The sequence below is a fragment of the Clostridium hydrogenum genome, assembly GCF_021432385.1.
GTDB lineage: Bacteria > Bacillota > Clostridia > Clostridiales > Clostridiaceae > Clostridium_S > Clostridium_S hydrogenum.
The window spans coordinates 2,156,271-2,271,613 of record NZ_JAEACT010000002.1 but is presented as its reverse complement, the minus strand read 5'-3'; the positions used below and the strand labels follow the sequence as shown (position 1 = coordinate 2,271,613).

Genomic DNA, 115,343 nt, shown 5'->3' with positions numbered 1-115,343 from the left:
AGAGATTTTGATATGTTTATGTCCAAGGATTACAAAGTAGTTAGTGCAGAAGTTGATGGTATAAAGATAAATAGCTACTATTTTGATAATGAAAGTTCAGCAAAGAGAATGATGAACCTCGCCTGTGATACTATTAGGTTTTTTGACAGTAAAATTGGGAAATATCCATTTAGTCAATATGATATTGCCGAAACTTATTTGGATGGTGGAGATATGGAGTATCCAACTATAACTCAATTGGGGCAGTATAATAAAATGAATGAGAACTGTACTGATAGGGATTTGACTCAATATGATATGGCTATAATTCATGAAACTTTACATCAGTGGTGGTATTCTACAGTTGGAAACAATGAATTTAAAGAAGCTTTTTTAGATGAAAGCTTTGCATGTTATTTTTCAGCTTATTTCATGAGTGCTAAATTTGGAAAATATGTTTTGTATGGACTTAATGATTTGGCTATAGATAATAATAAGAATCTTCAGGACAATTTAAAATCTCTTGAGCCTATAAATAGAGCTGTAGATAAATATGCAAATCTTGAGCAATATGAAATGGCAATATATAATGAGGCTCCTATAATTATTGAACAATTGAGGCAGAAAATTGGAGATGAAAAGTTTTTTGATATTTTCAAGGAATACTATAATAAATATGAGTTTAAGATTGGAACTATGGAGGACTTTTATAAGGTTGTAGGAGAACAAGGTGGTAAAGAGAATGAAGAGTGGTTGAAAGAAGAACTTGATGGGAGTAAATAGGTAAAATACTTGAAAAATTGAAGGAGCAGCAAAGTAAGTAGAAAATGAATACAAGGGTAAAAAAGACTGTGAGGAAACTTGAAAGAGAGTGGAGGCATGGTCTTTTTCTATTTGTAGAATAGTTTATGGCTAAATGTTATGTTAATAAAATACATATAGTATTATACTATAATTAATAATATATTTTAACAATTCAAGAAAAGAGGTATCGCAATGGATAAACTAGCAATAATTTCTGACATACACGGCAACATTCCAGCTTTGCAGGCTGTTTTATCAGATATCAAGGATAGGGGAATAACAAGAATAATATGTTTAGGAGACATAGCAGGTAAAGGACCGGATTCAGATGAGGCAGTTGATATTATAAAACAAAACTGCGAAATTGTTGTTAAAGGAAACTGGGACTATTTTTTATCTGAATGTGATGATAATGAAACAGTATTATGGCATAGGAAAAAACTTGGACAAGATAGAATAGCTTACTTAAAAAGCCTCCCAATGTATGCGCAGTTTTTTATGAGCGGCAGACTCGTAAGGCTGTGTCATGCAGCACCAGACGATGTGTTTCACCGTATTCAGATGGATGAAGAATTTGATGAAAAGAAGGTGCTTTTTAAAGATCCTGAGGGGGGAAATATAGAAGCAGATGTGGTTGGATATGGTGATATTCACCAAGCATACATAAATAATTTTGATGGAAAAATGTTATTTAATACAGGAAGTGTAGGAAATCCATTAGAAATAATTCAAGCATCTTATGCAATTATTGAAGGAAAGTATGGAAAAAAAGAAAATTCAACACTATCTATAGCACTAGTGAGAGTTCCATACGATATTGGGAGAGCAATTAAGCTTGCTATTAAAAGCGAAATGCCAGATTTACAAGCATATATACGGGAATTAAAGACAGCGGAATACAGGGGTAAAATTAAATAAAGAGGTGCTTATAGATATACAATCTGGAACATTAAAATTGCAAATTCCAAGTTTATCCTGGCAGCAATATTTTTCAATTCATAGTTCACGATGCACAATTCACAATGAAGGATGATTTACCTTTCGCTTCTCTCAGGTAAATCTTAAATTTAAATATTATCAGCTTTGTAAGCACCATATATGGTGCTGCTCTGTAAGCAATAAAAAATAAGTTTTCAGATTTTTCTACGCTTGCGTAGAAAAATCATCCTTCATTGTGCATTGTGAACTGTGCATTGTGAATTGTGAATTGAAAATATTAGCATAAGGATACATTTGGTATTTATAATTTCAATGTTTCAAGTTGTGTATCTATAAATGAGCATAAGCAGTATTTGCAGAATAAATAGCGGACTTTCCTTAAGATGCCTAACGTATATTAAATTTTGTTGACTAATTCTAACTTTAATGTTAACATTGTTGATATATTAAACACTGTTTAACAAAGGAAAAATTAAAGTTAGGAGATGATATTTATGAAATTCAAAAAATACTTAAAGGTTTTGGTGGCAATAATTATTGTTTTATCAGCGGTTTCATCACTTATTGGCATGTTTTCTCATAATGGTAATGGACAGCATGTTATAACTTCTATAAATGGAGAAAAGGTTATACTTTATGGAAGAGGAATATATAAAAATGATTCAATTTCAGTTGTAGCGCAAGGCAAGGCACAGGATTTAGTAACTATCGTATTAGGAATTCCTATGCTTATAATTTCTATGAGTGTTCTTAGAAAGGACAACTTAAGGGGGAAATTACTGCTTACAGGAACATTAGGGTATTTTCTTTATACGTACATGTCCTATACTTTTTTGTGGAATTTTAATTATCTTTTTCTAGTTTATGTAACAATAATGTCTTGTAGCTTGTTTGCATTTATAATGTCAATTATGGAGATTGATATACATAATATTAAAAATAATTTTAAGGATAAATTGCCTAATAAACTAATAGGAGGTTTTGAAATTTTTATAGGTATAGCAATAGGGATGATGTGGCTCGGCAAAATAGCACAAGCTTTAAAAACTGGGTCAGCTCCGAATGGTTTAGAGCATTACACTACATTAGTTATTCAAGGAATGGATTTGGGTTTTGTTGTTCCATTTGCCATCTTGTCTGGTATTCTTCTTATTAGGGAAAATAATTATGGTTATTTAATGTCATCAATAATAATTATTAAAGGATTTTCAATGTTTACGACAATTACAGTTATGATGATTAGTATGATGTTATCTGGAGTTGCAGTAAGCTTAATAGAGATAATTATTTTTTCCATAGCAAATTTAGTATGTGTATATTTATTCATAATATTGTTAAAGAGTATTAATGTAAATAGGAATTAAGACATCTTAAGGAAAATAACAAGTCTAACTTTATGCTATTTTTTGTGTAATATTTCATAACTGTAATATAGTACTGTAACAAGTGTTACAGTAACAAAGTACTACACAAAATGAGCGCTGAAGTTGGGCTTGTTATTTTTTAGGTTAGTTGTTAAAAAAATAGAATAGAATGTTTGTTAAATAAGTTGCATTGTTTTTGATAAATTAGCAACAAATATTGATTTTTGGTATCAAATTTGATATTATTAATGGAATGACTTGATTTTACACAATTACTAAAAATATAACGAAAAAGGTTATAATGCGACAAAAGCGGAAAATAAAAAATAGAGGGGTTAGATTATGTTATGTTAAAAAAATTAAAAATTGGTCACAAGTTACTTATGTTGGTTGTTATTTTTGCCATAGGATTTTTAATATTGTCGGTTTATTCTAATAAAATTATAACTGAAGTAAAAATCAATGGAAGCATGTACAAACAAATAATAATGGGAAAGGATTTAGTGGCAGATATTTTGCCGCCTCCAGAGTACATAGTGGAATCACATCTTACAACATTACAATTATTAAATGAAGATGATAGAACAAAAATTAGCAATTATATTGATTATGAAAATGGTTTGGAAAAAGATTATGAAGATAGGCATAAAGTATGGGAAAATTCTCTGCCCAATAGTACCATGAAAAAAATAATGGTACAAGATGCATATAAGTCAGCTAAAGCTTATTTTAAGATTTTTAATGAGGAATTTGTTCCAGCCGTAAAAGATGGAGATAAGGAAAAAGCAGAAAATATATTAAATTATAAATTGGAGCCATTGTACTCAGAACATAGGAACTATATAAATCAAGTTGTAAAACTTGCGAATAAACAAAATGATGATATAGAAAAGAAAGCTGAAAATTTAATTAAATTTGATAGTGATATGCTCATGTTCATTGCTTTATTTATAGTAGCAGGTGTAAGTGTTTTATGCTTCTTTATTATAAGAAACATTACAACTCCATTGCGTTTTTTAAAAAACCATATACAAACTATTGCTAAAGGCGATTTAAGTAATGATATACCAGAAAAATGGTTAACAGCAAAGGATGAGCTTGGAGATATAACAAATGCTACTAATGAAATGCAAAGTTCAATAAAAGAAATTATACAAGCTATAACACTTGAAACAAAAAATGTAGATAATTCAATAGTAATTTCTAAGAATAATATTGAAGAACTTGCAGTTTCACTTGAAGAAGCATCGGCTACAGTAGAGGAACTTTCGGCGGGAATGGAGGAAACAGCTGCAGGAGCTGAAGAAATAAGTGCTATATCTGATGAAATAGAATTTTCTGTTGGGAATGTGGCTAATAAAGCAGAAGAAGGAGCTGTGTCGTCTAAGGAAATAGGAAAAAGGGCACTTAAATTAAAGGATAATTCTAAACTTCATCAAAAAGAGGCAGATGAAACTCGTGTTAAAATAAGAAAAGAAATGGAAGCTGCATTAAATAAAACAAAAGAAGTAGAAAAGATTAAGATTTTATCAGATGCAATCTTAGAAATATCTGATCAAACTAATTTGTTAGCTTTAAATGCTTCAATAGAGGCTTCAAGAGCAGGAGAGGCTGGAAGGGGATTTTCTGTAGTTGCTGAAGAAATAAGAAAGCTAGCAGAAAGCTCTAAGGAAACTGTAAGCAATATACAAAGTACTGTTGGTGTTGTATTTGAAGCAGTAAATAGTCTTGCAGATGCATCTAAAGAAACTTTAAATTATATTGAAACAAAGGTCATAGATAGCTATAAAGAATCAGTTGCTGTTGGGGAAAATTATGATAAGGATGCAAATTATGTAAGCGATTTAGTTGGAGATTTAAGTGCAACTTCAGAGGAGCTTTTAGCATCAATAAAAAATGTTGCCGATGCAATTAAAGAAATTTCAAGAGCAAGTAGTGATGGAGCAAATGGAACAAATGATATTGCAGACAAAGTGTTAGGTATAAAAAATAAGGCAAATGAAGTTAAAATTGAAACTGATAAAATGAAACAAAGTACAGAAGATTTAAAAGTTCTTGTTGCCAAATTTAGTATGTAGATATAAATTTATTAAAACATATCCAAAGAAAAAAATAATAGTCTTGACATATATTGCCACTAGGTTATAAAATATAGAAAACAATGGTATTTGATTGTAGCTAAAAAATAAAAGTAAAATAAAAGGCTATGTTTTAAATAAGTGTAAAAATTAACACTTATTTAAAACATAGCCTAATAAAAAAATAATTGAATCTTCAGTAATCAATTTGTGGAGGAAAAATATGATTTGGACTTTAAAAAAAGCATATTATAGAACAGTTCAAGTGGCAATGAAAGCAGGAACTAATATTATAAAGTTTAAAGAACCTAAATTAATATCTGGTGCGGGTAGTGTAAATAAATTACCGGATATAATGAAGGAACAGAATATTGACAGAGTTCTTGTTATAGCAAGTGGAACTATAATGAAATCAGGATTATTAGATAATTTTTTCAAAAAGTTAAAGGAAAATAATATATTTTATGAAACTTATAGCAGAGTAAAGCCTAATCCAAGCATAGAAAATATTGAAGAATGCCTTAAAGTTTATAAAGATAGTAAATGTAATGCAATAGCTGCAATTGGTGGAGGATCTCCAATTGATTGTGCAAAGGTAGTAGCAGCAAGAGCAGCTAATAGTAATTTACAAATTAAAGATTTAAGAGGATTCCTAAAGGTAAAGAAGCCTATAAAGCCTCTTTTTGCGGTGCCAACTACAGCTGGAAGTGGTTCAGAAGCTACAGTTGCCGCTGTGGTAACAGATTCTGAAACACATGAGAAATATGCAATTGCAGATTTTAAACTTGTACCAGACTTTTCTATATTAGATCCTGAGTTAACAGTTGGTGTTCCGCCTCACCTTACTGCAGCAACAGGTATGGATGCGTTAACTCATGCGGTTGAAGCCTATATAGGTAAAAATGGAACTACATTTACAAATGACATGGCTTTAAAAGCAACTAAATTGATTATAGACAATTTAGAAAAGGTATATGATGATGGGACTAATATAGAAGGTCGTAATGCTATGCTGCTAGCATCAAATTATGCTGGACAAGCTTTTACAAGGGCTAATGTTGGATATGTACATGCAATAGCTCACAGTATTGGAGGACTGTATGGAGTTGCTCACGGACTTGCTAATGCTATAATACTTCCTAAGGTATTGGAGTTTTATGGGGAAACGGCTTATTCAAAATTAGCTGAAATGGCAGCCTATTCTGGAATTGGCAGCAAAAGTGAACCGGATAGAGAATTAGCCTTAAGATTTATAGAGAAAATAAAGGCTATGAATAAAAATATGAATATTCCATTAGGTATTAAAGAATTAAAAGATGAGGACATACCTTTAATTGCTAAGAGAGCTACTAAAGAGGGAAATCCAGCATATCCAGTGCCTAAAATAATTAGTGCCAATGAATGCAAGGAACTTGTGAGGAGATTAAAGATACAGGAGTAAGTATATTTATGAAGAGATTTTTTATGAAAACACAAAGATTAGGATTTTCAGTATGGGATGAAAATGATATAGAGGATGCCTTAGAACTTTGGAATAACCCAGAAGTTACAAAATTTATTACAGCGAATGGCAAAATGTCAGAGAAGCAAGTAAAGCAAAGATTAGATAAGGAAATAGAAAACAATAATAAATTCAAGATTCAGTATTGGCCAGTTTATTTGGTTGAGGACAAAGAATGTGTAGGATGTTGTGGATTAAGACCATATGATGCTGAAAATAATGTCCTTGAAATAGGAGTACATTTAAAAGAAGAATATTGGGGAAAGGGATTTGCGAAAGAGGCTTGCCTTGGGGTTGTAGAATATGCATTTAAAACCCTTAAGGTTAATGCACTTTTTGCTGGACATAATCCTAAAAATATGGCGTCCGCAAGTTTATTAAAAAAGCTTGGATTTAAATATACCCACGATGAATTTTATGAACCTACGGGATTAAATCATCCATCCTACTTACTCACAAACGAAGAAATATAATATTTACTATCACATCTATTTAAAATGGGGTTGTCACACAAAATTATTTTATACACAAATCTTAAATATTGCGAGCCATTATTCAGAGTACAACTGACAGAGTACAGAGTACAGTGAAGGATGATTTTCTTCCGCCTTCCTACAGAAAATCTTACAACTTATTTTTGTTGTTTATACAATTGCAATAGTTACCGCTTTTATTCCAAAATTCCGTAGGCACGGAGGAATTTTTTCCTTAAGTCACTGTAATTGCGAAGTAAGAGCGTTTTGGGACGGTTTAAATAACATCTTATAAATCTTAGAGGGATATTCTTAAAAGACTTAGAAATTTCAATTTGTTTGAACGTTAGTGAGTTATTGAAATTTCTTAGAATTTTAAGAATATTCCTCTTGGATTTATTGATGCTATTTAATGTTCCAAAATGCTCTTACTTTGCAATAAATTTAAGTTACGTATTAAATAATCTTAGTGCGATGGCCCCATTTAAATTTATCATTTGATTAGTTTAACCTACGGTTAAGTTTTTATGCAATAGTTAACTACATATCTATTGGAATAAATATGTAAATAAGATATACTAAATGCATAATAAATTTGGGAGTGATTAAAAGATGGATAAGATATCAATAGGTGAAATTATATTTAAACTTAGAAAAAAGAAGAAAATTACTCAAGAAGAATTAGGAAATTATATAGGTGTGTCAACAGCAGCAGTGTCAAAATGGGAAAGTGGGAATTCGTATCCTGATATAACTTTTTTGCCAGTGCTTGCTGCTTTTTTTGAAGTTTCTATAGATGAATTGCTTAATTATAAGGTTGAACTTTCAGAGGAAGAGGCAAATAAAATATTTGCAGAATGTATAAAGCTGTTTAGATCAGATGATTTTTATAATGGTATTAGTAAGAGCGAAGAATATATTGAAAAGTATAAAAGTAGCTATTTATTAAAATTGAAATTAGCTTGTTTATTTAGAATGTATTTATGGAAAATAAGTGATGAAGAAATGATTAAAAAGATAAATATGAGAATTAAAACATTATTTGAGGAGGTTGTTCAAAACTCCGATAAAGAAGAATTAGTAGAAAGAGCTTTGTATCAACTTAGCAGTGTGTATAGCTCAATGGGAAGGGAAGAGGAGGCAATAGAAGCTTTAAATAAAATTCGCAAAAGTGAATTTAATGTAGATGTTATGCTTGCAAATATATATATCAAAAATGGTGATTTAAAAAAAGGAAGAGAAATTTTTCAAAGTGAGCTTTATAAAAACATATGTTTTTCTGATATGATATTCAGTGCTTTAGCAGAATCTTATGTTAAAAAGGAAAAGGATTTAAAGTCGGCTGAGAGGTATTTAAATTTATCAATTGATGTAAAAAAAGCTTTCTTAGTAGATGGAAAATCTGTTCTAAGTATGTGGAGCGATTATTTAGGGCTAGCCAGTATTTATTTGAAGTTTAATGAAAGAAAAAAAGCCGTTAATATGCTCTGCAGCATGCTTGAAGATCTTAAATGTAATAATGTGAGTGAATTTAATTTTAATTCAATTTGGTATTTTAGTGAAATAACCGAGAAAGGTAAAATGCCAATAAATACTTATGAAATTTTATTGAAGCGTTTAGAAAAATCAGAATTTGATTTAATTAGAGAAGAAAATGAATTTAAAAATATTGTAAATGAATTAAGAAACTTAAAAGAAGGAAGTGCTTTACTTGGGTAAGCTTAGTAGTATTTTAAAATTAAAGCCTTTTTTAAAAAAGTATTTTGGAATTTTTATTATTGGAATTATAGGTATGATTTTAAGTTCAATTGTGTCAACTCCTGTTCCTTATATCATAGGACATTTAATGGACAAGGTACTATTGGGCAAAAAAAGTTTATCGGAATTTTATTTTTATATAGCTATAATAGCAATTTTATATATCCTGCGATATGTTATTTCCTTTGCTTCAAAATATGTATTTGTAAAAATAAATAATTTAGTTGTAAATGAAATGAGATGCTCTGTAATGGAGAAGGTTATGGATTTGCCAATGAGTTATCTTGCAAAAACGGAAAAGGGATATGTTCAAAGTAGGATAAATGAGTGCAGTTCTGTTGGAAGTATTTTTTCTCCATCAATTATTAGTGTATTTTTAAGTGTTGTTGATGCGGGACTTGCTATCATAACTATGTTTGTAATAAATTATAAGTTAGCTATAGTTGCGATTGTATTGGCACCAGTGTTTTTCTTTTCTGCAAAATTATCAGCAGAAAAGTTTATGAAAAGTACAAGAGCAATGATGGAAGCCAGCGCTTTTTTAAATGGAGAATCCTACGAAATAATAAATGGAATTGAAACTATTAAAGTGTTAAACGGCAAGAAGAGTAAGCTTAGTAAGTTTAAAGAAAAGCTAAATGAGCTTATAAAAGTAAGCATAAAACAAAGTAAATCTATGGTTGTTTTTATGGAAAATACACAGCTTATAAGTAATTTTGGTTCTCTTTTAATATTATTTATTGCAGGACTTTTAATTTTAAAGGGTCAATTTACTATAGGTTTATACACTTCATTTTCGTTATACATAGATAGGGTTTTCTCAAGTGCGCAGGGAATAGCTACAATAGGTACAACTATAAAGCCATCATGTTTAAGTATAGAGAGGATTTATGAACTTTTGGATATGAAGGATGAAAATACAGGAAGAAATAAGGTCTTAAATGAAGAAATAAATTCTATAAAGCTTAAAGAGGTGAACTTTAAATATGATGAAAATAAAACCGTCCTTAAGTCTTTAAGCTTTGAAATGAAAAAGGGTGAGAAGGTTCTTATTAAAGGTGAAAATGGTTCTGGAAAATCAACGCTTATTAAGCTTTTACTAGGGCTTTATGATCAAAGTTCTGGAAATATATTTTATAATAATATTGATGTCACAGAAATTAACACTGAAAGTTTGAGGGAAAGAGTTGGAATAGTATCACAAAATATATTTCTATTTAGAGGGACTGTGCTTGAAAATATATTGTATGGTCAAAATAAAAAAAGTCGTCAAGAAGTTGAAGATATAATACAAGAATTAAATTTATGGGAATATGTAAACAAGATGCCAAATGGTTTGGATACTGAAATAAGTCAAAGCACTGCTGGTGTTTCAGGTGGACAAGCTCAAATTATAGCTTTTATAAGGGCAATGCTAAATGACAAGGATGTAATAATTCTAGATGAACCTATTTCAAATGTTGATGCAGAAACAAGAGAAATAGTACTTAATATCCTAAGAACAAGAGATTTTAGAGGAATACTTATTGTGGTTTCGCATTTAGTGGAGGGAATGGACTTTATAGATAATGTTGTTGAGATATAGAAAGCACTTCAAATTACAATTTTTAGAGCAGAGTACAAAGTACAAAGTACAGAGTACAAAGAAGGATGATTTACCTTTTGATTCTCTCAGGTAAATCTTAAACTTAAATGGTGTCAGCTTCGCTGAGCGTCATCAATAGCGCAATTGCGCAGCAATAAAAAAATAAGTTTTCAGATTTTTCGTAGTGTTAACGGAGAAAAATCGTCCTTCATTGTACTTTGTACTCTGTACTTTGGCTTCTCCTCGATAAATTGTAATTTGTCAGGATAAACTCGATATTTTTAATTTCTATATTTAAAGTTCTCCCCATAGTATTGACTTTCCCCTGCGGTGGATGGTTTATAATAATTTTCGTAGAGGTGATTGAATGTATAAAATAGGCGAGTTTTCTAAGATTACAGGTTTGACGGTAAAAACTTTAAGGTATTATGATGAAGAAAATATAATAAAACCATCCTATAGAAACGAAGAAAATGGTTATAGGTATTATAGTCAAGATGATTTTAAAAAGTCACAACTTATTTGTGTGCTTAGGAACTTTGAATTTTCTATAGCAGAAATTAAAGATGTAATAGAAAATTTTCAAAACGAGGATGATTTATCTTATTTTTTAGAAGAAAAGAAAAAAATTATAGAAGAAAAAATGAGAAGGGAAAAGGAACTGTTAAAAAATATTGACCTCTATATAAAACCAGAAGGGAAAGAGGTTAATTGGATGAATTACAAAGTTGAAATTAAATCCATTGAAGCTGTGCTTGTGGCATCAATTAGATTTAAGGGGAAATACAGTGATGTGGGAAACTACATAGGTAAAATTTACAAAGCAGTTAAAGGAAATGCAAGTGGAAGTCCTTTGAATTGCTATTATGATGATGAATTTAAAGAAGAAGCAGATATAGAGTTATGCGTGCCAATTTCGAAAATGATTAAAAGTGACGCAGTTACAGTAAGGGAGCTGCCTAAAATAAATGCAATTTGTGTTACACATAAAGGTTCCTATGAAAATTTAAATAAGGCATATAAGGCTATTTTTGATTATGCAAAAGAGAATGGATTAGAATGCGGCCTTCCATCAAGGGAGATATATGAGAAAGGGCCAGGTATGATATTTAAAGGAAACCCTAATAATTATATAACACATGTTATTGTACCAATAAAGATATAGTACTTGAAAAATTGAAATTGCAAATACAAAGTTCATCCTTATAACAAGTTTTTTAATTCACAGTTCACAATGCACAATGAAGGATGATTTACCTTTAGCTTTGATTAGGTAAATCTTAGAACTTATAATGTCAGCTGCGCTGAACACTGTGTTTTACACCATGCGCAAGCATTAAGTTTTCGGATTTTTCGAGCGATAGCAGAGAAAAATCATCCTTCATTGTGAATTGTGCATCGTGAACTGTGAATTGAAAACATTGTTGTCAGGATAAACTTGGAATTCGCAATTTTAATGTTCTAGATTGTATATCTATAAGAATTAGGAGGGACACGATGGAAAATAAATTAGATTATAAAAAAGAATTTAAAGCTTTATACATGCCAAAGAGAAAGCCTAGCTTAATTGAGGTGCCAGCAATGAAGTTTATTATGATAGATGGTAAAGGAGATCCTAATGCAGAAGCTGGAGAATATCAAGCAGCTTTAGAAGTTCTATATGCACTATCTTATACAATTAAAATGAGCAAGATGGGAGAAAATAAAATAGAAGGATATTTTGAATATGTAGTGCCTCCACTGGAAGGCTTGTGGCGGTGTAAAGATTCTAAAATAGATTTTTCGGATAAAAGTAAATTTTATTGGACAGCTATGATTAGACAGCCTGAATTTGTGACAAAGGAGGTTTTTAATTGGGCATGCCTTGAAGCTGTAAAAAAGAAACCCAAGCTTGACTTTTCAAAAGCCAGATTTGAAACTTTAAAAGAGGGGCTGTGCGTTCAAATGATGCATGTAGGTCCATATGACGATGAGCCTGAAACAGTAAAGCAAATTGAAAATTATATTAAAAATAATAACTTAAAAAATGCAATTTCAACAGTTAATGATGATGGAAGTATAAGGAAACATCATGAAATTTACCTGTCAGATCCAAGAAAAACAGAATTGCAAAAATTAAAAACTGTGCTAAGGGTACCGGTTCGATAACGATAACGAATTATTTGAAATTACAGTGGTTTAAGGAAAGAACACATGGATGTAAGTCCAGTAAGATTTTGGACTACTTATAACTATTTTCTAGTGATCTATTTTGAAAAAAGGAATTACTGAAAAAATATTAGTGTGCCTACGGAATTTTGGCTATGTTTTAAATATTGCACAGAAACAAAGATGCAGTGAAACTATCAAAATAACAAGGTACAGGTGTATTAAAAAAATGATGTGGTATACGAGTATCGAAGAAATATTTTAAATAAAATTGTATAAAACTTAGTGGAAAATTTTTTAAGGCTTTAGAGATTTAGATTGTCTGAGCGTCTTTTTGCGAGTTATCTAAAGATCTTAAGCCTTAAAAAATTTGCCGCTTAGTTTTATTAATTTTATTTAAGATTTCGAGATGCTCGTATACCACATTATTTTTAATGCACCTGTACCTTGTTATTTGATTTTGCACTACACCTTGTTTAGCAATATTTATTTCATATTTTTAAAAATACAATCTATTAAATTCATTACTACATGTAAAGTTTCATCATCCTTATCAAGTAATGGATTAAACTCAACCAAATCCATTGATTTAACTAATTTACTTTTCATAAGATACTCAATAAGGTATTCTCCTTCTTCTATACTCATGCCATTAGATACAGGAGTTCCAGTACCTGGTACTAAGGATTTGTCTATACAATCTATATCAAAGCTTAAATGAACTGCTTTAATGTCATTTTCAATTAGTTTTTCATTTATACTTTTCATTATATTTGCAATTCCATTTTTCTTAATGTCACTTGTAGAATATACATTTAAATTTTTGTTAGATATTAATTTTAATTCTCCTTCATCTAAATCTCTAGCACCTACAATAAATACATTTTCAGGCTTTACTTTAATGCCGCTATAATATATATTTACAAGATCAGGTGAGCCTATTCCCATAGCTCCGGCTAAAGGCATTCCATGTACATTACCTGAGTTTGTTGTTTTATCTGTATTTATATCACCATGAGCATCAACCCATATTACAGCTAAGTTATTATAAAATTTGCTAGCTCCAGAAATGCTTCCAAGTCCAAGAGAATGATCTCCTCCAATTACAAATGGAAAATTGCCAGAGTTTAAAGAATTGTAAACTTCTTCAGCTAAATTAGTATTTACATTAACAATTGGATCTAAAAATTTCATTTTATTGTGAAATAAAAATTTATCTTCATCTGATATTGGTGGTACAAAGATATTACCAAGGTCATATGAATTATGATTATATTTATTTAAAATATCCATCAAATTATTATCTCTTATTTTGTTCGGTCCTAAATCTACGCCTTTTTTATCAGAACCGTAGTATAATGGTACGCCTATTACATTTACGTTCATCGATTTACCTCCAATAAAAAAATTACCTTATCCCTTTGATTATATAATAAATCCAGAAAATATAAAGTGTTAAATATATATGCAAAATTTTTTGAAAATTTAAAAACTAATAATAATACATGCTATTTTTTGAATAAATATTTTTTATTAGCATATTATATGATATTATAAATTTGGAATAAGTGTTTATATTAAATTTAACCAAAAAAGCTTATAAATATTTATAAAAATTTTTTTGAGGTGATTGTATGGATAAGGATAAAATTCTAGAATTTATAAAGAGTAAGGATGTAGAGGATCTTGAAGAAATAAAGTACAAATCAGAAATTGTTGTCTTAAGATTTTTTTATGATTTTGATGATGACGAAATAAATGCAGCAAAAGCTTTTTCAGATGATGAATGCGATGATGAAAATGAAGGTGATGTTTGGTATGATGAGTTTTTCCTTCCATATCTTGATGACATTGCGGCTGACAACATAGGCGAAATTGTAGAAGAATGCAGGGATGAGCTTGAAATTGATGCGCAGTTTATAGTTTATAATGTTGATAAAGAGGATTATGATTATGCTGAAGCTATATGTGTTTTCTACGATAAGGAAACAGCTGTAGATGTGGATGAAGTATTGGACGATTTAAAGCTATAATACTTAAGGTCAGAGTACAGAGTACAGATGACAGGGTACAGTTAAGGATGATTTACCTTTCCTTACGTCAGGTAAATCTTAAACTTATATGTTGTTCAGCTCCGCTGAACAACATTAATGCCGCGATTGCGTAAGCAATCAAAAAATAAGTTTTAAGATTTTCTGTAGCAAAGATCATTAATATACAAAGTTTTATTACACTGCTATTGAAAGTAATTCTACTAAGTTAAAGAATCTACATGGGCTTACGCCCAAACCAATAGTATGTGTATCCTTCATTGTGAATTGTGCATCGTGAATTGATTTAATTTTATAGTATTAACTAGTATTATGGCGAAATATTAAGATAAGTTAAAGTTTATAAGTAAAGAAAGCATATTTTAGCAAAAAAGTATATTGCAAAGATAGTATAAAATATATATAATTAAATGCGTACTCTTCGTGAGCACAATATATGGCCCTATGGTCAAGCGGCTAAGACATCGCCCTCTCAAGGCGGAATCACGGGTTCGATTCCCGTTGGGGCTACCATTAAGAAAGATAGCGGGATTGCAAGTTTGCGACCTCGTTATTTTTTATTGTTCCCACATTTTTTTATTTCACATCAAAAAATTTAACTTTTTTTATTATATTATGCAGTGTTATTTCTTTTTTTATTTAAGTCTAAATTACCCCATGTTAAAACAGCTCTTATTAGAAAGTAAGCTTTAAACAATCAGTGCCACTAGTCTAGTATTCGCTCAAAGATTTAGGTGTGTTTTTGTTTTACAAAGTAGCATTTCATCTTTCAATTAACCAGTGAATAATAAACCATCCAGTAATTTATCAATGGAGAGAAAACTAACTTTTAAGATATTTGAAAAAGTCTATCCAATATATTTGAAAAGAGAAAAAGACAAGCCTGTGAGTTCTGAAGTTACTCATGCAACTGTAAGTCAAGTTTATTTTTTCTCTTTAATTAGGCATTTAGCTGAAATTTAATAAGGATTTTGTGAAAAGGACACCGTATTATTAAAAAATAGATTTTACGGTGTTTTTATTTTTGCCTATGCTTTAAAAGGGGAAGAGATAGCAGTATTGAGGAGAAAATGCGGAATATAGAAGCTGTAAAGAGCATTGGTTAATTCCAGTGCTTTTTAATATGAATAAATTTTATCTAAATAAATATTATTACATTACGATAATAATATAGATATTAATCCAAATTAATACATAGTTTAAGGGGGAAACACAATGAAGAAAAGATTTAAAGTTACTTTAGTTGTATTTTTAGTTGTTGTTTTAGGATGCTTTTCACAGGCATTTGCTGCAACTAATCAAAATACAAAATTAAATAGGATTGTTAAGCAGATTAGGAATGTTAAATTGCTTGATGGTACAACTACAGATGACGGTGGTGTTGTTGGAACTAGTAATTTGAATGGTACTGCTGATAATAGTGCTAAAGTTGGGGAGGTGCTTAAGAATCCTGAAATAGGTTGGAAGAGATATGATGATAGTAATATCAAAATACTAAAAATAGGTAATTGGGCAAATGAGATCTTGGCTGGATATTATAATGGAGGTCAATTCTATTCAAATACTATTGGTGATAGTTTCAAGTTTAAGTTTTATGGCTCAAAATTTAGAATTATAGCTTCAGTTTATAATAACAGGATAAATGACTATCAAAATGAAGTGCTTGCAGATGGCAATAGTGTTGATAAGATTAATACATATAATTCTACTGGTATATGTCAAGTATTAGTATATGAGTATACATTTAATTCCTTTGGAACTCATGTGGTTGAAATAAAAGATATAGCAAAGGATGGACGAGCTATCGGCTTTGATGCAGTAGATATAGATTCAACAGGCTATTTAATTAATCCATCAGCAACAGGAATAACATTAAATAAAACTGCGGATTCTTTAACTGTTGGACAAACAGACACTATAACATCAACGGTAACGTCAGACAGCTCAACAAATAAAAATGTAACATGGACATCAAGTGACCCAAGTATAGCAACTGTAGATTCAACAGGAAAAGTAACAGCAGTAAAAGCAGGAACAGCCACAATAACAGCAACAACTACAGATGGAAGTAATTTGAGTGCATCTTGTACAGTTACAGTAACAGATTCATCTACACCAACACCGACGCCAACAAATAATTCTGATAAATCTGTATTAAACATAACTATGACTAACGGACAAGTTAAACAATACAATGTGACTATGGATACAGTAAATAAGTTTATATCGTGGTATAGATTAAGGTCAGCAGGAAGTGGAGACCCCTTCTATGAATTTGATATAACTCAAACATCAAGTCCAGATATAATAAAAACTGATTATGTTGTATTTGATAAAATATCATCTTTTGAGGTTGATGATTACACAAAATAATTATTAATATGGCACTGGTAGAAATACTGGTGCTTTTATTTTTTTTGTGAATAAATTTAAAAAAATACAATATTAATACAAAAATTACAATTTTATATATGTTTTGACTGCCTTCTTTCTTAAAATATTTTTTGAAAGGAGGTTTTAAAATGTCGAAAATTTATGATATAGAAGTAGAAATACAAAATTTAAGAGAAAACTTGACAGAACTAATTGCGCAAAAAGAAAATTTACTTGATCCACAAGTTATTGCTGCGAGCAAGATGTTAGATTCAATTTTAAACGAGTACAGTAAAATAATTAACGATAAAGTGGAAAAGTAAAAAATTAGGGGCTGCTGTATTAGCATATTTTCTTATGCTAATACAGCAGATCTCTCCTATGATAAATCTAGCCTTATTAAAAATATTTTATTTATTCACGAGATTTTTGAAAATTAACATATAAGTAATATTGTAAAGAAATTTGTTTTTACTTTGTAACTTATCGCATAGGCCATTTAGGCTAACTAACTGTATTTAAGTGTATCTATACATCTTATATGCAGTTTTTTTATGCAAAAAATTAGAAAGGTGGATAAAAAAATGAGTAACGAAAATGAAAAATTAAAAAATGAGAAGGAGAAAAAAGTTGTATGGAGTAATGAAGAAATATTTAGAGAAGAGCTTTATATACTTACTAAAAATCATGCTTTAAGCGATTATGAAGTATTATTGAAGTCAAATGAGCTTAATGAGGAAATTAATAAAGAAATGAAGAAACAAATTAATATTGAATCTTGTATGAAGGCTTTTGCTGATAAAGAAGTTATATGGATTCAAAGTAAAAATTATATCGTAGTATATAAAGAGTATAAAATGTATACTGGATTGATTGTAAAAGATGGAAATGTAGTTTGGCTTAAATGTGCTGATAAAACTTTTTCAACAATTAAAGAAGCTTTTAATTATTTGATGGTAGAGCTTGAACACAGTGAAGAAAATCATCTAAATGATTATTTTTAAACAAGTTCATTAAATTTTTATGGGGTGGAGATTATCCGCCCTTATTTTTTTGTGCAATTTTATTTAATATGCCTTAGTTAGAATGAAACAAAAATAGCATAAAAATGCAACAAAGATGGTAAGAAGCAACGATTAAAAATATTATAAAATAAGCTTGTGCTTAAGAAAATTATGTATTAGGCGCGGAAATAAAAAATTTTGCTAGTAAACCATAAAAATTGGGGGGATTTTATTATGGACAGTACAAGGATTGTTGAAATGTACTTTAACGAGAAAAAAAGTATTCAAGAAATTGCTAAAATTATGGAAAGTACAAAACAAAACATATATAAGCATGTAAAAAAGGATTCTAGGTATTTAGAAGAAGCAAGCAGAAGAAGAAAAATTAAAAATGAACAAAAAGCATTACAATATGACAAAGTTAAAAAATTATATTACGTTGAAAAGAAAAAGGCTTGTGAGATTGCAAAAGAACTTGATTTAAGTAATGCAACTATTACACAAATAATAAAAAGTGATGTTAGATATAAAGATGAAAAAAAGAGAAGAAATATTGAAAGTAAAGAGAGAAACAAGGAAGATTCAAAAAGGATTAAAGCTGAAAAGCGAAAACAAAATGATGATTTAAATATAATGAGTAATTTAATGCTGCTGCAAAAACAAAATTCTATATCAATGTCGAGAACCCGTAAGATGTCGGATACTGGAATAGTAGCTGCCAATTTGAATTATTATAAATTTAATATGGAAAAGCAAAGGTTGGAATTTGATAAATCCTTTGGTGCAAGACCTTTTGATTTACCAAATAGTATTGGAGTTCATACTGTAAAAACTTACGAAAGAAAAACTTATGAAGAAAGTAAAGTATGACAAATAAGGGGCTGTCACATAAAGTTATTTTATACACAAATCTTAAATATTACGAATTAAATCAATTCACAATTCACAATGAAGGATACACATACTAGGGGTTTGGGCGTAAGCCAATGTAGGTTCTTTAACTTAGTAGAATTAATTTCAATAGCAGTGCAATAAAACTTTGTATATTAATAATCTTTGCTACAGAAAATCTTAAACTTAATTTTTTTATTGCTTGCGCAATAGCACCATTTATGGTGCTAAGCGAAGCTTATAATATTTAAATTTAAGATTTGCCTGACGAAAGGAAGGCAAATTATCCTTCATTGTGCATTGTGAACTGTGAATTGTGAATTGATTAAGTTGATTCGCAATAATTTTAAGTTACATGTTAAATAATCTTAGTGTGACAGCCTCATAAATAAAAATATGAAAGCTGGTGATCTTGTGAATGTACAACCTGTATCTCCAGAAATGGCTAGCAGTAAGCTGGTTACAGTGGTTATGATGCTTTACAATTTTTTAACTCCCATTGTATATCCAATAGCACTTCTTGGATATGCAGCTGCTTTTATTTTTCTTATAGGTGGAGCAATATTACACAGCAAAACCATAAAAAAAATGGCAGCAGCAGATTTTGGTGTTATAACCCTAGCACTGATGTTTTACTATTTTATGCCAGTATTTACTGGGCTTTTAAAGACGCTTACTAATGTAGTGAAATAGAAAGGAAAGGTGAATTATATGATTAATGGAAAGTTAAAACAAATTCAGGGAAAAACAAAAAAAGCATGGTTAAAGGCAAATGTAGCGTTAGCTTCAGCAACAGCATTTATTATGACAAACCCTATGTGTGCTTTTGCTAAAGATGCAACCTTTACAGGAGGTTCTAATGCTTCAGATAGTACAGGTGGATCAACAGCAACATCAACTCAAATAACTACACAAACTCCAGCAGATGTTGCAAGTTCAATATTTAAAGCTAATAAAGGTATAGCAGCAGCTTTTGGAGGAGCGCTTGTGGGTATAGCAGTAGTTGTTATAGGAATTAAAATGCTTATGGCCAGCAAAAAACAGGACGCAAGATCAGAGGCTATGGATTCAGTATTGACTGTAATTATAGCAGCTCTTTTAATTGGAGGTTTTGCTGTGTTTGCCGGTTTATTCTGGGGAATGGGACAATAAGAAGGGCTGCTTTATTAATAATTATTTAATTGGCAAACCTTTTTTCAAAGTAGAAAGTACAAAGTATAAAGTACAAAGAAGGATGATTTTCTTTCGTTTTGCTACAGAAAATCTTAAAACTTATTTTGGATTGCTTACGCAATAGCACCATTTATGGGGCTCAGCGAAGCTAATAATATTTAAGTTTTAAGATTTACCTGACGAGAGGAAGGTAAATCCACCTTCATTGTACTCTGTACTTTGTACTTTGTACTCTGGTTTAATGGTTTATCAGCTTGTAAGGAGGAAATGGTCTATGAGGTATTTTCAAGTACCCTTTAACATAAATGATGAAGATAAGATTATAGGTGGCTATATGTCACTTAGACAGTTCGGATGGATAATTGCAGCTGGAACTGTAGTTGCACTTGCTTTTTTAGGTGACAGAAGCTATATGACTATTCATAGAAGTTCTGCTGATTCATCAAGTATAACTTTTAATTACATAGGTCTTACTATAAGACTTATTATATCAATAATTGCAGTTGTATTTGCAGCTTTATGTGCATTTCTAAAGGTAGATGACACTTATAATTTTGATGGCTATTTAATTAAAATGTTTAGATTTAAATTTAGAAATAAGGTTTTTAAGTATGGAAGATAGAAGGTGAAAATGTGGTCTTTATAGGAATAATATTTCCAGTACTTGCAGGTGTTTTTATGCTCTTTGTAGTTATTTACACTAGGAGAAGTAAAAGGCCTAAAGCTAAAAAAAGCAGTAATTTTGAGCAGCACGAGAAAAGTGATTATGAACAGAGTCTTGATAAAAATGCACTAAAAAGACTTATGAATATTAAAGAAATCAAAAGCAATAAGATATATATGAAAAATGGGGCTATTAGAGTTAATCTTGGTATATCCTCTCCAGATTTTGAACTTTTAACGGATGAAGAGCAAACTAGCTTTGAAAATTGTCTTATCATGTGTGCCTTATCACTTAATTTCCCAATTATGTTTCATACAACTTTAAAGAAAATGGAAATAAAGGAGCCAGCTGATCAGGTCGAAAGGACAATGAACAGTAGTGATACTTTAATTTCTGATAACCTAAAGAATTACTGTTCGCAGCTTTATACGGCTTATAGGAAAATGGAAGATGAAAAAGGTGTTTTTGTAAGAAAGAGTTTTTGTACTATAGGTGCATATCTTCCAGATAAAGATGAAAAAAAGGTCCTAAATGAGCTTCAGTCAAGAGTTGACAATATAGCAGGAGGGCTTTCAAGGGCTAGAATGAAAGTCAACTTGTTAAATTCTGAAAGTACAGCGCAAATCTTTGCTGATTTATTTAATAGAGGTAAAAATATAAAAATAGAAAAACTTGAGAAAGAAGGAGTATTTGATTTGTACAGTGAGGGGGTAGGTCAGATTGTTGAAATTGATGAAGAATAAGAAAAATAAAATTAATCAGAAGTCAAAGCAATCAGACGAAAGTGGCAAGGAAAGCAATGACAGTTCGGATAATGAATTAACTGAAGAAAATAACTTCTTTAAGAGAGGAACACTTAATGTACTAGATTTAATCTCTCCGGATGGAATAATTGAAGGCAAAGATTACATGTACTTAGGACCTGAAAAGTATTGCAGGGTATATGCAATTATAGGTTTTCCAAGAAATATGACGGTAGGCTATTTAAATGAGCTTTTTCAAATAGGTAATATTGATATTACAACCTATGTTGAAAATATACCAGATTCAAGCGTTATAAAAAGACTTACTTCTAAGTTTAGTCAGTACATGAGCAATATAAGTCTTCAGTTAAAACATGGTTATTCTATAGATTATGGAATGAAACTGGCGGCAGAAGATTTGGATGATATGAGAGCTAAAATACAGACAAATACAGAGAGAATGTTTTATGCTCAGCCAATAGTTTTGTTATGGGGCAAAAATCAAGCAGATCTTGATGATAGGTCAGAAATGTTTGACACTATTTGTGCAAGAAAATCGCTGGTGGCAAAATGCCTTGTTGGAGATCAGCTTAAAGGATTTTTAAGTGGTATGCCTTATTTAGATATTAAGTATGCAAATGGGTTTAGAAATATGACAACAGGTTCCATTGCAAGCCTTATACCTGTTGGAAATACAGAGCTTTGCCATAAAAATGGAATATTTTACGGAGAAAATTTATTTACAAAATCCCCAATTGTATATGATGAATTCATAGGGGCACCTACACTAACTAATCCACATACTTTTGTTTCTGGAACAACTGGTGCTGGTAAGTCTGTTTTTTTAAAACTTAAAGCAGGTAGATGTGCAGCAGCAGGAAGGTGGACTATGATACTAGATCCACAAGAAGAGTACAGGCAATGGATAGAGCATCTTGGTGGTCAGTATATTCAGCTTAAGCCAGGAGTTAAATCTGGAATAAATCCTTTTGAAATTGAAGTAGAAGAAGATGAAAATGGAAAGAGAAAAGTAGATATATATGGCAAGCGTTCTCAGATAATAGAGATGATATCAATATTTTCAGAGAAATTTAGAAATGGTGCGCCGCTTCAAGGTGAAGAAATAACTGCTGTTGATGAATGTACAGCAAATTTATACTTAGAATTGGGTATTACAGAAGCGCCAGAAAGCCTATATGAAGAAAAATCTTATGAAAAAGATGGTCAATTTTATACTGGAAAAGTTAAAAAGAATTTGCCAACCTTAAGTAATTTAAGAAATGCACTTATAGTTAAAAATGAAAAGCTTGAGTCAGAAGGAGTAAAAGAACTTATTGAAGTTATGAAGATGATAACTGGTGATGGGCCTATGGCTATGTTTGATTGTAAATCATCAATAAATTTAAATAGCAGGATAATAGCTATAAGCTACAAAAATTTAACTGATGAATTTACAAAATTTTATGCTATGATAAACAGCCTATCATGGATATGGACGACTTTTTCAAATTACAAATATAAGGATATAGAAAAAGAAGTTATAGTGGATGAAGGACATTTATTTGCAAAGTTTGAAAGATCACTTCACTTTCTTGAACTTATAGCAAGGCTTGGTAGAAAACTTAAAATAGCATTAACTCTTGCTACACAATTTATGCAGGACTTTATAGGCAGCAAGGAAAGAGAGGCCATTGTAAATTTATGCGGAACTAAAATACTTCTAAAGCAGGACAGTGCAGTTGCTAAAAAGGTAGCTGAATTTTTAAGTTTATCTTCAAGATGTGAGCAGCTTATGACTACCTTTATATCGGGACAAGCTATACTTCTTTCAGAACAAGAGCTTGTTTTAATGCATGTAAAGCCCTTTGATTTTGAATGGGATTTTGTAAAAACATCTTAAGGAGGGAATAAGTATGTTGAATTTTATATCCCTTGCAGCAGCAATTATACCAGTAACAGATGAAGACGGTGGAGGTTCAGCTGTATCAAAAGCAGCATCACAGGCAGGCTCAACAGCTATGAATTTTATATCTAATAATAATGATGGTCCAACAAAAATAATATATGACTATATAAGTGCCTTTGGTGGAGTTATTATAGCCTTTGCAATAATAATGGCGGCTATAAAATTATTGCTTTCAGCGCATAAAAAAGATGCAAGAGAAAAAGCCATGGATTCTCTTGGCAAAATAATAATTGGCGGTTTCATTATAGGGGCTAGTCTTGTATTTTCAGGATTTATAGCTAATGTTGCAAATCAATCTGGAGTTGAAATTTCAACTGCAGTTCCAAGTGCGGGAAGTCCATCAAATGAAACTACGAGTGATGATAAAGGAAGCTTTGTATTAAGAGCGGTAACAGATGTTGTTGATATAATTCCAAACAAGCTTTTTGATTGGATAGGAAGCGGATTTGGATTTAAATCACTTGATAATCTAATATTTAATGCTGATAAAAAAGCTTCAGCTATGCCTCCTTTTACTGAATCGGAATGGCATAATTTAAACTATCTGTATATAAGCATATGTACATTAATAGCACCACTACTTTTAATAATGGTTGCAAAGACCGGTATTGAAATGGTTATTTATTCAGATTCTACGTCAAAGAAAATAGATTTAAAAGAGGAAATATCAAGGTGGATATTGTGTGCTTTCATGCTTGGTACGGCTCCATTTTTAATTCAAGGCTTGTTTAGTCTTTTTAATGCATTTACAGATTCTCTTGGAACAGCTACAGCTGCTATATGGGGAAATGGTGGAACATCAGCTTCGGGTGCAACTAAAGCTTTTGGGGTGGATACTTTTAAAAATTTGACAACAGGTTCTGCATTAACAACGGCTATAGTGCATTTCTTGTATGCATGGCAGATGATAAAAATAAATTTAGTTTTTATCTCAAGAAAAGTTGTATTAGCTGTTATGTATGCATTCACACCAATAGCAATAGCACTTTGGGGGATAAACAAGAGAGTTCATGCAGCTAGCATATGGTTTGGTGAAATATTAACCAATGCAGCAATGCAATTTTTTTATGCGTTTACTTTTACAGTAATGATAGTGGCTCTAGGTGGTGGCTGGAAGAATTGGATACTAACCCTTGTGTGGATGTCAGCAATAATAAAAATATCAGATATGCTTAGAAACTCACTTCAAGGATTTTTTACAAAACTTGCAGGAATTGATGAACAAAAACTTGCAGGAGGTGTTTTTGGAACTGTAGGTTCAACCTTTGCAGGCATGACAGCAGCCTTTGGAATGTCTATGGGAAATAAGGAGTTTAAAGGTTCAAGTGTAGGCGGAAAGGTGCTTGGAGAAACTTTAGGAAACAATAGCGGGAAAAAGTATAAGGCACAAGGAAATGATGGTATAGCTGCCAATATGCCACCTAATAAAGGAACTCCTAATGTAAAAGCAGAAAATAGCAGTTCACCAATTGGAGGAGCTGCTAGTGGAGGATTAAATCCTAATGGCACATCTTCAGCAGCACCAGATTTTACAGGAAATTCAGGCAGTGGAAGTTCTACTGGAGGTAACACCTCAGAAGATTTGCCACCAATAGCTCCAGCTAGTGATGATAATAAAAATAATGTATCGAAGGATAAGTCTAAAGAAGATCCAATGGTAAGAAACTTCAGAAAAAGAAGTAATGAACAAGGATTATATAATTCAATGCTTGCAGATAATTTAAATAGAGAAATGGCAAAGTCCAGCAGAAAAAAAGCTTCAGGAATAGTGACAGGAGCCATGAGAGCAATGACTATGAATGATCCTATGATGAAAGGTTTTATAGAAGGTGCTGGTAATATAGCAGGAGGTATTCAAAAGAGGAGAGCTACAACAAAAGCAATAAATAAAACAGCAGAGCAAATGCAGCAGCTTACGGGAATGAGCAAGAAAGATGCAATAAATACTTTGTTTGCTGGCGACAATGATTTAAAAGCTAATTTTAAGAATATAAAAGTTTTAAATGATCCAGTAAATAAAGTATTAGATAAAACAGTGAATACTAAGCAAGGGAAAGCTATTAGAAATTTTATGAATAAACAAAAATTTGCTGGTGATATAGCTAGAGGAAATAATGAGGCAGCAGCTATGGATTTAGCAGCAGCTCAACCATTTAATAAATTAAGTGATGAAAACAAGACAAAAATTATAGCACAAACTAATTCTTATACTTCAATGGATGGTTTTAATCATTGGGAGGATTAATTTCAAACAAAATTAGGGCTGTTACAGTAAAAATATTTTATAGGCAAGTCTTAAATATTGCGAACCTTTATTCAGAGTACGGAGTACAGAGTACAGAGTACAATGAAGGATGATTTACCTTTCCTTACGTCAGGTAAATCTTAAACTTAACTGTTGTTAGCTTCGCTGACAACAGCAATGGCGCGATTGCGTAAGCAATCAAAAATAAGTTTTAAGATTTTCTGTAGCTTTGCTACAGAAAATCATCCTTCACTGTACTTTGTACTCTGTACTCCGTACTCTGTCTTTTTTGATGGGAAGTGATTAATTTGTTTAATGAAGAAAGTGGTGAGGAAAATAAAAATTCAAGTGTTAAATCTTTTATAGGAGGGATTGCAAAAAAGAAAGGAAAACAAGTATTAAAAAAGGTACTTATAAAAATTATGATACCTTGGGGATTTTTAATATGCTTTGCACTTTTCATAATTATATTTTGTATAGGTGCGGCAAAAGTAGGATCTACCGGTGAGCATACTTTTTCAGATACCATGAACAAATATGATAATAAAACTTTGGCAGGTTATCTGAAGGTTAAAGTTAAAAATGCCAATGGAGCTACAGATGATTACTATGGAATGGCTAAAAGAGTGGGACTTACAGAAGGAAATGTTGAAGGCTTTATTTCTCTAGCAGAGCTTGAAACTGGAAAAGATATGAATAAGATGTTAAATGATAAAAAGTTAACAGACCTACTCGTAGGAGAATTTATAATAACAAAGTATACAGAACTTTTAAAACCTAATTTTACCTATAAAGATGATTATATAGTTACTACGACAACTACAAATGTGAAGGACAGTACAGGTAAAAATTTGACATCAACAAAAACAGATAAAAAGAAAATAAAACTTTTAACTGAAGCTGATACCATTAAAGGAAAGGTAGATATAACTTATAAAGTGGATTCTACTAGTTCTAGTCAAACCTCAACAAGGACTTATGATGCACCAGGGTCACAAACAGTTTTAGCGGCACAAAATTCAAGTCAGCCAGCACCAACGCTAGGCACACAAAATGTTGCAGAAACTACAACAGTAACAACTAAGGTTGACACTCCAATTATTGATAAGGTAACTGAAAGTGAAAAGCATTTTGAAAGATTAAAAGGAATAATTAAGAGTACATTTCCTAATGAAAAATCAGACGATAATCTTGATATGGCAGTACATTATGTCATTAATGGTACAGGCAGTGATTATGATACTAGCGAGCAAAATGGCGATTGGATGAATTTAGAGGTTGAGGAGGATATTGTAGATGACATAATGGGAGAAGATGGTGGAGGATTTTCTGGAACAATACCATTGTTTAGGCAAACAGATCCAAGATGGTGCAATATTCCATTTGGGGATAAGGATATTTATACAAGTGGTTGCGGGCCTACAAGCTTTGCTATGGTTGTTTCCGGATTAGAAGGAAAATTGGGTTCATGGGATTTAAATGGGGATGGAATTTTAGATCCAGGTGAAGCAGCTAAATATGCTCAAAAGAGTGGCTATGATACAAAACCTTGTTCATGGGATTTATTTGGACAAACATCAGCAGGTAGATTCGGATTAACCAGCACACAGACAAAAGATTCAAATATTGTATATAGTGCATTGAAAGAAGGATATCCAGTTATAGCAAGTATGCATGCAGGTCATTTTACGAAGGGGGGACATTTTATAGTTCTTACGGGAGTTGATTCAGATGGACAAGTTCTTATAAATGATCCTAATCCAGCGAATGGTATAACTAAATTTTCTATGGATGGTATTGCAGCAGAAGCAAATGTGTTTTGGATATTTAAAAATCCTAATATGAAGCTTGAACAATACGAACTGACAGTTTATGGTGGTCATAAAGATGCGATGGAGGGATTATCAGGAATAACTGCGGATGGAACTAATGTAAATGGATATTTAGACTTTTCACCTAGAATTATTGCAACAGACACAAGTGTAATTCCTCTTGGCAGTAAAGTATACATTAAATTTCCGGAAAGTATAAGACATGAAAAAACGGCAGATGGGAAGGACTTTGATATGAATGGTATCTATACAGCTAGAGATACTGGAGGAGCTTTTCACGGAGGTGTTAAACATGTGGATTTATTTATGGGATATGGATCTTATGCAGAGCAAATGATAAAGAAAATTGGCAAATGTGAGGTTGCAATTATGAAGAAATAATGAAAGGGGTTGAAAAAATATGAGATTTAATAAAGGCAATAAGGTCAAATTTATAGTTATAACAAGTATAATAACTTTGCTTTTTATAATTACTGGAGTATTTATGCTTTCAAAACTTGCCTATAACAACAAGGGTAAGCTTAATGTAAAAAAAGATATGAAGGAAGCACGGAAATTAAAACAAGACGAGGATAATAAAGCATTAGAAATAAAAGTAGTAGGGGATGAAAAAAAAGAACAAAAGCTTAAAGAATTTGCAAATAAATACCAAGACAGCAGCTATGATAAAAATACTGTTAATTCAACACCAGAACGAAGAACTGCAAATGGAGAATTTTATGTAGATAATGCAGGAGATTTATATTCAGAAAAGCTTGTAAATATAGATGATATGGAAAGAATAGAAGATAGACTCAAGGAAGCTGCAAATGACATGAAAAATGTTTATACTGAAACTATTTCTTTTAATAAGGATGCTGACAAATTATCAGAATATCTTTCAAAAGGAGATAATAAATCAAGATTTAGCTATGAATATGGAATAAATGATGTAAATGATTTAAAGCTATTTATATCTAAATTGACTTTTTTAAAAGCTAGTAAAGTGGATTGTGGAGTTTTAAGCAATATAAAGAAAGTTGATGATAACAATATAACTTTTCAATTTCAAATTAAAACTAAGGAAGGTACAAGCCAAAACTTTAATGTTTCTATAAATTTTGCCGATGAAAGAGCCATATTAAATATTAAAATTTCTTAACCATTTTTTATGTAAAGGAAAAATAAAAGGGAGGTTAAATTAATGACATTAGCAATAGCAACAGGAATGAAGGAATTGGATGAAAAAATTCAAGAAATACTGCTTGGTAATGGAAATTTAGAAATACAAATTGTTAATTACAGAGAATTCTTCGATAAAAAAGATTTCGATGTAGCAATAGTATCTGAGAGACTTGTTGGAGATATGGACACAAATCAACTCTTTTTTCTTTTAAAAGCAAAAGATACAAGGGTAATATACCTTACAAATGAGGAAGATGTAAAGGGTATAAAGAAGTGCTTTAATTACTCCATCAACGACATATTATTTGATCCAGTAAAACCGGAAGAAGCGGCTAATTTAGTTTTAAATCCAAATTCATTTTCGGATATTTCGGACATCTATTTAAAGTACAGTAATATGGAGCTGGAAAAAAATGATGATGGAACACCGGTAAAGGTTATAAATGTCGGAGGCAATACCAATAATGTTACAAAGATAATTGAAAAAAATAATGAAAAAGTGGTTGAGAAGATAGTTGAAAAGCCGGTTGTAGTAAAAGAAACGGTTTATAAAACTAAAATATTAAAGCAGAAAATATTTGCTTTTTATACTACTGACAATGCCCTTTTGACAGCAGATTTAATAACTCAACTTGGTGCTTTATTATCTCAGAAGGTAGAACAAAAAATACTTATATTAGATTTTAATACTTTATTTCCAGTGATGGATCACTTCTTAGGTATCAATAAAAACATTGATATTGAAAGCAAATATGATGTTGGAGATAATACAAGCTTGGTTTCCATGTATAATGCAATTGAAAGAAACATCTTTAGCAGTAGTAATTTTTCTAAATTCGTAAAAAAGCATCCTAAGTATAAAAACATTGATGTTGCAACAGGCTTATATGATTTAGTGTTATTTGAAAAAATGCCTAATGAATATTTTGAAAAAATAATAGATGTTGCGGCAAGCCTTTATGACACCATACTTATAAATACAAATCCAGATATAAGTTTGGGAAGCACCTTTATTCCTTTAACTAAAGCAACAGAGATTATATGCGTAAGTGAGGCTAATTATACGGAACTTAGAAGCTTATTGTTTGTAATAAACAATTTAAAAGCAAAAATTGTGCAGGATAAATTTAAAATTGTTATGTCAAATATGACAAGCAGTAGTTTAGATGAAGAAACAGTAAAGAAAATACTTGAGGGTTATGAAATTCTAACTTTCATTCCATATGATGAGGCAAGAGAAAGCAGCTTAAATGAGCAAAAAGTATTTGCAGATGCTTTCAGTAGCAAAAGATTAACCCCATATATTGAAATTATGGAAAAACTAGATTATATACCAAAAACATCATTTTGGGATAAAGTGTTTAGGAGTAAAAGGGAAGACAAAGAGCTAGTTAAAGGAGGTAAGCCTCTTGAATAAAGTAAATTTGATTGAGGAACTTAATTATAAAAAAATCCAAAATAAAGCAAATATCGGACATGAAAAGGAAATTATTTTATTAGTTGATGCCATAATAGAAGAATTTACAAAGAAAAAATCTTATCTCATTAATGATGTTGAAAAAGGCGAACTTCCTGAAAGTGCAATTCAAGATGAGGTATTAGGCTATTTAGATAAGAAAGGAATAAAGTTTGAAGTTGAAGATAGAAATGAATTAATTAAAAAAGTTATGGATTATTTATTTGGTTACTATCTTCTCCAGGATTTAATTGAGGATGATGATATTTCAGATATTAAAGTCCTTTCATATGATAATGTTCAAGTAAAAATTAAAGGCAAAAGGGTGCCTTCAAATATTAAGTTTACATCAAAAGAGTCATATGAAATCTTTTTTAATTACCTTGTAGTAAAGCTTGGTGGAACACTTGATAAAAGAAATGCTGTTCAGCTTTTAGAAGATAAAACTCAAGAAAAATTTTATTTAAGAATAACACTAAGTTCAGATTTTGTAAATTCTAGTGACGTGCCATACATTGTTATAAGAAAAATACCTAAAGATAAGGCTTCATTGGAATTGCTTATGGGCAAATATGGAATGATGAATAAAAGGATTTATGAGTATTTAGTAAGAGCATCAAATGTTGGTTTAAATGTTTTAATGTGCGGCAAAGGTGGAAGTGGGAAGACAACACTTATAAATGCAATGCTGGATAAAGTACCATTTTCTACAGCAGGACTTGTAATACAAGAAATTGAAGAACTTTACTCGGAGCATCCTAATATGATGTTTCAAAAAGTGAAAGTAAAGGTAGGAGAAAGTGATGTTGAGTATTCCTTAAGCAAGTTATCTAGGCAGGCTATGACTGAGGATATAGATATGATAGTAATTGGTGAAATAAAAGGTAAGGAAGCAATGGACTTGTTTAAGGTTATGGGTACTGGACATATTGGTTGGGCATCAGTTCATACGAATAGTTCTAAGGAAGCGCCAGATAAGCTTGTGGATTATATGGAGGAAGCTAGTACAAATCTTCATAGATCGTCACTTTTAAAAATGCTTTCGGCTATAGATGTAATAGTGTTCATGAAAGACTTTAAGGTTATGGAAGTAACGGAAGTAGTAGGCTTTAATGAAGATAAAAAAGAGCTTGATTTTAATCCTATATTTAAGTTTGATAAAGGTAACTTTAATACAATTGGACACAGCTGCAGCAAAATAAATGAAAAACTTCAATATTCAGAGTACAAAGCTACTTTAAAAGAAGGTGAATAGCTTGCATATATCAGTTTTAAATATAGTTTTAAATGCAATATTAGCTGTACAGATAGTTATAATTGTATTTTTGTCACTGGAAATGTTATTTACAGATAGAAATAAGTTAAGAGAACTCCTTCAATTTATAGATAAAAAGTATGAGGAAAGATTACTTTTTGAAAGAGCAGAGGAAATATATAAGAAAAAAGGTAAAGATAAAAAATCTATTTTAGTAAAACTTGATAAGCTTATATATAACTCAAATATAAGAAAAACTTTTAAGTTCATGTCTTCTGAGCTTTTTATATTTATAGATATTCTTTTAGCTTTAGCTGCTGCATTTGCAATATATATGATGCTTTCTAGTGTTACGTTTTCGCTTATTGCTTTTTTTGCAGTTATTATTTTCTCCTATGCTTTTCTTAGAGAGCTTGCAAGGATAAACTTCGATAAGATAGATAATAACATAATGCCCTTTGTAAATGCATTAAAAAGCAGTGCCAAGATTAAAAATAGCATATTGTATATGATGGAGGAGTCTACAAAAAGCTTAAAGGAACCTTTAAAGACACACAATAAGGAATTTGTAATGGAAGTTAAAAGAGGAGTTCCAATGGAGAAAGCCTTTGAAAATTATATAAACAAGGTAGAAAATATAAGGCTTAAAAATATTCTAAAGAATCTCTATATATGTTCTATGAACAATGCGGATTATTTAAAGCTTTTAGATAAAACCAAAGTTGTAATTAGAAAGTATTATGAAGAAAAAGAGAGAAGAAAGAAAAAGGTTCAAACTGGACAAGCAGGCATAATAGCAATAATTGTTATTTCACTTGTAATAATTCATGGGCTTACAGGAATAACACCTGATTTTTATACAAAGCTCAGATATTCAACTATAGGTCAAATGATAATAGCTTACATTGTTGGGGTAATAATATTTGCAATATATAAGTGTATTACACTTAAAGACTTTAATTACTAGAGATTGGAGGAAAATATGGAAAGCTTAATTATTATATTAAAATTAATATTTTTAGTATGTATCTTTATAGTTTCTTTTTATTTGAGGCGATTCTTAAAGTTTTATTTTAACTCAAGATATAGAGAAGTTAAGTACGGAGAAACTTCAAATTCAGCAGAGACTAAAAGTTTATTTTATAAATTGAAACTACCCAAGCTATTTGATATGAAACTTACAGAAGATAAGCTTTATAAATGCGGTAATCCGCTTCACTTAACAGCAATGAGTTATTGGAGTTTAAAAATTCTTTTATTTGTAGGTTTAATGTTTTCAAGCTTGCAAATGAATTTAATTAGCACAAATAAAGCAATTAATATAGTGACTTCTATATTCTTTGGCATACTTGGTTTCTTTGTAATAGACATGGTGAATTATTTTAATAACAAAGATGATATAAATAAAATAAGAATGGATCTAGCAGATGCTTATGATCTTATAAATTTACAAACTATGGCTGGAGTGAATATAGGACCAGCACTTGTTGAGGCTTATACCGTATGTAAAAATAAAAGGCTTAAGAAGAGTCTTATTAAACTTGCCGCAAAGATAAATCTTTCAAAGAATATTGAAAAGGCTTTGGATGATTTTAATGCTGAGTATGATATGGCTGAAGTTGAAACTTTTGTAGCAACAATAAAAGAATGTGTTAGTACGGGGGCATATGAGGAAACTCTGGATGATCAAAGTGCAGCATTAAAAACAGTAAATGCACTTTATATTGAAAAGCAAACTGAAAAAATTGATATGTATATGCTTTTAATAGATATGCTTATGTTTATAGGAATACTTGCTATTGTACTTTTTGTTGTAGCAGGAAACTTAATTCAAAGTGGAAATGGGATATTTAAATAAATTTAAAAATGTGACTGTCGGACAAAATTATTTTATACACAAAGCTTAAATATTGCGAACCAACTAAATCAAAGTACAAAGTACAGAGTACAAAGTACAAAGAAGGATAATTTACCTTTCCTTGCGTCAGGTAAATCTTAAACTTAACTGTTGTTAGCTTCGCTGACAACAGTAATGACGCAATTGCGTAAGCAATCAAAAAATAAGTTTTAAGATTTTCAGCAGCAAAGCGGAAGAAAATCATCCTTCTTTGTACTCTGTACTTTATACTTTGTACTTTGGTTTAATACTTCGCAATATTTTTAAGTTACCTATTAAAGAATTTAGTATGACAGTCACATTTTTTATGTAAAAAAAATTAGAATAAGAAAATTTTAAAGGAGAGATTTCACATGAAAAAATTAATATTAAAGGTACAATCAAAAATGCAAGGAGCAAAGGCAAAACTATTAAAAAGAAAGAAGGGAGAAGTAAATACAGTAGAAGTGCTTGTAATTATAGCCGTATTTCTAATATTAACATATCCATTATACAAAAGTATGATAAGTACATTTTTGAATAGTGTTTCAACCTGGTTCAGCACAGAGACTAAAAATATTTTTACAGTTTAATTAATATGGGGCTGTCGCGGAAAATTATTTTATAAACAAATCTTAAATATTACGAACTTTTATTCAGAGTACAGTGAAGGAGGATTTTCTGTAGCAAAGCTACAGAAAATCTTATAACTTATTTTTGATTGCTTACGTAATCGCAGTATTAATGTTGTTAAGGATAAACCACATTGAAACTTAAAATTCATTTGTACCAAAATGCCGTCTTTTGGGCATTATGGTGCAAATAAATTTCAATAGTTGAACTGGTTTATCTGTAAGCGAAGCTGACAACATATAAGTTTAAGATTTACCTGACGTACGTTTATTAATATACAAAGTTTTATTACACTACTATTGAGAATACTTCTACTAAGTTAAAGAACCTACATGGGCTTAAGCCCAAACCCCTAGTAAGTGTATCCTTCATTGTGCATTGTGAACTGTGAATTGTGAATTAATTAAATTAGTTCGCAATAATTTTAAACTGCGTATTAAATAATCTTAGTGCGACAGCCCCATAGCTAGGAAGTGATAAATTGTGGAGAGTTACTAGGATAAAAAAATTTAACAAGTTTTATAAAAAGGCTGGAAATGTAAATACAGTAGCTATGTCACTTATGGCTATTTTAGTTATGAGTGTTGTATTTGTGTTCTTTATATCTAACATTGTTCCTATAAAGAAAAGTACGGATGCAGAGGCTATAGCAAGAAAATATATGCTTAAAATGGAACAGAATGGATTCTTGACAGCAGATAATGAAGCTTCAATGGTAAGTGATTTTAACAATATAGGAATAAATAATATAGATATTTCAGGAACTACTTTAACTCAAGTAAACTATGGTGATGATGTTTATTTATGCATAACCTACAAGTATCCAGTAAAATCTATTGTTACGGGGAACGGTCTTATACCTTCTTTTCAAAATGTAGATAAAACTATTACTATTAAGAAAAGCTCCACCAGTAAGAAAGCTAATTATTAGATGAAGGTTGGTGGAAAAATGATAAGGAAACTTTTAAAAAAGAAAAGTAAAGGTGATGCTTCAATAGCTGCTTTAAGTGCATTTATGCTTATACTTCTATCTATTGTACTTATGTTTACTATTTTTTATAGAGTAATTATTAATAGAGTTCAAAATGTTCAAGATGATGTTACTATATCAAATTTAGCAGTATATAAAAATATAGATTTAACGGCCTTGGCGGAGGATGATAAATGGCTTAGAATAAATGATCCTAATGCAGCCTTTGAAACCTTTAAGAAGCATTTGGAAACTAATATGAAACTGGATGCAAATTTAAATGGACTTAATGGAAGTGCAGCAGATGGACAGGTTACTATAGATGAATTTACTATATACAATGTTAGAGGCAATAATATTGATATATGGACATACAGTCCTGAAACTCATATGTTTACTGAAGGTTCAGCGGATAGAAGCTTAACTGTATTGAAAACATCTGATAACAGTATTGTTAAAAATACAAGTGTTCATGCAACTATAAAGTTTAATACGGATATTTTGTTTGGACAGAAAAAAGAAACAAGTGTATCTGTAGATACAGATATAGTAAAATAGCGGAAGGATGGTTAAGTTGAATAGAAAGAAAATTTTAATAACAACAGCTGTGATTGCAGGTGCTGTATTTGCCTTATTAATCGGTGCTGAAAAGAAAATAGCAAATTCAACACCTAAAAAGCAAATTTATGTTGCAGCAAGAAACATAAATCAAGGTGAATTTTTAAAAGCTAGTGATTTTAAAATAGAGTCCAGGGACTTAGGGGAGGTTACACCAGATATGATGACATCTCTTCACAATATAAAAAATGAGTATGCTGCCGAAAATATATATAAGGAAGAACCGATAAATAAGAACATAATAGCTAATAAAAATGACAGCTCAAAGATGTTTTTAAAACCAGGAGAAAGAGAATTTTCAATACCACTTACTAAGCTTGATAATGATGCTTTTGCAGGAACTTTAAGGCGTGGAGATATAGTTGATATTTCCCATACTGGAGTAGCAATTCAAGGAGATCCAACGGCAAAAACTGAACTCACTGGAAAAAGAGTAAGAGTCCTTGGTGCTGTGGATTCACAAGGTAGATTTCTTGAGCCAAATGATAAAAATGTTTTGGCAGCTGCAATAATGTTTGCGGGTACTGAAGATGCTTTTGTAAAAACGTCAAATGAAATGTATTCAGGAAGTTTTAAAATTGCCAAGTGTCCTGCTTATAAGGAAAGTGTAGACAATAATTAATATTCTACTGTATTAGAGATATGATATAAGAGTGATTGAGAGAAGAAAGTGTTTTTAATTGGTAAATTAAAACGGAGTATCTTAAAAGTAATTTTGAGGTACTCCATTTTTTATGTAAGAAAAAAATTTTAAGAATTGTTGCAAAAAACTTGCTTTTGTTTGCAGAGGTATTAGAAAGGAGGTAAAATATAGGTATGAAAAGGAAAAAAGCTCATTTTTTAATAAATATAAGATAAATAGGGGGAAATTACAATGAATAAAAAACTTGTTTCTTTTGTAACAATGGCATCAATAATATTTACTTCTGTGTCACCTGTGTTTGCAAAGAATTTCGATTCAAAGCAGAATGTTGCTTTAGATCATGCGTGGACAGTAAACTTCAATCAAAAAGTAAATGTAAACGAAGCTTTTGAGGGAGTTTATATTCAAGATAGTAAGGGTAATAAAATACCAACAAGAGTTGATTTTAGCGACGATCATACAAAAATGATTATAAAACCTACAGATGGTTATGCACCTAATTCTACGTATACTTTAAATATAGAAGGTGTTTCTGATGAAGATGGAAAGCCTTTAAGCGATAAGGCTACAATGGAGTTTACAACAGCAAATACAGCACAGGTTGGAAGCTTTGACATAACTGCTTTTACAGCAAATAATGGTCAAGGTACTGCGACTACTAATTTAGATCCAAATAGCAGCTTTTCTTTTCAGTTAAGCAAAAATGTCGATCCTTCAACAGTCAATAATGTAACAGTTACAGATAAGGATGGAAATAAGGCAAATGTTAAGGTTGAAGCAGTTGGAAGTAATATTAGTGTAATTGCAAATAATAATTTTCAAGATGATACAAAGACAATTACGGTGCCTAGAAATGCTTTTAAATGTAATACTACTTATACAATTAATTTAAAAGGATTAAAGAGTACAGATGGACAAGAGATAGCAACAACAAGCTATAGTTTTAAAACTAGGGATTATCAATTAAATCCTACAATTAATGGTATTTGTAATGACGATTACATATCATTTGGTAGTCAATATGCAAGTCAGCTATACCAAATACCAGACGGTAAGGGTGATGGTTATTATGCGCAAAGTCTACAAAAGTGCCATGATAATGATGGAACACTTATGCTAGATCCAGATTATAATAGCCCAGACCAAATAACAGATGGTTGGAATCCATATGCTAACTTGCAGAATAGGAATCTTGTCGATTTGCAAGTAGAACTTAGACATGAATATCAGAAAATACTTGCAAAAAATCCAAGCTATACAGGATACAGTGTAGGATTTAGAGAAGGTGCACCAACCAACAGTGATGGGATAAATGAAGATGGCATGGTAGAATACCAGTATATGAATAATGTATTAAATACTCAACCGGCATGGTCATTTCAACTTACTTCGTACTATAATACTAGCATATTTAGTGGATTCGGTACAGCTGGGTTAGAGAACTCATCTAATTTCCAGCCATTAGTAGACGAGATGACTTCGCAAGAACCACAGGTTGCATTATATATGTCAGGCATGCGCAGTGGTTCGGATGGAAATTTAACTAAATTAGCTTTATACCAGTCTTTATACTGTACATTTGGAGGTGATTATGCTCCAGAAATATACAATTATATGTTATCAAAAGTTGGAGTATATGCACCAGACACACTCGACACAACACAAATAGGGAATATAAAGATATACTCAAATTATGGAGCATATATCTTTAAATATTAACAAAATAGGGAGGAGCTACTAGTGAGAAAAAAGAACTTTTTAAGGAGGGTGTCACTAGGTTTGATGCTCTCCTTCCTTGCTTCTCAGATTTATTGTATACCAAATGTTAAAGCTGAGTCTGATAATACATATCCATATAATGTATCACCAGATTCAACTTACGGTTACTTAATACCACAGACATATTATGGGCATGCAATACTTGCAGATGAGTACACAGATACACCGGCGCATAAGCAAACACCAGGTGCAAATGATGCAGATGGTTGGGCATTTCATCAGACTGTTATGTTTCCTGCCAATTATTCTGGTACAGACACACCATCTATATCTAATATGCACAGATATTATAATGGTTCTATAACTGGAGAGCAGGCTATGGAAAGTGCAGGATATGGAATTAATATAACAGACGATACTGACAGTCATTATTATTTAAATTGGAAGTTTGGAGATATGCTAAACCCAACACCAGAGTATGACTATTCTAGTTTAATTTATTATAGAGAAGTAGATATGTATAAGGATTCTGTTAGAATACCATATCAAGTCGACTCAAAGTCATTTCAGTCAACATCAGCAGGTGCTACAGTATGGCAGGATTTTCCAAGTTATACAACCTGTAGGTCAGGCACAGATTATGTTCATGACTACCATTTATCGACAGTAACGGCATACCCACAGCACATAAAGCCAACGGCAGACTTCTACTTCAATAGCGGTGATGCGACAGAATCTGTCAATCCAGGACAAACTGTTAATGTTACAGATGGAAATAATACAGATACTTATGACGATACTTCTTCGCTTTATTGGTCAGCGTATACAGATATGAGTAATAAAACATATCTGCATGGTACTAATCATGCACTGCCACAAAGTTATGCATATGATGATGCTATAATAGTAGCAGCAGGTTGGTCAATTTATGATAGTAATGGAAACAATGTAAATTCCGAATTTCATACACAGCTAGGCCCACAAGATAAAGAAGGTGCAGCAACTAATTTTAGCTTTACTGTAGATGGTAGTATAACACCAGGTACTTACACAGTACATCATTCTGTTACTGATAACTGGGGTTCAAGTAGTCAAGACCAAACAAGAACTTTTACGGTTTCACCACCACAGCAACATAAATTAACAGTTCATTATATAGATCAAGCTGGAAGCGAAATTTCAGGTACAAAAGTAGATAATGCACTTAACCCATATACACCGGTTGCACCAAATGGTTATAGCTTAACAGGAAACTATAGAACGAGTGCTAATGGTACGGATACAGCCTATAATGGCAGTATAAATGTTGATTTAAGCAGCAGCAATCAAACTATATATGTTGTGTGTAGTTCAATTATTTCTCAATCAGAATTAAATGCACATTATGTAGATGTAGCTACAGGATTAGATATAACAGATGTAAACAATGTATCTAATCCATATACACCACATGCACCACAAGGCTATAGTTTAACGGGCAATTACAGAACTAGCAGCACAGGAACAGATATACCGTATACTACTAACATAGCACCAGTTGCTGGAGTTTCAGATGTGTACGTTATGTGTAATAAGGTAAATAGCGAATACACATTAAATGTAATGTATGTTGATGAAAATAATAACAATAATACTATAGGCTATGGAGATACAGTTTATTACGACGATACAAGTCCAAATCTTAAACACAGCAATGGTTCAGAGTTTACAACGTATCTTCCAGATGCCAGTAAGACTCCAGCAGGATATACTTTGGATACATCAAAATACTTTGATCCAGCCTTAGGTTACTTTATACAGTTTGATAGTCCCGCAAGCTCGGCTGGCACAAATGGTCAAAGCATAGGAAAGACAGTAAACTTGCAGGTATACTGCATTAGCAGTGGGGGAAATGTAAATCCTACACCGACTCCTGAGCCAACACCGGCACCAGTTAATAATCCACCAACAGTTACATTAAATCTTCCACCAACAGTTGCATTAGGTGATGATTTACCTGTAAATGCTGTCGGCAACGATTCTGACGGTGACACTCTCACTTATTCATGGAATACACCAAGTGGAATGACAGGGGATTTAAGTGGCATAGGAGGTACAGTTCAATTTGATAATCCTTCAGATGTAGGTCAAGAAAAAACATTTACTGTAACAGTGAATGATGGAAAAGGTGGTACGGCTACAGCGACAGCTACTACTAAGGTAGTTGAACCTCAGCCAACAGTTTCTATAATTCAAAGCGGTACTTTTAAGGAAAATCGCAAGGTAACTTTATCAGAAACATCGTATAGTGGTTCAAAGAGTTATACAATAGATAATACTAAAACAGAGTGGAGTTTCTATGATAGTAATAATAATCCTATTACAGTAACTAATACAGCTGACAGCGGTTTAGTTGAAAGTTTAGATAGCATAACGGGTACAAGCAGTATGAATGTGCTATTTACAAAGGCAGGTACTTATACAGTTAAGTGCACTGTATACAATAATTATGGCAGTACTGCAACAGATACTAAACAAATAACTATAGTACCAGATTTAGCACCTATAGCTGATTTTACAGTGCCATCAATTGTTTATAGAGATCCAAATAATAATAATTTAGGAACAACTACATTAATTGATAATTCATCATCGCAGGATGGAGATAGTATTGATAAAAGGGTATGGTTCTATTGTTTTGACTCAAATAATAATGGAAGTGACGAAGACGATGAATGGTATGTATATCAAAATAATGAATGGACACAGTTTGGAAGTTATGCTGATGTTATGGCATTAGTAAATAATCCAAGTGCTGTAGATGCAATAAATAGTGGTAATTTAACTACAGTTCAATTGACACCTGAAAATTTTAATAGAGATGGACAAATGCAGTCTCATGTTGGAGATTATTATTTCAAAGAAATTGTCAGAGAAAAATTTGGTCAACCTACAATTTCAAATTTGGTAACTATAAAAGATTGTAAAATTAGTATCAAAAATTAAATATAAAATAAAAAGGCAGCTTAAATTTTTATGCTGTCTTTTTTTATTTATAGTGAAGGCTAAATTTGAGGAGGGAATAAAATTGAATAAGTGGAACTTAAGCAAAAAGGTTATATCTATATGCTTATCACTGTTTATTGCAGCTGGTGGAATAACAGGATTTGTACTCTATAAAGCAAGGGCTGAAGCAGGTGATACTAAAACAAAATATGATAATACAGCTCCGTCAGCTTCTTTCAATATATCTAAAAAGAAAAAAGTTGATGTTGAGGTTCTAACAGGCAATGACAATAATTATGTTCAATCAGATCTGCAGAATAAAGTACAATTAGAACTTACAAATCAACTTACGAATTCAGGAGTAGATGCACAGGTAACAACAAAAGGTATTGATGCAGCAGATAATAATTCAACTGCAAATGCCATAAGTTCAGTAAATTGGCGAGAGAATTCTAATCACTTTATTGTAAATCTCACCGATAGTATGTTTTCATATACACCAAGTAAACCTACAATAAAACAAGTGTATGCTGGTAAGGATGAATTCTTTGTTTTATTAACAGATGGTTCTTTATATGCAGTAGGTAATAATGATGAAGGAAGATTAGGCAATGGCACAACTAACGATATTACATCTTGGCAGAAAGTAATGGATGACGTTTCGCAAGTATCTTTAAGTAATTGGGCAACATTTATTGTAAAAAAAGACGGAACATTGTGGGCAGCAGGATTTGATGAATGGGGACAATTTGGTGATAATAGATCAAGTGGATATAATGTAAATACGTGGAAGAAGGTGCTTACAAATGTATCCCAAGTGTCTACAACTCCATATACAACACTAGTTACTAAAACAGATGGTACAGTGTGGGAAGCTGGAAGAGATATATACGGAAATTTTGGCGATGGACGTACTTATGATAATACTGACGATGATCATATGCAATTAACATGGAAAAAAGTTTTTGATAATGCTGCTCAAGTTTTAAGCGCAGGTTCTGGTTTTACATCATTTGTTGTAAAAAATGACAGTACATTATGGGCAACAGGTTATAATGGTGGAATATTTGGAAATGGTCAAACAGATAATACATCGACGTGGATACAAATTGCTAATAATGTAAAGCATGTAGAAAGTAATGGTGATGTATCGTTTATAATTAAAAATGATAATAGTTTATGGGAAACAGGTAATAACTACAATAACTTGCTTGGGTTACCTAATAATGTTACTAGCATTAAAACTTGGACAAAAGCTTTAGACAATGTAATTAATGTTACTGTAGGTTCATATTCGTCTATGGTATTAAAATCTGATGGTACATTATATGGAACAGGAGCTAATTGGTATGGAGATATGGGCTCAGATAGAGTACAGCCCACTACATGGACACAATTACTTACAAATGCAGCTTCCATGAATACATCAGGTTATGTAACTACATTAGTTTTAAAAAAGGATGGTAGTCTTTGTTATACAGGAGCACCTACAGTGGGACCTTATTATAAAGAAGTTATACCTGGAGAATATAATTGGACTGATTACCCTTCACCAGATGTTCCAACACCTACGCCAATTAAAAATAAATTATCAGCTCAAGAAGTAGCTTATCTTGAAAATTTAAATATGTATTTTGTTGGTGCAACAACAGCAAATGTTGAAGATGAAGTAAGTGATTTAATAAATAAATTAGATGGTAGGGGTACTTATGTAGAAAATACATCTTTAGCTACATCTCTAGAAAAATCAGAAAATTATATCATGAGTATTTTAAATCAACAGCAAGATAACTCAAATATTTTCCTTATAGGTGATGAAGTAGATTACAAGGAAAACTATAAAGATAGTGATGCCAATGATCCTAAGAATGATGAGCTTTGGTCATACATCCAGGATAACAAACACCTAAACTATGATAATGATTTTGTTAAATGCAGTCAAACAGGTGATTTGCCATTGGATAATGATTTGGGTATGGCAAGTTTTGCAACAGGTCAGTGGATGCATGATAAAGTCACAGTTTTTAACAAACCAGGTAAATATAAAGTTAGCTTGAAGGTTCAAGATAATCCAACAGCTACGGATAGCAATCCTTCAGGAGATTCAAATTTTAACGATTATGATAAATGGTCGACAGATGATAATTCAGTAATCATAAATGTAAATAGAAAGCCTATAGCGTTATTTACGGCTTATGCAACAGCTAATTCATCTACTGGACAATATGATATTACTGAAAGTGATGGAAGTGATTCCTATGATCCAGACCATCAAATAACAGATGGAACTAGAAAAGGTATTGTGAATAAAGATTTTCAGTGGAAGGAAATAAGTGATGGAGTGGCAGATACCTGGCATGAAGGTAAATTGCCAACTACAGAAGCAGCTAATAAGGATTTTTTAGTTAAACTTCAGGTGGAAGACCTAGAAGGAGAAATGAGTGATCCGATGGTTAAGCTAGTATCAACTAGAAATGAAAATTTGCCACCTATAGCACAATTTACTGAGAATGAAACTACCATGGCGGTAGACCAACTGCAAAATGATGCTGCACCTTCTGGAGATTATGTGAATGACAGAAGCGATGTTATATTTACAGATAATTCATATGATCCCAATGGTGATAGCATCGAGGAAAAGTGGACAGTAGTGGACAGTAACGGAAATACAATATATACAGGTTCAACTATGCCAAATGCAAACACATTTTATGGTAAGTCACTTGGAACCTACACAATAAGCTTAGTTTGTGATGATGGACCAACACCAAAAGTTGGAGTACCATTTACTTCAGAACCTTATACGCAGCAGCTTACGCTTGTTCCAATAAACCATATGCCAGTTGCACATTTTGAAGTTGATAATACATCTAAAGAACCTGAAAATATAAAGATTACAGAAGATTCTACAGATCCAGATGGAGATCCAATTGCTGATAGAATTTGGACTGTTAGAGATGGCAGCGGAAATGTAGTTGAACAAACTGAAAATCAAATTCCAGACCTCAGCACCTTAGATGGTACGTATACTTTAACACTAAAAGTTAAAGATAATCCTAAAATACCTCCTGAACTTTGGAGTAAGCCTTATAGCAAGCAAATAACCGTAGAAAGTCTTAAACTTGTTGGTACTTTGTATCCTAATCCAGCAGAGCAGGGGCAGCAAATAACCTTTGATTTAACAACAACAGGATATGCAAAATATTTAAGAATATATTTGCCAAATGACATAACTTCACGTGATACAAAAGGAACGACATATCCTATAGAAAAGACTATCACAGAAGAAAATATTCATAACGAAAAAATAAATTATATTTTGCCAATAAATACACCAGTTACATTAGATAGCAATGGGGCTAGGGTAAGACCTCCTTATGAAATACCAGTACAAGCGGAAAAAGAAAATGGGGCAATGAAGGCAATAAACTTGTATCTTGATGTAAAAGGAAATGTGCTTGATGGAATAAAAACTGAAATAATTGGAACAGGACAGGATAGAAACAATTAGTGAATAGCGAGTAGGCAGTTAAACTGTTTATTCGCTATTTTTTATATATGGCAAAAGGGAAGGAAGTGAAGAGGTGGGTATTGTATTAATTTTTATATGTGGATTTTTTGCAGCCAGCATACTTGAATGGATAGCGTATAAGGTTCCAAAAGAAGAAAAGGTTTCGCTAAAAGATAAATTAAAAAATTATTGTAGATATGCTAAGAAGATAACTAATAAGTATGCTATTATTGCTTGCTTAATGGGAATAGTTTACTGTATGTTTTATGTTAAGTATAAAGTAAGTATTGATTTCTTAAGGTATTCACTGGTTTGTTCTGTATTGTTTATTGTAGCTATAATAGATTATAAAACACAAAATGTATACTTCTCGACAACAGCTTCAGCCGCTGTATTAAGTATAATATTTATATTGTTAAATTATATGAATGGAAGAAGTATTAAGACTTATATCTTTGGTGGAATAGCAATAGGGATATTTTCATCTATATTAGCAGTCCTAAATGTAATTGGATGGGGGGATGTTGAGATACTTATTGTATGCGGACTTCTTGTTGGTACATATAAGGTAATTATAGTTGCATTTATTTCAATAATTTTGTGCGGGGGCTATGGGGTTTTTAACATGATTAGGAAAGATAGTAAAGTGTTAAGGACTGCTTTTGGTCCATATATTCTTATTTCATTAATAGGAGTAATTATAGCAATGAAATAATAATGCGTAAAAGTAGTTGAATAATTAGTAGGGCAGTAAGGAAGCTATGTTTTAAATAAGTGTTGGTTTTCAGACTTATTTAAAACATAGCCAAAAAAATTTAAAAAATTGTTGTAAAGAGATGATTTCATTTGCGTAGGCAATAGAAAGAGGGTACAATATAATATGCATAGGAAAAATATATAATTTAATTATAAAAATGGTGAAAAGGGGATGATTTTCCTGTGAATAAGAAATTAATTTCAATAGTAACAATGGCAACAGTAACATTGACTTCTGTATCTCCAGTATTTGCGAAGAATTTCGATTCAAAACAAAATGTTGCTTTAAATCATGCATGGACAGTAACTTTTAATAAGCCTGTTAATACTAATGAAGCGTTTGAAAATGTATATATAAAGAATAGCAAGGGCAATGAAATACCAACTAGATTAGATTTTAATAGTGATAATACAAAAATGATTGTAACGCCTACGGATGGTTATGCACCTAATAGTACCTATACTTTGGTAGTGGCTGATATAATAGATACCAATGATGATAAGCTTTCAGACAATGCCACAATGCAGTTTACGACAGTAAATGGAGCGCAACAGGGTAGTTTTGATATCAACAAGGTATGTGCAAATGGCTCTGCAGATAATGTTTCAAGCAATGTTGAGACCAATGCTACTTTTGATTTAGAAGTAAATAAATATATAGATACTTCAACTCTTAGCAACATAACTGTTACGGACAAGGATGGAAATAAGGTAAATGTTAATGTAACGGCTATAGGAAAAGTGATTGACATAGATCCTAATAATGCATTTTGCGATGATACTCATACAATAGGCGTGAATAGAAATCCTTACAAATGTAACACTACTTACACAATTAATTTGAAGGGGTTAAAGAGTACAGATGAACAGGATATAGGAACTAAGTCTTACAGCTTTACTACTAGGGATTATAAGTTAAATCCTACAATACAGGGCATTTGTGATGATGATTATATTCAATTTGCTAATCAATATAGTAGTGACATGTTTCATCCTGTAGATCCTGCAACTGGAGGTGTTAAAAGAGCATTATGGCCAGCACATGATAATAATGGAACTATAGTATTTGATAAGGATAGTACATTTGGAACTCCATACCAAGTAAGTAGTGATTGGAATGAGTACGCTAATTTACAAGCTAGAAACCAATATGATTTAGAAGTTCAATTTAGAAAACAATATGATCAAATAAAAGCTAAGGATTCTAGTTATAGTGGTAAGATGGTTGATATGTCAAACTGGGCTAATATAGTCAATGATGCTTCATTTGGTATATGCGATAATGCTAATGCAAGTATGCCAAGCTCTATAATTACAACTGATATATATTCTAGTTATTCATTATCGTCAAAATCATTAGATAATGTTGATTTGTATAGTAAAAATCCAGGCGATATGAAAAATATATTACGTAGTGATGCACATCCTCAAATTTATATGACCTTACCTCAATGTACTGGTACAGAATTAAGTTTGCAAAAATTTTATTTATACCAAGAATTAGTTTCTGTATTTGGGTATGATTATGCAGGTGAAATTTCAGATTATATGTACAAGGAAGCTTATGGATTAGCTAGTGAAAGAAATATTATGCAAAAGATTCAAATAGGTGATGTTACAGTTTGGGCTGAAGATGGACAATTCTTATTCAAGTATTAAATATGTCTTAAAAGTAAATTTGCAGAAAGGGTGTCACTTTTGTTGGCACTCTTTTTGTTGCATCAAAGTTAGCTTTAAGGACAATAAAAACAGTAGAGGAGAATGCTACAAATACATCGTACAGTATGTAATATTTTTGAAGCGTAAATCATAAATTCTATATATAGTGAAACTAGCTCAACTATAGAAATTACAAGTGAAGGTAGGGGTATGGAAAATTATAAATTAAATCAAGAATATTCACTGTTAGATGTAAGGGATGCTGAATCAGCAAAAAAGCTTGTGAAAAAAATTTTAAATGGGGAGGAAAATAAAATATATGAAAATGAACGGTTTAATAAATTAGAAGCTAATCTTTTAGAGGCATTAATATTATATGTGGTTAAAGAAAATCCAGAAGAAAAGAGAAATATAAATACTATTTACGGGCTTGTTACTTCAAATACGATTTTTATAGATGGAATATTTAAATCTTTGCCAATAGACCATGAGGCAAAGCTCCCATATTCAATGTATAATTTAGCAACACAAAAAGTTAAGGAATCAATAGTTATAAGTCTTGCTGTAAAACTTAATTGCATAATTAATACTTTGTATTAAATGTTGTAATAAAATTGTCACAATTCTATATTATTATATAAATATAGAAATTGAATTTCTCAATCTCCCAATTAATATAAATAAAAAAAAAGCAGTTGGTTAGTCCCCCTTTCCAACTGCTTTTTTTATATGTAAGGCATATTTAATATAATTTAAGGAGTGGTGAATGTGTATTATGTGAATTTTAAGCAGAAAAAGATAATGGATGGGATAAATAAATTTAGTTGTATGACGTATGAACAGATAAAAAAGCTTAATAATTTAAAAGACTTAGATAAACAACTAAAAATCCTTGTAAACCAAAAAAGGTTAAAGCTAATAGAAGAAAATGTATATGTTCCTATGGGTAAAAAAACTGCAAATAAAAAAATTTTAAGAGTATTGGAGGTATATATTCATTTAGCTTACGCTGATCATAAAGTGCCTATAGAATGGTGTGAAATTGTGGATTTTCCATTCATACTTGCATTTTTTAGAAATAATAAAATTTTTCATATAGCAGTGATAGATGAAGGAGAAGAACTTCCCTATTCTACAGCAATAAATAGAAGGGAAGCTGAAAGAATAATTTTAATACTAGAAAATGTAAGCCAAATGGAAAAAATAAAAATAAATAAAAATTTAAAGTGCTGCACTGTGAAAAATGGTGTGGTTATTTTTTTATAAACGAAGGTGATTAAAATGTCAGTGGTGGTCAAAGAGAAAGAGCAGAAAATAGCACTAGGAATGCCGAGGTTAGGGGATATTGTAATTAAAGATAGAGGGGAAGTTAAAGAAAATTTTATTATAGTAAAAGAATATGAAAAATTTTTTTTAGGAATTGGACAAAGATTAGGGTATAAGGAGACTTTTTCAAAAACAAGTTTTGCATTAAATGAATTGAAAATTTTAAGGCAAAAAGAAGGAGTTGATTAAAGAATGGAGAATAAGGAAAAAAGAAAGTATTTTCTGATTATTTTTGCAATTTTTATATACGTCTTGTTTGATATTTATGCATTAACTCCATTGGTTTATTTAAAACATGAATTAAGCGTGATTAGTGCGGTTAATAGTAAAAGCAGTTTTAATATAAATGAAATAGGGAGCATGTATGAACATCCATTGAAAAGTTTCAAGTTGTTAAAAAGTAATTATTCAATATTAAAAGGTTTTATTATAGCATTTATTGTAACTACAATAATATTTGTAATATTACTTTTTATATTAAAGAGTATGGAATTTGGAAATAGACAAAAGGGGATAAATTATCTCAAAGAAGATGGAACACAAGGAACTGCAAATTGGATGACAAAAGATGAAATTAAAAAAGTAATTAGTGTTGGCTCTGAAAAAGGATTGGTATTTGGAAGTGTCAATGATATTGGAAAAGATAGAATGGTAACTCTTCCAGGGGATACTTTCTTTAATAAAAATATAGCTGTTTTTGGCGCTAGCGGAAGCATGAAAAGCAGAAGTTTTGTTAGACCTAATGTAATGCAAATAAGTGAAATGGGACAATCAATGATATTAACAGATCCCAAAGGGGAACTTTTTGAATCTATGGCTCAATTTTTAATAGATGCAGGTTATAATGTTAAAGCTTTAAATTTAGTTAATATGATAAATTCAGATAGGTGGAATCCTCTTAATGAAATAACAGATGATATATCTGCACAGAGTTTTGCTGAAACAGTAATGGCCAATACAAAAACTTCTGGTTCTAAAGTAGATGAATTTTGGGAAAAAACTGAAACAAATCTTTTAAAAGCACTTGTATTATATGTAGTACTTGAAAATCCAAAAGAAAAAAGAAATTTAAAAGAAGTTTACTCAATGCTTTCTTTAAAAGATGCGGAAACTATCGATGGTATATTTAGAACACTTCCTCCGACACATTCAGCAAAAATGCCATACAATATTTATTCACAAGCTAGTGAAAAAGTTAGAACAGGTGTTGTTATAGGTCTTGGTTCAAAGCTTCAGGTTTTTCAAAATAAATTGGTTCAAGAGTTAACATCAGTTAGTGATATAGATTTGACGCTTCCTAAAAAGGAAAAATGCGCTTACTTTTGCATAACATCAGATATGGAATCAACTTTTGACTTTATTGCTGGATTATTTTTTTCTTTTTTATTTATAAAATTAACAAAATATGCTGACTATGCAGCAAAAGAAGGGCAAAAAGAAGTTTATTTTATTCTAGATGAGTTTCCCAATATAGGGGCGATACCAGACTTTACAAAGAAAATATCAACTATGAGATCAAGAGGAATTTCAAGTTGCGTAATATTTCAAAATATAGCACAGCTTAAAAATAGATATCCAAATGAGGGTTGGTCTGAAATTATAGGTAATTGTGACAGTAGGCTATTTTTAGGAGCTACAGATTATGAAACTGTAGAATTCGTATCAAAGCTTCTAGGAACAGCTACGGTGCAAACTGTATCCATTAGAAAAAAAGCTGGACTTCAAGGAATATTTGATTTTGGAGATATTTCAAAGTCAACTCAAAAGAGAATGCTAATGAATCCAGATGAAATATTAAGACTTTCAAATGAACAGGAAATTTTAATACTTAGAGGTCAAAAACCTATTATTTTACAAAAGATGGATTACACAAAGCATAGACTTTATAGGAATATAAGATTTATGAAAGTGAATGAATATAAACCTTTATGGACAAAATATTTTAAACAAGAAATTGAAAATATAAAACAAAATAAAAATATTAATAGTACGAAACAAAATGAAAAATCTGATTTTTGGTAAAAAATAGCATCGCTTGTTTCATCATATAAAAAAAGTTTTAAATAAATGCTAAATATAACATTTATTTAAAACAAAATATAGTTGCCATGGGGTAAATCTATTTATATAGAAACACAAATCAAAGTTATATGTTATAGTTTATAGTTTATGCAGCAGTTGGAATATTCAATCTTAATAATTCATAATCAACAATAAGCTTGTCCAACTCTTGGCTGCATGTTATTACATCAGGGTTAGTTAAATCTTTATTACAAATTAAAGAATATAGTAGGGTTCTCAAATATTCAATTTTTTTAATTAGATTTGCTAACTCCTTACTCATAGTAACACCTCCTAACAAAATAATTAATTTTTATTTATTGAAACATAAAAATGTAATAGTTATTGTATAATTCATCTTTTTTAACTTTCGTGGTGATTTTATTTTATCAAATTATACATAATATGTAAAACTGTTTTTGACGTCATATTGTTACAACTACTTACAAATACTGTAATAATATTACTGGAATATTATGGAAAAGACCTTTTAAATGCAAGCACATATCGATGCAAATGTTGAAAAAAGCCGACTGGTAAAATGTGTAAAATACGAAAAAAGTCAAAAAAATTAACATTATTGAAAAAATAATTTTGACTGTTTTTGAAAAACTGATATTATAATATATGGAACAAATAATATAAAATTTATACGGAGGTATCTTAATGTTTGATATTGATATATCTATGGACCTTGTAAGGGTAACCGAGGCGGCAGCACTTGAGTCTTCAAAATACATGGGAAGAGGAGACAAAATGGCAGCGGATCAGGCAGCGGTTGATGGAATGGAGAAAGCTTTTAAATTTATGCCTGTAAGAGGTACTGTAGTTATAGGAGAAGGAGAACTTGATGAAGCTCCTATGCTTTATATAGGTCAAAAGCTTGGTATTGGTGAAGAATACATGAAGGAAATGGACATAGCAGTAGATCCACTTGATGGAACAATTTTAATAGCAAAAGGACTTCCTAATGCTATTGCAGTAATAGCCATGGGACCTAAGGGAAGCTTGCTTCATGCGCCAGATATGTATATGAAAAAAATAGTAGTAGGACCTGGGGCTAAAGGCGCTATTGATATAAAGAAGTCTCCTAAGGAAAATATTTTAAGTGTAGCAAAGGCTTTAAGAAAAGATGTTTCTGAATTAACTATAATAGTGCAGGAAAGAGAAAGACATGATTACATAATTGAAGCTGCAAGAGAAGTTGGAGCAAGAGTTAAGCTTTTTGGAGAAGGCGACGTAGCAGCAGCACTTGCATGTGGATTTGAGGATACTGGTATTGATATACTTATGGGAACAGGTGGAGCACCTGAAGGAGTAATAGCTGCAGCGGCAATAAAATGTATGGGTGGAGAAATGCAGGCACAACTTGTACCACACACTCAAGAAGAAATAGATAGATGCAATAAAATGGGTATATCTGATGTAAACGGAGTTTTAGGAATTGATGACTTAGTTAAGAGTGATGATGTTTATTTTGCAGCAACAGCTATTACTGAATGTGATTTATTAAAAGGATTAGTTTACCAAAAGGATGAATTTGCAATTACACATTCTATTATTATGAGTTCAAAAACTGGTACAATTAGGTTTATAGAGGCAAAACATGACTTGAATAAAAGTAAATTAGTGATAGAATAAAATTGTGACAATTAATGTTATGAAAGGCGGTATTAATATGCCTGTAAATGTAGAAATGTTAATTAAAGACTTGGGATTAGAAGTTTTAGTTGAGGGAAAAAAAGATATTGAAATTAATTTAAGCGATATTAATAGACCGGGATTACAATTTTCTGGTTTTTACAGCTATTTTGCTAGTGAAAGAGTGCAAGTTGTTGGAAGAACTGAATGGAGCTTTTTAGATGCCATGAGGGTAGAATTAAGGCAAAAAAGACTTGGAAAATTTTTTGGATTTGAGATACCATGTACTGTAATAGCAAGAGGCTTAAATCCTCAACCAGAAATTGTACAAAGTGCAAAAGAACACAATAGATGGCTTTTAAGAACTAATATGCATACTACAAGGTTTGTAAGTAAAATTATGAGCTATCTTGATGAAAAATTAGCACCTGAAACCAGAATGCATGGGGTACTTGTTGAGATTTATGGTATTGGCATACTAATAACTGGTGAAAGTGGAATTGGTAAAAGTGAAACGGCCTTGGAGCTTATTAAAAGAGGTCATAGATTGGTTGCCGATGACGCTGTTGACATAAAGGAAATCGAAGGAATATTAAATGGAACATCTCCATATATAACATCTGGAATGCTAGAGGTAAGGGGAATGGGTATAATTGATGTCCCTGCACTTTATGGATTGAGTTCTGTTCTTTCTAACAAAACCATTGATCTTGTAATATACCTTGAACAATGGAAAGAAGGAAAGGACTATGACAGACTTGGAATTGAAAATGAGTACATAGAAATTTTAAATATTCCAGTTAGAAAAATGACATTGCCAATAAGACCTGGAAGAAATGTTGCGGTTATAATAGAAACAGCAGCAGTAAACTATAGATACAGCTTAAATACAAAAATAACACCTGTAGATACAATTAATAAAAGAATGGAAAATTTTCAAAATGGATTACATGAATAAATTAGAGCTTAGAAAAGCTATGATAGGTAAGAGAAAATTAATTGACGAAGCTAAGAGAAAATTAAAAGATAAAAATATATTTAATACTGTCATAGATTCTAAAGAATATAATGATGCAGAAAATATATTTATATATGTAAGCTATAACGATGAAGTGGACACTCATGAAATAATAAAGTATTCTCTAAAAGTTGGCAAGAAGATATTTGTGCCAAAAGTTATATCTAAAAAGCTCGGAATGGAAATTATAGAAATAAAAGATTTTTCTGAACTTAAGAAAAGTAACTATGGTATCTTGGAGCCAGAAACATCCAATTATGCAGAACCTTCAGTAGTAGAATTGGCACTAATTCCAGGGCTTGCCTTTGACAGAAATGGGGGAAGACTTGGTTATGGTGGTGGATTTTACGACATGTATTTAAAACTTTTAAATACCCATACCAATAAGGTTGGTTTGTGCTATGATGAACAGCTTGTAGATAGAGTGCCTATGGAGGAATTTGACGTTTTTATTGACAGTGTTATAACGAATTAAAGATATACCATTGTAAAACTTAAAATTTATTTGTACCATAATGCCGTCTTTTGGGCATTATGGTATAAATAAATTTTAATAGTTGAACTGGTATATCTATAAAACATATATGAGGAAGGTAATAAGATGGAAAAAGAAGCAAAAAAAGATCTTACTAAAAAGTATGAAAATGCATGGGAAAAGTATAACAAAAGCCAATTAGGTGAAGTTTTTGAACTTGGAGATAGATACAAAGATTTTATGTCTAGCTGCAAAACAGAAAGAGAATGTGTATCAGAATTTATTAAAATAGCAGAAACAAAAGGATATAAAAATATTGAAGATGTTATAAAAAATGGTGAAACTTTAAAAGCAGGAGATAAAGTATATGCTAATAATATGGGAAAAACTCTTGCTATGTTTATGATTGGTAAGGAAAAATTTGAAAGTGGAATGAAAATTTTGGGAGCTCATGTTGATTCTCCAAGATTAGATTTAAAACAAAACCCATTATACGAAGATACAGATTTAGCTATGTTTGAAACTCATTACTATGGTGGAATAAAAAAATATCAATGGGTTACATTGCCACTTGCTATTCATGGAGTTATAGTTAAAAAAGATGGAACAGTTGTAGATGTTGTAGTTGGAGAAGATGATAATGATCCAGTTTTTGGAGTTTCAGATTTACTTATCCACTTATCAGCAGACCAACTTCAAAAGAAGCTTTCTGTTGGAGTTGAAGGTGAAGACTTAAATATATTAGTTGGAAGTATTCCTGTAAAAGACAAGGATGAAAAAGCTAAAGTAAAAGCTAATATCTTAAATATATTAAATGAAAAGTATGATATTACTGAAGAAGACTTTGTTTCAGCAGAACTTGAAGTGGTACCAGCAGGAAAAGCTAGAGATTACGGTTTCGATAAGAGTATGATAATGGCTTATGGTCATGATGATAGAATTTGCTCTTACACTTCTTTTGAGGCTATGATAGATCTTAAAGAATGTGATAAAACATGTGTTACATTGCTTGTTGACAAAGAAGAAGTAGGAAGCATTGGTGCTACAGGAATGCAGTCAAAATTCTTTGAGAATACAGTTGCAGAAGTAATGAATTTATGTGGAGACTATAGTGAACTTAAGCTTAGAAGAACACTTACAAATTCGAAAATGTTATCCTCAGATGTTAGTGCTGCTTTTGATCCTAATTATCCATTAGTTATGGAAAAGAAGAATGCCGCATATTTTGGAAAGGGTATAGTATTTAACAAGTATACTGGTGCAAGAGGTAAATCAGGCTGCAACGATGCAAACCCTGAATTCATAGCAGAAATAAGAGGCTTATTAGACAAGCATGGAGTTTCATGGCAGACAGCTGAACTTGGAAAGGTTGACCAAGGAGGCGGCGGTACTATAGCATATATATTAGCTCAATATGATATGGAAGTTATAGACTGCGGAGTTGCTCTTTTAAATATGCATGCTCCATTTGAAATAGCAAGTAAAGCAGATATCTATGAAACTAAAAAAGGTTATTCTGCATTCTTAATCGGATAGGGTGAAGCAATAGTATTGCGTAACATTAAATAAAGGTCATAAATCTAAGAGGCTAATTATTAAAAAGCTAAGAAGTTTCAATAACTCGCTGAAAAAACGCTCAGACAAATTGAAACTTCTAAGCCTTTTAATAATTAGCCTCCAAGATTTATTGACCTTTATTTAAATTGTTACACAATACTATTACTTCACCTAAATAGTGAGTTTAAGGAAAAAATTCCTCCGTACCTACGGAATTTTAACGTAATAAATTAAATTATCTCAAGTTTAGATAGCAATTAAACTAATTCTTTTTTAGGAAGAATAAAAGAGCAAATGAAACATAATTTAGAGATAGAACAGGTCAAGTGGGTTAAAGCATCTGAAGTAGAAAAGTTTCATTTTGCAGCAATGAACTTTTAAAATTATTAGATTATTTCAATTCTAATATATAAGAGTTTATTCTTATATTGTTCAGAAATAACTAAATAAATGTAAAAACCTATGCTAAAACAAATGTTAAGCATAGGTTTTTGTTGCAAAAAATTCTGCGATTTTAAGTTTGTACATCTAAAGCAAAATCGTTATAGATATACCACTTCAAGTTTCAAGGTGGTTTATCTTTAGATGTACAACTTGAAACATCAAAATTGCGAATTCCAAGTTTATACTGAGAAAAATATAGCTATTTGTTAAAACGTTTTTTTATTAAATTCCTTTTAAATGCTTTTATTTTAGAAGTATCATGGTTTAAATGGTAAATGCCAAGTAATTCTAAGCCAATGCCAATTCCTAAGCCTAATCCTTGAATAAAATCTGGAAGTGGTACTGATAAATTTTTTAATAGTAGAACCATTGCAATAATGCATAGACCGATTTTCATAGATTTATTTATTTTTTTCAATGAAATCACCTCCGAAATATATAATAATATTTATTTCATAATTTTAGCTATTTAATGCATTTAAGAATTTTTGGATACCTTCCTCGTCTAAGTATATATCCCCAAGCCTTCCATGTTTTGTATCACTTTCGTCACCAGTATGAAAATCAGAGCCGGCAGTTATTATTTTATTATGTTTTTTAGCTATATCTATAAGTCGGTTTGTGTCTTTTTCAGTATTTGCTGGATAAATAGCTTCAATTCCATCAAAATCAAATTTTATAATTTCTTCTAAGGATGTATTTTTTATTAAAACTGGATGTGCCAAAACTACAGTTGCATTAACACTTTTGAGTAATTTTATACCTTCATCTATAGAAATCTTTTTATTAGGAACATAAGCTGGACTTTTGTCATTTAGAATATTTCTAAATATAAAATCAAAGGTATAATTATATCCGGATTCCATTATAGCTTTTGCAATATGGGGCCTAGCAATTACACCGTTGGAGTTTTTTAAAATAGTTTCATAGTCAATTTTTATTTTGAAAAACATATATAAATTATCAATAATTTTTTTTGCTCTCCATATTCTATATTCTTTCATATCTTTAAGAAAGTCCTGAAAGTTTTTATTTTTAAAAGAATCATCTTTAAAATAACCTAAAATATGTATGCTTTCTTTATTATGAAGCGTTGATAGTTCTATTCCAGGAATTACTTTTACATTTAAATCTAATCCAGTCTCAATGGCATCACCTAAATTATCAGTAGTATCATGATCGGTTATAGCTAAAATATCTATTCCTTTTTCCTTGGCAAGGCTTATTAGTTCCTTTGGTGAATATTTGCCATCCGATGCATTAGTGTGCATGTGAAAATCACCTTTACAGTACATAAAATCCCTCCTTCATCTTTATATTAAATTATATCCCATTATTGTATTTATATAAATACAATTTTTAGAGAAGAGTACAAAGTACAAAGTACAGAGTACAGATGACAGAGAAGGATGATTTTTCTACGCGAGCGTAGAAAAATCTTAAAACTTATTTTTTTATTGCTGCGCAATCGCGTAATATATGGGGCAGAGAGAAGCTGACAACATTAAGTTTAAGATTTACCTGAGAGAAGTTTATTAATATATAAAGTTTTATTGCACCGCTATTGAAAGTAATTCAGCTAAGTTAAAGAACCTACATGGGTACGCCCAAACCCCTAGTATGTGTATCATTCACTGTACTCTGCCCGTTATCGTGGAATAGCGTATTCACATAAATTATAAAGATTGCAGGAAGCTGGGATGTTAGATATATTTAGATAGTCTTTTTCAAAGTCTCCGTCCCAAGGATATATTGAGATATAGTCTTTATTAAATACATCAATTACGTATTTTGCATTTGAAAAGGAATAGAACATTCTATAAAGTGGTTTTGATGGCAGATTAGTTGGCTTCTTTATAAAATTATTCTTGGATAGCTTGTTCAAAAAATCCATAGTTTGATTTATTTCATCCAAGGTTAAATCGTGATTTTTATAATAGGAAGTATCAATTAAGGAGGCCTTTACGTTTTTTTCAGTGTGAAAACTTTTTAGTAAACAATTAGTATAGTAAAAGGCACAAGGTTTAGTTTTATGTAACAAATCGATGCTAGTGCAACCAGTTGTAAATAAGCATGTAATAATTAAAGTAGCTGCTAATAACTTCTTTAATAACTTCATTAATATCACCCAATTCAAAATAATAATATCCTTATAAAATATTCAATTTAAAAAATTATATTACAGAAAAATTGAGTAAACTACAGAGTACAGATGACAGAGTACTCTGTCATCTGTTATCTGTATAGGGTTCTGGATGAATAACTATATAAGAGTCTGGAAAGGTTTGTTTAATTTGCTCTTCTATTGCTGAACAAATATTGTGAGTTTTAGTTAAGGAATCCGTATCTACAATTTGAAGATGAATGTCTATTTCCCTTGTATTTCCGCATTTTCTTGTTCTAAGCCTATGATATCCGTTCACATTTGGGTAAGCATTTAATATATTAGTAATCTTAGCTATTTCTTCTTTATCTAAGCTGCTGTCAACTAAATCCTTCATGGATTTTTTTATCAAATCTACTGAAGTTTTGATTATTAATATTGCTACTATTAAAGCAGTTAGTGAGTCTAATATCTTTATATGTGTTATTTTTAGTAATATTAAGCCTCCGAAAACGCCTAAGGATGTAAAGACATCAGTTAATAAATGTGCTGCATCTGCTTCGAGGGCAAGTGAATTTGTCTTCTTTGCTGATTTAAACAAAGTCATAGATATAAAGAAATTAATTAAAGAAGATATAAGCATTATATAGATTCCTGAATCAATATTTTCAACGGTGCCATTAGAAAATAGTTTTTTTGCTGCTTCATAAATTATAAGTACTGCGGCTAAAAGAATTAGCAAAGCTTCAACAAAGCCAGAAACATTTTCATATTTTCCATGACCAAATGGATGTTCTTCATCTTCTTTTTTTGAAGATTTTTTTATTGAAATAAAGGCTATAATACTAGCTATAAGGTCAATTGAAGAATGAACACCTTCAGATATTACGCTAATTGAATTCATGGCAATGCCAGCAGACAATTTGAACACAATAAGAGTAGTGTTAGACAGTATAGATAATATTGCAGCATTTTTTTTATTCATTGTATTTCTCTCCAATCATATTAATCAATTGATAAAACTATTAAAACAAGTATATAGTAAAAAACCTTAAAAATCAATATGTTATAGTGAAAAAATTTCAAAAAAATTACAATAATCATTATCAATTGATAACACAAATAGCTTTCAACTGTTAGTGATTATTTGTATCATTAAAATAATTCTGCAAATATTATTTCAAAAAAAAATGTTTTAATATATAATAAAAGTCATAAGTAAGGAAAAATTATCATAATGGACTTATTTATAATATATGATTTAGTACCAAAAATGTTATAAAGATATGGATGTGATTTAGTTGAAAGGTAGCAATAAACATAAGGCAACCGTGATATTAGTTTTTTTTGCAATTGGTTATTTTATTAGCAGTGCTTTTAAGAATAACTTTATCGGTGGATTAATTTCAAGCATGTGTGGTGCTGCACTTATTGGAGGACTTGCAGATTGGTTTGGCGTTACAGCAATTTTTAAAAAACCAATGGGAATTAATTGGCCGCGTAAAATATTTAGGACTGATATACTTAGAAATAGTAAGAATAAATTTATTTTCACTATAAGAGATATGGTTCAAAATGATTTGCTAAATAAGGATAAAATCAATGAAAAAATAAGAAACCATGATTTTTATTCTTTAATATGGGATGTACCAGAACTTAAAGATGAAGTGAAATTTAATAGTATGTTAGATACAGTAAAAAGTGAAATAGAGAAAAACGTTAATATAAAAGAAAGTATAACAAAAATTAATGAAAATTATATTGATAATGATAAATACATAGCTTTTATTGAAAAAATTTTAAAACGTTCTATAGGAACTACATATTATAATAAAGTTTTGAATTATGCTGCTGATGAAGCTATAAACGTTATAGAATCTGATTTGTTTTCAGGTTTTATGGAGGAAGTTTTGGAAGAGGTTATAGCCAAGTATAAAGAAGAAAAAGGTGGAGAAGGATTTGGAGATAAACTTTTATATAGCTTTGCTTTAAATCCTCAATTGCTTTCGGATTCTATTCATGATAGAACAATAAAATATTTAAACAAAATTAAATTTGAAGAAAGCAACGAAAGAATAGAACTTAATGAAATAATAAAAGGCTCTGCAAACTACATAAAGGATAATGAAAAAATAAGAAATGTGCTAATAAGCTTAAAAGATAATTTAATAAGTAATTCGGATTTATTTCTTGAGCAAATTGATTATGAAAAAGTATATATTAGTTTTAAAAATTATGTAACAGAGCAAAAGGTTAAGTTACAGGAAAATGAGGAAGTTAAAGAAAGTGTAAATAAGTTTATAAAAAAAGTGCTTATGGACTTTGTTAACAGCAAGCATGATGAAATAGGAAACTTAGTTGAGGAAAGTTTAAATAAGTATGATGAGGATGAAATAATTAAATTGGCTGAGGATAAGGCTGGCGATGATCTTCAAATAATAAGGATAAATGGTTCGCTTGTTGGTGGCATGGTTGGAATTGTTATATTTTTAGTTTCGTATTTTATTTAAAATTAGGATAAAATTTTCAAAATGAGGCGGTAGTAAGAATGAATTATAAAAATAAAGCAAATATAACACTGCTTATTGTGACTTTGGGTTTTGCAATTTCTTTGCTAGTGAAATATATTTTTGGAAAGGGTTTTTGCACCGAGTTTTTTGTATTTATAATGGAAGCAGCTTTAGTTGGTGGTATAGCTGATTGGTTCGCGATAACAGCAATATATGAAAAACCTTTTGGAATATCATATCATACAGAAATTGTTCCAAGGAACAGAGAAAAAATAATAGAGGGCATAGCTAAATTTGTTGAGAATAATCTTTTGAGTTTAGAATCCCTGCAAGATAGAATTGGAAAAGCTGATTTGGGGCATAAAATTATTTCAGTAGTTAATAATAAAAAAACTTTAGTGTATGATAAAATATTTCAGTTTATAGATTATGTAGTTTCCAATGTTGATGAAGATAAGCTTAAGTCGGCTATTTTTGAAATAAGAGAAAAATATATTTATAATTATGAAATTACAGATAAAATTCAAAGCATATCAAGGGATGCTTATGAAAATCAAAATAAAGAAGTTTTAGATTTTCTTATTAATACATCAATTTCTGTACTTCAAACAGATAAGGCGGAGGAGTATATATACAAAACAATATCCAAGGTAAAAAAAGAAAAAACAGGTGGATTTTTATCTAAAATAGGTTTGGCAATGCTCGGAAAAAGCGAAGATGATGTTGTAGATGCAGGCTTACTTACCCAATGTTTTAAGGAAAAAGCACTTTTGAAATTGGTGACATTAATGGATGAAGAAAATTATTATAGAAAGAAAATTGATATTTCAATAAGAAGATACATAGATAATATTTCTGATTATAGATATGACATAGAAGAGGTTAAAAAGTACTTGTGTAAGGATGATAACATTCAAAAATTAACTGAAAAATTATATTCAAGCTGTACTGTAAAATGTAACGATGAAGAAAAGGAAACCTCAATCATAACAGCAGCTATATTCGAAATATTAAAATATGCTTTTGATAATATGTTAGAGGATGAAAAATTTATATTAAAAATAGAAAAAGGTATTGAAAAGGTAATAACAGAAATAATTCAAAGTAAGCATTATTTTATAGGTAAAATGATAAGGGAAACTTTAAATGAATTTGATGATAAAAAGCTTAATGCATTTATTGATGATAAAGTAGGGGACGACTTGCAGTGGATAAGAATAAATGGTTCTGTAGTAGGAGGCTTTGTAGGAGCGATTTTATTTATATTGATGTATTTTGTCTATGATCCAATTTTGGCGCCGGCCATTAGAGGAATATTTAGTTAAGAAAATTATTGTGAACCAAAGTGTAGTGCAAAATCAAATAACCGCTAATCGGTGTAGCAAAATGATGTTAGTGAATAGCATTTCAAAATCTTAAATAAAATTAATAAAACTAAGCGAAAAATTTTTTAATACTTAAGAGCTTTAGATAACTCGCAAAAAGCTGCTCAAACAATCTAAATCGCTAAAGCCTTAAAGAATTTTTCGCTAAGTTTTATACAATTTTACTTAAAATATTTTTTCAATGCTATTCCCTAACATCATTTTTTTCTACACCGATTAGCGGTTATTTGATTAATTCACTGCATCTTTATTTCACAATATAATTATTTCTAACTCAATACGATAAGTTCAATGATTTGCGTAATAAATAGTTGTTTCTACACTATTGAGGTGGTGAGAATAAACTAGTTTATCACAAAATATTATAATTGTAATGATTGAACATTCAAGACAAACGTATTGAGAAACTATCAAAATAGCATCATTTTTAATGTACCTACCCAATGTTATTTGATTTTGTAATACATCTTAGTTCGCAGTGTTTTCGTATTGTAATTTATAAAGGTTATAGTACAAATTTCCTTTAGCTAATAATTCTTCATGAGTTCCTGTTTCACGTATAACCCCTTTATTAAGAACTATTATCTTATCTGAATTTTTAATAGTTGAAAGTCTATGGGCTACCATTATGGTAGTTCTATTTTTAGTTATTTTTTTAAGAGCATCTTGTATTAAAACCTCTGTATCGGTGTCTATATTTGAAGTTGCTTCATCTAGTACAAGAATTGGAGGATTAAAGGCAATTGCTCTTGCGAAAGCTATTAGCTGTCTTTCACCATTTGAGAAGGTTGAGCCTCTTTCTGTTACATATGAATTATATTTGTAAGGGAGTTTTTCTATAAAACTATCGGCATTTACATATTTACAAGCTTGTACTATTTCTTCATCGCTTATAAGTGAATTACTAAGCCTTATATTGCTCTTAATATCACCTGTAAATAAAAATACGTCTTGAAGTACCGATGCTATATTTTTTCGAAGTTCATATTTATCTAAGCATTTTATATTTATGCCATCAACTAATATTTCACCTTTTTGTACGTCATATAATCTGCTTATAAGACTTATTATAGAGGTTTTACCGGCTCCTGTTGCACCGACAAATGCAACTTTTTCGCCAGGATTTATAGTGAAACTAACATTTTTTAGTACCCAATTTTCTTCGTCATAAGCAAACCATACATTTTTAAATTCTATTTTACCGTTGAATTTATCTATTTTTTTTGGTTCTGTAGTATTAGGTATTATGTCGTAATTATCAAGTAGTGTAAAAACTCTTTCTGAAGATGCCATAGCAGATTGAATAATATCATATTTTTCTGCCAAATCAAATATTGGTTGAAAAAACTGCGTTAGGTAACTTACAAAGGCATAAAGTATACCAAAATGCATTTCGCCCATTATTACATTTAAACCACCAAACCATAATATTCCTGAAAGGGCAAGAGAAGATAGAAAATCAATGGCTGGTCTAAATACTGCAAAAGCTGTAATTTGGTTTAAAGAAACCTTTAAGTATGAACTGTTTATATCGTCAAATTCCTTGAATTTTTTATCCTCTTTATTAAATATTTGCACTGTTTTTATACCAGATATATTTTCAGATAGAGAAGAATTGATTTTTGCTAAATTTTCTCTAACTTTACGGTAAGCTTTTCTGTCAAACTTTTTAAATATAAGAGATATTATAATTATAAAAGGAACGCTTATAAGCGCTATTAGTGCAAGTTTAACATTTAATAAAAACATTACAACAATTAATCCAGTAAGTAAAAAGGCATCTTGAATTATATTAACCAAAGCACTTGTATACATATCATTTATTCCTTCTATATCATTAGTTACCCTAGTTACAAGTCTACCAACCGGATTTTTATCAAAAAATGAAAGTGATAAGTTTTCAATATGTTTAAACAATATTTCACGCATATTAAAGACTATTTTTTGACCGACATACTCCAAAATGTAGGTTTGAAGGAAATTTAGTATAAATAGTGTTATACAAATAATTAAAATGTATAGAGCAGTAAGTTTAACACCTTTTAAATCATTCTTCCTAAGTAGTTTAAGTTCACTTGAGGTTAATTTGTAAATATTGTATTTGGTATTATTTTGAGATACACTATATTGGCTTAAAGTATATACTTTAGTGTGATCTATTTTACCATCTACAAGGTAATAGTCTTTTCCTTTATTTATAATTGAAGCAGGGATACCATTAGCATTTGAACCTTCAATTACAAATTTGCCATTAACCTTAACGCTTTCAGGCACTTCTGTAGAAAGTATTGTATAGTTTCTTTTAAATCCATTTATATCATTATCTATTGTATTTTTTATAAGATATGGTCTAGATAAATTTAAAATAGTTCCCGCTAATATCATTAAAATAACCATAAAAATATGAATTTTAAATGGCTTCGTAAATTTTAAAAGGCGTTTTGTTAATTTTAAATCATGAGTAGATTTTATAGAATCGTTATTATAATCATGCTTCATCTATATCACCTTCTTTGGCTATTTTATCTTCTAAGGATTGTTTTTCATATATTTCCCTATAAAGTCCTGGTTTTTTTATTAAAGTTTCATGTGTACCTATATCAGTGATGCTTCCATTATCCATAACAGCTATTATATCTGAATTTTTTAAAGCTGATATTCTATGAGATATTATAATTGAAGTCTTATTTTTCATTGCTTTTTTTAGATTTTCTAGAATTTTAACTTCAGTTTTTGCGTCTACAGCTGAAAGGCAATCATCAAAAATTAAAATTTCGGGATTTTTAATTAAGGCCCTAGAGATTGATATTCTTTGCTTTTGCCCACCAGATAGAGAAACTCCTCTTTCGCCTACTAAGGTATTAAATTTATCTGGAAAATCTATTATATTGTCATAAACATCAGAAGCTTTAGCACTTGAAATTATATCATCCATGTTTAAAGTTTCATTGGCTAAGTTAATATTTTCTGAAATTGAATTTGAAAATAAAAAGGCTTCCTGAGTAACGACACCTATATTTTCTCTTAGAAAACTTAAGGGTATTTTATTTATGTCTGTGTTGTTTATAAAAATATGATTATCATCTACATTGTATAATCTTAAAAGTAAATTTATTAAAGTTGTTTTTCCGCTTCCAGTTTTGCCGAGGATACCAAGAGTTTGTCCACACTTTATATTTAAGTTTATATTATTAAGAGCATTAACATTGGAACCTGAATAATTAAAGCTTAAATTTTTTATTACAATATCACCGTTAAGAGAACTTAAGTTTTCAGTTCCTTTGTCATAAATGATTGGTTCAATATTTAATACGTTCTCTATTCTTTCAAGTGAAGCAAAACCTCTTTGAATAGTGTTTATAACGCCGCCGATTGCCATCATTGGCCATACTAGATTGCTTAAATACATGTTAAATGAAATAAAATCACCTAATGAGATATAGCCATCAATTACGAATACACCACCTATACCAACTAAAACTACAAAGCTCAAGGAAGATATAAATTCAATAAGTGGTGAAAAGAAGCTGGATAATTTTACGTAGGACATATTTGTTTTTAAGTTTTTTTCGTTCTTATTTGTGAAGTTTTCAAATTCTTTTTTTTCTTGAACATAGGATTTTATAACTCTTATGCCAGAAAATGATTCTTGGACTACATCTGTTAGATTTGAAAAAGATTTTTGAACTTTTAAAAACTTTCTATATATTTTTTTACCAAAAATAAAAGATGAAAGAGCTATAAGTGGAAGAGGGATGAGTGAAAATAAGGTTAATCGTACATTTATTGACAGCATAATGCAAATTGTAAGAATGGATAAAAAGGAAGAGTCTGTGATCATAACAATTCCAAATCCAAGAGCCATTCTTACAGCATTTAAATCGTTAGTTGCAAGTGACATAAGATCTCCAGTTTTATTTTTGGAATAGAAATCTTGAGAAAGCTTTTGAATGTGTTTAAAAAATTTATTTCGTATATCATATTCAATATATTTTGAAGTCCCTATAATAAACATTCTCCACATAAATCTGCTTATAGACATTAGAAGGTATATTAATATTATGCATAATATAGTTTTTAGTAGAAAGCTTGTATTTGATTTACCGTTTGAAATATTATCAGTTATAATTCCTATGAGTTTTGGTGGTATGATTTGCAATATATCAACTAGTATTAGAAAAATCATTCCTAAAATATATCTATTTTTATATTTACGAGTATATTTAAATAGAGCTTTTAATTTTGACAAATGTATCACTCCTTTAAGCTAGAGTACAGAGTACAGATGACAGAGTACAGTTAATGTTGATTTACCTTTTCTTACGTCAGGTAAATCTTAAACTTATATGTTGTCAGCTTCGCTGAACAACATCAATGTCTCGATTGCGTAAGCAATCAAAAATAAGTTTTAAGATTTTCTGTAGCAAAGCGAAGAAAATCATCCTTCACTGTACTTTGTACTCTGTCAACTGTACTCTGAATAAAGGGTTCGTAATATTTTAAATTTGTGTACAAAATAATTTTGTGTGACAGTCTCTTAAAAATTGTTTTTTATTTCTTCTAACGATGATGTGGCTTCATCCCTTGATAAATCTCCATTTTTAAGTTCGTCGTCAGTTTTATTTAAAAGATCTTCATAAAATTTTATAGCTTCAGCTTTATAGGTTTCTTTGTCGTTAGTGTTATTAAGTAATTGAAAAATACAGTCTTCGGCAGTAGCGTAATTACCAGTAAAACCAAAGTATTGGGCTACTTTAAATGAATCTCTATCTTCAATTTCATACTCGGTTAAGGTTTCAACAATTTCATCGGCAAATTCTTTGTAATTGTGTATATCACAATCTAAGTTTTGGAAGAAGACTACAAATATTAAAGTAAAAGCTCTTTCGTATCTATAAAAAGCTGCTTGAGCATCACCGTTTTTTTCAAAATATTTTCCTTCTTCAAAAATTAATTTTGCAGCAATAGTAAGTTTGTTTGCGTCTAAAAGCATATTTGTTCTTAGAAGTTTTATAAGATCAACTTTTGAAATAACATTTGCAAAGTTTGAACTGATTCCGAGAAAACTTTTAAAAGCTTCATTAATTTCAGGAAGAGTATTCATTTGCTTACTATCTAAATCATGAATTTTATCAAGTAAGGAAGTAAATCTTTCAGCTATTTTTTTGCTATGATTGTCTTTTATCAATTGAAACACCTCATTATTAAGTAATATAGTATATATTGTAAGTTTATATTGCGTATATTGCAATGGTAAAGTTAAATTAAACAATAAAAAATACTTAAAGTTGTGTTATAATAATAAAGTTAAAATAAGCAAATAAGTTAATAATATAAATATTAAATTTTAAGGAGAGTAGTGAGAGATGGAAAGACTACTTATATTAGATGGAAACAGTCTTATGAATAGAGCGTTTTATGCGCTTCCTCCGTTAACAAATGCGGAAAAACTTCATACTAATGCTATATATGGTTTTACTACAATGCTTTTGAAAATGAAAGAGGAGATAAAACCTGATTATGTGGTTACTACTTTTGATAGAAAAGCACCTACTTTTAGACATAAGGAGTATGAGGATTATAAAGCAGGAAGAAAAAAAATGCCACCTGAACTTGCAGAGCAGTTTCCTGTTGTAAAAGAACTTTTAAGCAAACTTGCAATAAACATATTTGAAATAGATGGATTTGAAGCAGATGATCTTATAGGAACGTTAGCAACTTTTGCAAAGAGCAAGAATATAGAAGTTTACATAGTAACTGGAGATAAAGATGCACTTCAACTTGCAGATGATAATGTAAAAATAGTCATAAATAAAAAAGGAATGACTGAAAAAGAAATATATGATAAAAAGAGAATGATAGAAGAGTTTGGAGTTACACCTACGCAGTTTATAGATGTAAAAGGGCTTATGGGTGATAAATCTGATAATATTCCAGGGGTTCAAGGTATAGGACCAAAAACTGCATTTAAATTGATACAGGATTATGGAAGCGTTGAAGAAGTTTTGAAGAATATAGAAAATATAAATGGTAAAAAGGTTAAAGAAAATCTTGAAAGAGATGCGGAAAAAGCTATATTTAGTAAAAAACTAGCAACTATTATGACAAACGTCCCTGTTGAAATTGATTTAGATGCAATTAGATCAAAAGAGGAATTTGATTCTAGTGCAGTAAGAGAAATTTTCTTGAAACTTCAATTTAAAACTCTTTTAGATAAAATACCAGAGGTGGCAGAAGAAAGAGTCAATCATTCTCTTGAAGTAAATTATACTACAATTGAAGATTTAGCTGAATTTGAAAAAGCTATTTCAAGAATTAATGAAGAAGTTTATATAATTTCAGATATTGAGGGAAGTAATGTTTATTCACAATGCAATTTAAATAAACTTTACTTAAGCTCTGATTCGGATTATATTATAAATGTAAGTAATATGCTTGAAAAAGATGAGATTGGAACTAAAGAAGCACTAAAAAAAATATTTGAAGCAGATAATATAAAAAAAGTTATGAATGATGCTAAAATGACATACACAGTGCTTAGAAAAATGGGAATAGATTTTAAAAATCTTGCTTTTGATACAGCAATTGCTGACTACCTTATAAATCCATCGCAGAAAGAATACAATTTAACTGATATGGCACTAGAATTTTTGAATTTAAATTTAGATGGAGAAGCAGATGAACTTAGAGTAAAGGAAGTACACGTATTAAAGAAAATTTATGAAGAACTTAAAAAGAGACTTAAAAATTTAAATATGGAAGAACTTTTTTATAATGTGGAACTTCCTCTTGTGGGAGTATTATCCGCAATGGAGTACGAAGGATTTAAAATTGATAGTGAAAAGCTTGAGGAAATTGGAAAAAAGGTTAGTGAACAAATTCAAAAAACTCAAGATGAAATATTTGAAATGTCAGGGGAAGAATTCAATATAAGTTCGCCAAAACAGCTTGGCAAGATATTATTTGAAAAACTAGATTTGCCTGTTATAAAGAAAACTAAAACAGGATACTCCACAAATGCTGAGGTTTTAGAAAAACTTTTAGATAAGCATCCTATAGTAGAAAAAATAATGTATTATAGGCAAGTTACAAAACTATATTCTACTTATGTTGAAGGCTTAAAGCAGGTTGTAGATAAAGATAATAAAATACATTCAAGTTTTAATCAAACTGTTACAACAACAGGAAGGCTTTCAAGTACTGAACCTAATCTTCAAAATATACCTATAAAAAGTGAAATGGGAAGGGAAATAAGGAAAGCTTTTGTACCTGAAAATAATGATAGTGTAATACTTTCTGCCGATTATTCACAGATTGAGCTTAGGGTACTAGCACATATAGCAGATGATGAGAATTTGATAAATGCATTTAAACATCATAGTGATATTCATACAAAAACTGCATCTGAAGTATTTAAAGTTCCTATTGATGAAGTTACACCAAGGATGAGAAGTAATGCAAAGGCTGTTAATTTTGGAATTGTTTATGGAATAAGTGATTTTAGCTTAGCACAAGATTTAAAAATATCTAAAAAAGAAGCTAAAAGCTACATTGATACTTATTTTGAAAGATATCCAAACGTAAAGAAGTATTTAAAGGATATTGTAGAGCAAGGACAGAAGGATACTTTTGTAAGTACTATAATGAATAGAATTAGGTATATTCCAGAAATAAATGCATCTAATAAAATGGTTAAAAGCTTTGGAGAAAGGCTTGCAATGAATACACCAATACAAGGAAGTGCGGCAGATCTTATAAAACTTGCAATGGTGAATGTATATAAAAGATTAAATTCTTTAAAATTAAAAAGCAAACTTATTCTTCAGGTTCATGATGAATTAATACTTAATGTCTATAAAGATGAACTTAATGAAGTTGAAGAGATTGTAAAAAACGAAATGGAAAAAGTTAAGGAATTAAAAGTGCCTCTTGAAGTTGACATAAATGTTGGTGACACATGGTATGAAGCTAAATAAATATTTGGTGGTGAGATGATGTTAAAAATTGGGCTCACAGGGGGAATTGGCAGTGGCAAAAGCACTATATCTAGAATGCTCAAAGAAAGAAATATTCCTGTTATAGATGCTGATAGTGTTTCTAGGGAAGTAATAAAAAATAATCTGGAAATACCTAAGGAGATTAAACTAAATTTTGGAAGTGAATTTTTCGATGAAAATAACAATTTAAAAAGGCAAGAGTTTGGAAATTATATTTTTAAAAATAAAACTGAGAGAAAAAAATATGAAAATATAATAATGCCATATATAATAAAAGAAATTTTTAGGTCTATGGGAGTTTGTGAAAATCTTGGAGAAAGTATATGTGTATTGGATGCACCAACTTTAATAGAAAACGGTGTTCATAAGTATATGGATATAAATATTCTTGTATGGCTCCCTAAAAATATACAAATAGAAAGAGTAAAAGAGAGAGACAAAATGAACGAAATTAATGTGCTTGATAGAATAAATTCACAAATGTCTTTGGAAGAGAAAAAACAATATGCGGATTTTATAATAGATAACAGCGGGAATATAGAAAATACCATAAAACAGTTAGATAAAATATTTGATTCTATTAATATAATGAGAGATTGTCGATGAAATCAAAGATTATAAAAATTATTATTGTATTATTTATTATTATTTTAGTCTTAAATGCAAAATCAATAATTAAGTTATTTTACCCAATGAAATATTCTGCATATATATATAAATACTCTGCTGAAAATAATCTTGATCCATATATGGTAGCTTCTGTAATAAGAACTGAAAGTAATTTTAACATAAAGGCAAAATCAAATAAGGATGCATATGGACTAATGCAAATGACACCTGACACTGGGGAATGGGTTGCACAAAAAATGGGTATTAAAAACTTTAAGCTGGATGACTTGTATAATCCTGAATGTAATATAAAGATGGGTTGCTGGTATTTAAGAAATTTAGCTGATGAATTTAATAATGACCCTAAATTGTATTTGGCAGCTTATAATGGTGGAAGAGGAAACGTTCAAAAGTGGCTTAATGATAAAAATCATTCAAAAGATGGTAAAAACCTTCATTACATACCATACAAAGAAACTGATAGATATGTTAAAAAGGTTATGGTGGATTTTGATGTGTATAAAAAATTATACGGAAAATAATGTTAAAAATGCAGTGCAAATTGATTTTGTACTGTATTTTTATTGCTTTTTTTGCACATAATAAACTATCATTTTCAATATTTCGACAAGGTTAAGGAGAAAGATTATGTGTAGGAATGCCAGAATTTTACTTGTTATAAGTGGGTTATTTACTTTTTCCATGGGACTATCAAATATATTTATTAGTGTATTTTTTTGGAGGCAAACTAATGATTTTGTTGTGATTGCACTATATAATTTAATAATAAATATAATAACCCCCATCGTTTTCGTTTTTTCAGGATTGTTATCAAAAAAGAAAAATGGAATATGGCCGCTAAGAATTGGTCTTGTTATTTATGCTTTATTTTATAGTTTAATATTATATGCAGGAAATAAAGGTGTAATATATATATATGCTCTTGGCGTCATAAATGGCATAGCATCAGGTTTTTATTGGCTTTCTTTTAATGTGCTTAGCTTTAATTTTACAAATTTAAATAATAGAGATACTTTTAACGGATTTAATGGATGTTTTACTGGTATAGCCTCGATTGTAGGGCCTATAAGTGCCGCCTTCATAATTAGCAGATTTAAAGGTATGATTGGATATAGAGTTGTTTTTGGCTTGTCATTTGCTATTTTTATTATAATTGCCTTTATTAGTGTAGTTTTTAAAGCTGATATTTATCATGAAAAACTAGATTTTAAAAAAGCACTTTTGAGCAATAGTGAGGAATGGGGAATTGTAAGAAAATCAACATTTTCTTGGGGACTTAGAGATTCTGTTATGCTTTTTATAGTAAATATATTAGCTATACAAATATTAAAAAGTGAATTAAACTTAGGAAAATTTGCTTTTATAGCAGCAATAATAGCTTCCGCTTCATATGTACTTGTGCAAAAAATTATTAAGCCTGGACATAGAAAAATATCTATAATAATTGGGACTAGTGGAATGTGTATTTCTATTTTGATTTTGGCATTAAATATAAGCTTTGAAACTCTTTTGATTTATGCTATAATTGATGCATTTTGTATGCCATTTTTTATAATACAGTTATCATCAGCAACCTTTAATGTAATAGATACTAATCATGATGGTAATAAGAGAATAGAGTATATGATTAATAGGGATATAGTTTTAAATGGGGGAAGAGCTATAAGTACGGGGATACTAATAATATTGTTGCTTGTTTTTAAAAATATGTCTATATTAAAGGTATATTTGATTTTTTTAAGTACTGTTCCATTAGTAGCTGGTTATTTCCTTAGAAAACTTAAAGCAGTAGAATAAAAAAAATATTTTAAATATACAATAAAAAATATTGACAAAAAAAAAGAAAGTAGTATAATATATTTTGTCAGTAGCTGACATGCATGCGAGAGTGGCGGAATCGGCAGACGCGCACGTTTAAGGGGCGTGTGGTTCAACCGTACGGGTTCAAGTCCCGTCTCTCGCACCAATTAAATAAATGGTTTCTGAAATATTTGTGTGCTCTTATCTTGAACCTACAGTTAAGCTAAGGGAGTTCGTATTTTAGTATGGATATGTACCTTTTATGAGACCTTTATGGCATTAAGGAGATAGATATACTATTGAGGACACCCACCTATCGGAGAGATAGGTGTCAATGAAAGAGTAGCGGTATTTCGGATATTAATGTGAATTAAAAGAGATAGTAATATCTCTTTTTTTATTTGATTTTATTTTAGTTTTTATTTTAGTCTTCGATATATTAATTATAAAGTAAGCGTTAAATTATATTCAAAATGTCAAGGTTGTAGATTCATTAAAGTTTTTTATTTAAAATATATATTGTTGTAGAAAATACTCGTAATTAGTTATATAATTGAATAAAAAGATAATTATTTTTTAAAGGTGGGTTTGAGTTTATGGAGAGTAACATATTATTGGAATCAGGAACAGGCGAAGTTGAAATTTTAGAATTTATTATTGGTGGAAGACGTTTTGCAATTAACATTATAAAAGTTAAGGAAGTTATAGATGTAGAAGAGGGTAGTGTAACAAAATTACCTGAAGTTGACCCAGCAGTAGCAGGTCTTATATTATGCAGAAATGAAATAATAACGCTTGTAGATTTAAAATACATAATTGAAAAAAGGAAGCAAGCAGAATCATATTCTAAAGTTATTATATGTGAATTTAATAAGTTAAAGGTAGCATTTAATATTGATTCTGTTGTTGGAGTTCATAGAATAAAATGGGAGCAAATACTTAAACCAGATGATGTTTCAGTAAACTCTTTAGTTATAGGTAATATATTAATTGATAAAAAAATAATATTAATGTTGGACTTTGAGAAAATTGTAACAGACATAAGTCCTCAAACAGGAATAAGCGAAGAAAGAATTGAAGGAGTGGAGTTTAAAGATAGATCAAGTATGAAAATTGCACTTGCAGATGATTCAGCGCTTATAAGAAATTTGTTGAAAAATACTCTTACAAAAGCTGGTTTTACTAATTTAAAAACTTTTGATGATGGAAAGCAGTTATATGACTATTTGGAAGGTTTAGCGAATACAAAGGGTGATAAGTTTACAGATGATGTAAAGCTTGTTATAACAGATGTAGAAATGCCTCAAATGGATGGACACACATTGACAAGAAAAATTAAAGAGCATCCTATATTAAGAAAACTGCCTGTAGTAATATTCTCATCATTGATTACTGATGAATTAAAGCATAAAGGTGAGTCAGTTGGAGCAGATGGGCAACTTAGTAAGCCTGAAGTTGGACAATTAATAGAATTGGTAGATAAGTTGATTTCAGAGTAATAAAAGATTATTGCGAAGCAAGTGTAGTCCAGGATATTAAATAAAATTAATAAAACTAAGAGTGAAATATTTAAAAGCCTAAGATGTTTCAATAACTCGCAAAAAGCACTCGGACAATTGAAACATCTAAGCCTTTTAAACATTTCACTCTAAGATTTATTAAAATTTTATTTGAATCATCCTGAACTACACTTACTTCGCATTTACAGTTGTTTAAGGAAGAAATTCCTCCGTGCCTACGGAATTTTGGTTTAGTACAGAAACAATATTTATTACTGAAATCATCATTCATTGTGAATTGTGCATCGTGAACTGTGAATTGATTTAATTCGCAATGTTTAAAATTTGTACACAAAATAATTAAGTATTACTATTGATTTTATAAGAGCATGTGATATAATAATGATATAAACAATGTAATGGTTTTCTGAAATATCCGCGAAGTTCTTATCTTGAACCTACGGTTAAAATAAGGGAGTTCAAATTTTAATATAGATATGTACCTTTTGTGAGACCTTTTGTGGCATTAAGGAGATAGAAGTATTATTGAGAACACCCACCTATCGGAGAGATAGGTGTCAATGAAAGAATAACGATATTTTGGAGCAATATGTATAAAGAAGAGGCGATGAGCCTCTTCTTTGTTTTCTTAAATAATTTTTTTAGAAATTTAGGATTATAAATATTTTAATAGTAAAAACATTATACAATTAATCTGCATATAATATATTAGCAATATTATAGGAGAATGATATTTAGTGGCCGTAAGTTTTACTTTTTATGATGGAGATTTAACTGAGCTAGATATTAGACTGTTGAATAATTTGTTATTTAAACTTAAGGATCAAATAGTCAATACCAATGCTAATTGCTTTAGAATAACATACAATATTTCTGCTTTACTTAAAATTTATACTAGGGATCAAATTTTTGATAGCTTAAATAATTTGTTCTCAATGGTTATAGTAAGGACTAATAATGGGAGAAATAAAGAGAGGTTAATAGTGGACATAGGATATGCCAGAAATGATAATGAAATTGAAGTTGAATTTTCAAATGTTCAATATTTGAGAGAGAATTTCTTTATCTATGAGACTAGAAGAAGGTAATAGATTAAGACTTCTTTATATTGGTGGAAGTGACAGTATTAAAAGGTGAAGCTTAGTAAATTTTTGTTCAAAGCTCCAAGATACTGTTGCTTCGCGTTTTTAATATTGTTATTGATTAAGGCGTATGATATAATTGCATTAAAAGCGTTTACATAAAGAGGAAGTAGGTAAAAAACAGTGAGAATATTGTTAGTATCTGATGAGGAATCAAAATACATATGGGATTTTTTTCAAAAAGATAGGTTCGAAGATATTGATCTTATTATATCTTGTGGAGATTTAAAGCAAGATTATTTAAGTTTTTTAGTTACGATGATAAAGGCGCCTCTATTATATGTACATGGAAATCATGATTATGGTTATATAGAAAGACCACCACAAGGGTGCGAATGCATAGACGATAAATTGGTAGTTATTAATGGAATAAGAATTTTAGGGCTTGGTGGAAGCATGAAGTACAAGGAATGTCCATTTTTATATACTGAAAAAGAAATGCAAAAAAGAATAAATAAACTAAAATTAAAGTTATTTTTAAATAGAGGCTGTGATATTATAGTTACACATGCAGCACCAAAAGATATTAGCGATGAAAAGGATTTGTGTCATGAAGGATTTAAATGTTTTGTGAATTTTATGGATAAATATTCACCAAAGTATTTTTTTCATGGACATGTTCATTTGAGTTATGGAATGAAACCTAGAAAGGTATCTTATAAGAATACAATAGTTGTAAATGCTTATGATCATTGTATAATTGAATATTAATATGACAGAAAAAACAGCCCAAAGGCTGTTTTTTTTATTTTCTGTCATAAGGAGCAACTTCAACATTATCAACAAACCAATCCATTGATAGAATGTCATAAGGGGCAGCTGCTTCATCTTCTTCAAGTTTAAGATTTCCGTTGTTATCATATATTGGACCTGTGAAGGGGTTAAATTCATAGGTCGTAATCATTTTTTTCATAGCTTCAACAAGTCTTTGAACTTCAATTGGAACATATTTTTTTGAATAGTAAATATCAACTACACCTAAATCCATGCCATACCAAAAGCTGATTAATTTTGAGTTTGAGTTAAACATATTTAAAATTGTTCCAAAAGTATCGTTTAAGATATTGCTTAAAATCTTTTCATAGTATATCCCCCAATTCCAAATAGGAGCGGCAAGGTATTTGTCTGGTACATTTTTACCATTTTCAAAACTACAAAGCATTGAATAAACACCATATTTTTTTGTTTCATCTCTTGGAATAGTAAGATTTCTGTTGGATATAATGTCACAGCCCATTGATATTAAATTTGATTCAATATTTGTAAATTTAGCATGACTGTTCCACTCTTTAGTCCATAAAACCTTGACTTTAGCATAAGGATTTACTATTTTTGCACCTAAGGCAAAGGAATTAATAGATCCTATTACTTCAGAGGTAGGGCTCGTTGCAGAATAACCTATTAAATTAGTCTTTGTCATAGCACCAGCAATAAGTCCCGTTAGAAATCTTGGTTCATACGTTCTTCCAAAATAACAGCTCATATGCTCATATGGTGTATCATCAGAGCAATTAAAAAATTTAATTTGAGGATATTCAAGTGCACATTTTAACGTTGCAGTTCTAAAAATAGGACTTGTTGTAAAAATGACATTATAACCTTCATCCGCAAGAGCTTTTATGGAATCGTAAGCAGAATCATTTTCAGGGACATTTTCAATATACTTTGTTATAATTTGTCCTTCAAGTACGTCAATCACATATTGTCTTCCGAGTTCGTGGCCATAAGTCCAACCAGAAGAATCTATAGTTCTAGCGTATACAAAGCCTACTTTTAATTTTTTTGTTGGAGTTATGAAATTTGAAATAGTAGATAAAACTCCACTAGGGGAACTTTCATCGGAGTCAGTTTGTATTTCGACACTAGTTTCTTTAAAATGAAGTAACTCTTTCATAAACTCCTTAAGTGTTTTTGATAATATAGTTTCATCAATAGGATAACTGATTCCATAGAGTTTTGCATACTCTAGATAAGCATCACCAGTAGTAATAGGCAATTTTTGACCGCCAAGTTTTAAATATACTTCCCTAAATGAATTGTACACAAAAGATACGAAATGTTTATATTTATCACTAATATCTTCTGGTGCATTATAATTTTCTAAAAGTTTAAATAGTTTCTTATAACTGTGTTTTTGTGAAAACCAAATTGAATTTATTTTAGTTTTATTATAGAAATCTAAAAACTCATAGTAAATTGAATTTGTCAAATTACTTTTATCTTTTTTAGGAACTAGTCTAATTACTTCAGCAGAAATAGAAAAGGCTCCAAAATATTTTAGAACGCTTACTCGTTTATTGCCTTCTACAACGAAAAATTGGTTTAAATATTCATAAACTTTGATTGGGTGATTTATTCCTTCATTTAAATGAGATTTACATAAAGAAATCCATTTACTTCCGAATTCAGTATCGAAATTCATTGTGGGTAAGAAGTTCTTTGAAAAACACATACTTCTTAGATGGGAATAAGTTCCTATTATTTTTTTAAGAGGTATTTCAAAAATTCCCAGGTCTAAGTTGGCAACTATTTCTTTGTTTTTCAAAATTTCTTCGAGAAATGGCAGAGAACCATTTAAGGCATAATCACTCTTGCCCTTTTTTATGGCGTCTTTATAGTGTTCATCTGCAAGCATAATATGAGTACCTCCTAAATTTAGTTTGCATATTTAATTATAATATTTTTTATTGAATTATGCTATACATTATATGAGTTTATATATAGGAGCATGTGAAAAATATAGGTATTCTTTTTTATGAGCGGTATAGTAAAACATATGGAGTGCCTTTTTTCACATCATCATGTATACTAGGTTGTTTTTAGTAATATTTTATGCTATTATAATTACATTAGTTTTTGCGGTGCATACATTTGTGTGCTTAATGAAAACATGAAAGTGGTGATTATTATAAGAAAGCAAAGTGATAAAAAGTATTTACTTATAGATACAGCTGTTTTGCCAAATGTATTTGAAGAAGTCATAAAAGTAAAAGAGATATTAAATTCAGGAAAGGTTAAAGATATTACGGAAGCTGTAAAAATAGTTGGGTTAAGCAGGAGTACGTACTATAAATATAAAGATTATGTTTTTAAAGTTACAGATGGTCTTAAAGGGCATAAAGTAACTATTTCTGTTACTATAGGTCATAAGATGGGAACTTTATCAAGGGTGTTAGATGAACTTGCGAAGTATCATGGAAATATACTTACAATAAATCAAGATATACCAATAAATAATACAGCAAATGTAAATATTACTTTGGATATAAGCGAATTAGATTGCACTATTGAATTGCTTTTAGATAAAATTAAAGAAATTGAAAGTGTTTTAAAGGTTGAAATTTTGGCTATGGAATAAAAAATATATTTTATAGACAAACTATTATAAATCAAAAAATCGGGGTGTTTTTATAATGATTAAAGTTAGAGTACCTGCAACAAGTGCAAATATGGGGGCTGGTTTTGATACCTTTGGTATGGCACTTAAGTTGTATAATGAAATAACAGTTGAGGAATGCAGTACAGAAACTCAAATAAAATTAGTTGGTGGGAAATTAGACAACAATTATAGTAAAAACTTAACATATGAAAGCATAGTAAAAACCTTTGAATATTGCACTGAAAAATATAAGGGATTTAATATAGATATGTCAAAGGCTGATATTCCTATGTCTAGGGGACTTGGAAGCAGCGCTGCTTGTATTATTGGAGGAATATTTGCGGCAAATGAACTTATGGGAAAAAAATTATCAGTGGATGAAATGCTTTCAATAGCAGTAAGTATAGAAGGACATCCTGATAATGTGGCACCAGCACTTATTGGAGGAATGATAACAAGTATTGTTAAAGATAATGCTACTATATATTCTAAGGTGAATATAAAATCTAATTTGAAATATGAAGTAATGATACCAGATTTTAAGGTGAGTACTTATGATGCAAGAAAGGTTCTTCCAAACACATATTCAAGAAATGATGTGATATATAATATATCTAGAGGAGCTATGCTTATTTCTGCTTTAAACAATGGCGAAAATGAAAAACTTAGGTACGCTTTTGAGGATAAAATTCATCAACCTTATAGAAAAAAATTCATAGCTAATATAGATGAGATTTTTAATAAATGTAGAGAATTTGGGTCGTATGGTGAATTTATAAGTGGTTCTGGCTCAACATTAATTGCTGTAGTTGATGCAAACAATTTTAGCTTTAATACTGAAATAAGAGAATTTTTAAACACATTAGCTAGTAATTGGAAGGTAATTGAACTGGAAATTGATAACGTTGGTGCACATGAATTTTAATAGTTGAACTGGTAATCTAAAATGCAATTAATTTATAAAAATATCAATATTTTGTATTAAAATGGATTTCCGAAGCATAATTTTTATAGATGAAGGGTTTATAGATAAAAAATTTAATTTATATGTGTTTCAAAATGATATGTTCAAAGCATTATGAGACATATGCAAGTTAAAAGTTGAGCCGGTAACCCAATAGTAATAAAATTGTGGAGGGAAAAATGGAGTATAATAATTATGATTTTGAAAATCCGTGTATGCCAAATATGTGTAGAGAACATAATATGATGGGCTATGAAATGCAGGAATGCCCATGTATTAGGTGCCAAATGATGAGATATAATGTTCCAACATATCCGGAATGTTTTAGGAAAGATAGTTTTATGGGAAATACGTTTGGAGAATTTCCCTTTGTTATGCCAAGAGTGGTAAGTGTTGATCCTGATGAATTGTTTTAAAAGAGTACTAAAGATATATCATTTCAACTATCAAAATGGTATATCTTTAGTAGCTGTGAAGGGCCTTATGGTGCTGTGCACGCTAAGAACCTTCACCTTTTTTTATTATGCATTGATTAATAAATTTTTAAATTTAAAACATAGCTTTTGTTTTTAAGAGAAAAGGATATATCAAACTTCTGTAGAATTATTTTTAATAGGGGTGAACGGTATGTTTGATATAAATATTAAGTTTAACAACATAACTATAACTAGCATACAGGGGAAAGATGTTGCTAAAGTTAAGGAATGGTCTCAATGTCAGCACATCGACTTGAAGTACAATATTGATTTTAGTGATTTGTATGAGAGATTTTTAGAGTATTATATGAGCGAATGTGAATTCTTTTTAAAAATAAGTAAAAATGATAAGATTTTTGGCATATTAAAAGGAAGAATGGAGTTTAAAGCTACAAATATGGTGTGGATTTCTTGTTTTTGTGTAGATGAAAATTATATCGATATTATAGAGCAAAAAGATATACTTTTAAATGTGCTTGGTTATTTTTCAAGAAATTTTGGCATAGACTCATTTTTAACGGGGATATCAAGCAGTGAAAAAAAGACAATGAAAGTTTTTAAAGACGCTAATTTTAAAATTGAGAGGGTAAATAAAGAGTTCTATTCTAGCCGCAAGAATAAAGAAGATTTACTTATATTTAAGAAAAACAATTAAGGTATTTTTAAGATGCCTAAGTTTAAAACATAAAATCTCATTAAAGTTAATAGTATATATAGATATACAATTTGGAATAAGCAATTTTAACTTTTCAAGTGGTTTATCTATATAAAAGCTTTAGGAGATGATAAAATGAGATATACAAGATACAATCTTAAAAAGAAAAGTGGCAATTATGGTTTTGCTATATGTGTTATTATAATATTATTTTTATCTTTTTTAATTGGAAGTGTTATTTTTAAGTTTATATTTGTACAAGCAGGCGTAGAAACTACTGTGAATAAAGATACAGCTAAAGAACAAGTTAGCAAAAAAACAGAAAGTGCAAATACTGAATATTATATTGTTCAATGTGGTGTACATTCTAAAAAAGAAAATGCTGATGCACTTATGAATAAACTTAAGGCTATAGGAAATCCATTTATGATTAAGGATGGAAGCTATTATAAGGTTTTTTATTGTATAACTGATAAAAATAATTATGATAGTGTGAGTAAGGTACTTAATGATAATAAAATAGACATAAATAAAATTAAAATTGAAATTAATAATGATAGCACAGGTGATATTGAAATAGGAAAAATTATAGATGCTTATTTAGAAATTATAAATAAAGTAGCTAATAAGGATGTAAGTGATGTACAAACTGAATCAATAAAAAAGTGGTGTAGCAAACTTGAAAAGGTAGATAAGAAGTATAAAAACTATAATTTAAACTTGGAACTTAAAAATAACATAAATAAGCTTCCGGATAAAATTAATAAGTCAAATATAAGTGATATAGAAACATTTGTTTATAACGAGTTAAAAAAATTAAAATAATTAAAATAATATATATTTTATTCAATTGATATTTTGGAAAAATTTTTCTAAAAATATAATTGAATTTTTTTTGAATAATAGTTTAAATACTTGTTTAAGTTTACATTAAATGATAAACTATAAAAGATGTACAGTTAAGGTGGGGGTAAAGTGAATAAAAGTTTTAAATATTATTTACTTTTTATACTAATAGGAGGAATCGGAGGAACATTTGTAGGAGAAATATTAGGTAATCATTTTTCGATGTTAAGTTTTTTGAAGGTATCATATAATATAGGAACAGCAAAGCCATTCGTAATAGATTTTAAGATTTTAAGCTTTACGTTTGGATTGAATATAAATATAAATTTGATGTCTATAGTATGTATGATATTGGCAATAATAATATATAAGAAGGTCAGGAAGTGAAAAGATGAAATTAATATTGGCATCATCCTCTCCTAGAAGAAAAGAGCTTTTAAAAAAGATTTCAGATAACTTTAATGTTATTGAAAGTGATTTTGATGAAGAAAAAATAGAATTTTCTAGCAATGTTCCAAGATATGTAATGACCCTTGCTGAAGGTAAAGCTCGAAGTTCATTAGAAAAAATAATGAATGAGGAGAAATATAGTAAATTAAAAAAAAGTGGTGCATTAATAATTGGATGTGATACAGTAGTAGAAATTGACAAAAGTATATTAGGAAAGCCTAATAATAATGATGAAGCAATAATGATGCTTAAAAAACTAAGTGGTAAAAAACATAGAGTTTATTCTGGTATTGCATTAGTTAATTCATTAACTGGTGAAGTCAGAAGTGATTTTGCATGTACAGAGGTTATGTTTTCTAAGCTTTCAGATAGTGAAATAATTAAATATGTAAATTCTGGGGAAAGTATCGATAAAGCTGGTGCTTATGGTATTCAAGGAAAAGCAGCAGTTTTTGTAGAAGAAATTCAAGGATGCTATTATAATATTGTAGGACTTCCTTTGAATAAATTATATAAAATGATTATGGAGATGGGGGTAAATCTAGATTAGGAAGGGAAAATTATGAATAATAACTTCAAAATATCAGATTTACCAGAAAATGAGAGACCGAGAGAAAGACTTTTAAAATATGGTGCAGATAAACTTTCAAATAGTGAACTTCTCGCCATAATACTTAGAAGTGGAACAATGAAGGAGAATGTACTTGCAATAAGTAGCAGACTTTTAAATGTTAATGGAGGTCTAAATGGACTTTTAAATTCAAGTGCAGATGAACTTATAAAAATAAAAGGAATTGGGATGGCAAAGGCAGTTGAAATTTTAGCGTTAGGAGAATTGTCAAAAAGATTTAGGGCATATAAATCTGGTGACAATTATAAAATATCATCGCCTAAAGATGCATCGAAATTGGTTATGGAAGAGCTTCGCGCATTTGACAAAGAACATCTATATGTTATTATGTTAAATACTAAAAATGTGGTCATAAAAATTTCAGATGTATCAGTAGGAAGTTTGAATTCTTCAATAGTTCATCCTAGGGAGGTATATACTGAGCCAATAGTTAAGCATGCAGCATCGATTATAGTATGTCATAATCATCCATCGGGAGATCCAGAGCCAAGCGGGGAAGATATAAATATAACAAGAAGGCTTAAAGAGTGTGGAAAAATCATTGGTATAGAGCTATTGGATCATATAATCATAGGGGATGGAATTTATATAAGTTTTAAGGAAAAAGGAATAATTTAGATTTGAAAGGAGAAAGATAAATGGGATTTTTCGGAATATCAAGAGATATGGGAATAGATCTTGGAACAGCAAACACTTTAGTTTACATAAAAGGGAAGGGGATAATATTAAGAGAACCTTCAGTAGTAGCAATTAACACTAAAAATAAGGATGTACTTGCAGTAGGTGAAGAGGCAAAGCAAATGATAGGAAGAACCCCTGGAAATATTGTTGCTATAAGACCTTTAAAAGATGGTGTAATTGCAGATTTTGATATAACAGAAAATATGCTTAAAAGATTTATAAGCAAAACAAGTTCCAAAAGTGCTTTTGCAAGTCCAAGAATTTTAGTTTGTCACCCATCTGGAGTTACAGCAGTTGAAAAAAGAGCAATAAAAGAAGCAACAAAAAGAGCAGGTGCAAGAGAAGTAAAAGTTATGGAAGAGCCAATGGCAGCAGCAATAGGAGCAGGTCTTCCAGTAGAAGAGCCAATGGGAAGCATGATTGTAGATATTGGCGGCGGAACAACAGAAGTAGCTATTATTTCTCTTGGAGGTATTGTTACAAGTAAATCTCTTAGAATAGCCGGAGATGAGCTTGATCAGGCAATAATAAGTTATATTAAAAAAGAGTATAATTTGATGATAGGTGAAAGAACTGCTGAAAATGTAAAAATGACATTGGGATCAGCTTTCAAAGTTAATGAAGTTGAAGAATCATTAACTATTAAAGGAAGAGATTTGGTTAGCGGTTTACCTAAAGATATAGAAATTGGTGAAGCAGAGGTTAGATTAGCCTTGAATGAACCTGTGTCAGCAATAATTGATGCTATAAAATTAACACTTGAGAAAACTCCACCTGAACTTGCAGCTGATATTATGGATAAAGGAATAATGCTTGCTGGAGGAGGAGCTCTTCTCAGAGGACTTGATAGCTTGATTAATAAAGAAACCCATATGCCTGTACATATTGCGGAATCACCTCTTGACTGTGTTGCTCTTGGAGCAGGAAAAGCATTAGATCATTTTGAAAAATTAGCTAATGACTGAGGTATAAAATGAAACTTTTTAAGAATAAGCTGACAGTAACAATAATTGTTCTGTCAGTTAGCTTTTTGATATTGGTTGCATATAGTGTCAAGAGAGAGAAGGTTTCTTTTGTAGAAAGTGGTGCATCAGCAACGCTTTCGACGGTACAGGGATTTTTTTATAATGTAAATAATAATATAAAAGATTTTGTGGGTTTTGTTTTCAGTTTTTCAAGTGTTAAGGATGAAAATCAGCAGTTAAAGGCTAGAAATAGCCAATTAGAAAAAAAAGCATTATTATATGATTCACTAAAAAAGGAAAATGATCAATTAAGAAAAGATCTTCATTATGAAAAAGTAAATTCAGAATATACCTATGTTGGCTGCGAAATAATAGGTAAAAATGCAGTTACTAAATCATTCGAATTAAATAGAGGCTCAAAAGATGGAATTGCAAAGGGAATGGTTGTAGTTAATAGTGACGGGCTCATCGGTAAGATTTCGTCTGTTGCGTCAAATACTTCTATTGTGGATACAATTTGCAGTGATAGCGTTACTGTTGCTGCATTAGTTAAAAGAACTAACGACAGCAGTGGTACTGTAAGAGGCTATATTGATAATGATAATAGTAATTTGGTTCAGCTAACATATTTGCAGTTAAGTTCTGATATAAAAGAAGGAGATGTCATACTTACTTCAGGAATGGGCGGAGGATACTACCCTAAAAATATTCAAATAGGAAAAGTAACAAGTGTTCAAGTTGATAGCAGTAAGGTTCAGAAAACTGCAATAATTGAGCCTTATGTAGATTTTAATAAACTTTCAGGGGTAGAAGTAGTTATCCCCAACAACAAAAGTGAGATAAAATATGATGATAACTAAGATTTTAGGTGATTTGTAATGAAAAAAATTTTTGTTTTAGCTTGTACTATTTTAATACTTTTACTTGTAGATAATTGTGTGAGCCCGTTTATAGGTATCAATGGATATTCTCCTAGTTTTCTGTTTGTTTTTGCACTGAGTTATTCTATTATAAGTGGTGAGTGGTCATGTATTTGGATTGGAATTGTTACTGGATTTTTACAGGATATCAATTTTTTTAATGGTTTGGGAGCTAATTTGTTTACAAATGTATTATTGTGTTTTGTAGCTGGGCAAATTGGAAAAAATCTTTTTAAAGAAAAAATATTTATGCCTACTATAAGCATATTTGGTTTAGCCTTTATAAAGGGTATTTTACTGTTTGTAATACTGTATATGTGCGGTGAATTTACAAATATTTATTTTAGCTTTTATAACGCATTATATGATTTTGTTGTAGCAATTTTAATATATAGAATTACGTACAAACTATGCCAAAAAGAATACATGATTAAAACTTGGAAATTTTAATATAAAGAGGTAAGTTATATGAAGAAACGAAAGCAAAAAAGATTTACAAGATTTACTGCGTTAATTGTTGTAATTTTTATTGTCTTTTCAGCCATATTTGCAAGGTTAGTTGTGCTTCAAGTAGTAGAGGCACAAAGCTACACGGCAGATGCAAATACTAAGGCAACTAAATTTATAAAGGAAGATGCACCAAGAGGACAAATACTAGATTCTACTGGAACAGTACTTGCAACAAGTAAGCAGAGTTTTAATGTTACATACGTGGAAACAGATACTACTCAAAAAGTTTTTTACACTACTATTGCTAAAGTATTTAGTATTTTAGATGCAAATGGTGAGTCACAAGATGATGATTTTCCTTTAAAAGTAAGTCCAACTTATACATTTGACTTTCAAACTAATGATCCAGACACGATAAAAAAAGAAAAATTAAGATTTTTAACTGACAGAGGTTTTAGAGATAATATAAGAAAAAATTTGTATGGGAGTAAAAAGGAAACTGATCTTACAGATGCACAGAAGAAAAAAGAAGATGATTATGAGTTAAAAATAACGGCTAAGTATGCTTTTGAAAAACTTGCTGGTAAAAAAGGATATAATATTCCAACTTCATATACTTATACTATGGATGGTAAAACTGTAAGCAAAAAATGCAGTGCAGAAGACATCAGAAGATTTATGGTAGTAAAGGATGCAGTTAAAATGCAAAGTTATTCTGGATACAATTCGGTGTCTATTGCAAGTGATATTAAAAGAGATACTGCTTTTGCATTTTTACAGAAGATAAACGAACTTCCAGGAATAGATATTTCTACTGAGCCAATAAGAGAGTATCCATATGGAAAGTTGGCTTCAAACGTAATAGGTTATATAGGTAAAATTACTCCTTCAAATACAGCGGAATCTGAGAGTTATCTTGAAAGAGGATATGATGTTAATACTGATTTGAAGGGAATTGCAGGAATAGAATCAGCAGAAGAAGATAGGCTTAGAGGATCTGCTGGAGGTAAAATTGTCCAAGTAAATAAAAATGGTAGAGTTGTAAATGAAGTTGCAAGTAGAGATGCTTATCCAGGACAAAATATTCAGTTAACTATAAATAAAGATGTTCAATATGCAGCAGAACAGCAGCTTTTAAGTGTAATGAAGAATTTAAGAGAAAATCCAAATGGAGCTCATGATTCGTATACTGGAAATGCTACAAGAGGAGCAGCTGTTGCAATAGACGTTAATACAGGCGGAGTTTTAGCTTTAGTCAGTGAGCCTAATTTTGATCCAAATGATTTTGCTGATCCAAATGGACTATCAACTGCAGCTTTGAAAAAGTATTTTCCTGATGTAGCAACTCAGGCAAGTGATATGGGAATATCAGGTAGTATGATGGATACACTTTTTCCAGTTGATAAAAGCACAGGAAAAAGGACAGACCAATATGATTATTTAGCCAAGCCGCTATACGATTATGCTACAATGTCGCTTATACCACCAGGATCAACTTTTAAACCACTTACTGCTATAGCAGGTCTTGAAACTAAAGTAATAACTCCATATACAGCAATATATGATCCAGGGAGTTTTAGCGATGGCAAGGGCTTTAAAGCGCAATTTAATGCCGATGGATATTTAGGTACAAATGATTTGGTTAATGCTATTGCAAAATCAAGTAATGGATATTTTATGACTGTAGGTGAAAAACTTAGGGAAGCCTTTGGAGAAGATATAATTGCAAAATATGCGTGGAAATTTGGTCTTGGAGTTCAGCCTAATTCTGGAGTAAGTCCATCTACAGGGCTTGAAATCCAAGAAAATTTTGGACAAGTATTTAATTCATATAGTATAAGAAATAATTTTGGTCAGCAGGCAGCTTGGGCTGTTATGGCAGATCTTCAAAATAAAAAGTATTTAAGTAAAGATCCAGCTATAAATTTATATACACAAGATAGTGATGCTAAAGATGTACAAAGCTTAAAAGTCAATATTAAGGATGAAATAAAAAATGCTGTTGTTTCTGCAGCTGCTCAAAGATCTAAACTTATAACTAATGATGATAAAGTTAAAATTAAGGATTTAATTACTAAACTTATAGAAACTGATGTTTTATATAAAGGAAAAAGTTTTTCTGATTCCGATATAAGCAAGATAGTAGCAGGTATATCAAATGAGGTGAACTACTATTCATATCAAGCAACAATTCCTGCTAATACTTACAATGCATCTATAGGTCAAGGTACTAATCAATTTACGCCAGTTCAGCTTGCAAATTATGTTGCAACCATAGCTAATGGTGGAAAAAGATATAAAGTGCATTTGGTGGACAGTATAACTGATGCTGATGGCAAGGTTATAAAAAAATATGAACCTGAATCTCAAGATACAGGTGTTAGCCAATCAACCTTAAGTACTATAAAACAGGGAATGGAAATGGTTAATACCATAGGTACTGCAGCAGGTCAGTTTAGCAATTTACCATTTCAAACGGCAGGTAAAACAGGTACCGCTGATCCATATTCTCAGGATAAAGAGAAAGAGATAGGAAGAACTTCTTATTCTGTATATGTTGGATTTGCACCAGCGGACAACCCTAAAATAGCAATAGCAACTGTAGTTTTTGATGGAGGTTTCGGAGGTACATCTACAAGTATAGCAAAAGCAATGTATGAAGCTTATTTTGGAAATGTATTAAAAATGCCAAATATTCCAAATGACTTTAATTTTACTACACAAAAAGAAGTGGATGGTAATTAGAAATAAGAAATACACACTAATTGTTTTAGTTAGTGTGTATTTTTTGTTTCTAATTGTAGAATCTTTGCAAACTCTGTTACAAATGGAATTAAATGCATTATAATATGTTTATAATTTTAATTTGTAGTGAGGGAGCAGTTTTACATGAAGTGGAAAAAGAAAAAGAGGTTTACAAGATTTACTGTATTGGTTGTGCTTATTTTTATGCTATTTTCAGCTATGTGTGCAAGGCTAGTTATATTGCAAATAGTAGAGGCTAAAGGCTACTCTGAAGATGCGAATACTAAGGCTCACAAATATATAAAGGAAGATGCACCAAGAGGACAAATATTAGATTCAACAGGAACGGTATTAGCAACAAGTGAGCAAAGTTTCAATGTGACATATATGGAGACAGATGATAATAAAAAAGTTTTTTACAATACTATTGCTAAAGTATTTAGTATTTTAGATGCAAATGGTGAAGCGCAAGATGATGACTTTGCTTTAAAAGTAAGTCCTAATTATGCATTTGACTTTAAAACTAATGATCCTAGTGCAATAAAAAGTCAAAAACTAAGGTTTTTAACTGATAGAGGTTTTAGAGATAATATAAGAAAAAATTTATATGGAAGTAAAAGCGAAAAGGAACTTACAAAAGAGCAATCAGCCAATGTAGATAAATGGGAACTTAAAATAACTGCTAAATATGCATTTGAAAAGCTTGCAGGTAAACCCGGTAAGGTAAATAAAATAGGATATGATATTCCAACTTCATACACCTATACTATGGATGGCAAAACTGTAAGTAAGAAGTGCACCATAGAAGATATTAGAAGGTTTATGGTAGTTAAAGATGCTGTTAAAATGCAAAGTTATTCTGGATATAAGCCAGTAGCTGTTGCAAGTAATATAAAAAGAAATACTGCTTTTGCATTTATGCAGAAGTTAAATGAACTTCCAGGAATAGATGTTGCTACGGAGCCTATAAGAAATTATCCCTATGGAGAACTTGCTTCAAATGTAATAGGGTATATAGGTAAGATTACCCCTAATAATAAAGCAGAGTCAGAAAGCTATGAAGAAAGAGGATATGATGTTACTTCTGATGTTAAGGGGATTGCGGGAATAGAATCGGCAGAAGAAGATAGACTTAGGGGATCTGCTGGAGGAAAAGTTGTTGAAGTAAACAGAAGTGGTAGAGTTACTAATGAAATTGCAAGTAGAGATCCTTACCCGGGGCAAAATATCCATTTGACGCTAAATAAGAATGTTCAATATGCAGGAGAACAGGAACTTTTGAATGCAATGAAATATTTAAGGGGAAATCCAAATGCACAGGCACATGGCACTTACACGGGAAATGCTACAAGGGGAGCGGCTGTTGCTATAGATGTTAATACAGGTGGAATTTTGGCGTTAGTTAGTGAACCTAATTTTAATCCTAATGATTTTGCAAATCCAAATGGATTATCTGATGCGCTCTTTAATAAATATTTTCCAAGCGATGTTGTAGCGGAAGCGAAGCAACAAGGAGTGCCTGATAATATGCTAGATACTCTTTTCCCAGTAGATAAAAGTACAGGAAAAAGAGTTGATGAATATGATTATTTGCCTAAGAACCTTTATGATTATCCTACTATGGCACTTATACAACCTGGATCAACTTTTAAACCAATCACTGCTATAGCAGGTCTTGAAACTAAAGTAATAACTCCATCTACTGAAGTAGATGATCCAGGGTGGTTTGTTGATGAGAGTGGAAATAAGTTACCTTTTACTGATGGAGATTTAGGTACAAATGATTTAGCTAACGCAATTGCAAAATCAAGTAATGCATATTTTATGACTGTAGGTGAAAGGCTTAGAGATGCCTTTGGAGAAGATATAATTGCAAAGTATGCGTGGAAATTTGGTCTTGGAGTTCAGCCTAATTCTGGGGTAAGTCCATCTACAGGAATTGAAATCCAAGAAAATTTTGGGCAAGTATTTAATTCGTACACTATAAGAAATAGTTTTGGTCAGCAAGCAGTTTGGAAAGTTATGGCTGATCTCCAAAATAAAAAGTATTTAAATAAGGATCCAGCTATAAATTTGTATACTGCAGATAGTGATAGCAAGGATGTTCAAAGCTTAAAAGCAGATATAAAAAGTGCTATAAAAAGTGCCGTTGTTTCAGGGGCAGCTGATAAATCTAAACTGATAACTAGTGAAGATAAGTCTAAAATTGCAGGTTTAATTACAAAATTTGTACAAACTGATACTAGATACAGCGGAAAAGCTTTTTCGAGTTCAAATATAAATAAAATAGTAAATGGAATTTCAGGACAAGTAAATTATTATATAGGTCAAGCAATATATCCTTCTAATACTTATACTGCAGCTATAGGGCAAGGTAGCAATACATTTACACCACTACAGATTGCAAATTATATTGCAACTATAGCTAATGGTGGTACAAGATATAAAGCCCATCTCATTGACAGCATAACTGATGCAGATGGAAAAGTTATTAAAAAAGTCGAGCCAGATGGATTTAACACAGGTGTTAGTAAATCAAGTATAGATTCTGTAAAAAGAGGAATGGAATTAGTTAATCTTGATGGTACAGCTAAAGGAAGATTTGATAATTTACCGTTTAAGACAGCTGGAAAAACTGGTACTGCTGATCCTTATGAACAGGAGAAGGAAAAAGAGATAGGAAGAACATCTTATTCAGAATATGTTGGATACGCACCAGCAGACAATCCTAAAATAGCTGTAGAAGTAGTAATTTTTGACGGTGGTTTTGGAACTCAAGCTACAGATGTGGCAAAAGCTATGTATGAGGCATATTTTAAAAATGTGATGAAAATGACAAATATACCTAATGATTTTGATGTAACAGCAAGACAAGAAGTAGATGGAAACTAAGATAGTATCGTGCTAAAATTTGTTTAATGAGAATCATAAAACATTGTGAAGCAAAGTGTGGTGCAAAATCAAATAACCTTTGGTAGGTATAGAAAAATGATGTTAGTGAATAGCGACTCAAAATCCTAAATAAAAATTAATAAAGCTAAGCGGCAAATTTTTTAAAGCTTAAGAGCTTTAGATAACTCGCAAAGATTAGCTCAGACAATCTAAATCTCTAAATCTTTAAAAAATTTTCCACTAAGTTTTATACAATTTTATTTAAAATATTTTTTCGTCACTATTCCCCAACATCATTTTTTCCTACACCTACCAAAGGTTATTTGATTAATTCACTACAGCTTTGTTTCACAATATACAATTATTTTTTAACAACTTAATAGTAATTTTATTTAATATCCTGCAATACACTTACCTTGCAATAATGTTAAAATACACAAAAAATGTACTAAATAATTTTTTAGTACGTTTTTTTATAAATCTTATTACCAAAATATTGAAAATATACTATAATAATGATATATAATTTATTAAAGATAAATCACTATGAAATAATAAAATTACAAATACTAAATGTATCTTGTTAAATTACAATTTAACACAGAGTACAACGAAGGATGATTTTTCTCCGTTAGCACTGCGGAAAATCTGAAAAGTTATTTTTTTATTGCTGCGCAATCGCGTCATACACGGTGCTCAGCGAAGCTGGCAACATTAAGTTTAAGATTTACCTGAGAGAAGCGAAAGGCAAATCATCATTCACTGTACTCTGTACTTTGTACTCTGCTTCCCAAATTGTAATTTGTAAGGATAAACTTTGTATTTTTAATTTGTAATTTAAATGTAGTTTCACTATATAGAGAGTAGAGGGGAAATATTATATGAAAGCTAAAAGGGAGAAAAGATTTACAAGATTTACAGCCTTATATGTTATGGTCTTTTTTATATTTTTAGTCATATGTGTAAGACTTGTTTTTCTTCAAGTTGTAGAATCACAAAGCTATATGGCAGCTGCAAATACTAAGGCACATAGATTTATAAAAGAAGATGCACCAAGAGGTCAAATACTAGATTCCACGGGTACGGTACTTGCAACAAGTGAGCAGAGCTTTAATGTTACATATATGGAATCTGATAATACTATAAAACCATTTTATACTACTGCAGCTAAAGTATTTAGTATTTTAGATGCAAATGGAGAAGCGCAAAATGATGATTTCCCATTAAAAGTGAATCCTTATAGGTTTGACTTTAAAACAAATGATCCCAAAGAAATAAGAGAAGCTAAGCTTAGATTTTTAACGCAAGAAGGTTTTAGAGATAACATAAGGAGAAATTTATATGGGAGTATAAAAGAAATTAATCTTACAGATGCACAGAAAGCAAAAGTAGATAAGTGGGAACTTAAAATTTCCGCGAAATATGCTTTTGAAAAACTGGCTGGGAAAAAGGGATATGATATTCCAAAGTCATACAAGTTTACTATGGATGGTAAAACTGTAAGTAAAAAATGTACTGTAGAAGATATTAGAAAATTTATGGTTATAAAAGATGCAGTTAAAATGCAAAGCTATTCGGGATCTAAACCAGTGGCCATTGCAAGTAATATAAAGCGAACAACTGCCTTTGCATTTTTGCAAAAATTAAATGAACTTCCAGGCATAGATATTTCTATAGAACCTATAAGGAAATATCCATATGGAAAACTTGCTTCAAATGTAATAGGTTATATAGGGAAAATTAGTACTTCTACACCAGAAGAATCAGACAGTTATGTTGAACGTGGATATGATATAAATTCTGATCTTAAAGGAATTGCAGGACTTGAAGCTAGTGAAGAAGATAGACTTAGAGGATCATCTGGAGGGAAAGTTGTTGAAGTAAATAAAAATGGAAATGTAATAAACGAATTTGCCAGTAGAGATTCTTATCCAGGGCAAAATGTTCATTTAACCTTGAATAAAGATGTTCAATATGCCGGGGAAAAAGCACTTTTAAACGCAATGGATTATCTTCAAAAACACCCTAATGATCAAAGTTCTAACAATTCTAAAACCTATACCGGAAATGCGACGAGGGGAGCAGCTGCTGCAATAGATCTTAATACTGGTGGAATTTTAGCATTAGTCAGTGAGCCTAATTTTAATCCTAATGATTTCTCGGATCCAAATGGAATATCTGATGAAGCAATAAACAAATATTTTCCTGATGTGGATACACAAGCGAAGCAGGCTCGTGTTAAAAGTAGCTTAATGGATGAACTTTTTCCAATTAATAAAAGCACGGGAAAGAGAGTGGATCAATATGATTATTTACCGAAATATCTTTATGATTATGCTACTATGTCACTTATACCTCCAGGTTCAACTTTTAAGCCAATTACAGCTATAGCGGGGCTTGAAACTGGAACAATAACAGAAAATACATCTATAAGAGATCCAGGTTGGTTTAATGACGGAAAGAATTTTAATCCTCATTTTAACGCCGATGGTGATTTAGGAACAAATAATTTGATTTATGCAATTGCAAAATCAAGTAATGCCTATTTTATGACTGTAGGTCAATGGCTTAGAGAAAAACTTGGAGAAGACATAATTTCAAAATATGCTTGGGAATTTGGACTTGGAATAAAGCCTAATTCAGGTATAAATGCTTCTACAGGAATTGAAATTCAAGAAAATTTTGGTCAGGTATTTAATTCATACAGTATAAGACATAATTTTGGGCAGCAGGCAGCTTGGGCAATTATGGCTGATCTTCAAAATAAAAAATACTTAAATAAATCTCCAGCCATAAATTTGTATACACAAGATGATGATAATAAAGATGTTAAGGGTTTAAAAGTTGATATTAAAAGTGCTATGAAAAATGCTGTAGTTGATGGGGCGGCTAATAAATATAGAATTATAACTAATGATGATAAAACTAAAATTGCAGATTTAATTACAAAACTTATAGAAGCAGATCCTTTGTATAGTGGAAAGTCTTTTTCAAGTTCAGATATGAATAAAATAATGTCAGGAATATCATGGCAAGTAAATCATTATATTTCAGAAGCTACAGTGCCAGCCAACACATATAATGCAGCTATAGGTCAAGGAGTTAATCAGTTTACCCCTGTTCAGCTTGTAAATTATGTTGCAACTATAGCTAATGGAGGAAAAAGATATAAAGTACATCTTATTGATAGTATAACAGATGCTGATGGAAAAGTAATAAAAAAGGTACAGCCAGAAGTTATTCATAACGTGGATGTAAAAAAATATAATTTGGATATTGTAAAAAAGGGAATGGAAATGGTTAATGAAATAGGTACTGCAGCTGGGAAATTTACTAATTTACCTTTTAAGACAGCAGGTAAAACAGGTACTGCAGATCCATATACGGAGGAGAAGGAAAATGAAATAGGGAGAACCTCTTATGCAGAATATATAGGATATGCACCAGCAGATAATCCTAAAATAGCTGTGGTATCGGTAATTTTTGATGGAGGTTTTGGAACTCAAGCAACAGATGTAGCAAAGGCTATGTATGAAGCATATTTTAAAAATGTATTAAAAATGGATAATATCCCACAGGATTTTGAAATAAATGCAAAACCAGAATTTGATAATGTGCAAAATTAAACATTGGAAGCAAAGTGTAGTGCAAAATCAAATAACCTTTGGCAGGTGTAGAAAAATGATGTTAGTGAATAGTAGCTCAAAATCCTAAATAAAATTAATAAAACTAAGCGGCAAATTTTTTAAAGCTTAAGAGCTTTCGATAACTCGCAAAAAGATGCTCAGACAATCTAAAGCTCTAAAGCTTTAAAAAATTTTCCACTAAGTTTTATACAATTTTATTTTAGAAATTTTTTCGCCACTATTCCCTAACATCATTTTTTTCCTACACCTACCAAAGGTTCTTTGATTAATCCACTACATCTTTGTTTCACAATATATAATTGTTATTTAACAACTTAATAAAGTAAACTTAATGATTTTAGTAATAAATATTGTTTATGTACTACACCAAAATTCCGTAGGCACACTAATATTTTTGATTAATTTATGTCTTTGAAATGGAGCATTAGAAATTAATGATATAGGTTCAAGAATCCTAATGGTCTTACGCCCAAGCCTCTGGTATGTGTTCTTTCATTAAACCACTGTAATTGCGAATTAAGTGTGTTGTAGGATGATTTAAATAAAATTTTATAAATCTTAGGTAAAAAAACTTTAAAAGACTTAGATGTTTCAATTGTCTGAGCATCTTTTCAGCGAGTTATTGAAACTTCTTAGGGTTTTAAAGGTTTTTTGCCTTAGATTTATTAATTTTATTTAATATCCTGCAATACACTTATTTCGCATAAAAAAATTATTTTACTGCAAAAGCAAAGTGTTGTATTATTAAAATGTAAGATAAATTAAAATAGTCATAAAAATTATATACAAAAAGAAGGATTTTATAAAAAAATGTTGAAATATATTTAAGATAACTACACTAGGATGTGTGGAGGGTTGTTATGATTAGAGACGGAATAGTACTAAAAGGTAATAGAGATGGACTAAATATTATAATAAGTATGAATAATTTTAAAGATTTTGATGAAATGCTCGATGCTTTAATTGGAAAGTTATCAAAGGGAAAGAAGTTTTATAAGGGATGTACTTTAAAAATAACAACTGAACTTAAGGAGTTTAATGATAAAAATTTAAGAAGACTTAAGGATGTTTTATTTGAAGAGTTTTTAATAAAAGATTGCATTTTTGAAGATTTTGAAGATAAAAGCAATAAGGTGTTTAATGGCATATATGAGGGGAGAACAAAATTTTTAAGAAGGACTATAAGAAGTGGACAAGTTGTTAAGTATTCTGGAAATATAGTCATTATTGGAGATGTAAATCCTGGCTCAGAAGTGTATGCAGCTGGAAATATAATTGTGTTTGGGCTTTTAAGGGGCGAAGTTCATGCAGGTATGAATGGTAATGAAAAAGCTATTATAGCTGCATTTAGGTTACAACCCAAAATACTTCAAATAGCAAATAGAATTGCAAGAGCACCAGAGGAAGATGATAAACCTGATTATCCTGAAGTAGCAAAATTAAAAGAAAATTCAATAATTGTTGAACCGTATTCACCTAATAAATTTATATAATGGAGGTAATTTTTTTATGGGAGAGGCTATAGTAATAACATCTGGTAAAGGCGGAGTTGGTAAAACTACAACTACAGCAAATATAGGTACTGCGCTTGCAGCAATGGGGAAAAAAGTTGTTCTTGTTGATGGTGATACAGGCCTTAGAAATTTAGATGTACTTATGGGTTTAGAAAACAGAATTGTTTTTACACTTCTAGATGTAATAGAAGAAAATTGCAGATTAAAGCAGGCGCTTATTAAAGATAAGAGATATGAAAAAATGTTTTTGCTTCCAACAGCCCAAACAAGAGATAAAGATGATGTAAAACCAGAGCAAATGCTTAATTTAATAAACGAGCTTAAGGCAGAAAGTGATTATGTATTAATCGATTGCCCAGCAGGAATTGAACAAGGGTTTGAAAATGCTGTAGTAGGAGCAGATAGAGCAATAATTGTAGTAAATCCTGAAGTTACTTCTATTAGAGATGCTGATAGAGTTATTGGAAAGTTAGATGCAAGAGGACTAGATAATCATCAAGTTATTGTAAATAGAATAGATTACGATATGGTTAAAAAAGGTGATATGTTAGGTATAGAAGATGTAATAGATAATCTAGCAATAAAACTTATAGGTGTTGTGCCTAATGATAAAGAAATTACTATATCAACTAATAAAGGAGAACCTATTGTATTAACTCAAAATGCAAAGGCAGGTAAAGCTTTTAGGGATATAGCAAAAAGAATAACTGGCGAAGAGGTTCCATTTCAGAGCTATGAAGAACATAATAGTGGATTTGTTGCAGCTATAAAGAAGTTGTTTAACGTAAAATAGGAGGGAAAGTTATGGATTTGTTTAGTCTGTTTAAATCTTCATCGAAAGATGTGGCGAAAGAAAGACTAAAGCTTATATTGATACATGATAGAGCTGATTTATCGCCAGAACTATTAGAAACAATAAAGGGTGAAATTTTAAATGTTATTGCTAAATATGTTGAGATAGACAATTCAGATGTAGATGTGAAACTCACAAGGACAAATGCTGAAGAAGGAAGTTCACCTGCTTTAGTTGCTAATATACCAATAAAAAAAATGAGGGCAAAGTAAAAGTTAAAAATTAGATTTATTTCCAGGAAAATTACTTTTGGGAGAGGCTATGTATTAATTATTATACATAGTTTTTTTTATTTTTTATGATATAATTTAAGCCTGGAGGGGAGAATATGCTTAATAAATTGAAAATTGATAGAAGATTGTTAAAACAAATTGACATAAGTATTATCATAATTCCAATATTATTGTCAGCATTTAGTACTGTAAATATATATAGTGCGGTTCATAATAAACCAGAACTTTTAAATAACTGGAAATTACAAATTATTTGGACAATAATGGGTCTAGTTTTAGTTTATCTAATTTCAACATTTGATTACAACATTTTAATTAATTATGCTGAAATTATATATGCAGCTTCAATAGTATTATTAATATTTAATGATGTGGCAGGAAAAACAGTAAATGGAGCAACTGGGTGGATATCTATAGGCAGTAGAGCTATTCAGCCATCAGAATTTGCAAAGATAGCGCTCATAATTTTACTTGCAAAAAAAATTGATAACATGAAGAGTAATATAAATAATGTAAAGAATTTCTTAAGTCTTCTTACCTATTCTGCAATAACTATGGTTTTAATTGTTATTGAACCTGATATGGGAATGACTATGGTGTGTTTTTTTATAGTATTTGGAATATTTTTTATAGCTGGACTTGATTTAAAAGTTATTTTTGGTGGCATTTTCACAATAGTAATAGGAATAGCGGCTGTATGGAATACTTCAATAATGAAAGCTTATTGGAAAGAGAGATTTACAAGTTTTTTAAATCCTGAAAAGTATAGGATTTCAACAGGCCTCCAGTTAATACAATCTAAAATAGGTATAGGTTCTGGAGGAGTATTTGGAAAAGGCTTTTTAAATGGTACGCAAGTACAAGGAGGATATATCCCAGAAACGCATACAGATTTTATATTTGCTGTTATTGGTGAGGAATGGGGTCTTATTGGCGCGTTAGTACTTATAATACTTTATATTGTGCTATTTTGCAGAATTATAAAAGTAGCAAAAAATTCTAAGGACATATTTGGAAAGATTTTTTGCGTTGGAATTGCATCATCATTTCTATTTTCAACACTTCAAAATATAGGTATGACTATAGGAATTATGCCTATTTCAGGGTTAGCACTTCCTTTTGTAAGTTATGGTGGTAGTTCTATGCTTACAGGGTTTATAGGAATAGGTATTGTAGAGAGCATTAGTATGAGAAGGAATAAAATTAATTTTTGATTTTTGGTAATACTTTCCCGTAAAAAATATATAATTAATATGTAAGTATGTATTTTTTAGATGAGCTATTTGAAAAAGTGAAATTTTGTAAAGTACACAACTCTTTAAATTTTTTAAAAGTACTTTAATCAAATAGCTTATCCATAGGAGGATAATGTGGGGAGCTTTAATTCTCAATATGAAAACTATTATAATAACCTGATTAGGGGAAATAAGGGGATAAGACGAGGCTATCTTAATGGTAGCAAAAGTAAAAAAAACTATGCTGCTAGATTTATGCAAATCTTTGTATTCCAAGCTATTGCTGCTTTAATTTTGGTTTTATTTATCATGAGTTTAAAAATAATTAATACACCAGATACTAAAAGAATATATGCATACTGTAAGCAGGTAATTAATGAAGATTATAACTATAAACCAGTTCTTAAGGCGGTAGAAGGATTTGATTGGAGTAATGCTACTAAGTATTTAAGCCAAAAAAATTTTGACTATATACAGGCCAAAGCTGTTAATTACATTGAACAAATTAGAAGCCAAATTACTGGTGAAAAAACTATTGGACAAAAAATTAAGCAGGAATATGATGTGCCTTTAAGTGGAAAAATAATATCACCTTTTGGTTATAGAAATGACAGCCAAAAAGAATTTCACAAAGGGGTGGATATAGCAGCCCCTTTAGGAAGTAACATTAAGTCAATATACAATGGTACAGTAGAAGATGTTTCTGTAGATAAAAGTTACGGAAAATACGTTATGGTGGATAATGGGAACGGAGTTGAAAGCAAGTATTGCAATTTAAGTTCCATAGAAGTAAAAAAGGGAGATGGAGTAACAAAAGGCGAAGTACTAGGAAAAAGTGGAGATAAATTAGAAAATGAAATTCCACATTTGCATTTTGAAATCATGTATATGGGGAAAAATGAAGATCCAGAAAAGTATTTTAAATTTCAAGGTTCAGCGTTAGATGATTAGCTATCAATAAATATGGAGTGTTCAATTGATTAAATTTAATAAATATTTTGTGCCATATATTATAATATTGTTTTTAGTTGGTTTTAGGGGAAAATTAATAATTGCATTTGTATTTGTTATACTTCATGAGTTCTCTCATTATTTAACTGCTAGAAAATTAGGATTTTCGGGTTTGCATATAGAGATACTTCCATTTGGGGCAGCACTTAAACTTAAAAATTTAGATGATGCCTCAATAGAAGAAGATTTGGTTATATCTATATCAGGTCCAAGTATTAATTTTATTCTAGCAGTTATTTTTTATTTACTTTTAAAAAACAATTATACGAGTGAATTAAATATATTATTTATGACTAATCTGTCTTTAGGAATCTTCAATCTTATTCCAGCGTTTCCCTTAGATGGAGGAAGAATACTACGGGATATCTTATCAAAAAAATTCATATATAGAAAAGCAAGTCAGATTACAGTCTATGTAAGTATTATATCTGGAATGATTATTTTAATAGTATATTTTATATTACTTTGTTATGGCACTAATAATTTAAATCTCATTTTGATATCTTTTTTTATTTTATCATGTTCCTTTAAGGAAAAAGAAAGGATAGTATATATAATTATGAATGATATAATAAAAAAGAAGTTTAGATTTATAAAAAAAGGGTATATAGAAAATAGGTGTATTTCTATATTTTATAAGAAAGATTTACTGTATGCTTTAAGCATAATAGATAAAAATAAATATTCAATTATAACTGTTTTAGATAATGAAATGAAAGTTATAGCTGTTATTTATGAAGAGGAGGTTATTGAAGCTATTAAAGATTTTGGAAATATAACTTTTGAAGAATTTATAAAAAATAAAAAAAAGTAAACTATATTTTGATTTTATCATTTGAAATATGCTACAATATTGAATTGATTAATATAGTTTAAGCGAAAGCTTAAGTATTTAGGAGGAGAACTAATGAACAAATGTTCTGATGATATTTTATATAAGGTTGAAAAACCTGCTAGGTACATTGGTAGGGAGTATAATGCTGTAATTAAAGATGCTGAAAAAGTAGATATAAGATTTGCATTTTGTTTCCCAGATGTATACGAAGTTGGAATGTCACATCTTGGAATAAAGATACTTTACCATATTTTAAATTTGAGAGAAGACACTTATTGCGAAAGAGTATGTGCTCCTTGGCCGGATATGGAAAAATTAATGAGAGAAAATAATGTTCCACTTTATGCTTTAGAAAGTAAGGATGCAATTTCTACATTTGATTTTATAGGTTTTACACTTCAATATGAAATGAGTTATACAAATATATTAAATATGCTAGATTTAGCAGGACTCGCTGTAAGAGCTTCAGAGAGAAAAGAAGATGACCCTATAGTTTTGTGTGGAGGACCATGTGCGTATAATCCGGAGACACTTTATGATATTGCAGATATATTTTCACTTGGAGAAGGTGAAGAACATTTAAATGAAGTTTTAGATTTATATAAAAAATGCAAAAGAGATGGACTTTCAAAAAAAGAATTTTTGAGGGCAGCTTCTCATATTGAGGGAACTTATGTGCCTAGTCTATATGAGGTTACATATAAAGAAGATGGAACAATAAAAGAATTTAAACCATTATATGATGATGTTCCAGCAAAGGTTAAAAAGAGAATAATAACTAACTTTAACGATGTAATTTACCCGGATAAGTTAGTGGTTCCATATAATGAAATAGTACATGATAGAATAATGCTTGAAACCTTTAGAGGATGTACAAGAGGTTGCAGGTTTTGCCAAGCAGGTATGATTTATAGACCGGTAAGAGAGAAAAAGACAGATAAGCTTATGGAATTAGCAGATAAAATTATTAAAAATACTGGCTATGATGAATTATCTCTTACTTCCTTAAGTATATGTGATTATTCTGATATTCAAAATTTAATAAATAATTTAGTTGAAAAATATAAGGATAAAAAGGTGAGCGTATCACTTCCTTCACTTAGAATAGATTCTTTCTCTGTGGAATTAATAAAAGAAATGCAGAAGGTTAGAAAATCAGGACTTACCTTTGCACCAGAAGCTGGTTCTCAGAGAATGAGAGATGTTATAAATAAAGGTGTTACAGAACAAAATCTTATGGATTCAGTAAGCAGTGCATTTAAAAATGGATGGACTACTATAAAACTTTACTTTATGATAGGACTTCCTTATGAGACAGCAGAGGATGTAAGGGGAATAGGTGAGCTTGGTAAAAAAGTTGTAGGTGAATATTACAAGGTTCCAAAGGATGTTAGAAAAAAAGGAGTCAAGGTAACTTTAAGTACTTCAATTTTTGTACCAAAACCATTTACTCCATTCCAGTGGTCTCCAATGGATAAAATTGATTCAGTAAGAGAAAAAATAAAAGAACTTAGGCAGGAACTTTCTGATGCAAGAGTTATAAATTATAATTGGCATGAAACACCTGTAAGTTATCTTGAAGCAGTTTTTGCAAGAGGAGATAGAAGAGTTTGTGACGTGTTAGTAAAAGCTTTTGAAAAAGGTGCAAAATTTGATGGTTGGTCTGAGTACTTTAACAATGATACTTGGATGGAAGCATTTAAAGAGTGTAATGTAGATCCAGACTTCTATGTAACAAGACAAAGGGAATATGATGAAATTTTACCTTGGGATTTTATAGATGTTGGGGTTTCTAAAGAGTTTTTAATTAGCGAAAATGAAAAGGCAAAAGAAGCTGTAGTAACACCCGATTGCAGACAGGGATGTAAGAATTGCGGCATAAATATTAACTTTAAAGAAGGGAAGTGCTTTGAGGGTGCGTTATTTAATAAAATACAATAAGGGAGCGGCTATTAAGTTTGTCTCTCACCTTGATATGATGAGAAATATACAGAGGACTTTTAAAAGATCAGGTCTACCAGCTTCATATTCACAAGGCTTTAATCCTCATATGAAATTATCTATAGCTCAGCCTTTGTCTGTTGGAGTGTATTCAGATGGCGAATATATGGATGTAGAATTTGATGAAGAAGTAGCTGAAGAAGAAATCAGAAATAGGTTTAACGCCGTTGCGCCAGAAGATATAAAAATAATTGACGTTTTAAAAATAGATAAAAAATATTATGATGATGGTAAAAAGATAGAGCAATCCATGGCAGCGGTTATGGAAGCTAAATACTCAATAAAAATGAAGTATAAAGATACAACTAAATTAACAGAAGAACTTGAAAACGAGTTAAAAAAAGCTGAATGGACGACACTTAAAAAAAGTAAAAGTGGAGAAAAGATGGTCAATATACGACCAATGGTGAAAAAGTTTGTATACACTATTGAAAATAATGTTTTAAATATTGATGTGTTAGTAGCATGTGGAAGCAGGGAAAATCTTTCGCCAGAACTTATATGTAATTATCTTGAAGACAATACTTCAAATGCAAATTTAGATGCATTTTGTGAAGTAAAAAGAGAAGAAATGTACGGAATAAAAAATACGAATTTAATCTCTCTTTTTAAATTTTTTAAGAATTTATAATGTGGTCTGTTCATTGTAAGTTGCCTAAAGGGGTGAGTAAGTGAAAGAAGTATTCGTAGAAAGATACGATAATTTAGTCAGAATAGCCATAAAAAATCAAGGTAAATTAGAAGAATGTTTTATAGAAGAAGAGGGCACAGAAATATATCCAGGGCAGATATATAAAGGTGTAATTAAAAATGTAGTACCTGCTATAAAATGTGCTTTTGTTGATATAGGTGAAGATAAGAGTGGATATCTTTATATTGATAGTAAATTTAACAATTTGAAAACTAAAAAGGGTGATGAGGTTTTAGTTGAAATAGTTAAGGAGAGCATTGGAAGTAAAGGACCTAAAGTTAATGATGCTATAACAATACCTGGAAGATATGCTGTTATTACAACCTTAAACAATGAAATGGAAATTTCAAAGAAGATAAATGACAGTGAATATATAGATAAATTAAAAAAAGAAATAATAAAACCAAGTGATGTTGGAATAATGATTAGAACAAATGCACTTAAAGTAAGCATTGAAAGTGTAAATTCAGAAATTAACTATTTATATGAAATATATAATAGGGTAATGATTAAAGGTAAAACATCAAATAAAAATGAAATTATATATGATGCTGGAGGAGCCATTGGCAAGGTTTTAAGAGATTTTGTGGATGAAACAGTATCTAAGATAATAGTAAATTCTAAAAAGGATTTTGAGTATATTAATGGTTATATAAAAAATAAGGAAGATATAGCGTTAACTGTTGAAATGTACAATGGTTCTATAAATTTAATGGATTACTATGGAATAGAAAAAGAAATATTAAATTTAATAAACAACAGAGTTACACTTGATTGTGGAGGTTTTATAGTAATAGATAAAACAGAGGCAATGTATGTTATTGATGTTAATTCGGGAAAAAATGTCAAGGGTAAAGATATAAAAAGTACGGCAGTTATGACAAATATAGAAGCTGCTAGGGAAATAATTAGGCAGATAAGACTTAGAAATTTAAGTGGAATAATAGTTATAGATTTTATTGATATCAATGATTCATCTTGTAAGAAAAAAATATTAGAAATACTTCACCATGGTTTTGAAAATGATAAAAATAAAACTGTAGTATATCCTTTTACTGATTTAAATCTTATCCAAATTGCAAGAAGAAGAAGAGGAAAATCCATAAGCGAGTATATAGAAGAAAAGTGCAGTACATGTGATGGAAATGGAAGGCAATTGAAGTTCTCTTATATAAAGAATTTAATTAAAAATAAAATAACTAGAATTACAAGTGAGCATAGTGGGAAAAAGAATATTTATTTAGAAATAGGTAAAAAATATAAAAATTCAATACTCAATGATAAGCTAGAATTTGTAAAGGAACTTAATATTGAAGATGGACGATTGTATGTAAACTTTAAAGAAAAAATGACGCTTTATAAAGTAGAACTTGTTTTATTTGAAGATAAATTAAAGCATTTAGAACAATTCAAAGTTTATGGTTAAAAATAACTTTACAAAGGTTTTGTAATGTGGTAAAATGGCATTTGTAGACCGCACAAAAAGGGTTTTTATAAACACAAGCTTGTGTACCCGTATTGGCGAGACCGTATAAGAGGAGGTGTTTTATATAATGCATGCAGTTGTAGTTACTGGAGGAAAACAGTATAGAGTTCAAGAAGGAGACGTAATATACGTTGAAAAACTTGAGGCTGAAGTTGATTCAAGTGTAGAACTTGGAAATGTTCTTTTAGTTGAAAAAGAAGATGGAATAGTTGTTGGAAAACCTGTAGTTGAAGGAGCTAAAGTTGTTGCTAAAGTAGCAGCACAAGGAAAAGCTAAAAAAGTTATTGTATTCAAATACAAGAGAAAGAAAGACTACAGAAGAAAACACGGCCATAGACAGGCTTACACAAAATTAGTAGTAGAAAAGATTGAAGCATAATTATGATAAACATAGTTTTTAAGAGAAAAAATGATATGCTAGTATCTTTTATTATAAAAGGTCATGCAGATCGTAAAGCCAAAAGTTCTGAAAAAAATTATGATAATTATGATTCTGAAACAGATATGATATATGATGATGTTGTTTGCGGTGCAGTTTCTCTTTTAGGCCAGGTTTGCCTAATAGGCATTGAAGAGGTTATAAAGTTAAAAGTGGATTGTACTGTAGAAGAAGGTTACATAGCTTTAAGTTTGGAAAATCTAACTTCAAGTGAAATTGAAAAAACTAAAGTGCTTATGGAAACGACATTATTAGGGTTAAAAAATTTGCAATTAACCTATGGAGAATATATAAAGTTGGAGGAGGTGTAGTTATATGAGAATAATAAACCTTCAGTTGTGTGCCCACAAAAAAGGAGTAGGTAGTTCAAAGAACGGAAGAGATAGTGAATCTAAGAGACTTGGAACTAAATCAGCAGACGGACAATTCGTTTTAGCTGGTAACATACTCGTTAGACAAAGAGGAACTAAAATCCATCCTGGTACAAATGTTGGAAAGGGTAGCGATGATACTCTTTTTGCAAAAGTTGATGGAATAGTTAAGTATGAAAGAGTAGGCAGAACTAAAAAAGTAGCAAGTGTTTATCCAGTTGATACAGAAGAAAGTATAGCTGAATAATAAGGGCACCCTTTAATAAGGGTGCTTTTTTAAACTATGAAAATTTTAAAGTAAACAATATAAGGATAATGTAATAAAATTTTTAAATATGAAAATAATAGCTAAAGATAAGAAAATTAAATGTTTTATGTTTAGTAATTAAATACATTCTATATAAATAAAGGTAAAAGGTGAGAAAAAATGTTTATTGATACAGCGAAAATTTTAGTTAAATCTGGTGCTGGTGGAGACGGTGCTATTTCATTTAGAAGAGAAAAATATGTTCCACTTGGAGGACCTGACGGCGGCGACGGAGGAAACGGTGGAAATGTAGTAATAGTTGCAGAAAGAAATATGACAACTCTTCTTGACTTTAAATACAGGAGAAAATATCAAGCTGCAAATGGAGAAAATGGTGGAGGTTCAAAATGCTATGGTAAAGATGGAGATGATCTTTATATAAAGGTTCCTATGGGAACAGTTATTAGAGATGCAGAAACAAATAAAATCATGGTGGATCTTGCACATGATGGTGATAAGTATGTAGTAGCAAAGGCAGGAAAAGGTGGAAAGGGAAATGTAAGATTTTGTACTCCTACAAGGCAAGCACCAAACTTTGCAGAACCAGGAATGCCTGGAGAAGACAGATGGATAACACTTGAATTAAAGCTTTTAGCAGATGTAGGACTTATAGGTTTCCCTAACGTAGGAAAATCTACTCTTCTTTCAGTTGTATCAAAAGCAAGACCTAAGATAGCAAATTATCATTTTACAACATTAAAACCTAATCTTGGAGTTGTAAGTTTACCAGGCATAAATAGTTTTGTAATGGCTGATATACCGGGTATAATTGAAGGAGCAGCAGAGGGAGTAGGTCTTGGTTTTGAATTTTTAAGGCATATTGAGAGAACAAGACTTTTGATTCATGTTGTAGATATTTCAGGCTCTGAAGGTAGAGATCCTATAGAAGATTTTATTAAAATTAATGAAGAACTTAGAAAATATAGTGTAAAGTTATGGGATAGACCACAAATAGTGGTGGCTAATAAATGTGACATGCTTTTTGATGATGATAAGTTTGAAGAATTTAAAAGCAAGGTACAGGAAATGGGATATAAAAGTGTGTTTAAAATGTCTGCAGCAACAAATTTAGGTGTTGAAGAACTAATTAAAGAAGCCGCTAGAGTTTTAAGTACAATACCTGTAACTGATATAGAAATACCAGAAGAAGAAAGATTTGTGCCAGAAGAGAAGCACTTTACTTACGAAATTAGAAAAGAAGATAATTGTTACATTATAGAAGGAAGCTTTGTGGATAGATTACTTGCAAGTGTAAATGTTAATGAACCAGATTCTTTAAGATACTTCCATAAGGTATTAAAGAATAAGGGAATTATGGATGAATTAGCTGAGCTTGGGATAAAAGACGGAGATTTTGTTAGATTAAATGATTTTGAATTTGAATATATGATGTAGGAGGAGTTTATTTTATGTTAACAGGTAAGCAAAGAGCATTTTTAAGAAGCATGGCTAATACTATGAATCCAATATTTCAATTAGGTAAAAACGGAATAGATGAAGCGTTTTTAAAGCAAATAGATGATGCTCTTGAGGCAAGGGAATTAATAAAAATTAACATACTTGAAAATAGCGAATTTACGCCAAGAGAAGCAAGTGATGTTATATGCAAAAAATTAAAATGTGAAGGTATTCAAGCCATAGGTAGAAAACTTGTAATATATAGAAAATCAAAGAAAAAACCTAAAATAGAAGTACCAGTATAAATTTAATTATTTACATCTTTGATAAAGAGGGATAAAATGAAAAAGAAGGCAATTTTAGGGGGAACCTTTGACCCTTTTCATAATGGTCATCTAAATATAGCTTATGAAAGTATATATAAACTTGGTTTGGATGAAATTATATTTATGCCTACGGGAAATCCACCACATAAAAGTGATAAAAAGGTGACGAATGCTGAACTTAGATATGAAATGGTTATGAGTGGAATAAAGGGTGAAAGTAAATTTAAAGTTAGTAAATATGAAATTAATAAAAGTAGTTTTAGTTACACCTATGAGACGCTTAAATATTTTAATTCTAAGGAAAAGAATACTGAGATTTATTTTATAACTGGTGCAGATTGCTTGATGGAACTTAATTTGTGGAAGAATGTCAATGAAATACTTCAAAATTGTAAATTTGTAGTTTTTAATAGACCTGGATATATTTATGAAGACATTATGCTGCAAAAGAAGAAAGTTGAAGAGAAGTACGATTCTAAAATTATATTTATAGATATACCTCTCTTGGATATATCTTCTACTCAAATAAGAGAAAAAATAAAGTGCCATGAAGAAATAAGTTACTTAGTGCCTAAGGAAGTTTATGGTATAATAAAAGCTAATAAACTTTATATTTGAGGTGTTATTATGTGGACAGAAAAGAAAATAATTGATTATTTAAAAGATAATTTAAAAGAAAGTAGATTTAAACATAGTTTAAGTGTAAGGGATACAGCTGTAAGGCTTGCAGAAAAATATAATGCTGATGTAAAAAAAGCAAGCTTAGCAGGGCTTGTACATGATTGCGCAAAAAATCTACCAGGTGAAAAGTTAGTAAGTATATGTAAAGATGAAGGCTATGAACTTGATGAAGTATCAATGAAGAGCCCCAGTATAATACATGGACTTGCAGGCAGTATAATAGCTAAAAAACTAATGAAAATTGACGATGAGGAAGTATTAAATGCTGTAAGATTTCACACGACAGGAAAAAAGAATATGTCCCTTATGGAAAAAATCATTTATATGGCAGATTATGTTGAGCCGCTTAGAAATTTTCCAGGGGTAGAGGAACTTAGAAGTGCCGTAGAAAACAATTTGGATGAAGCTTTATTGTTATCATTTAACCAAACTCTAAAATTTGTCATAGACAAAGGAGAGCTCATACACTTAGATACAGTAGAAGCTAGAAATTATCTAGTTTATATAAATTTTAAGGTAAATTAGGTATTTGCTTGTGATAAAATGCGTAGAAGCATCTAGATTTTTTATAACAAACAAATAGTGAGTTGCTACCTAGAATTATTTATAGTAGAAAGCAGGGGATAGTGTGAAAGTTTTAAGGGGCGGTAGAAAAATACTTATAGCAATTTTGTTTCTTATTATATGTTGTGTTGTTGGTTTTATAAGTTTTTCTTATATATATTTATCGTCTATGTCAACTAATTCTAAAAAGATAAATGTGGAGGCATCACCGGCATCTTCAAATGATTCTGTTAATTTTCTTATAACTGGAGTAGATATAGGTAATAATGAATCTAAAGATGTTGATAATTCGGGACAAAGAACAGATACGATATTAGTAGCACATTATAATCCTAAAGATAAAAGTTTAAAGATAATATCAATACCAAGAGATACTAAAATAAAAATTGATGGTAAAAATGCAAAAATAAATTCTGCTGTACCAATAGGTGGTGCTAAATACCTTGTAAATGCAGTGCAAAGTATGCTTGGCATTAAAGTGAATTATTATATGCAGGTAGATTATGCAGCATTTAGAAGTATAATAGATGCCATTGGTGGCGTGGATGTTAATATAACTAATAAAATGGATTATGATGATCCAGCTCAAAATTTGCACATTCATTTTAGTCCTGGAAAGCAGCATTTGAATGGTCAAAAAGCAGAAGAATTTTTTAGATGGAGAAAAAATAATGATGGAACAGGGCTTGCAGAAGGTGACCTTGGAAGAATCAAAATTCAACATGATTTTATGCAAGCTGTTATGGAAAAATTAAAAAGAAAGACTACAATATTTAAATTACCAGGAATGTTAAAGGCAATAGCTAAAAATACACAAACAAATATGTCTGCTTCAGAAATTATTAAGTATGGAAAAGCTGCATTAGGCTTAAATAAACAAAATATTACAATGTCAACAATAAAGGGGACACCAATGTATATTGGCGGAATTTCGTATTTTATTTATAATCCAAGTGAAAGCTTACAAATATTTAAAGCTGGTACACAAACAGATAAGAGTAGCAGTGTTGATATTAAGAATTTAAAAGTAGAAATACTTAATGGTACAGAAACTAATGGACTCGCTAAAAGGTATAAGGAAAAGCTTTCAAGTAATGGTTTTGCTAATATAGAAACCGGAAATGTGGCAAAAAAGCCTGTAAAACAGACGAAGGTAACTTTATATGCTGTAGATGAAAGCAGCGCTTTAGAGATTAAAAGTAAGCTTAATGTTGAAAATGTGGAATTAGTAAATAATAAATCTAGTAAATTCGATATAATAATAATACTTGGAGAAGATTTTAAGGAATAGGAAGTCATTCTATGAATAATAGTAAACTTAGTTATAACGTTGAAAAACAATATGAAGGTTTAAAAATAAAAGAATATTTAAAAGACGTTCAAGGGTTTTCTACTAGGTTCATTAGAGGAACTGCGCATAGTGGAAGAATTTTTGTAAATGGTAAGGTAGTTAAACTTTCACATGTATTAAAATTTGGTCAAAAGATTGAAGTTCAAGTTACAAAAAGTGAAAGCCAAAATGTAGAGCCGGAAGAAATGGATATAGATGTAGTATATGAAGACGAAGATATAATTGTAGTAAATAAGAGACCAGGAATGGTAGTTCATCCAACTAAAAGTTATCAGCAGGGTACTCTTTCCAACGGACTTATTTACTATTTTAGGGAAAAAGGGGAAGATTGTATAGTTAGACTTGTTAATAGACTTGATATGGATACATCAGGACTAGTATTAGTAGCTAAAAATCAATTTTCCCATATGGCACTGGCAAGAGATATGAATTTGGAAACTTTTAAAAAAGAGTACTTAGCAATTGCTCATGGACATATAAATCCAGTTAAGGGGACTATAGATAAACCTATTTATAGAGAAGAAGGTGGTCCGCTTAAAAGGATTGTGGATGAAAGAGGACAAAAAAGCATAACCAATTATGAAGTCATAGAAAGTTATAAAGATGGGGAACTCATAAAGCTGTCTTTGGAAACTGGAAGAACTCATCAGATAAGAGTTCATTTAAGTAGTGTAGGCAATCCTATTTATGGTGATTCACTGTATGGAAAAGAAGAAGAGGAATATATAGGAAGGCAAGCACTTCATGCATATAAGCTGCAGTTTCCTCATCCTAGAGATGGAAGAATAATAAGTTTAGAAACTGAATTACCAGAAGATATGAAAAAGCTTATAAATAAATTGATTCAAAATAAGAGCTGAAAATTAACTTTAATTTTCAGCTCTTATTTTTTTAAAGCTATGTTTTAAAAATAAATGTTTTTATTATTTGTCTTTCTTACTTTAACCTTGTGAAGTATAAAGCCAAGCATAGATAATAAGATTGCTATACCTACAATGCCAGCTATTAAAGCATATTGTTTATTATTAATTATGCTTTCTGATAGTTTTTCAGTAGTGTTTAATTTATAACTTTTACCGCTCAATAATTTTAATGAATTAATCTTTTTACCATTAAGGGTTATATCTAAATTTAATAAAGTGTCACCCTTATTAAATTGCTTTTTAGTTATAGAGTTAGTAGGAATAGAATATTTTGGAGTTTCATTAGAACCCTTTGGCACAACATAATAGTAATCGTCACTAGCAATAAGAGGTATTTTGGTACCATTCAAAGAATAAGTTGTAACCACGTCTCCTTTTGAAAACAATTTTTTCTCTTCAAAATTTTGAAATCCGTAATCAAATAAAATTTTACTGTCTTCATAATATGTTTTTGTTTTTCCGTGGAAAGCAACAACAAGGTCCATATTATTTCTTGAAGCAGCTGCTGTAAAAGATTGAAAAGATTGAATTGTGTAGCCAGGTTTTCCACCAATTAAACCATCATAATAGTATCTTGATTGCTTATAAAGTAATTTATCTTCATTCCAAAATCTTCTTGTTTTTTGCGTGTTTTCTGCATTAAATTTATTTGTTGGTGACATTTGATATACTTGAGTAGTTGCTATAGTTTTGTACATTGGATTTTTAATTAGTTCCTTCATTATTAATGCTAAATCTTTAACAGAAGATTTATGGTTTGGGTCATATAAACCATTGGGATTAACAAAGTTTGTGTCTGTACATCCAAGTTCCTTAGCTCTTTGATTCATAAGCTGCGTAAATTTATCAACAGAGCCACTTATGTAATCAGCAAGAGCAACAGCAGAATCATTTGAAGACATCAATAAAAGAGAATACAACAAATCTTTTACAGAAATTTCTTCACCGTTATTTATGTATATTCTATTTCCATCAATATATTTAGCGTCCTTTGTAAGAAAATCATTACTTACAGTGACCTTTGCATTGAGGTTACATTTTTCAAGAGTTAAAAGTGCAGTCATAGTTTTTGTTGTTGAAGCAGGTGGAAACTGCACATCTGGATTTTTTTCATATAAAATTTCACCTGTTCTTCCATCTATTAAAATAGCATTATCTGATCCAACTGTTGGAGTAGCTTGAGCAGCCAGAACATCAAAATTTAAATTACATGCTAAAAAAATTGCGAGAACAATAGTACAAATTATTTTTTTCATAATTACCTCCTAAGCATTTATGTGAATAGTATATCAAAAAATAATGTTCATAGCAAAAAATAATTGCTTAAAAACATTTTAGATGGTGATAATTATAGATATTAGACAGTTTGGTGGTGATTTTTGTGAAAAATAAGAAAAAAATAGTAGGATCTATTATAATTTTATTAATTTTTGTGATTTTAATTTTTATAGGTGCATTATCTTATCACAGTAAGGAAGCTGATGATTTCAAGGTAGATGATTCGTTTACAGAAAATCAAAGTAAAAAAAGTGAAAAAATAGGTGCTACTGCTGTAAATAAAGAAATAAAAGCTCAAATTTATGGTCAAGTTAAAAATCCGGGTGTATATTCACTTAATAATAATGATAGAATTTTAGATTTAGTAAAAAAGGCAGGAGGTTTTACTGAAAAAGCGGATATGTATAGTATAAATGGTGCTGCCAAGGTTTTAGACGGTTCAAATGTATATATAATGGCAAAAGGTGAAAAAGCTCAAAATACAAACAACACTACGGCAGGAAGTGCAGCGCTAAGTGAGGTAAATTCTAATGAAAAACTTGATATAAATTCTGCAACTGAACAGGATATAGTTAATAAAAAAATAAGAGGAATAGGAGAAGGACTTGCAAAAAGAATAATAGACTATAGAGATAAAAATGGAGGAAGGATAAATTCAGTTGATGATTTAAAAAAGGCAATAGGAAATAAAAGGGGAGAGGCCATAATGGAATATATTGAAATAAGGTAAGACATAGTAATAAAGAATTCTCTAAGAAAGTCGATATTTAATATGTTAGTGATTAATTATTGTGATAATATGTATAAAGATAAACCACTTTGAAACTTGAACTGGTTTATCTATAGTAGACATTTTTAATGGAGGTTTTTTTATGGCGGATTGGTATGGCTTGGCATCAGTTGATGTAGTCAAGCTATTTAGAAGTAATAGTATTAGAGGATTAAATAATGATGAAGTGGTTGAAAATAGAAAGAATTATGGTGAAAATAAAATAACCAGCGAAAATAAAAAAAAATTTGTTTATGAAACTGCTAAAAAAATATTTGAACCTTGGTTTATATTGCTTATTTTATGTTCTTTAGTATTTATATATTTAGATGAAATTGCAATATTTGCAATAATTTTTGCCTTTGTAATATTAAGCTTTTGCAGCAATATTATATTTTCATACAAAAAATATAAAGAAATTAAAAATGTAGAAAAGTTTAACTACAATTTAAGCAGTGTATTAAGAGGCGGAAGACTTGTAAAATTAAAAGCTGAAGAAATTGTTGTTGGTGATATTATTACATTTTCAAAGGGAGATATAGTACCCTGCGAAATAAGAATAATAGAATGCGATAATTTAAAAGTAAATGAGGTTAATGTAACAGGTGATGAAAGTATTGTAGAAAAGTTTACCGCTAAGATAGGTGGGGATGGACTTCCTATATCTGAAATGAGAAATATGCTTTTTAAGTCATCATTAATTTGTGAAGGTGAAGGCGAAGGAATTGTTGTTGCAGTAGGAGAAAATACTGAATTTGGTAAAATTATGTCATCATTTTTTGAAGATGAGACAATCGATAACTTTTTTATCAAGAAAATTGAAAGGCTTATGAATGTATTTTCATTTATTCCAGTTATTATTTCTGTAATTCTTTTAGCATATAAAAATGGTTCTAATTATAGTATTTATGAAGCTGCTTTAATATGTATTTCTGGTATTCCAATGGAAGTTAGCTTTATTTTATTTGAAGTATTTATGTTTATAAAAAAGTACTTAAAAGGTGAAAAGATAATTTTAAAAGATTTAGATATAATAGAAAGACTATCTAAGGTTAATGTTGTAAGTATTGAAAAAGAAGATGCTCTTACTAAGAATGAAATGTACATTAAAAAGATTTATGACAACACGTCTTTAAGTACTGCCGAAATGAGCTTAGAGTGGAATATTAACATAGAAAGAATCATGAATATAGGTATTTTGTGTAATGATTATAATCCGACTAAGGATGGAAATATTAATTTAAATATTATTGAAGGAGCTATTCTTGATTATGTAGGAAGAAAAGGAATTGATATATTTGAAGTAAAAGGCATAAGAAGAATTTTTGAAATTCCTTATGATGGTGATAAAAGAATTAAAACTACTGTAAACAAAATTGACAGGAAATATAGAGCGAATGTTAAGGGTGCAGTAGATGTATTACTTGAAAAATGTACACAGGTAATGATTGATGGAGTTGAAAAGGAGCTTACAGCTGAAATTATTAACAGAATTAAACTTGCTGATATAGAGATGAGTAGTGAAGGCTTATATGTTATGGCATTTGCGTATAGAAATTTTAATTACAAACCCACATCTAATGAGAATATTGAAAGTAATTTAGTTTTTGCAGGACTTGTTGGTTTTGATAATCCTATAAAAGAGAATTTTAAAATGGTACTCGAAAGATGTAGGAACAATAATATAAAGCCTATTATTTTTACTGAAGATTCAAAGTTAACAGCTATTTCTGTTGGTAAAAAAACTGGTCTTGTAGGAATGAACAGCATTGTAATGTCTGGAATAGAGATGGATAATATGCCAGCGGAAGAGTTTGAAAGAAATATTGAGAAGGTTAGCATATATTCTAGAGTTTCAAATGCAAATAAAGTTAATATGGTTAAAGTACTTAAAAATGTTGGTCATAATATTATAATGTGTGGTTCAAAATTAACGGAACTTCCGGTATTAAATGAAGCTAATTTATCTATAGCATCCGGTGAAAGATGTAACAGAATAATAAAAAAATTAAGTGATATGTATTTGATTGAAAATGATTTTGGGAAAATAATTAGGTTAATTATAAATAGTAAAAAACTTATTGTAAACTTAAGGGATATAATAAAAAACTTAGTTATTGGCAATATTAGTTTAGTAATACTTTTAAGTATATTTGTATTTAGTGGATATAAGGCACCCTTAAATGCAAGTGAAATATTATGGATAATTTTTATATGTTTTAATATGAATGGTATTGCTATATTTTCAAATTGTAAAAAGGTATCTGCACAATATGATTATGAGATTGAAAAAGAAGAATTATGGAATATTAATATAATTTCCATTATAGTTAGTGGATTTTTTATTTCGCTTCTCAGTTTAGCAGGGTATTACTTTTTACAACAGTATAAAGGGTATGATAATTCGTTTAATATGATATTTTATACTTTTTTATATGCTGTAATTATATATACATTTATAAATAGATTTGAAAAAAATATGTATTTTTATATTGTTTTAATTTTAAATTTAATTATCCAAAGTACCATTACTTTTACTAAGTTAGGCTCAGAGTTATTTGGAGTAGGTGCATTATCATTATATCAAGTAGAAATTATGGGCGTTACTTTGGCAATAGAAATAATCTTACTTTCTATAAAAAAGTTATTTGTTTAAATTTTAAAACTGTGGGCAAAATATATAATGAAATTACATTATAAAATGAGGGAGGTCTTAGCTATATGTATGATGATGTATTTGAAAATGTTACAGATAATAGCAATATAGTTTTTTTAGATATGAAAAAAGAAGATTTTATGAGCAAATATGATTCTGTAGGTAAAGATAGTGCGCAAGACCTTGTTAACAATTATTTTAAGGTAAAAAGCAAAGATGGGATACCAGAAGTAACAGATGTAGCTGTAGATAGTAATGGAGGAAGAGTGAGAATAGTAGTTCATGTTAATTATG

At 30.3% G+C, this 115,343-nt stretch carries 99 protein-coding genes, 2 tRNA genes and 2 other RNA genes (2 of these 103 cut by a window edge); 92 read left to right on the top strand and 11 right to left on the bottom strand.

All coding sequences use genetic code 11. From position 1 onward, the window contains the following. The 10 genes from CUEA01_RS10270 to CUEA01_RS10225 all read left to right on the top strand — a co-directional run. Positions 1-762, top strand: partial view of a M1 family metallopeptidase gene (locus tag CUEA01_RS10270; protein WP_234121542.1) — the 3' portion only. It extends 762 nt beyond the left edge of the window; the window shows 762 of its 1,524 coding nt (coding positions 763-1,524); its start codon lies beyond the left edge, outside the window; it ends in the stop codon at positions 760-762. Positions 763-975: 213 nt separating this feature from the next. Further along, positions 976-1,701, top strand: a complete 726-nt coding sequence (locus CUEA01_RS10265; RefSeq protein WP_234121541.1) for a metallophosphoesterase family protein — start codon at positions 976-978, stop codon at positions 1,699-1,701. 515 nt (positions 1,702-2,216) lie between these two features. Further along, positions 2,217-3,086 carry a hypothetical protein gene (locus tag CUEA01_RS10260; RefSeq protein WP_234121540.1) on the top strand — a complete coding sequence of 290 codons (870 nt, stop codon included), beginning with the start codon at positions 2,217-2,219 and terminating at the stop codon, positions 3,084-3,086. Between the two features lie 347 nt (positions 3,087-3,433). Then, positions 3,434-5,164 carry a methyl-accepting chemotaxis protein gene (locus CUEA01_RS10255; protein WP_234121539.1) on the top strand — a complete coding sequence of 577 codons (1,731 nt, stop codon included), beginning with the start codon at positions 3,434-3,436 and terminating at the stop codon, positions 5,162-5,164. Between the two features lie 223 nt (positions 5,165-5,387). Beyond that, positions 5,388-6,605, top strand: a complete 1,218-nt coding sequence (locus CUEA01_RS10250; protein ID WP_234121538.1) for an iron-containing alcohol dehydrogenase — start codon at positions 5,388-5,390, stop codon at positions 6,603-6,605. A gap of 8 nt (positions 6,606-6,613) precedes the next feature. Then, complete coding sequence (locus tag CUEA01_RS10245) at positions 6,614-7,138, top strand: GNAT family N-acetyltransferase (RefSeq protein WP_234121537.1); 525 nt, start codon at positions 6,614-6,616, stop codon at positions 7,136-7,138. 612 nt (positions 7,139-7,750) lie between these two features. Continuing rightward, positions 7,751-8,857 (top strand): helix-turn-helix domain-containing protein, encoded by a 1,107-nt coding sequence (locus CUEA01_RS10240; RefSeq protein WP_234121536.1) that lies wholly within the window; start codon positions 7,751-7,753, stop codon positions 8,855-8,857. Then, positions 8,850-10,481, top strand: a complete 1,632-nt coding sequence (locus tag CUEA01_RS10235) for an ABC transporter ATP-binding protein (protein WP_234121535.1) — start codon at positions 8,850-8,852, stop codon at positions 10,479-10,481. Before CUEA01_RS10240 ends, CUEA01_RS10235 begins: the two co-directional genes overlap by 8 nt. Positions 10,482-10,848: 367 nt before the next feature. Then, entirely contained in the window at positions 10,849-11,646 is a 798-nt protein-coding gene (locus CUEA01_RS10230; protein ID WP_234121534.1) for a MerR family transcriptional regulator, read from the top strand. A 332-nt stretch (positions 11,647-11,978) separates the two neighbouring features. Then, complete coding sequence (locus CUEA01_RS10225; RefSeq protein ID WP_234121533.1) at positions 11,979-12,629, top strand: GyrI-like domain-containing protein; 651 nt, start codon at positions 11,979-11,981, stop codon at positions 12,627-12,629. 486 nt (positions 12,630-13,115) lie between these two features. On the opposite strand, the gene rocF is transcribed toward CUEA01_RS10225, so the two are convergent. After that, the gene (gene rocF, locus CUEA01_RS10220; protein WP_234121532.1) at positions 13,116-14,015 is read right to left on the bottom strand and encodes an arginase; all 900 of its coding nucleotides are present in this window, start codon (positions 14,013-14,015) and stop codon (positions 13,116-13,118) included. A 248-nt stretch (positions 14,016-14,263) separates the two neighbouring features. On the opposite strand from rocF, the gene CUEA01_RS10215 reads away from it, so the two are divergent. The 31 genes from CUEA01_RS10215 to CUEA01_RS10065 all read left to right on the top strand — a co-directional run bounded on the left by CUEA01_RS10215 (position 14,264) and on the right by CUEA01_RS10065 (position 50,164). Then, on the top strand, positions 14,264-14,662 hold the full coding sequence (locus CUEA01_RS10215) for a hypothetical protein (RefSeq protein ID WP_234121531.1): 399 nt from the start codon (positions 14,264-14,266) through the stop codon (positions 14,660-14,662). A gap of 456 nt (positions 14,663-15,118) precedes the next feature. Further along, a tRNA-Glu gene (locus CUEA01_RS10210) sits at positions 15,119-15,193 on the top strand. A 702-nt stretch (positions 15,194-15,895) separates the two neighbouring features. Further along, positions 15,896-17,053 (top strand): Ig-like domain-containing protein, encoded by a 1,158-nt coding sequence (locus CUEA01_RS25140; protein ID WP_329603976.1) that lies wholly within the window; start codon positions 15,896-15,898, stop codon positions 17,051-17,053. 149 nt (positions 17,054-17,202) lie between these two features. Continuing rightward, on the top strand, positions 17,203-17,376 hold the full coding sequence (locus CUEA01_RS10200) for an aspartyl-phosphate phosphatase Spo0E family protein (RefSeq protein WP_234121530.1): 174 nt from the start codon (positions 17,203-17,205) through the stop codon (positions 17,374-17,376). Between the two features lie 261 nt (positions 17,377-17,637). Next, positions 17,638-18,057, top strand: coding sequence for a hypothetical protein (locus CUEA01_RS10195; RefSeq protein WP_234121529.1), 420 nt, complete (start codon positions 17,638-17,640; stop codon positions 18,055-18,057). 234 nt (positions 18,058-18,291) lie between these two features. Next, the gene (locus tag CUEA01_RS10190; protein ID WP_234121528.1) at positions 18,292-18,927 is read left to right on the top strand and encodes a hypothetical protein; all 636 of its coding nucleotides are present in this window, start codon (positions 18,292-18,294) and stop codon (positions 18,925-18,927) included. A 417-nt stretch (positions 18,928-19,344) separates the two neighbouring features. After that, on the top strand, positions 19,345-19,641 hold the full coding sequence (locus CUEA01_RS10185; protein WP_234121527.1) for a hypothetical protein: 297 nt from the start codon (positions 19,345-19,347) through the stop codon (positions 19,639-19,641). An 18-nt stretch (positions 19,642-19,659) separates the two neighbouring features. Beyond that, positions 19,660-20,100: a hypothetical protein gene (locus CUEA01_RS10180; RefSeq protein WP_234121526.1), complete on the top strand. Its 441-nt coding sequence runs from the start codon at positions 19,660-19,662 to the stop codon at positions 20,098-20,100. Between the two features lie 295 nt (positions 20,101-20,395). Next, positions 20,396-20,743, top strand: coding sequence for a PrgI family protein (locus tag CUEA01_RS10175; RefSeq protein ID WP_234121525.1), 348 nt, complete (start codon positions 20,396-20,398; stop codon positions 20,741-20,743). An 11-nt stretch (positions 20,744-20,754) separates the two neighbouring features. After that, a complete protein-coding gene (locus tag CUEA01_RS10170) occupies positions 20,755-21,528 on the top strand; it encodes a hypothetical protein (protein ID WP_234121524.1) in 774 nt (257 codons plus the stop codon). Then, positions 21,518-23,428 carry a VirB4 family type IV secretion system protein gene (locus tag CUEA01_RS10165; RefSeq protein WP_234121523.1) on the top strand — a complete coding sequence of 637 codons (1,911 nt, stop codon included), beginning with the start codon at positions 21,518-21,520 and terminating at the stop codon, positions 23,426-23,428. Before CUEA01_RS10170 ends, CUEA01_RS10165 begins: the two co-directional genes overlap by 11 nt. Before the next feature lie 13 nt (positions 23,429-23,441). Further along, positions 23,442-25,739 (top strand): G protein-coupled receptor family protein, encoded by a 2,298-nt coding sequence (locus CUEA01_RS10160; RefSeq protein WP_234121522.1) that lies wholly within the window; start codon positions 23,442-23,444, stop codon positions 25,737-25,739. 308 nt (positions 25,740-26,047) lie between these two features. Further along, positions 26,048-27,952, top strand: coding sequence for a C39 family peptidase (locus CUEA01_RS10155; RefSeq protein ID WP_234121521.1), 1,905 nt, complete (start codon positions 26,048-26,050; stop codon positions 27,950-27,952). A gap of 19 nt (positions 27,953-27,971) precedes the next feature. After that, positions 27,972-28,712, top strand: a complete 741-nt coding sequence (locus CUEA01_RS10150) for a hypothetical protein (RefSeq protein WP_234121520.1) — start codon at positions 27,972-27,974, stop codon at positions 28,710-28,712. A gap of 42 nt (positions 28,713-28,754) precedes the next feature. Next, positions 28,755-30,152, top strand: coding sequence for a MinD/ParA family ATP-binding protein (locus CUEA01_RS10145; RefSeq protein ID WP_234121519.1), 1,398 nt, complete (start codon positions 28,755-28,757; stop codon positions 30,150-30,152). Beyond that, positions 30,145-31,446 (top strand): ATPase, T2SS/T4P/T4SS family, encoded by a 1,302-nt coding sequence (locus CUEA01_RS10140; RefSeq protein WP_234121518.1) that lies wholly within the window; start codon positions 30,145-30,147, stop codon positions 31,444-31,446. Before CUEA01_RS10145 ends, CUEA01_RS10140 begins: the two co-directional genes overlap by 8 nt. Before the next feature lies 1 nt (position 31,447). Continuing rightward, complete coding sequence (locus CUEA01_RS10135; RefSeq protein WP_234121517.1) at positions 31,448-32,413, top strand: type II secretion system F family protein; 966 nt, start codon at positions 31,448-31,450, stop codon at positions 32,411-32,413. A gap of 15 nt (positions 32,414-32,428) precedes the next feature. After that, the gene (locus CUEA01_RS10130; RefSeq protein ID WP_234121516.1) at positions 32,429-33,304 is read left to right on the top strand and encodes a type II secretion system F family protein; all 876 of its coding nucleotides are present in this window, start codon (positions 32,429-32,431) and stop codon (positions 33,302-33,304) included. 392 nt (positions 33,305-33,696) lie between these two features. Then, positions 33,697-33,915 carry a hypothetical protein gene (locus tag CUEA01_RS10125; RefSeq protein WP_234121515.1) on the top strand — a complete coding sequence of 73 codons (219 nt, stop codon included), beginning with the start codon at positions 33,697-33,699 and terminating at the stop codon, positions 33,913-33,915. A 521-nt stretch (positions 33,916-34,436) separates the two neighbouring features. After that, positions 34,437-34,886, top strand: a complete 450-nt coding sequence (locus CUEA01_RS10120; RefSeq protein ID WP_234121514.1) for a hypothetical protein — start codon at positions 34,437-34,439, stop codon at positions 34,884-34,886. A gap of 18 nt (positions 34,887-34,904) precedes the next feature. Beyond that, positions 34,905-35,483 (top strand): hypothetical protein, encoded by a 579-nt coding sequence (locus CUEA01_RS10115; protein WP_234121513.1) that lies wholly within the window; start codon positions 34,905-34,907, stop codon positions 35,481-35,483. 16 nt (positions 35,484-35,499) lie between these two features. Further along, a complete protein-coding gene (cpaB, locus tag CUEA01_RS10110; protein WP_234121512.1) occupies positions 35,500-36,165 on the top strand; it encodes a Flp pilus assembly protein CpaB in 666 nt (221 codons plus the stop codon). 252 nt (positions 36,166-36,417) lie between these two features. Continuing rightward, the gene (locus CUEA01_RS10105; RefSeq protein WP_234121511.1) at positions 36,418-37,905 is read left to right on the top strand and encodes an Ig-like domain-containing protein; all 1,488 of its coding nucleotides are present in this window, start codon (positions 36,418-36,420) and stop codon (positions 37,903-37,905) included. Between the two features lie 21 nt (positions 37,906-37,926). Then, positions 37,927-40,890 carry an Ig-like domain-containing protein gene (locus tag CUEA01_RS10100; protein ID WP_234121510.1) on the top strand — a complete coding sequence of 988 codons (2,964 nt, stop codon included), beginning with the start codon at positions 37,927-37,929 and terminating at the stop codon, positions 40,888-40,890. Between the two features lie 82 nt (positions 40,891-40,972). Then, complete coding sequence (locus CUEA01_RS10095; RefSeq protein WP_234121509.1) at positions 40,973-44,401, top strand: RCC1 domain-containing protein; 3,429 nt, start codon at positions 40,973-40,975, stop codon at positions 44,399-44,401. Between the two features lie 73 nt (positions 44,402-44,474). Then, positions 44,475-45,116 carry a prepilin peptidase gene (locus CUEA01_RS10090; protein WP_234121508.1) on the top strand — a complete coding sequence of 214 codons (642 nt, stop codon included), beginning with the start codon at positions 44,475-44,477 and terminating at the stop codon, positions 45,114-45,116. 224 nt (positions 45,117-45,340) lie between these two features. Beyond that, the gene (locus CUEA01_RS10085; RefSeq protein WP_234121507.1) at positions 45,341-46,816 is read left to right on the top strand and encodes an Ig-like domain-containing protein; all 1,476 of its coding nucleotides are present in this window, start codon (positions 45,341-45,343) and stop codon (positions 46,814-46,816) included. A 210-nt stretch (positions 46,817-47,026) separates the two neighbouring features. Further along, positions 47,027-47,416, top strand: coding sequence for a hypothetical protein (locus tag CUEA01_RS10080; protein ID WP_234121506.1), 390 nt, complete (start codon positions 47,027-47,029; stop codon positions 47,414-47,416). A 168-nt stretch (positions 47,417-47,584) separates the two neighbouring features. Then, positions 47,585-48,082 (top strand): DUF5697 family protein, encoded by a 498-nt coding sequence (locus CUEA01_RS10075; protein ID WP_234121505.1) that lies wholly within the window; start codon positions 47,585-47,587, stop codon positions 48,080-48,082. 15 nt (positions 48,083-48,097) lie between these two features. Continuing rightward, on the top strand, positions 48,098-48,331 hold the full coding sequence (locus CUEA01_RS10070) for a hypothetical protein (protein ID WP_234121504.1): 234 nt from the start codon (positions 48,098-48,100) through the stop codon (positions 48,329-48,331). Between the two features lie 3 nt (positions 48,332-48,334). Continuing rightward, the gene (locus CUEA01_RS10065; protein ID WP_234121503.1) at positions 48,335-50,164 is read left to right on the top strand and encodes a VirD4-like conjugal transfer protein, CD1115 family; all 1,830 of its coding nucleotides are present in this window, start codon (positions 48,335-48,337) and stop codon (positions 50,162-50,164) included. Positions 50,165-50,309: 145 nt separating this feature from the next. Here CUEA01_RS10065 and CUEA01_RS10060 read toward each other — a convergent pair whose 3' ends face one another. Beyond that, complete coding sequence (locus CUEA01_RS10060; RefSeq protein WP_234121502.1) at positions 50,310-50,486, bottom strand: aspartyl-phosphate phosphatase Spo0E family protein; 177 nt, start codon at positions 50,484-50,486, stop codon at positions 50,310-50,312. Positions 50,487-50,869: 383 nt separating this feature from the next. On the opposite strand from CUEA01_RS10060, the gene glpX reads away from it, so the two are divergent. From glpX to CUEA01_RS10040, 4 genes are all read left to right on the top strand, one after another. Then, on the top strand, positions 50,870-51,844 hold the full coding sequence (gene glpX / locus CUEA01_RS10055) for a class II fructose-bisphosphatase (RefSeq protein WP_234121501.1): 975 nt from the start codon (positions 50,870-50,872) through the stop codon (positions 51,842-51,844). A gap of 37 nt (positions 51,845-51,881) precedes the next feature. Further along, on the top strand, positions 51,882-52,802 hold the full coding sequence (hprK, locus tag CUEA01_RS10050) for an HPr(Ser) kinase/phosphatase (protein ID WP_234122164.1): 921 nt from the start codon (positions 51,882-51,884) through the stop codon (positions 52,800-52,802). Continuing rightward, positions 52,795-53,337: a 5-formyltetrahydrofolate cyclo-ligase gene (locus CUEA01_RS10045; protein ID WP_234121500.1), complete on the top strand. Its 543-nt coding sequence runs from the start codon at positions 52,795-52,797 to the stop codon at positions 53,335-53,337. The genes hprK and CUEA01_RS10045 overlap by 8 nt, the downstream gene beginning before the upstream one ends. Before the next feature lie 126 nt (positions 53,338-53,463). After that, on the top strand, positions 53,464-54,873 hold the full coding sequence (locus tag CUEA01_RS10040; RefSeq protein ID WP_234121499.1) for an aminopeptidase: 1,410 nt from the start codon (positions 53,464-53,466) through the stop codon (positions 54,871-54,873). Positions 54,874-55,537: 664 nt separating this feature from the next. Here the strand turns inward: CUEA01_RS10040 and CUEA01_RS10035 are convergent. The 4 genes from CUEA01_RS10035 to CUEA01_RS10020 form a co-directional block, all read right to left on the bottom strand. Continuing rightward, positions 55,538-55,756 (bottom strand): hypothetical protein, encoded by a 219-nt coding sequence (locus CUEA01_RS10035; protein ID WP_234121498.1) that lies wholly within the window; start codon positions 55,754-55,756, stop codon positions 55,538-55,540. A gap of 43 nt (positions 55,757-55,799) precedes the next feature. Further along, positions 55,800-56,633 carry a PHP domain-containing protein gene (locus tag CUEA01_RS10030; protein ID WP_234121497.1) on the bottom strand — a complete coding sequence of 278 codons (834 nt, stop codon included), beginning with the start codon at positions 56,631-56,633 and terminating at the stop codon, positions 55,800-55,802. A gap of 353 nt (positions 56,634-56,986) precedes the next feature. Further along, positions 56,987-57,457 carry a DUF4883 family protein gene (locus CUEA01_RS10025; RefSeq protein ID WP_234121496.1) on the bottom strand — a complete coding sequence of 157 codons (471 nt, stop codon included), beginning with the start codon at positions 57,455-57,457 and terminating at the stop codon, positions 56,987-56,989. 109 nt (positions 57,458-57,566) lie between these two features. Beyond that, a complete protein-coding gene (locus CUEA01_RS10020) occupies positions 57,567-58,427 on the bottom strand; it encodes a cation diffusion facilitator family transporter (RefSeq protein ID WP_234121495.1) in 861 nt (286 codons plus the stop codon). Positions 58,428-58,743: 316 nt separating this feature from the next. Here CUEA01_RS10020 and CUEA01_RS10015 point away from each other — a divergent pair, with 316 nt between their 5' ends. Further along, positions 58,744-59,952 carry a DUF445 family protein gene (locus CUEA01_RS10015; RefSeq protein WP_234121494.1) on the top strand — a complete coding sequence of 403 codons (1,209 nt, stop codon included), beginning with the start codon at positions 58,744-58,746 and terminating at the stop codon, positions 59,950-59,952. Between the two features lie 38 nt (positions 59,953-59,990). Further along, positions 59,991-61,277: a DUF445 family protein gene (locus CUEA01_RS10010; protein ID WP_234121493.1), complete on the top strand. Its 1,287-nt coding sequence runs from the start codon at positions 59,991-59,993 to the stop codon at positions 61,275-61,277. Positions 61,278-61,805: 528 nt separating this feature from the next. Here CUEA01_RS10010 and CUEA01_RS10005 read toward each other — a convergent pair. From CUEA01_RS10005 to CUEA01_RS09995, 3 genes are all read right to left on the bottom strand, one after another. Continuing rightward, positions 61,806-63,836: an ABC transporter ATP-binding protein gene (locus tag CUEA01_RS10005; RefSeq protein ID WP_234121492.1), complete on the bottom strand. Its 2,031-nt coding sequence runs from the start codon at positions 63,834-63,836 to the stop codon at positions 61,806-61,808. Continuing rightward, a complete protein-coding gene (locus tag CUEA01_RS10000) occupies positions 63,826-65,586 on the bottom strand; it encodes an ABC transporter ATP-binding protein (protein ID WP_234121491.1) in 1,761 nt (586 codons plus the stop codon). The genes CUEA01_RS10005 and CUEA01_RS10000 overlap by 11 nt, the downstream gene beginning before the upstream one ends. A 288-nt stretch (positions 65,587-65,874) precedes the next feature. Further along, positions 65,875-66,525 carry a DUF6483 family protein gene (locus CUEA01_RS09995; protein ID WP_234121490.1) on the bottom strand — a complete coding sequence of 217 codons (651 nt, stop codon included), beginning with the start codon at positions 66,523-66,525 and terminating at the stop codon, positions 65,875-65,877. A gap of 178 nt (positions 66,526-66,703) precedes the next feature. Here CUEA01_RS09995 and polA point away from each other — a divergent pair, with 178 nt between their 5' ends. The 10 genes from polA (at position 66,704) to CUEA01_RS09945 (ending at position 75,137) form a co-directional block, all read left to right on the top strand. Next, positions 66,704-69,313: a DNA polymerase I gene (polA, locus tag CUEA01_RS09990; RefSeq protein ID WP_234121489.1), complete on the top strand. Its 2,610-nt coding sequence runs from the start codon at positions 66,704-66,706 to the stop codon at positions 69,311-69,313. An 18-nt stretch (positions 69,314-69,331) separates the two neighbouring features. Further along, a complete protein-coding gene (gene coaE / locus CUEA01_RS09985; RefSeq protein ID WP_234122163.1) occupies positions 69,332-69,940 on the top strand; it encodes a dephospho-CoA kinase in 609 nt (202 codons plus the stop codon). Further along, positions 69,937-70,485 carry a lytic transglycosylase domain-containing protein gene (locus CUEA01_RS09980; RefSeq protein ID WP_234121488.1) on the top strand — a complete coding sequence of 183 codons (549 nt, stop codon included), beginning with the start codon at positions 69,937-69,939 and terminating at the stop codon, positions 70,483-70,485. The genes coaE and CUEA01_RS09980 overlap by 4 nt, the downstream gene beginning before the upstream one ends. A 106-nt stretch (positions 70,486-70,591) precedes the next feature. After that, complete coding sequence (locus tag CUEA01_RS09975; RefSeq protein ID WP_234121487.1) at positions 70,592-71,761, top strand: MFS transporter; 1,170 nt, start codon at positions 70,592-70,594, stop codon at positions 71,759-71,761. A gap of 85 nt (positions 71,762-71,846) precedes the next feature. Next, a tRNA-Leu gene (locus tag CUEA01_RS09970) sits at positions 71,847-71,930 on the top strand. Positions 71,931-71,940: 10 nt separating this feature from the next. Further along, positions 71,941-72,128: non-coding RNA, 6S RNA (gene ssrS / locus CUEA01_RS09965), on the top strand. Positions 72,129-72,360: 232 nt separating this feature from the next. Further along, positions 72,361-73,263, top strand: a complete 903-nt coding sequence (locus CUEA01_RS09960; RefSeq protein WP_234121486.1) for a chemotaxis protein — start codon at positions 72,361-72,363, stop codon at positions 73,261-73,263. 421 nt (positions 73,264-73,684) lie between these two features. Further along, positions 73,685-73,874: non-coding RNA, 6S RNA (gene ssrS / locus CUEA01_RS09955), on the top strand. A gap of 147 nt (positions 73,875-74,021) precedes the next feature. Further along, positions 74,022-74,372 carry a hypothetical protein gene (locus tag CUEA01_RS09950; protein ID WP_234121485.1) on the top strand — a complete coding sequence of 117 codons (351 nt, stop codon included), beginning with the start codon at positions 74,022-74,024 and terminating at the stop codon, positions 74,370-74,372. A gap of 177 nt (positions 74,373-74,549) precedes the next feature. After that, a complete protein-coding gene (locus tag CUEA01_RS09945; RefSeq protein ID WP_234121484.1) occupies positions 74,550-75,137 on the top strand; it encodes a metallophosphoesterase family protein in 588 nt (195 codons plus the stop codon). A 34-nt stretch (positions 75,138-75,171) separates the two neighbouring features. Here the strand turns inward: CUEA01_RS09945 and CUEA01_RS09940 are convergent, their stop codons facing one another. Then, entirely contained in the window at positions 75,172-77,061 is a 1,890-nt protein-coding gene (locus CUEA01_RS09940; RefSeq protein ID WP_234121483.1) for a BMP family ABC transporter substrate-binding protein, read from the bottom strand. Between the two features lie 255 nt (positions 77,062-77,316). On the opposite strand from CUEA01_RS09940, the gene CUEA01_RS09935 reads away from it, so the two are divergent. The 32 genes from CUEA01_RS09935 to CUEA01_RS09780 all read left to right on the top strand — a co-directional run bounded on the left by CUEA01_RS09935 (position 77,317) and on the right by CUEA01_RS09780 (position 110,283). Next, positions 77,317-77,784, top strand: a complete 468-nt coding sequence (locus CUEA01_RS09935) for an ACT domain-containing protein (RefSeq protein ID WP_234121482.1) — start codon at positions 77,317-77,319, stop codon at positions 77,782-77,784. A gap of 55 nt (positions 77,785-77,839) precedes the next feature. After that, positions 77,840-78,730 carry a homoserine kinase gene (gene thrB / locus CUEA01_RS09930; protein WP_234121481.1) on the top strand — a complete coding sequence of 297 codons (891 nt, stop codon included), beginning with the start codon at positions 77,840-77,842 and terminating at the stop codon, positions 78,728-78,730. A 218-nt stretch (positions 78,731-78,948) separates the two neighbouring features. Then, on the top strand, positions 78,949-79,185 hold the full coding sequence (locus tag CUEA01_RS09925; protein ID WP_234121480.1) for a hypothetical protein: 237 nt from the start codon (positions 78,949-78,951) through the stop codon (positions 79,183-79,185). A gap of 211 nt (positions 79,186-79,396) precedes the next feature. Continuing rightward, positions 79,397-79,900 carry a GNAT family N-acetyltransferase gene (locus CUEA01_RS09920; protein ID WP_234121479.1) on the top strand — a complete coding sequence of 168 codons (504 nt, stop codon included), beginning with the start codon at positions 79,397-79,399 and terminating at the stop codon, positions 79,898-79,900. Between the two features lie 135 nt (positions 79,901-80,035). Then, complete coding sequence (locus CUEA01_RS09915; RefSeq protein WP_234121478.1) at positions 80,036-80,725, top strand: SPOR domain-containing protein; 690 nt, start codon at positions 80,036-80,038, stop codon at positions 80,723-80,725. A 150-nt stretch (positions 80,726-80,875) separates the two neighbouring features. Continuing rightward, entirely contained in the window at positions 80,876-81,133 is a 258-nt protein-coding gene (locus CUEA01_RS25135; RefSeq protein WP_234121477.1) for a DUF4321 domain-containing protein, read from the top strand. A gap of 4 nt (positions 81,134-81,137) precedes the next feature. Continuing rightward, positions 81,138-81,746 (top strand): Maf-like protein, encoded by a 609-nt coding sequence (locus CUEA01_RS09905; RefSeq protein WP_234121476.1) that lies wholly within the window; start codon positions 81,138-81,140, stop codon positions 81,744-81,746. Positions 81,747-81,758: 12 nt separating this feature from the next. After that, entirely contained in the window at positions 81,759-82,445 is a 687-nt protein-coding gene (gene radC / locus CUEA01_RS09900) for a RadC family protein (protein WP_234121475.1), read from the top strand. A 20-nt stretch (positions 82,446-82,465) separates the two neighbouring features. Then, positions 82,466-83,473 carry a rod shape-determining protein gene (locus CUEA01_RS09895; RefSeq protein ID WP_234121474.1) on the top strand — a complete coding sequence of 336 codons (1,008 nt, stop codon included), beginning with the start codon at positions 82,466-82,468 and terminating at the stop codon, positions 83,471-83,473. An 8-nt stretch (positions 83,474-83,481) separates the two neighbouring features. Then, positions 83,482-84,333 (top strand): rod shape-determining protein MreC, encoded by an 852-nt coding sequence (gene mreC / locus CUEA01_RS09890; RefSeq protein WP_234121473.1) that lies wholly within the window; start codon positions 83,482-83,484, stop codon positions 84,331-84,333. Positions 84,334-84,351: 18 nt separating this feature from the next. Beyond that, positions 84,352-84,843 (top strand): rod shape-determining protein MreD, encoded by a 492-nt coding sequence (gene mreD / locus CUEA01_RS09885; protein WP_234121472.1) that lies wholly within the window; start codon positions 84,352-84,354, stop codon positions 84,841-84,843. 18 nt (positions 84,844-84,861) lie between these two features. After that, positions 84,862-87,588: a penicillin-binding transpeptidase domain-containing protein gene (locus CUEA01_RS09880; protein WP_234121471.1), complete on the top strand. Its 2,727-nt coding sequence runs from the start codon at positions 84,862-84,864 to the stop codon at positions 87,586-87,588. A 144-nt stretch (positions 87,589-87,732) separates the two neighbouring features. Beyond that, positions 87,733-90,480: a peptidoglycan D,D-transpeptidase FtsI family protein gene (locus CUEA01_RS09875; RefSeq protein ID WP_234121470.1), complete on the top strand. Its 2,748-nt coding sequence runs from the start codon at positions 87,733-87,735 to the stop codon at positions 90,478-90,480. Positions 90,481-91,361: 881 nt separating this feature from the next. Beyond that, positions 91,362-94,106: a peptidoglycan D,D-transpeptidase FtsI family protein gene (locus CUEA01_RS09870; RefSeq protein ID WP_234121469.1), complete on the top strand. Its 2,745-nt coding sequence runs from the start codon at positions 91,362-91,364 to the stop codon at positions 94,104-94,106. An 881-nt stretch (positions 94,107-94,987) separates the two neighbouring features. After that, positions 94,988-95,620 carry a septum site-determining protein MinC gene (minC, locus tag CUEA01_RS09865; protein ID WP_234121468.1) on the top strand — a complete coding sequence of 211 codons (633 nt, stop codon included), beginning with the start codon at positions 94,988-94,990 and terminating at the stop codon, positions 95,618-95,620. A 16-nt stretch (positions 95,621-95,636) separates the two neighbouring features. Next, entirely contained in the window at positions 95,637-96,434 is a 798-nt protein-coding gene (gene minD, locus CUEA01_RS09860; RefSeq protein ID WP_234121467.1) for a septum site-determining protein MinD, read from the top strand. A gap of 11 nt (positions 96,435-96,445) precedes the next feature. After that, positions 96,446-96,706: a cell division topological specificity factor MinE gene (minE, locus tag CUEA01_RS09855; RefSeq protein WP_234121466.1), complete on the top strand. Its 261-nt coding sequence runs from the start codon at positions 96,446-96,448 to the stop codon at positions 96,704-96,706. A gap of 116 nt (positions 96,707-96,822) precedes the next feature. Beyond that, positions 96,823-97,941, top strand: a complete 1,119-nt coding sequence (gene rodA / locus CUEA01_RS09850; protein ID WP_234121465.1) for a rod shape-determining protein RodA — start codon at positions 96,823-96,825, stop codon at positions 97,939-97,941. Positions 97,942-98,097: 156 nt separating this feature from the next. Further along, a complete protein-coding gene (locus tag CUEA01_RS09845) occupies positions 98,098-98,913 on the top strand; it encodes a peptidoglycan DD-metalloendopeptidase family protein (protein ID WP_234121464.1) in 816 nt (271 codons plus the stop codon). 25 nt (positions 98,914-98,938) lie between these two features. Continuing rightward, positions 98,939-99,787: a M50 family metallopeptidase gene (locus CUEA01_RS09840; protein ID WP_234121463.1), complete on the top strand. Its 849-nt coding sequence runs from the start codon at positions 98,939-98,941 to the stop codon at positions 99,785-99,787. 93 nt (positions 99,788-99,880) lie between these two features. Further along, positions 99,881-101,749 carry a TIGR03960 family B12-binding radical SAM protein gene (locus tag CUEA01_RS09835; protein WP_234121462.1) on the top strand — a complete coding sequence of 623 codons (1,869 nt, stop codon included), beginning with the start codon at positions 99,881-99,883 and terminating at the stop codon, positions 101,747-101,749. After that, the gene (locus CUEA01_RS09830) at positions 101,724-102,440 is read left to right on the top strand and encodes a TIGR03936 family radical SAM-associated protein (RefSeq protein ID WP_329603974.1); all 717 of its coding nucleotides are present in this window, start codon (positions 101,724-101,726) and stop codon (positions 102,438-102,440) included. Before CUEA01_RS09835 ends, CUEA01_RS09830 begins: the two co-directional genes overlap by 26 nt. Positions 102,441-102,480: 40 nt before the next feature. After that, positions 102,481-103,926, top strand: coding sequence for an Rne/Rng family ribonuclease (locus CUEA01_RS09825; protein ID WP_234121460.1), 1,446 nt, complete (start codon positions 102,481-102,483; stop codon positions 103,924-103,926). Positions 103,927-104,053: 127 nt separating this feature from the next. Continuing rightward, a complete protein-coding gene (gene rplU / locus CUEA01_RS09820) occupies positions 104,054-104,365 on the top strand; it encodes a 50S ribosomal protein L21 (protein ID WP_053241922.1) in 312 nt (103 codons plus the stop codon). Positions 104,366-104,367: 2 nt separating this feature from the next. Further along, complete coding sequence (locus tag CUEA01_RS09815) at positions 104,368-104,736, top strand: ribosomal-processing cysteine protease Prp (protein WP_234121459.1); 369 nt, start codon at positions 104,368-104,370, stop codon at positions 104,734-104,736. A gap of 4 nt (positions 104,737-104,740) precedes the next feature. Beyond that, positions 104,741-105,043: a 50S ribosomal protein L27 gene (rpmA, locus tag CUEA01_RS09810; protein ID WP_234121458.1), complete on the top strand. Its 303-nt coding sequence runs from the start codon at positions 104,741-104,743 to the stop codon at positions 105,041-105,043. 180 nt (positions 105,044-105,223) lie between these two features. Further along, on the top strand, positions 105,224-106,498 hold the full coding sequence (gene obgE / locus CUEA01_RS09805) for a GTPase ObgE (protein ID WP_234121457.1): 1,275 nt from the start codon (positions 105,224-105,226) through the stop codon (positions 106,496-106,498). A 14-nt stretch (positions 106,499-106,512) separates the two neighbouring features. Then, the gene (gene yhbY, locus CUEA01_RS09800) at positions 106,513-106,806 is read left to right on the top strand and encodes a ribosome assembly RNA-binding protein YhbY (RefSeq protein ID WP_234121456.1); all 294 of its coding nucleotides are present in this window, start codon (positions 106,513-106,515) and stop codon (positions 106,804-106,806) included. A gap of 36 nt (positions 106,807-106,842) precedes the next feature. Next, positions 106,843-107,445: a nicotinate-nucleotide adenylyltransferase gene (gene nadD / locus CUEA01_RS09795; RefSeq protein WP_234121455.1), complete on the top strand. Its 603-nt coding sequence runs from the start codon at positions 106,843-106,845 to the stop codon at positions 107,443-107,445. A 9-nt stretch (positions 107,446-107,454) separates the two neighbouring features. Next, positions 107,455-108,033, top strand: a complete 579-nt coding sequence (yqeK, locus tag CUEA01_RS09790) for a bis(5'-nucleosyl)-tetraphosphatase (symmetrical) YqeK (protein WP_234121454.1) — start codon at positions 107,455-107,457, stop codon at positions 108,031-108,033. Positions 108,034-108,136: 103 nt separating this feature from the next. Further along, the gene (locus CUEA01_RS09785) at positions 108,137-109,363 is read left to right on the top strand and encodes an LCP family protein (RefSeq protein ID WP_234121453.1); all 1,227 of its coding nucleotides are present in this window, start codon (positions 108,137-108,139) and stop codon (positions 109,361-109,363) included. A gap of 11 nt (positions 109,364-109,374) precedes the next feature. After that, entirely contained in the window at positions 109,375-110,283 is a 909-nt protein-coding gene (locus CUEA01_RS09780) for an RluA family pseudouridine synthase (protein ID WP_234121452.1), read from the top strand. Positions 110,284-110,327: 44 nt separating this feature from the next. Here the strand turns inward: CUEA01_RS09780 and CUEA01_RS09775 are convergent, their stop codons facing one another. Then, entirely contained in the window at positions 110,328-111,602 is a 1,275-nt protein-coding gene (locus CUEA01_RS09775) for a D-alanyl-D-alanine carboxypeptidase family protein (RefSeq protein ID WP_234121451.1), read from the bottom strand. A gap of 125 nt (positions 111,603-111,727) precedes the next feature. Here CUEA01_RS09775 and CUEA01_RS09770 point away from each other — a divergent pair, with 125 nt between their 5' ends. From CUEA01_RS09770 to CUEA01_RS09760, 3 genes are all read left to right on the top strand, one after another. Continuing rightward, positions 111,728-112,354, top strand: a complete 627-nt coding sequence (locus CUEA01_RS09770; RefSeq protein ID WP_234121450.1) for a helix-hairpin-helix domain-containing protein — start codon at positions 111,728-111,730, stop codon at positions 112,352-112,354. Positions 112,355-112,496: 142 nt separating this feature from the next. Next, a complete protein-coding gene (locus CUEA01_RS09765; protein WP_234121449.1) occupies positions 112,497-115,049 on the top strand; it encodes a P-type ATPase in 2,553 nt (850 codons plus the stop codon). A 65-nt stretch (positions 115,050-115,114) separates the two neighbouring features. Beyond that, positions 115,115-115,343 carry the 5' portion of a hypothetical protein gene (locus CUEA01_RS09760; RefSeq protein WP_234121448.1) on the top strand. The gene runs 65 nt beyond the window's last position, so 229 of the gene's 294 nt are visible here — the first part of the coding sequence; it begins with the start codon at positions 115,115-115,117; its stop codon lies off the right edge, out of view.

Excerpts from the sequence above, each read along its gene's own strand:
- glpX (WP_234121501.1), top strand. The coding sequence starts at position 50,870 with ATGTTTGATATTGATATATCTATGGACCTTGTAAGGGTAACCGAGGCG.
- rplU (WP_053241922.1), top strand. The coding sequence starts at position 104,054 with ATGCATGCAGTTGTAGTTACTGGAGGAAAACAGTATAGAGTTCAAGAA.
- thrB (WP_234121481.1), top strand. The coding sequence starts at position 77,840 with ATGATTAAAGTTAGAGTACCTGCAACAAGTGCAAATATGGGGGCTGGT.
- CUEA01_RS10145 (WP_234121519.1), top strand. The coding sequence starts at position 28,755 with ATGACATTAGCAATAGCAACAGGAATGAAGGAATTGGATGAAAAAATT.
- CUEA01_RS10115 (WP_234121513.1), top strand. The coding sequence starts at position 34,905 with ATGATAAGGAAACTTTTAAAAAAGAAAAGTAAAGGTGATGCTTCAATA.
- CUEA01_RS10105 (WP_234121511.1), top strand. The coding sequence starts at position 36,418 with ATGAATAAAAAACTTGTTTCTTTTGTAACAATGGCATCAATAATATTT.
- rpmA (WP_234121458.1), top strand. The coding sequence starts at position 104,741 with ATGAGAATAATAAACCTTCAGTTGTGTGCCCACAAAAAAGGAGTAGGT.
- minC (WP_234121468.1), top strand. The coding sequence starts at position 94,988 with ATGATTAGAGACGGAATAGTACTAAAAGGTAATAGAGATGGACTAAAT.
- CUEA01_RS10010 (WP_234121493.1), top strand. The coding sequence starts at position 59,991 with ATGAATTATAAAAATAAAGCAAATATAACACTGCTTATTGTGACTTTG.
- CUEA01_RS10025 (WP_234121496.1), bottom strand. The coding sequence starts at position 57,457 with ATGAAGTTATTAAAGAAGTTATTAGCAGCTACTTTAATTATTACATGC.
- CUEA01_RS09895 (WP_234121474.1), top strand. The coding sequence starts at position 82,466 with ATGGGATTTTTCGGAATATCAAGAGATATGGGAATAGATCTTGGAACA.
- yqeK (WP_234121454.1), top strand. The coding sequence starts at position 107,455 with ATGTGGACAGAAAAGAAAATAATTGATTATTTAAAAGATAATTTAAAA.
- CUEA01_RS10130 (WP_234121516.1), top strand. The coding sequence starts at position 32,429 with ATGGAAAGCTTAATTATTATATTAAAATTAATATTTTTAGTATGTATC.
- CUEA01_RS10215 (WP_234121531.1), top strand. The coding sequence starts at position 14,264 with ATGGATAAGGATAAAATTCTAGAATTTATAAAGAGTAAGGATGTAGAG.
- CUEA01_RS10175 (WP_234121525.1), top strand. The coding sequence starts at position 20,396 with ATGAGGTATTTTCAAGTACCCTTTAACATAAATGATGAAGATAAGATT.
- CUEA01_RS10150 (WP_234121520.1), top strand. The coding sequence starts at position 27,972 with ATGAGATTTAATAAAGGCAATAAGGTCAAATTTATAGTTATAACAAGT.
- CUEA01_RS09975 (WP_234121487.1), top strand. The coding sequence starts at position 70,592 with ATGTGTAGGAATGCCAGAATTTTACTTGTTATAAGTGGGTTATTTACT.
- CUEA01_RS09915 (WP_234121478.1), top strand. The coding sequence starts at position 80,036 with ATGAGATATACAAGATACAATCTTAAAAAGAAAAGTGGCAATTATGGT.
- CUEA01_RS10190 (WP_234121528.1), top strand. The coding sequence starts at position 18,292 with ATGGACAGTACAAGGATTGTTGAAATGTACTTTAACGAGAAAAAAAGT.
- CUEA01_RS25140 (WP_329603976.1), top strand. The coding sequence starts at position 15,896 with ATGAAGAAAAGATTTAAAGTTACTTTAGTTGTATTTTTAGTTGTTGTT.
- mreD (WP_234121472.1), top strand. The coding sequence starts at position 84,352 with ATGAAAAAAATTTTTGTTTTAGCTTGTACTATTTTAATACTTTTACTT.
- CUEA01_RS10080 (WP_234121506.1), top strand. The coding sequence starts at position 47,027 with ATGGAAAATTATAAATTAAATCAAGAATATTCACTGTTAGATGTAAGG.
- rodA (WP_234121465.1), top strand. The coding sequence starts at position 96,823 with ATGCTTAATAAATTGAAAATTGATAGAAGATTGTTAAAACAAATTGAC.
- CUEA01_RS10070 (WP_234121504.1), top strand. The coding sequence starts at position 48,098 with ATGTCAGTGGTGGTCAAAGAGAAAGAGCAGAAAATAGCACTAGGAATG.
- CUEA01_RS10160 (WP_234121522.1), top strand. The coding sequence starts at position 23,442 with ATGTTGAATTTTATATCCCTTGCAGCAGCAATTATACCAGTAACAGAT.
- CUEA01_RS10020 (WP_234121495.1), bottom strand. The coding sequence starts at position 58,427 with ATGAATAAAAAAAATGCTGCAATATTATCTATACTGTCTAACACTACT.
- CUEA01_RS10185 (WP_234121527.1), top strand. The coding sequence starts at position 19,345 with ATGAAAGCTGGTGATCTTGTGAATGTACAACCTGTATCTCCAGAAATG.
- minE (WP_234121466.1), top strand. The coding sequence starts at position 96,446 with ATGGATTTGTTTAGTCTGTTTAAATCTTCATCGAAAGATGTGGCGAAA.
- CUEA01_RS10065 (WP_234121503.1), top strand. The coding sequence starts at position 48,335 with ATGGAGAATAAGGAAAAAAGAAAGTATTTTCTGATTATTTTTGCAATT.
- CUEA01_RS09940 (WP_234121483.1), bottom strand. The coding sequence starts at position 77,061 with ATGCTTGCAGATGAACACTATAAAGACGCCATAAAAAAGGGCAAGAGT.
- CUEA01_RS09780 (WP_234121452.1), top strand. The coding sequence starts at position 109,375 with ATGAATAATAGTAAACTTAGTTATAACGTTGAAAAACAATATGAAGGT.
- CUEA01_RS10255 (WP_234121539.1), top strand. The coding sequence starts at position 3,434 with ATGTTAAAAAAATTAAAAATTGGTCACAAGTTACTTATGTTGGTTGTT.
- CUEA01_RS10060 (WP_234121502.1), bottom strand. The coding sequence starts at position 50,486 with ATGAGTAAGGAGTTAGCAAATCTAATTAAAAAAATTGAATATTTGAGA.
- CUEA01_RS10240 (WP_234121536.1), top strand. The coding sequence starts at position 7,751 with ATGGATAAGATATCAATAGGTGAAATTATATTTAAACTTAGAAAAAAG.
- CUEA01_RS09935 (WP_234121482.1), top strand. The coding sequence starts at position 77,317 with ATGAAAGTGGTGATTATTATAAGAAAGCAAAGTGATAAAAAGTATTTA.
- CUEA01_RS09925 (WP_234121480.1), top strand. The coding sequence starts at position 78,949 with ATGGAGTATAATAATTATGATTTTGAAAATCCGTGTATGCCAAATATG.
- CUEA01_RS09870 (WP_234121469.1), top strand. The coding sequence starts at position 91,362 with ATGAAAGCTAAAAGGGAGAAAAGATTTACAAGATTTACAGCCTTATAT.
- CUEA01_RS10195 (WP_234121529.1), top strand. The coding sequence starts at position 17,638 with ATGAGTAACGAAAATGAAAAATTAAAAAATGAGAAGGAGAAAAAAGTT.
- CUEA01_RS10200 (WP_234121530.1), top strand. The coding sequence starts at position 17,203 with ATGTCGAAAATTTATGATATAGAAGTAGAAATACAAAATTTAAGAGAA.
- CUEA01_RS10030 (WP_234121497.1), bottom strand. The coding sequence starts at position 56,633 with ATGTACTGTAAAGGTGATTTTCACATGCACACTAATGCATCGGATGGC.
- mreC (WP_234121473.1), top strand. The coding sequence starts at position 83,482 with ATGAAACTTTTTAAGAATAAGCTGACAGTAACAATAATTGTTCTGTCA.
- CUEA01_RS10180 (WP_234121526.1), top strand. The coding sequence starts at position 19,660 with ATGATTAATGGAAAGTTAAAACAAATTCAGGGAAAAACAAAAAAAGCA.
- polA (WP_234121489.1), top strand. The coding sequence starts at position 66,704 with ATGGAAAGACTACTTATATTAGATGGAAACAGTCTTATGAATAGAGCG.
- CUEA01_RS10245 (WP_234121537.1), top strand. The coding sequence starts at position 6,614 with ATGAAGAGATTTTTTATGAAAACACAAAGATTAGGATTTTCAGTATGG.
- CUEA01_RS09905 (WP_234121476.1), top strand. The coding sequence starts at position 81,138 with ATGAAATTAATATTGGCATCATCCTCTCCTAGAAGAAAAGAGCTTTTA.
- CUEA01_RS10265 (WP_234121541.1), top strand. The coding sequence starts at position 976 with ATGGATAAACTAGCAATAATTTCTGACATACACGGCAACATTCCAGCT.
- CUEA01_RS09920 (WP_234121479.1), top strand. The coding sequence starts at position 79,397 with ATGTTTGATATAAATATTAAGTTTAACAACATAACTATAACTAGCATA.
- CUEA01_RS10260 (WP_234121540.1), top strand. The coding sequence starts at position 2,217 with ATGAAATTCAAAAAATACTTAAAGGTTTTGGTGGCAATAATTATTGTT.
- CUEA01_RS10045 (WP_234121500.1), top strand. The coding sequence starts at position 52,795 with ATGAATAAATTAGAGCTTAGAAAAGCTATGATAGGTAAGAGAAAATTA.
- CUEA01_RS10225 (WP_234121533.1), top strand. The coding sequence starts at position 11,979 with ATGGAAAATAAATTAGATTATAAAAAAGAATTTAAAGCTTTATACATG.
- CUEA01_RS10005 (WP_234121492.1), bottom strand. The coding sequence starts at position 63,836 with ATGAAGCATGATTATAATAACGATTCTATAAAATCTACTCATGATTTA.
- CUEA01_RS09765 (WP_234121449.1), top strand. The coding sequence starts at position 112,497 with ATGGCGGATTGGTATGGCTTGGCATCAGTTGATGTAGTCAAGCTATTT.
- CUEA01_RS10165 (WP_234121523.1), top strand. The coding sequence starts at position 21,518 with ATGAAGAATAAGAAAAATAAAATTAATCAGAAGTCAAAGCAATCAGAC.
- CUEA01_RS09960 (WP_234121486.1), top strand. The coding sequence starts at position 72,361 with ATGGAGAGTAACATATTATTGGAATCAGGAACAGGCGAAGTTGAAATT.
- radC (WP_234121475.1), top strand. The coding sequence starts at position 81,759 with ATGAATAATAACTTCAAAATATCAGATTTACCAGAAAATGAGAGACCG.
- CUEA01_RS10230 (WP_234121534.1), top strand. The coding sequence starts at position 10,849 with ATGTATAAAATAGGCGAGTTTTCTAAGATTACAGGTTTGACGGTAAAA.
- obgE (WP_234121457.1), top strand. The coding sequence starts at position 105,224 with ATGTTTATTGATACAGCGAAAATTTTAGTTAAATCTGGTGCTGGTGGA.
- CUEA01_RS09875 (WP_234121470.1), top strand. The coding sequence starts at position 87,733 with ATGAAGTGGAAAAAGAAAAAGAGGTTTACAAGATTTACTGTATTGGTT.
- minD (WP_234121467.1), top strand. The coding sequence starts at position 95,637 with ATGGGAGAGGCTATAGTAATAACATCTGGTAAAGGCGGAGTTGGTAAA.
- yhbY (WP_234121456.1), top strand. The coding sequence starts at position 106,513 with ATGTTAACAGGTAAGCAAAGAGCATTTTTAAGAAGCATGGCTAATACT.
- CUEA01_RS09980 (WP_234121488.1), top strand. The coding sequence starts at position 69,937 with ATGAAATCAAAGATTATAAAAATTATTATTGTATTATTTATTATTATT.
- CUEA01_RS10125 (WP_234121515.1), top strand. The coding sequence starts at position 33,697 with ATGAAAAAATTAATATTAAAGGTACAATCAAAAATGCAAGGAGCAAAG.
- coaE (WP_234122163.1), top strand. The coding sequence starts at position 69,332 with ATGTTAAAAATTGGGCTCACAGGGGGAATTGGCAGTGGCAAAAGCACT.
- rocF (WP_234121532.1), bottom strand. The coding sequence starts at position 14,015 with ATGAACGTAAATGTAATAGGCGTACCATTATACTACGGTTCTGATAAA.
- CUEA01_RS09835 (WP_234121462.1), top strand. The coding sequence starts at position 99,881 with ATGAACAAATGTTCTGATGATATTTTATATAAGGTTGAAAAACCTGCT.
- CUEA01_RS10040 (WP_234121499.1), top strand. The coding sequence starts at position 53,464 with ATGGAAAAAGAAGCAAAAAAAGATCTTACTAAAAAGTATGAAAATGCA.
- CUEA01_RS10250 (WP_234121538.1), top strand. The coding sequence starts at position 5,388 with ATGATTTGGACTTTAAAAAAAGCATATTATAGAACAGTTCAAGTGGCA.
- CUEA01_RS09815 (WP_234121459.1), top strand. The coding sequence starts at position 104,368 with ATGATAAACATAGTTTTTAAGAGAAAAAATGATATGCTAGTATCTTTT.
- hprK (WP_234122164.1), top strand. The coding sequence starts at position 51,882 with ATGCCTGTAAATGTAGAAATGTTAATTAAAGACTTGGGATTAGAAGTT.
- nadD (WP_234121455.1), top strand. The coding sequence starts at position 106,843 with ATGAAAAAGAAGGCAATTTTAGGGGGAACCTTTGACCCTTTTCATAAT.
- CUEA01_RS09880 (WP_234121471.1), top strand. The coding sequence starts at position 84,862 with ATGAAGAAACGAAAGCAAAAAAGATTTACAAGATTTACTGCGTTAATT.
- CUEA01_RS09775 (WP_234121451.1), bottom strand. The coding sequence starts at position 111,602 with ATGAAAAAAATAATTTGTACTATTGTTCTCGCAATTTTTTTAGCATGT.